Raw genomic sequence first — 115,343 nt, 5'->3', positions numbered from 1 at the left:
TTAGCAGATGTTTTTGCTGCTATCGCACTGTAAAAACGAAAAATACCTTCATCATCTAGCGGGAAATAATATGGGCTAATAATCATCACCCCATCGATTCCTTTTTCATATGCATAGTTAGCCAATTCAATCGACTCTTCCACATCAAGGCGGCTTGCCCCTGCATAAACACGCATTTCCTCCTTGGGATAACGACCACATAGGTCGATGAGTTTTTTTGAGCTCTGCATATTGAGCGCAAAAAACTCCCCCGTGCTTCCCATAGTGACAAAACCGGAGACTTTGCCCTTCAATGAGTCATAAACACGTATATTTTGTTCTATATCCACTCGACCTTTGTCATCAAAAATGGTCACTACTGGAGTGATATAACGACTTTCCATACTGATAATCTCCTCGTTACCGATGTTCATATATACAAACTATATTCATAAATAAAAACTATAAACAAGAAATCATGAATCATTGATTGAGTCAAATTCATACAACTCATATGAAAATTTTATGTAATAATCTGATTAAAAAGATATTTGAAGGGATTAAGTGGTCATAAAGCTAACTAAAGAATAATTTTTTTATTGCTAAATTTTGAGCAAGGTCACGCCTTTTGGATGACTTTACCCATTATTAAGAGTGACCAATTTGAGATTAAACGTATTCCTGAGATGATTTACATAGTGGTATTTTAAACCTAGAATAGCGACAAAATTAATCAGGGAGGTGGTTTAATGTCTACGGGGCACATGCCGACAATTCGGGTATTAGAAATACTGCAAGTTTTATCGGCTGAAAATACTGGGCTTTCTTTGACGCAACTTTCTGATAAAACACAAATATTAAAAGGGACGATTTATCCTATCTTAAAAACATTGGTTGAACATCGGTATATTAATTACGATGATAATAGCCAGCTATATTATTTAGGTATCGCCTGCTCGCTTCTTTCCCGCTCATTTTTCGAAAAATCCTATTGGCTAAAAATGGTTCATCGGGAAATGGTGCATATCGTTGATGAATGCAATGAAGTGTGCCAAATGGGGATTTTAGACGGTGCTAATGTGTTATACATTGATAAAGTTCAATCGGCGCAAAAGGTCCAATTAATCTCTAATATTGGAACTCGTTTGCCTGCGATTTACTCGGCACTGGGTAAGGCTATGATTTTTAGCTACAGTGACCAGCAAATTTCCGAACTTTATCCTTCGGGTTTTACTCCGTTAACCCAATACAGCGTGCAAACTTTGGCTGAACTGCGCCTACAGCTTAACGCGGTTCGCGAAAATAGTTATGCCGTTGATAATAAAGAAATTGATGAAGAAACCATTTGTTATGCTGTCTCATTACGACAACGCAATAACATCATTGCGGCAATCAGTGTGTCTATCCCAACCTTCCGCATCGATGAACCCAAAGTGAACCAAGTCATCAAAACGCTCTTAACTAGTCGAGAACGTATTGAGCAAGAACTAAACACTCTTGACAATATTGAATTTTATACCTAGTTACAACGTTAAAAACGGATTGTTTTATTAAGATATATCACTTTAATTTATCGATTAATTTATATTAATCTTTTATTATTTGCATAATTGTTAGATAAATATTGCAAAAATATGGTTTGGCTAAGGAATATATATCGGAATCTCCCCTAATTAACTAGGGCATTATGCAAACATAAGTTAAATTATATGCCAAAGAGATCATATTCATCTTAAATAGTTAACATTTACGCGTATATTTTTACTTATTTTGCTGGCCAAAACTGACTTTATAAAAATTTTATATAAATTTTAAAAAATATTTAAACCTTATTTATCAAATGGATAAGTTGTAATTTAACATTAAATTAACCGTTTTCACCACTCTCTCTAGAGAGTTCATGATCCATATCAAATTTATCAATTCTCCCCTTTGTTACTATTATTGCGTGCTATAATTAATCAACTTTGTAAGAGAGTGTTGGTATGAAAGCTGACAACCCTTTTAATTTATTGCCACCAGCTGTAATGGCGCAAGTCGCAGATGATGCCTCTGTTTATAAGGCAAATAAACATCCTGCAATTACTTACTTGTCAGCATTCACTGCCGGTATTTTTATCTCTATCGCATTTGTATTCTATATCACGGCAACAACCGGGGCAGCTGAAGCGCCTTATGGTTTCACTAAACTTATTGGCGGGATTTGTTTCTCCTTAGGCCTGATGTTAGTGGTTGTATGTGGTGCAGACCTTTTCACCTCCACCGTACTCACTATCGTCTCAAAAGCCACAGGTAGAATCACTTGGGGGCAAATGTTCCTCAACTGGTTTAATGTCTATATTGGTAACTTAATTGGCGCGCTGTTCTTTGTTGCACTGATTTGGTTTGCAGGACAATACACCGCAGCCAATGGCCAATGGGGATTAAATGTATTACAAACCACCAGCCATAAATTGCACCATACCTTTATTGAAGCGGTTGCATTAGGAATTTTAGCAAACTTAATGGTTTGCCTTGCCGTTTGGATGAGTTACTCCGGCCGTAGTTTAACTGATAAACTGGTCGTTCTAGTGTTACCTGTCGCGATGTTTGTGGCGAGTGGTTTTGAGCATAGTATTGCAAACATGTTCATGATCCCATTAGGTATTATGATTAAAGAGTTTGCACCTGCTGAATATTGGTCTCAAATAAATATGTCTCCTGATCAATTTTCACACCTAACAGTCGGTAACTTTATTACAGATAACTTAATTCCAGTTACTATCGGAAATATTATTGGCGGCGCGATTTTAGTCGGCCTCATTTATTGGTTTATGCATTTACGTAGTGGCCAAAAACATTAATAGCCACTGACACACACTAAAAGATTTATTAAGATCCCTAAAAGATCCATTGTTAAAAGGTAAAAGTATCATGTCCGAGTTAAATGAAAAATTCGCTTTAGCATGGCAAGGTTTTAACCAAGGTGACTGGCAGAATAACGTCAACGTACGTGATTTCATCCAGAAAAACTACACTCCATATGAAGGTGATGAATCTTTCTTAGCAGGCTCTACTCCAGCAACTGACACGTTGTGGGATAAAGTCATGGAAGGGATCAAAATCGAAAACCGCACTCATGCGCCAGTTGATTTTGACACAGATGTCGCTTCAACCATCACTTCCCATGATGCAGGTTACATTACTAAAGAATTAGAAAAAATTGTTGGTTTACAAACTGATGCACCTCTGAAACGTGGTCTTATCCCGTTCGGTGGTATCAAAATGGTTGAAGGCTCATGCAAAGCTTACGACCGTACTTTAGACCCTGAAATCAAAAAAATCTTCACTGAATACCGTAAAACTCACAACCAAGGTGTTTTCGACGTTTACACGCCAGACATCTTAAAATGCCGTAAATCAGGTATCTTAACGGGTCTACCTGATGCATATGGTCGTGGTCGTATCATCGGTGACTACCGTCGTGTTGCACTGTACGGTATTGATTTCCTGATGAAAGACAAATTTAACCAATTCACCTCTTTGCAAGAAAGATTAGAAAAAGGTGAAGACTTACAAATGACTATCCAACTGCGCGAAGAAATTGCTGAACAGCACCGTGCATTGGGTCAAATGAAAGAAATGGCTGCAAAATACGGTTACGATATTTCTGCACCAGCAACAAACGCACAAGAAGCAGTACAGTGGACTTACTTCGGTTACTTAGCCGCTGTTAAATCACAAAACGGTGCTGCAATGTCATTTGGTCGTGTTTCTACCTTCTTAGACGTGTATATCCAACGTGACTTAGAAGCAGGTAAAATCACCGAACAACAAGCGCAAGAATTAATTGACCACTTAGTCATGAAACTGCGTATGGTACGTTTCTTACGTACTCCTGAATACGATGAGCTGTTCTCTGGTGACCCAATCTGGGCAACTGAGTCATTAGCAGGTATGGGCCTTGATGGTCGTACTCTGGTAACGAAAAGCACATTCCGTTTCCTGAACACACTGTATACCATGGGCCCATCTCCTGAGCCAAACATGACTATCCTGTGGTCAGAAAAACTGCCAATGAATTTCAAAAAATTCGCAGCAAAAGTGTCTATCGATACCTCATCAGTTCAGTATGAAAATGATGACCTGATGCGTCCAGACTTCAATAACGATGACTACGCAATCGCATGTTGCGTCAGCCCAATGATTGTTGGTAAACAAATGCAGTTCTTCGGTGCTCGCGCAAACTTAGCGAAAACCATGCTGTATACCATCAATGGTGGTGTTGATGAAAAACTGAAAATGCAAGTAGGTCCTAAACATACACCAATCATGGACGAAGTCTTAGATTTCGATACTGTGATGAACCAAATGGACCACTTCATGGATTGGTTAGCAACTCAGTACGTCACAGCACTGAACTGCATCCACTTCATGCATGATAAATACAGCTATGAAGCTTCACTGATGGCGCTACATGACCGTGATGTTTATCGTACCATGGCTTGTGGTATCGCAGGTCTATCTGTTGCTGCTGACTCACTGTCTGCAATCAAATATGCGAAAGTTAAACCAATTCGTGACGAAGACGGCATTGCTATCGACTTCGAAATCGAAGGTGAATATCCACAATTTGGTAACAACGACTCTCGTGTAGATGATATCGCGTGTGACTTAGTTGAACGTTTCATGAAGAAAATTCAGAAACTGCCTACTTACCGTAACGCGGTACCAACTCAGTCAATCCTGACCATCACATCTAACGTTGTGTATGGTAAGAAAACAGGTAACACACCAGATGGTCGTCGTGCAGGTGCACCATTTGGACCAGGTGCAAACCCAATGCACGGTCGTGACCAAAAAGGTGCGGTAGCTTCACTGACTTCTGTTGCTAAACTGCCATTTGCTTACGCGAAAGATGGTATTTCTTATACTTTCTCTATCGTACCAAATGCGTTAGGTAAAGATGATGACGTTCGTAAAACTAACTTAGCCGGTCTGATGGATGGTTACTTCCACCACGAAGCGTCTATCGAAGGCGGCCAGCACTTAAACGTTAACGTTATGAATCGTGAAATGCTGTTAGATGCAATGGAAAACCCAGAGAAATATCCACAGCTGACTATCCGTGTATCGGGATATGCTGTACGTTTCAATTCACTGACTAAAGAACAACAGCAAGACGTTATTACTCGTACTTTCACAAGCACAATGTAATAATTAGCTTATTAAAATAAAGTAAATTAAAGACCCCGCTTTATGGGGTCTTTTTATCTATACCAGCAACGATATTTTTTCTCTAAAGTTTGCGGTATGACAGATATTTTGGAGTGCCTGCTATGTCTATCGATGATACAAAAACCAAAACAATAGCGATAACTAATATGACAGAAACCCCAACCACACTCGGCCGCATTCATTCATTTGAATCATGCGGAACGGTCGATGGTCCAGGGATCCGTTTTATTGTCTTTTTCCAAGGCTGCTTAATGCGCTGCCTGTATTGCCATAACCGCGATACTTGGGACACCCATGGTGGCAATATCGTCACTGTTGACGAATTAATGAAAGAAGCCGTGACCTATCGCCACTTTATGAATGCGACAGGCGGCGGCGTTACCGCCTCTGGTGGTGAAGCTATCTTACAAGCCGAATTTGTTCGTGACTGGTTCCGCGCATGTAAAAAAGAAAATATTCATACTTGCCTTGATACCAATGGCTTTGTACGCCGCTACGACCCAGTGATTGATGAACTGATGGATGTCACTGACTTAGTGATGCTTGATTTAAAACAAATCGATGATGCAATTCATCAAAAATTAGTGGGTGTTTCTAATCACCGTACTTTGGAATTTGCCCGTTACCTTGCCAAACGCAACCAAAAAACCTGGGTACGCTATGTTGTCGTGCCGGGTTGGAGCGATGACGACCATTCAGTACATTTACTGGGCGAATTTACCAAAGATATGAACAATATCGAGAAAATCGAATTATTACCTTACCATGAGCTTGGTAAACACAAATGGGAAACTATGGGTGAAGAATACAAGCTAGATGGCGTTAGACCACCATCAAAAGAAGTGATGGAACGAGTCAAAAGTATTCTTGAAAGTTATGGTCACAAAGTGATGTACTAAAATTATAGAGGCTCTTTGCAGAGCCTCTTATTTATTTGAAAAGCGGTAAATGGCCAATTAACTGAGTAACTGCTTTTTTATTTCCCACCAAGCCTATCCCTGCCAATTGAATATCTTTATATTGCTGTTCAGATAATTTCTGCTGATATTCATCATAAGTACGGCAAGATTGAGCGAGCAAACTAAAAGGAATGATATAAATATCATCCTTCTGGTAAGCGACCACTTCAATCTCTTTCATATATTGCTCTGCGGATTTTAATATCGGTAATGGTGCATAAATCACCCCTGGGTAATTCATATTATCCAAACTATTAAGATCATTCCCTACCATATTATTGACTTTATTTCCTAAACTCACACCAATTACACTCGCTGCATTCATCGCTAAACCATTCGATAAGTTTTGGTTTACCACGATGGCACAACGGTGTTCTGTTGGATTAAAAATCATCTCTCTTTTCCCTTTTACTGTTTGTTATTGTTCTAAAACACCTCATTATTATTGCATTTAAAGAAAGAAATAGGCTTTCTAACTCAGTCATTACACGCTAAAATTTAGGCAATTTTATCCTATTTTATGCGATTTTAAGGTAAAGGCTTTCATTTATGGCAATAGATAAGACAGAAATAAAAATATTGAAATTACTACAAGATGACGCTCGAATAACGAATCAAGTTCTTGCTGAAAAAGTAGGCATGTCAGCCTCTCCCTGTTGGCGAAGAGTTAAAAAGCTAGAAGAAGAACATGTTATTGAAGGATATCGCGCTATTCTCAATCGTAAAAAAATTGGCTTAGGTGTGATGGTATTTGTTCGCGTTATTATTGATAGCGATAGCGAGGCTGAAGCTCAAAAATTTGAACAAGAAGTGACTGAGCTCGAAAATGTTGTCGCTTGCTACAGTATTGGTGGTGATACCGACTTTTTATTGCAGGTTGTATCTCATGATTTAGACTCCTACGCCGATTTCGCGATGACGGTTATTCGCCGGTTACCGGGTATCAAAGAAATGCAAAGTATGTTTGTACTAAAAGAGATTAAGCCATTGGATGCTTACCCCATATCGCTCATTTAACCGCTGGGTAAATGGCATTTTGCTTACGTATTAATAATAATGATTATTTAATTTACTATTCACTATTAAATTAGGGTTTGGTCTTACTGTATAGAATAAAAAAAACAGCCGTTTTCACTGTACTACTAAATACTCATACTCTATTCAATACATTAAGGTATAGATAATGGTCTTATTACAATAAAAAATATCTTATACAAGAAAATTTTAATCAAAAATACCTTACCAGAATAGTCTGCTTTATAATAAGTTAACTTATCTGCATACTACTGCCGATAAGTTACAAGAATGAGTATAAACTCAGAAAACTTATTAATAATAATATATTGCTAATTCACTACGACTAACAGGTTCCTTTCTTATCATGAATAATGAAAACTTCAGTGCAGATAACAACCCTGCACCTACAATTAACGCACAAACTCAAGCCGATACATTCGTTTTTCACGCAGAACCTCGCACAGTAGATGCAGGTGAAGGTGTTAACTGGATCAGCCAATCATGGTCTCTTGTTAAAGAAAAGCTGGGAATGTGGATCCTAATTAACATCGTTCTGTTTGCGGTGATCTTTATCATTTCAATGATCCCATTCTTGAACTTACTGATTACTTTTATTACGCCTATTTTTATTGGTGGTATTATTGCTATCAGTGAAAATCAACGTAAAACTGGCCAAGCAGAAATTGGGTTATTATTTGCTGGTTTCCAAAATAAATTCGGTACCCTATTTGCCGTTGGTGCCATCAACTTTGCGGCTAACTTAGTAGGCATGATCATCGCATTTATTATCGGTGGTTCTGCTATGTTTGGTTTATTGATGGAAAGCAACCAATATGGTTCACCATCTGACGCGGCTATCCTTGCATCTTCAGGTACATTCTTCTTTGCAATTATTATCATGGCCGTTGCTGCGTTAGTAGGTACTGCCTTGACATGGTTTGCTCCAGCATTGGTTATGAACCACGACTTCACTGTTGGCGCTGCAATTTCTGCAAGCTTACAAGCTGTTAAGAAAAATATCCTGCCAGGTCTCCTGTTCTTTATCGTTTTATCAATCTTAATGATAATTTCAGTAATTCCTTTAGGTTTAGGTTTATTAGTTTCTATGCCAATTATGTATGTTTGCTATTACAGCAGCTACCGCAGCCTGTTTTTCTCACAAGTAAAATAAACCAAAGTGTGATGGTTTAACGACTTTGCTAAATCATTAAATCTAAAAAAGGAAAGCAATTGCTTTCCTTTTTGCTATCCCATACAAATTCACATATATTCCTTTAAATAGTAATCTCCCTCTTTCCTTTCATAAATTGGAGCTGTTTTCCATGTATTTCGATATTACTGATTTAAAACTGTGTGTTAATGTCGCTAATGCAGGGAGCATCACCCATGGAGCGAAACTAACTTATCTTACACTGCAATCTGCAAGTGAACGGATACGTGGGTTAGAAAATGAATTAAACGTAGATATTTTTGTTCGCTCAGTGAAAGGGGTTTCATTATCAAATGCAGGTCATACATTTATTGAGCATGCGAAAACAATTTTGCAGCAAATTGAAGTAATGCAAGATGAACTGCAGCAATATAGTCGACACCTGCGTGGGCATATTAATATTCTTTGTAATACCTCTGCTCAAATGGAGTTTTTACCTGCCCGTGTTAGTGCTTATTTACGCCAGCACCCTGCGATGTCTGTGTCAGTGAAGGAAATGCCAAGTACTAATATCGTCACTGCAATCAGAAATAAAATCGCTGATATCGGTGTTATCGCAGATTCTACTGATCTCACCGGGCTGGATATCCGGCCATTCAGCTCAGATGAATTAGTTGTTTTTGTCCATAAAGATAGCCTTTGGGCAAACCGAGAAAATGTTCCATTTTCTGACATTATTGATGCTGAATTTATTGGTTTAATGGAAGATAACCCATTACAAAAACATATTGATAATAACGCCAAACAACAAGGCAGGCGGCTAAATTACCGGGTACGTATGCCAACATTAGATGCTGTAATGCAAGGAGTTAATGATGGCATTGGCATAGCCATTATTCCCAAACAAGCGGCACAGCGTAGCCAGCTCTCTGCGAGTAAAATAGTGCAATTGACTGAAATTTGGGCATGCCGAAAATTAGTTATCTGTGCACGAGATTTCAACCAATTACCTGATTACACTAATGAGTTTGTTAATTTCTTAATTAATTGGTCATCTGAAGGCTAATTTTGTCGCCATGTAAATTCCTAATCCGATCAAACCAATAAAAAAGCAACGACGGAATAATTTCTCGCTAATAATCTTGCGAAAATATTGACCAAGGTACATTCCACCAATAGCTGGTATTAAGGCAAAGGCAGATAAACTCCAATTAATATCATATTGTTGCTGGTCAATGGATAACTTGATTGCTAATGCAACTGTTGATGCGGTAAATGCTAACCCTAGAGCCTGAATAAGCTCATTTTTATTTAATTTTAAGGTTTGCAAATAAGGGACTGCTGGAATAACAAATACACCCGTAGCAGCCGTAATCACACCTGTGATATACCCCACTGTTGGTGAAAGCCATATTTCATGCTTCTTGGATGATGGCATTTTTTTTGCGATTAACCCCCATATTCCATAGATAATAAGCACGAAACCAAGTGCAGGTAGTGTCCAACCAGATGCTGAGGTTAAAGAAGGTAAAAAACTGAATATGGTGCCAAGTACCACCCCAATAATAAAACCACTGAGCCGTTTGATTAGTGCCATAAATTGTGGGCCAATCAATAATTGCCATATATTCGTGATTAACGAGGGAATAATTAACAAGCTAGCAGCGGCAGCAGGCTCCATTGACGTGCTTAATAACCCCATTGCGATTGTCGGTAACCCTAACCCAATCACCCCTTTTACAAGGCCTGCTAGTAAGAAAACACCAATAATTACACCCATTTATTTCGCTCCGATAAATTTACTTTACCGTAGAGTAATGTCCTACATTGAATAGTGCTATTTGGAAAATATTGAGGGGGGATCAGGTTTAGCCTGAGGATACGTTTTCAAAATGCTTTAAATTTGCAAAAAAAACGCGACTACTATGAGTCGCGTTTTACTTTTGAAGAAGTAACGGAAATTAACCGATGTACTCTAAACCTTTCATATATGGGCGTAATACTTCTGGAACTTCAATACGGCCATCTGCTAATTGGTAGTTTTCTAAAATCGCCACCAATGTACGACCAACCGCTAAACCAGAACCATTCAGAGTATGAACAAGTTGTGTTTTCTTATCACTCTTACCGCGGAAGCGAGCTTGCATACGACGCGCTTGGAAATCCCACATGTTTGAACAAGATGAAATTTCACGATAAGTATTTTGCGCTGGTAGCCATACTTCTAAGTCATAAGTTTTACGTGAACCAAAACCAATATCACCGGTGCATAAAATCACTTTACGATAAGGTAAGTTCAGTAATTGTAATACTTTCTCTGCATGGCCAGTCAGCTCTTCCAATGCATCCATAGATTTTTCTGGATGTACGATTTGCACTAACTCAACTTTGTCAAATTGGTGCATACGGATCAAACCACGTGTATCACGGCCATAAGATCCCGCTTCAGAACGGAAACAAGGTGTGTGTGCTGTCATTTTCAGAGGAAGTGAGTCTTCATCTAAAATTTCATCACGAACCAAGTTAGTCACAGGTACTTCAGCTGTTGGAATCAAAGCATAAGTGCTGCTGTCTGCTTCTTCTTCCAGTGGTTTAGTATGAAATAAGTCTTCACCAAACTTTGGTAATTGGCCAGTTCCGTAAAGCGTGTCATGGTTGACTAAATACGGAACATACAATTCTTGGTAGCCATGTTGTTCAGTATGTAAATCAAGCATGAATTGTGCCAATGCACGGTGCATACGAGCAATTTGCCCTTTCATGACAACAAAACGTGCACCCGTCAGTTTTACCGCAGCTGGAAAGTCTAAGCCGCCAGATAGCTCACCAAGGCTAACATGGTCTTTAACTTCGAAATCATACTGGCGAGGCTCACCCCAACGAGCCACTTCAACGTTGTCAGAATCATCTTTACCGTCAGGTACTTGATCATCAGGGATATTCGGGATACTCAAGGCAATATCACGGATTTCTTGTTGCAGCTTTTCAAGCTCCGCTTTTGCAGAATCCAATTTTTCGCCTAATTGGTTAACTTCTAGACGTAATGGTTCGATATCTTCACCACGTGCTTTTGCCGCACCAATAGTTTTCGATCGCGAGTTACGGTCTGCTTGCAGGGTTTCAGTTTCAACTTGTAAAACTTTGCGGCGTTCTTCTAATTCACGCAGCTTTTCCACATCAAGGGTAAAACCCCTGCGAGCCAGTTTTTCAGCAACCGCGTCTAGCTCCGTACGCAGTAAATTGGGATCGAGCATGCTTATCCTGTGATTATTGTTAGTAATTAATGATACTTTTTGAGGTGCATTCCAGCACAACAAATAAAGTAAAGTATTTCGCTATATAACCTTACCGCATTGCCCAGTTTAGCGATAGCGTTTTGTGGTGCTAATTTGATCCTGTTGGGCTAACCAGTCTAGTTTTTCAGCAAACTTGCTTTCTTGACCCCGTTTCGTAGGGTAGTAATAACGTGTTGTTTGCATAGGTTCAGGAAAATAGTTTTCCCCTGCCGCATAAGCGTTAGGTTCATCATGTGCATAACGATACTCCTTCCCAGCTCCCATTTCTTTTAATAGTTTAGTTGGTGCATTTCGAAGATGTTCTGGCACATCGTAATCCGGTTGCATTTGTGCATCTTTAATCGCAGCTTTATAGGCGGTATAAACCGCGTTACTTTTTGGTGCACAAGCTAAATAAACAATGGCTTGGGCAATTGCACGCTCACCTTCGGCAGGCCCCACTCGAGTAAAGCAATCCCAAGCTGAAATGGCTACTTGCATCGCACGAGGATCCGCATTACCCACATCTTCTGATGCAATTGCAAGTAACCGACGAGCAACATACAAAGGGTCACCACCCGCAGTGATGATCCTTGCAAACCAATATAGTGCGGCATCCGGTGCTGATCCTCTGATAGACTTATGCAGCGCAGAAATTAAGTCGTAATAACGGTCGCCTTTGTTATCAAACCTTGCGGTTCGTTCACCACTGACTTCTTTTAATAAATCAGCGGTTAAAATACGCTGCCCTTGGCCATCCGCTTCGGCCATATCCGCCATCATTTCCAGCAGATTTAATGAACGCCTAGCATCCCCATTAACCAACTGAGCAACCATTTTGCGCGTGCTGTCAGGTAGAACAATATTTTGCCCACCAAGGCCACGAGATGAGTCTGCCAGCGCTTGCAGCAATACTTGTTCAATATCATTCTCTTCAAGTGATTTAAGCAAATACACCCTAGCACGTGATAACAACGCAGAGTTTAATTCAAATGATGGGTTTTCTGTTGTCGCACCAATAAATGTAATCGTGCCATCTTCTATGTGCGGTAAAAATGCATCTTGCTGGCTTTTATTAAAACGATGAACTTCATCCACAAATAAAATGGTTCTTCGCCCTGCACTACGATTTTGCCGAGCCTTTTCAATGGATTCTCGGATTTCCTTAATACCAGAGGTAACCGCTGAGATGCGTTCAATATCGGCTTGTGCATAATTGCCAATAATTTCAGCAAGGGTTGTTTTGCCTGTTCCTGGGGGCCCCCATAAAATCATGGAGTGCAGATGACCCGCTTTAATCGCACGCGGTAACGGTTTGCCCTCTGCCAATAAATGCTTTTGGCCAATATATTGTTCAAGGGTTTCAGGCCGCATTCTTGCTGCTAAAGGTTGAAATTCATTCTGCGAAAAATCAAGAGACAGGTTACCCACTATATCCTCTTTTTTACCTCTTAAAATACCCTATATATTAACCAGCAAATACTCATGTTGCTGGTTAATATTTTTTCTAATCAAGCTTATTTTGCGTTTGAGCGCTGGTCATCTAAAGTGACACCTTTTGGCACAGTAAACTTGAATTTACTTGCATCAACGCGACCATTTTTTTGCTCTTTTAATTGATAAGCACTGGTTTGGCCATCTTGTTCAACCGCTGAAAACTGCTCAATCGTCCCTTGGGGAGAAACTGTAATGGAAAAACGTTTTAAAGTTCCATTAGTTTGTTTTGGTTTTAAATCAAACGTATTTCCTTGTTGGATGATTGAGTACTGTTTCCAATCTTTCGGGTCGTTACGTGTAATTAGTAGAAATGGCGTATCCTGCGTAGCATCCGCTAAATTAGTTACGGTCACTTGTTCTACAAACGGATTATAAAACCACAAATTTTTTCCATCTGACACCAGTACACTTTCATCCGGTGATGTCATGTTCCAATTAAATAAATTTGGGCGCTCAAGCCATAAATCTCCAACACCTTCTTGAATCAAATCCCCTTCAGGACTTGTCACTTTTTGCGAGAAGCTAGCTTGGAAGCTATTGACCTTATTCAAACGTTCTTGAAGGTCTTCGCTTGCGTCTGCCAATACTTGGCCAATATGTAAACTCAGGGCTAACGCACCCAATAACATCATTTTTTTCATCGATGAAAGACCTTAAAATTATTACCTTAAGAGGCGTCCCGTCTTTATACACCCCTTAAATTAAACCAGCAATCAGCACACTAAATTATTAATGTCCCATTGACGGAGGAGCAAGAACTTCACGGTTACCATTGTGCCCTTGCTCACTGACAATGCCTTGGACCTCCATTTGCTCAACAATCCTTGCAGCACGGTTATAACCGATCCTGAATTGGCGTTGAACCCCAGAAATGGAAACTCGTTGTTTCTCAACAACAAACTCAACAGCTTGGTCAAACAGTGGATCGAGCTCTTCGCCACCACTATCATAACCACCGCCTTCGCTATCATCACTACAGGTTGTAATGCTATCAATATATTGTGGTTTACCGCGAGCTTTCCAATCATTCACAACGGCATGAACCTCTTGGTCACGGACAAAGGCGCCGTGCACCCGCACTGGAATTGAAGAGTTTGGCGGTAAATACAGCATATCCCCCATACCGAGTAAAGACTCCGCACCGCCTTGGTCAAGGATCGTGCGCGAGTCAATTTTACTGGATACCGTAAATGCAATCCGCGTTGGAATATTTGCTTTGATTAACCCTGTAATAATATCAACCGATGGTCTTTGGGTTGCCAATACCAAATGGATACCCGCTGCACGTGCCTTTTGCGCCAATCGTGCAATTAGCTCTTCCACTTTTTTACCTGCCGTCATCATTAAGTCAGCAAACTCATCAACCATGACAACAATGTAAGGTTCTTTTTTCAGCATTGGATGCTCTGTATCCATACTATCACCAGGTTTCCAATGTGGATCAGGAATTGGCCGGCCCATTTCTTCTGCCGCTTTGATGCGATCGTTATAACCCGCTAGGTTACGTACCCCTAATGCAGACATGAGTTTATAACGGCGTTCCATTTCATTCACGCACCAGCGCAAGGCATTTGCCGCATCTTTCATGTCAGTAACCACTTCTGTCAATAGATGCGGGATACCTTCATAAATGGATAATTCGAGCATTTTCGGGTCAATCATGATAAAGCGAACATCTTCTGGTTTCGCTTTATACAAAATGCTGAGGATCATTGCATTGACCCCTACAGATTTACCAGAGCCGGTTGTCCCTGCAACGAGTAAATGTGGCATTTTTGCTAAATCAGCAACGACAGGATCGCCTTCAATATCTTTCCCTAACACAATAGTGAGAGGAGATGGATTTTTGCGGAAGTCATCGCAATCTAATACCTCACTCAAGTAAACAGTTTGCCGTTTCTCATTAGGGAGCTCTAGGCCTACATAAGGTTTGCCCGGTATCACTTCTACAACACGTACGGCTACGGTTGACAACGAACGAGCAAGGTCACGTGACAATGTAGATATCCTTGCTGCTTTTACTCCCGGCGCTAGATCAAGCTCAAACCGAGTAATGACAGGGCCTGGAGAGAACCCAACTACTTCGGCTTTAACACGATAATCATTGAGCCTCGCTTCAATCAACCTCGCTGTTTGTTCTAGTTTGAACATGTCCACTGGCTCTTCTTGCGCTGGCGGGCTTGCCAGCAAATCAAGAGATGGCATTGGCGTTGTTGGTTTCGGTAATGGTTGGTCATTACGCACTAAGAACGGGTGGAATAAGCTATCTTGCTGTGGCTGCTGTGGCTGCTGTGGCTGCTGTGGCTGCTGTGGCTGCTGTGGCTGCGCAAAAGTTTGTATTACTGCTGGTGAGTTGCCAAGCCCTTCAGCAATATTATCAATATTATTTTGCGGAGCCGTAGGTAGAACAGAAGACGTACTAAATGACGGCATAAATAATGGGTCAGCAGGCTCGTTGTCAACCAAATCATCAACAGGGGTAAAACTATCCAGTACAGAGAACTCTTTTCTTAAATCAATTCTAGGCTCAAAGTCCTCTTGTACTTGCGAAGAATACTCTTGCGTGAACTGAGGCTGATAGCCATTATCAACGACTGGCGCAACTTCCTCAGGCTCTGGAATTGTATGCGTATTATTGGACTGTTGTGAAGCCGACGCCCAACGGTGTTCAATTTCTGGCTGTGTAAATGAGCTGATTTTATTTTCTGTCATTGGCTCATTTTGTAATGGTTCTTCATCTGAATGTACGCTATTTAATGGCGCTTCATAATCCGTTTCATCAACTTCACCATAACGTTCGCGTTGCTGCTCTAAAAACTGAGCTCGTAGTAATTCACCTTGTTGTGCTTCATCATCAGTTTCAAGTTGCTCAGACTCACTCGCAGACCACTGCTGATATATCTGCTCACGTTTAGAGGCTTCTTCTTCACGCCGCTGTAGTTCTGCATCACGTAACGATGGAATGCGAATACCATATAACTCACGACGAGTCGGTAAGCGAACAGGGTTTGGCCGCGGAAGCTCTGGTTCCATATTTTGTTTAACCTGAGCATGACGTTCCAGCGCAGCCACTGAAATACCCGCAGCTGCTAATGCCGCAGGGTTAGAGACCCTTTCAGTGACTGATGAAGGAATAACACTTTGCGTTATATTGGTAGTGTCAAATGATGGAACTGAGTGAGTTTGTGATTCAAAAGCCGCTTGCTGAACGGGCGTTTCTTGTTTATCCGAATACTCTTGGTAAGCGGTATTACCTTGTTTTTGTGGTTCTGATTGTTGATTATGCTGAACACTAAACAGCTGTTCTTCTGGTGCAACATATGGCGACGCTTGAGCTAACGGCTCATTAACGGTATCTGAAGTTGTATCAAAACCAGTACCAAGCTTAGGCTGGTAATCTTCAGGTACTTCAAAATGATATGTGCTCGGCTCATCCACTGCAGAGAAGGCCGTTACTGGAACTTGCTCAGACACGCTTTGATTCACCAATGGGATTGCGTTTTCTGTCGCTGTCATCGCTTCATTCGTCGTTTTTTCCGTTGTTGGAGCGATTTCAGTGACTAATTCAGCCACTGTGGGAGCAGAAAATAAAATATCATCCGCATCAATATTTTCTAGATCGTCATTGGCCCTGTGCTCAGCTTCTTGCGCACGCTGTAAAGCCCCTTCAGTCTCTTCAACGTCATAATCATAGTTATCTAAATCATCTCCCCTTGCTCGATTTGTCAGCAACGTAATTGGGAGAAGCACAGCCGCACCAATTTTTTCTGCGATTGTAAGCCATGACCACCCAGTAAACAGGGTAAAGCTTATTGCCCATAAAAATAGCAATGCTAACGTAGCGCCTAATGAATTGAACCACGGCATAATGGCACTGCTAAATACACTGCCAATCACTCCACCAGAGGCGAAGTTAGGTAAGTCGTCAAAATTGAGAGCCGCGAGTCCACAAGAGGATAAAATAAGTGCTAAACCACCGATTAATCTTAATGATAAAGAGAAAAAGTCAATATATCGGCGCTGACTTTCGTATTGAAAAATCGCCCAGCACCCTAGAAGTAATAAGGGGGGAATAGCAAATGCAAGAATACCAAAAGCCGAGAAAAGGATGTCAGCGCTCCATGAACCAACACTTCCCCCTAAATTCTTCACTGGGGCATTCCAAGTTGTCTGTGACCAGCTTGGATCTGAAGGGCTGAAGCTCAATAAAGCCACCATTAAGAAGAGTGCGCTCAAGCATATTGCGAGCAAAATAACCTCTAATAGCCGCCTTCCGCTACTTAGTTTTTTAAATTTGATGTGTTTATCTTCTGTATATTCTTGGCTCATTATTGTTTCTTTGCTAACTGATGTTCTTGACTAACCTAGGTTTATTCTACCATTAAACGACTGACTCTGCCTGCTTTACAACATCTAAGGTAAATCAGGGCATTATGAAAACGCTAAGGTGCAGTATTCCATCTAATGTATGACGATTCAATTTCTATTTCTCATCAAAAGTCCTAAATATTTATAGCTTTAGAATCAATAAATTGAAAATAAAATTTATCAATTGCTAAGTAATTTTTGCAAGATAACACAGAAAGACTGGGATTGCGGTCAGACAATGCCTTTTAAAGACGAGACATTACGTTTTTATCTAGCAGCAAATGAGGTGAGAAAAACGGAACAACGCTGAGTAAACTCAGCGTTGAAACTGCAGTGCGGCAACAAAGCTGAAATGCTGTGCTGAAGCGAGGTTAAAAAGCTCTGATTAGCGAGTTTTGATCACTAAGCGATTGCTTTGTTTAACTTCTTCCATAACTACATAGGTGCGAGTGTCGTTTACACCTGGTAAACGTAACAGAGTTTCACCTAACAGTTTACGATATGCGGACATATCTGGCACACGCGTTTTCAACAGGTAGTCAAAGTCACCAGAAACCAAGTGACATTCCTGAATTTCTTCCAATTTTTGAACTGCAGTATTGAATTGCTCAAACACATCAGCTGCACCGCGGTTGAGTGTAATTTCAACAAACACGAGTAAAGATGCATCTAAGTAATGTGGGTTTAATAACGCCGTATAGCCAGAGATAAATCCTTGTCTCTCAAGACGACGCACACGCTCTAAACAAGGTGTTGGGGATAAACCAACTCGTTTAGATAATTCTACGTTAGAAATTCGCCCGTCTTTTTGTAGCTCGTTTAATATATTCCTGTCGATACGGTCAAGGTCTTTGCCTGGACGCTTTTTATTGTCAATCATCTCTTTATCTCTCTTTCTCTAATTGTTATTTTCTACATCTAAAAATAAGCACCTTAGCCACCACCTTTTTTATTTAGGAATTCGTGTTCAGGAGCAAATTTTGTTCGTAATGCTGAAGTTAGTGTGAATGTAATTATCACCCACAATTTTTACTTGTATTTTAAATTTGTAAGTAGTGTAAAGTTAATTTTCCAGTGAGAACAAAAATGCGCCATTTCCATTGATCCGCTAGATAATTAACTCTTACACTGATGTTTTCGCAAATGCGCAGCCGATTGTCAAAGCAAATGAATAAAAATCAGTACAAGATTTCGCTTTTTTTTCCAGTAAAACGTTTCGCAGCCTTAATTCAAGATAATTCCTAAAAATTGTGATGCGTGACACAAGCAACTTTTTGTCACACTTTTTTACATTTTGTCGGTTTTACCTATTAATGAAATAAGCCAAATGAAACTAAGTCGCACTTAAACCACTTTTGTTAGCCTCTTATTTCTCCTACAATCTGATAAATGCTTTTTAGATTAAAGAGGAATTCATGAGCACAACAACACATCGCAAGTTAATCATTCTTGGTTCTGGCCCAGCTGGCTATACTGCGGCTGTCTATGCTGCACGTGCAAACTTAAACCCAGCATTGATTACTGGGGTGGAAAAAGGCGGTCAATTGACCACCACAACTGAAGTTGAAAACTGGCCTGGTGACCCAGAAGGATTAACCGGTCCAGGGCTTATGGAACGCATGCATGAGCACGCGTCAAAATTTGATACTGAAATCATTTCTGACCATATCCAAAAAGTGGACTTAAAACAACGTCCTTTCCGTTTAATTGGCGATGAAAATGAATATACCTGTGATGCTTTAATTATTGCGACAGGCGCTTCCGCACGTTATATCGGTCTGCCTTCAGAAGAAGCGTTCAAAGGCCGTGGCGTTTCAGCTTGTGCAACCTGTGATGGTTTCTTCTATCGTAATCAAAAAGTGGCTGTCGTTGGTGGTGGAAACACCGCGGTAGAAGAAGCGCTGTACCTTTCTAATATTGCATCAGAAGTCCATTTAATTCATCGCCGTGATAGCTTCCGTGCAGAAAAAATCCTTATTAACCGTTTAATGGATAAAGTTGAAAACGGTAATATTATCCTGCATACCGACCGTACATTAAATGAAGTCTTAGGTGATGACATGGGGGTTACAGGTGTGCGCTTAGAGTGTACTAAAACACACGCAACAGAAGATATCCCTGTTATGGGCGCATTTATTGCCATCGGCCACAGTCCAAATACGGGCATTTTTGAAGGTCAACTCGATTTAGACAACGGTTATATTAAAGTGCAATCAGGCACCCAAGGTAATGCGACCCAAACCTCTGTTGAAGGTGTGTTCGCTGCCGGTGATGTCATGGACCACATCTACCGTCAAGCCATTACCTCTGCGGGCACAGGCTGTATGGCCGCCTTAGATGCAGAGCGTTATCTTGATGGCTTAGCATCTAAATAATCAATAAATTATTGTGATTTAAATAGGCTTCAATGTTTATTCAATTGAAGCCTTTTTTGTTACTGATATTACCCATCTTAACTATTGGTTTTACATATATTTTTAAGAGCAAGTTTATATTGTACTTCTCGAATACTCCCTATACTGTTTTTACATAACATTTACGAATATAGGTGTAGGTATGGGGCAACAATTAGAACGTGATGCCATTCGCGGTTATTCTTATTTTATTATTGTCATACTTGCCGTGATGCAAGGCATCGTCATCACTGCCACCACTGATTACGCCATCCGTATAGAAAGCCAATTAAGCACGACCACTCTATATCTGCCTATTTTGCTCGCTATTTTTGTTCCTTCAGCAATAAGTTACCTAATTACCAATGCAAAATCCGGTATTTTTTATCTCAACATCGTCGTTATTATTGGGTTAATTTTCTGGCTCAATTACTGGCATGCCCAAGACTTTAAAAATCCTGCAGATACAGACCCATTCTTCGCCTTTATCACCCTAACCGTCCTGTTCTTTTTTATGCTTCCTTGGATGCAACTGTGGCAAGTAACAAGAACATGGAAAATCGATTACGGTTGCTTAATGGGGCTATATATTAAAAATACCTTTTTAGGTGTTCTAGCTGCTGCTATCGGTGGGTTGCTAACTCTAATCATAAAAATAGCCAGTTTCCTATTTGATATTGTTAACCTTAATTTTTTGAGTGAAGCTCTTGATAACGACGTTATCTACTGGGTGAGCTTTGCACTTGGCTTCAACGTGAGTTTAGTTTTTTTACGGGCAACACTAAATGTACAGCTCAGTAATTTTGCTAGCTTTATTGCTCGTTTTTTCTTACTCCTCTTAAATATTGTTGCCGTTATTTTCTTAGGTGGTTTTGTTGTTTCCTACTTTTCAGGTTTAAGCTCCACGAATTTAGGCTCCGCGGTGATGCTATGGTTTTTAATTTTAAACCTCATTTTCATCAATTTTGTGTATGGCGATGGCACTAGCCAATATCAATACCGTACAGGTCTAAATGGTTTTGTCTTAGTTAGCATTATTCTACTCAATGCATTTTCAGTGCTTTCCCTCTATGGCATTCTGGTACGAGTAAACCAGTATAGTTGGAGCGTTGAACGCCTGTATGCATTTACTATTGCCTTATTTCTATTTGTATTGGTTTTTGCTTACAGTATTGCCATTATTTATAAAAGATCAGCTTGGATGTCCTATTTAGGGTTTATCAATAAAGCGGGAATTTTGTCTCTAATTGCCATTATATTGGTCATTAACAGCCCTATTGCTGATTTTAAACGCATCACACTAAACAGTATTCTTGCTGGCGTTGAAAATGGCAAAATTAAAGTCAATAGTTCGCTTGCTTATGACTTAAAACAATTAGGTGAAAAGGGGCAACAGGCTTTTGAGCAACTCAATAACAACCCTGAATATCAAAAACTATTCCAAACTAGCCCTTATGAAGAAGAACAGCGTAAGCCGCTGAAATCAGTATTAATTCAAGCTAAAAATAGCCCTACAATACCAGACAAATGGTTCGATCTCGGAGAAAACCTTAGCAGTGCGTGGTATTGCACTTCACAATACAACCCATACCCATGTGTAGGCTTTATGGCCGATGTAAACCAAAACAACCAAAATGATGTGGTTATGTGCTATTCCTACCCAAGTAGTTCGAGTATTGATTGCAATATATGGCAACAAACGGAACAGAGCTGGGAGTTAATGGATACGCAAACTCGCACATTTAATACCATGCAAGAAAAAGCTCAGGCTTGGGATAATTTATTAAAAGGAAATTTTAAATTAAAACCCAAAGAATGGTTAATGATAGACCCCACTTCTTAATACTAATTAAAAATGCAGGTGACTTAACATTTCTTTGTTAAGCCACCTTTTCATTACGTAAAAATACAGTAACATCTCAAGATTATTACATCCCAAACTTTACTGAAATATTAAACTTACCTTTATAAAACAATTTAATAACAAAATACAACTCACCGTAAATAACCCACTTTTATTATGTAACATATCGTGGTGAAGCTGTTATGATGTACCCTAGTACCCGAATTTATGGGTAAGATCAAAAACGCAGATTTTCTTATAACCACCAATTGCGTTACCAGATCAAAAAATTATCGTTCTCATGCGGTATAAAATAGTCCAACTGTAATATAGCGCATGGTAAAAGCAACGTTAGGTTGGTATTTCCTAACTATACTCAATGACATTAAAACTACACCTGCTAACTAAATCATTATGGATAAATCAAGACAGACTGAATTGGTACGTTGGTTAAAACAACACAGTGCCCCTGCCAAGCGCTGGTTGCGGATCTCTATGTTACTAGGTATTTTGAGCGGATTACTGATTATTGCTCAAGCCTGGTTCTTAGCTGTTATCTTACAAGCATTGATTATGGATAACGTTCCTCGAGAACAGCTATTAACTCCCTTTATTCTTCTGATTTGCGTTTTCATCTTACGTGCAATTGTCACCTATATACGAGAACGTGTTGGCTTTCGTTGTGGCCAAGTGGTGCGCCAAGAAATACGCACCATGGTACTCGATAAACTTCAAGAGCTCGGCCCTGTATGGGTTAAAGGTAAGCCTGCGGGTAGCTGGGCCACGATTATTCTTGAACAAATTGAAGACATGCAAGACTACTATTCACGCTATCTTCCACAAATGTATTTAGCGGGGATCATCCCCATTATGATCCTGATTGCTATTTTCCCATTTAACTGGGCTGCTGCACTTATTTTATTCGTCACTGCCCCGCTAATTCCTATTTTTATGGCATTAGTCGGCTTAGGTGCTGCGGACGCTAACCGCCGTAATTTTATTGCATTAGGTCGTTTAAGCGGTAGTTTTCTCGATAGATTACGAGGCCTTGATACCTTACGGTTATTTTTTCGTGAAAAGGCAGAAATTAAGCAAATTCGCGAATCAACAGAGGATTTTCGTTCCAGAACGATGGAAGTACTAAGAATGGCATTTTTGTCTTCCGGTGTACTTGAGTTTTTTGCATCGATTTCTATTGCTGTTGTTGCCGTCTATTTTGGTTTTTCTTACCTAGGTGAAATGAATTTTGGTAGCTACGGTTTACCTGTCACGCTATTTGCAGGTTTTCTTGCCTTGATACTGTCTCCAGAGTTTTTCCAACCACTACGAGATCTTGGCACATACTACCACGCCAAAGCACAAGCTGTTGGTGCCGCTGAAACACTCGAAACATTGTTAAACAGTGATGGGGAACAAAACACTCAACAAGGAACCCAAACACTAAGCGATGATGCTATCTATATTCAGGCTAAACAATTAGAAATTTTATCCCATGATGGAGTGCGCCTTGCTGGGCCATTAGATTTCAATATTGAACCACAACAACGTATTGCGATTGTTGGTCAAAGTGGCGCAGGGAAAAGCTCATTACTCAATTTATTGTTAGGCTTTTTGCCTTATCGCGGCTCCATCACCGTAAATGGTGTTGAACTTCGTGAATTATGTCCTGATAAATGGCGTGAATTACTTGGCTGGGTTGGGCAAAACCCTCACCTTCCAGAGCAAACACTGGTTGAAAACATCTGTTTAGGCAAGCCAAATGCTACAGAGGCAGAAATTCAACAGGCTATTGATAATGCATATGTTTCCGAATTCTTAGCCCATTTGCCTGACGGTCTAAATACCAAATTAGGTGACTATGCCGCCCGCCTTTCGGTCGGGCAGGCTCAGCGTGTTGCCGTTGCACGAACCCTGTTGAAACCTTCTCGTATGCTACTTCTAGATGAGCCCGCTGCGAGCTTAGACTCCCACAGTGAGCAACGTGTTATGCAAACACTTAACCAGCTATCAAGTCAGCAAACAACCCTTTTAGTCACCCATTTGCTGGAAGAAACCCTTGATTATGACCAAATTTGGGTAATGGCTAATGGTCAAATCATTCAGCAAGGTAATTACACACAACTAAGTCAATCAGAAGGCGCTTTTGCCCAGTTACTTGCCCATCGCAGTGAGGAGCTTTGATAATGAAAATTTTATTACCTTTCTTAGCCCTTTACCGCCGCCATTGGTTTTTAATTACATTAGGTATCATCTTAGCGATTGTGACCTTACTGGCGAGTATTGGTTTACTTACCCTTTCCGGTTGGTTTTTAGCCGGAACCGCAATTGCTGGTTTTCCGGGTCTTTACTATTTTAATTACATGTTACCCGCAGCAGGTGTCCGTGGCGCCGCTATTTTTCGTACCGCTGGTCGCTATGGAGAACGTCTAGTTAGTCATGATGCCACCTTTAAGGTGCTTGCTCATTTGCGAGTTTTTGCTTTTAGTAAAGTATTACCCCTTTCACCGGGTGGTATCAGTCGTTTCCGTCAAGGGGAGTTACTCAATCGCCTCGTCGCTGACGTAGAAACTCTAGATCACCTCTATTTACGTGTTTTATCGCCGATCATTACTGCATTTTTTGTTACCTTTGTCCTTATTTTTGGTTTAAGTTACCTCGACCCTCGTCTTGCGTGGACACTGGGTGGCATCATGCTGTTTTTACTGTTTACCATGCCATTTATATTTTATCGTGCAGGCAAACCCATCGGCCGTGAACTAACCGAATTACGTGGAAGTTATCGCACTATTTTAACCTCTGCACTGCAAGGGCAAGCTGAGCTAACATTGTTTGGTGCCACTGACCGTTTTCGCCAAAACTTGCTTAATATTGAAAACAAATGGCAAATACGCCAACAACAGCAAGCGGCACTTACCGGGCTATCTCAAGCCATTATTTTATTTGCCTCTGGTGTGACTGCGACACTACTTCTTTGGATGGCTGCCGACCATGTGGGCGGGGATACTAAACCGGGGGCTCTCATTGCTTTGTTTGTTTTCTGTGCGCTGGCTGCTTTCGAAGCACTAGGACCAGTTGCGGTAGCTTTTCAACATATGGGGCAGGTGATTGCGTCTGCTACTCGCGTTTCCCAATTAATGACCGCGAAACCGGAGGTAACTTTCCCAAGTGAAAGCCCTTCAATCGCAACATTGGAAAGCCTGACTGTCGACAATATTTCATTTACCTATCCAGAGCAGCCATTTGCCGTTCTTCACAATGTATCTTTAACGTTAAATAAAGGCCAACACCTTGCTTTATTAGGTAAAACTGGCTGCGGTAAATCAACACTCCTTCAATTATTAACTCGTGCTTGGGATGTTGATAGCGGAACCATCTACTTAAATGGCACGCCTATTAACGAATTTAGCGAAAAATCGTTACGCAATATGATGTCTGTTGTGCCACAACGGGTTCATGTCTTTAGTGATACATTACGCAATAATCTATTACTCGCCAATGAACAAGCGACTGATATCGAATTAAATGAAGTATTGCAACAAGTTGGCTTGGGCAATTTATTAGAAAACGAATTAAAGCTTAATGCATGGATGGGAGAAGGCGGTCGACAGCTTTCAGGTGGGGAACAGCGCCGCTTAGGCATTGCCCGTGCTTTGTTACATAATACCCCATTAATTCTAATGGATGAGCCAACGGAAGGGCTTGATGCGCATACAGAACAACAGATTTTAGCACTACTCAAAGAAAAATGTGCTGATAAAACATTAATTGTCATTACTCACCGCATGCAGGGCTTAGAGGAAATGGATAACATTTGTGTGATGGATAATGGTAAAATCATCGAACAAGGTACTCATCAAGCGCTGTTAGGCATGCAAGGCCAGTATTATCAGTTCCGCCAGCGCCACTGGGCACAGCAACCGCTCTGAGGCGTATATGTATCAATTAGATGACGACTCCTATTTATTCCCTCCCGTGTCTGAAGCCATGCGGGAGCCCAATGGTTTATTAGCGATTGGCGGAGATCTTTCATCAAAAAGGCTGCAAGCCGCTTATTATGATGGTATCTTTCCTTGGTTTAATCCTGGAGAGATGCCTTTATGGTGGTCTCCGGACCCTAGAGCAGTACTCATGGTTGGTGAGCTTCATATTAGCCGGTCAATGAAAAAAGTATTAAAAAAGCAGACTTATCGCATTACCGTTAACCATGCATTCAAGCAAGTTATTGAAGCTTGTTCTGTACGCCAAGAAGGCACATGGATTTTACCCGAAGTTCAAGCTGGGTATTTGGCATTACACCAAGCAGGAATGGCTCATTCCATTGAAGCTTGGTATGGCGATAAACTCGTTGGAGGCCTGTATGGTGTGAGCATGGGGCACCTATTTTGTGGGGAATCTATGTTCAGTAGAATGAATGATGCATCCAAATTTGCTTTTATTACGTTCTATTTTCATTTTTTGCGCTATAATGGGCAACTTTTTGATTGTCAGGTACTTAACCACCATACCGCCTCAATGGGCGCAAAAGAGATATCCCGTAGGGATTTTTTACATATTCTTTATCGGTGGCGTGACAAAGCGATTGACCCCGCCTGCTGGATACCGCAATCGATTGAAATACCGCCAATTTTCGATTAATGAATTTTGGTTTTACATTAATTTTATTCCTTCACTTAAAAATAAAGATCGCGTTAAAATGCGACACTTCTTTACTTAGTGCGGGTTTTTGGGCATTATCTTGCCCGTTAAAAATCACGGTTATTAAACTTAGAGGATTAGATGGCCAAAGAAGACAATATTGAAATGCAGGGCACAGTTTTAGATACCCTGCCAAACACAATGTTCCGTGTTGAACTGGAAAACGGTCACGTGGTGACTGCTCATATTTCTGGAAAAATGCGTAAAAACTATATCCGCATCCTGACAGGCGACAAGGTAACTGTAGAGTTAACACCTTATGACCTGAGCAAAGGCCGAATCATTTTCCGTAGCCGTTGATATTCGCTTCAGGCAAGGCCTGACAACCACAGGTGCATTGATACACCTGTGGTCTATTCGTCAGAATACCGCATCCTCCGGAGAGGCCTTGTGCACGCTACTGAAGCTGTATGTCAGTGTGTTACTTTTTTCATCAAGCCCGATACTTACAGAGCCACCATTCGTTAGTGAACCAAATAGCAACTCGTTTGCTAATGGTTTTTTCAGGTTATCCTGAATGGTGCGAGCCATAGGTCGGGCACCCATCGCTTTATCATAACCTTTTTCACATAACCAACGGCGAGCCGCCGCGCTAACTTCAATTGATACGCCTTTCTCATCAAGTTGAACTTGTAATTCCACAATGAACTTATCAACAACTTGCGTAATAATTTCCGGAGTTAATGAGTTAAACCAAATGATACCATCAAGGCGGTTGCGAAACTCTGGTGAGAATGCCTTTTTGATTTCTGACATCGCATCAGTACTATTATCTTGCTCAGCAAAACCAATAGAACGACGCTGAGTTTCTTGTACCCCTGCGTTGGTTGTCATTACCACAACAACATTTCGAAAATCTGCTTTACGCCCGTTGTTATCCGTTAAAGTACCGTGGTCCATTACCTGTAAGAGGATATTAAACACATCAGGATGGGCTTTTTCGATTTCATCTAACAGCACCACTGAGTGAGGATGTTTAATAACTGCATCAGTCAGTAAACCGCCTTGATCAAAGCCGACATAGCCAGGAGGAGCCCCAATTAAACGACTAACAGTATGACGCTCCATATACTCGGACATATCAAAACGTAATAATTTAATATCCAGCGCTTTGGCTAACTGAACAGTGACCTCCGTTTTACCCACCCCCGTCGGACCTGCAAACAAGAAAGAACCCACCGGTTTATTTTCTAACCCTAAACCTGCCCGATTCATTTTAATTGCCTCAGACAACGAATCTATCGCTTTGTCTTGCCCAAACACTAACATTTTCAAACGAGAGTCGAGTGTCTTGAGTTTGTCTTTATCACTTGAAGAAACGGTTTTTTCAGGAATGCGGGCGATACGCGCCACAACAGTTTCAATTTCGGGTACACCAATGGTTTTTTTACGCTTACTTGGTGCAACCAATCGCGTTCGGGCACCAGCTTCATCGATCACATCAATGGCTTTATCAGGCAAATGTCTATCAGTGATATATTTAATAGATAAATCCACCGCGGCTTGAATTGCCTTTGCGGTATACCGAACATCATGATGCGCTTCATATTTAGGCTTTAACCCATTGATGATGCGAATTGTTTCTTCTGGAGTTGGTTCCACAATATCAATTTTCTGGAAACGACGCGCCAATGCTCTGTCTTTCTCAAAAATACTGCCAAATTCTTGATATGTTGTAGAACCAATAACACGAATTCGGCCACTGGATAGCAACGGTTTAATTAAATTTGCCGCGTCAACTTGCCCACCAGAGGCCGCCCCTGCACCGATGATAGTGTGTATTTCATCGATAAATAAAATACTCTTCGGATCTTTTTCCAGCATTTTTAATAATGCTTTGAAGCGTTTCTCAAAGTCACCACGGTATTTAGTTCCCGCCAGTAATGAGCCAATATCTAATGAATAAATTGTGCAGCCTTTCATTACGTCAGGAACATCATCTTGCTCAATACGCCATGCTAGCCCTTCCGCAATCGCGGTTTTACCGACACCTGACTCGCCAACTAATAGTGGGTTATTTTTACGACGGCGACACAGTACTTGAATGGTACGCTCTAATTCAGCCTGACGTCCAACTAGAGGGTCGATATTCCCTTTCTTGGCCTGCTGGTTCAAGTTGGTCGTAAAGTTGTCCATATGGTCTTCTGGGACCGGCTGCTCTTCATTTTGCATGCTATTAGAGGGGATATCTTGTTCTGATGGCGACTCTTCGCCTTTTATCGTGCCATGGGATATATAATTAACCACATCTAAACGGCTAACATCATGTTTACGTAATAAGTACGCAGCTTGGGATTCTTGCTCACTAAAAATTGCGACTAATACATTTGCGCCGCTAACTTCGTTACGCCCAGATGATTGCACATGAAAAACGGCGCGCTGTAATACACGCTGAAAACTCAACGTAGGCTGGGTGTCTCTGCTATCATTTTCGGGTAACAAAGGTGTCGTTTGCGCGATGAAGTGTTCAAGTTCTTGACGTAATGCAACAAGATCAACCTTACAAGCATCTAAAGCTTCGCGAGCAGAGATATTACTCAGTAGCGCTAGCAATAGGTGCTCTACAGTCATAAACTCATGGCGGCTGTCTTTCGCTTTCGTAAAAGCTACGTTTAAACTAAGCTCCAGTTCTTGATTGAGCATAAGCACCTCCCAAAATTGATATTAAGCCAAATTAGACTTTCTCTATAGTGCAAAGCAAAGGGTACTCATGTTCACGAGCAAAAGTATTGACTTGTGCCGCTTTTGTTTCAGCAACCTCTGCAGTAAAAATTCCACAAACTCCCTTTCCTTGAATATGGACATCTAACATTATCTGTGTAGCGCGTTCTTCATCAAAAGAAAAGTATTTTTGTAACACTTCGACAACAAAATCCATCGGAGTGTAATCGTCATTATTTAATAGCACCTTATACATCGAAGGTGGCTGTAAGGTTTGTTCTATTTCATCTTTAAAAATGACATCAGTTTTAAATGTGCCCAGAAAATCACTCATTACTTTCTTGCTCAGTGTTTAACTTCAATTTAAGCATAGTCTTTATTATCAACGATTTCTATCAATCATATTGATAACACCACAAAACTATACCATTTCGTAACCATGCTGTTTTTGTTTATATTGCTTCAAGTCACAGTGTACCATGGGAATCACCTTTGCTTCCATGGTTAGCAATCTGTGAGCCACATCAAATATTATAGAAAATGAGCGCTATTGATTAGCGAATTCTTAACACTTTCCACTAATTCCTGTACCTCGCCTCTTGACCTTAGAAGGCAATTTATTACAGTATATTTTACGAACAAATAACATCGTACTTATACTTATTTTGTGTGTTTTTTATACATTGCTTTAAACGCAAATATTGGTAAATCTGAAGGATGAAATATGGAGACGGGTATCGTTAAGTGGTTCAATAACGCAAAAGGCTTTGGTTTTATTTGCCCGGCTGATGGCGGAGAAGATATTTTTGCTCATTATTCCTGTATTCAAATGGACGGTTACAGGACACTAAAAGCTGGCCAGAAAGTTCAATTTAGTGTGACTATTGGCCCAAAAGGTAATCATGCAGACCTCATTGTTCCTATTAACACTGAGGATGTCCCAGACAACATTACCGAATTAAATCAATAGCTCAGCAATAGAGCACAGTTAATTATTTTAGTAATACTGACAACACTAATAATTAACTGTGACTATTTATCAATTAATCACTTCTTTACTGCACCATTGCCCGCGGTTTGCAGGTGCGACATATCACCATATAGTGACGTTAATAAATCATACTGTTCAACATCATAAAACGCACATTGCTTTCCTGTGAATGCTTTAGCCACTTCTATCATAAATTTCACTGTCGCTGCAATGTCAACCTCATGGCTAGCCCCTGTAGAACAACCAGGCACCACCGTTTCTGAGCAGATAGCGACGCCAACCACAGGCGCAGATGTAGATACTGCAGGTTGTAATATACTGTTGATATGATGCAGGCCATTACCATATGGCGTGATATCTTGAATTGACAACGGGAATGTCACCGCTTTTTGGCCACTGCTCCACTCCATCAAACGGATTAAATCCTCTGATACAGGTAAAATATAGCCATTTTTTACCGTTGGAGACAGCGCATACCCTTTATGATTGAGTAAACGATTTCCCTTTGTGGTATCTACAGACAAAATAGCATCCGCTTCAGGGATAGCTTCATGTTGATTCATCGTGGCATCTTCAAGGGGGGAGTCCATGAAATCAACAGGTGTATGCGGACGTGTTGGCGCATTGGGGCAAATATGTGTCGTGATCACGACATCGCCGAGTAGCCGATCGCCCTTTTCATGCATTTGTGCCAGTTTAAGCGCTGCTGCAAGTGCGGCAATCGCACCGTCTGCATCAGAGACAACACCAATTCGAGAAGGCCTAGCACCAATTCCGCCTAACCGCCCGATGATCCCCAGCGTTGGCGCATCTTTATGGTGTGATTTACCTTGTGTTCCTGGAATAAGAATACGAACAAAATCGCTTTGCCCTTTGTTATCCTTAACCGTTTTAGACATGACTTCAATGTGTGGGAAATCTTGGAACAATGCAACAATGTCTTCACCTTTAACACTAGCGCAATCGATTAGCTCATATAGGCAAAGAGTTTGTTTTAGACTCATTGTACTTCCTTTAATTTTTTTTATGGGAGTGAAGAGCTACTTTGAGGTTAACTTGCATAAAATAGCGAGTTAACCTCATTTCGCTCTAGATGGAGCCTCACGTAATTGAGGTTCCACTTTTCCTGATGAAGGCGTATTCACGCACTTAAAATACTAACAATATAAATATTTATAATTTACTGATTACTTCTACTACCTACTTCTTACTACTGATTGCTTTTATGACACGAAATAAGTTCATGACTTATTTATGCTTTTTTGCAACCAATATGGGTCACCCACCATACAACCAAGATAAGCGGCTTTATGGCAAAGACTCTTGGATAACAGCGCCATAACCTCATCATTCATTTGCGTCGCAGGCAAACTTAAACACAAGGCATATAACGTATTTTGCGCTGGGTCGAACACCGTGCTAGATATGGAAGCGACTCCAGCAACGGATTCATCCATCGAAAATTCCCAGCCGCGCTCAGCCACTAAATCCAAACGCTCAACTAATTTACCGCGCTCTTCTTTGGGTTCACGGTCAATAATTTTTGACCGCTCATTTAGCGGTAACCTTGCTAATAATGCACGCCCCGTTGACGTTCCCAGTATAGGTAAACGTGTCCCCGGTTGAGTAATCACTTGCAACATGCTATTGCCAAAGCGTGCATGAACGACACGAACCATATCATCGTCAAGTGCTGACACATAACTGGTAAAACCGCTATCTTTCGCAAGTTCATCAAGCGCTTCAAGCATCATATCGATTAACGGATTCATTCCCCTAGCTCGATGCGCTAATTCCATAATCAGCAAACCTGGCCGATATATCGGTGCATTGTTTTTCTTTTCTAGCAACCCAAGCTCTGCCATTTGCTTTAAAAGGCGGGAAGCCGAGCTTTTAGGCATACCTAATTCATTAACCAACGTTGTCACAGTCAGCTCATTTCCAGAACGCAGGAACAGTTGGTAAACGTCAACAACGCTAGATAAAATACTCATGACCCTAAACCTTGGGTTAATACACTGTAGCTTTGTGGCTTTCTATCTCTCAGATAAGGCACTTTTAAGCGGGTATGGGCTTGGTTTAAAAAATCAACCTCACCAATTAATAGCGCCTCACCCTCACAGCTGGCTTCACAAAGTACTTGGCCGCGAGGACCTAAAACCTTACTACCACCAAATAAATGCAAATCTTCTTCATGACCCCAACGGTTCACTGCAAGTAAGTGAGTTCCATTTTCTAATGCACGACATGCACTGTTAATATCCCAAACATCTCGGTCTTGAACACACCAAGCTGAAGGAGCTAATAACAATTCGGCACCTTGTAATGTTAAAATTCGTGCGACTTCGGGAAAGCCCATGTCATAACAAATCATGATACCGATTTTACCAATCGGTGTTTCAAACACAGGGAAACTATCACCGCGTCCAAACCACTGTTTTTCTAGCCCAAAAGCATGAACTTTACGAAAAACACCACTGATCCCCTCACATCCAGGGTTCCAAACACCGACAGAGTTATATATATCGCCTAAATATTCACCGCGCTCAACAAAACCGCTCACAATAGTGATATTTAGACGAGTAGCAAGCTCGCTAAATAGCGTATAAGTTTCACTTCCGATAGAATCACTTAAATCCCACAACTTAGTGGTCAGTAAGTCGCCACGGTAACCTGTTGTCGCCAGTTCAGGAAAACAGATCAATTTTGCTCCTGAATCCGCGGCTTGTTGGCACAACTGTGCCATTCGTTGCAAGTTATTGGTTTTATTGCCTAGTTCTGAATCAAACTGAGCCAGAGCAACTTTAACTTTTGTACCTGACATTGTTTAATCCTTAATCTAAATGAGAGACTTTGCGAAAGTGTACCGTTTCAACACCTTTCGCTTTCGCCTGCCAACGCATGCCTATCCAATAGGCTACTGCACCAGTAATCAAAGAGTTAAGCGCAGGGATACCATAGTCAGCGTGCAATGGACCTAATTCCGAAGTTCCCCATCCAACAACTACGGCAATCACCCACACAACTAAGGTAACAGGGTTATATGCTTCACAGCTTGGTGGTAATATGCCTTGCTCTCGAGTGATATCTAATTCTTTGCGATCACGCTTCAATAAATAATAGTCAACAACCATAATCCCTGCGACAGGCGGGATGGCTATTCCTAAGTAAATTAAGAAACCAATAAAGTTATCTAAGATCCCTAACATTGAAGCAATTGTGCCGAAGATACCAATCACCCACGTTAAATAGCGGCGGTCAAAGCGCTTATTGAAGATGGCATTTAGCAGTGTTGAAAAACCTAAAGATGACGAATACAGATTGATGTCATTCATTTTTATTGTCGAGAAGATAACAATCGATGCACCTAATAGGCCAGTCAGTGCCATCATTAAATCAAATACTTGGCTTGTACGTAATGATAATGCCATTAGTACCGCTATCATATTGACCAGTAGCTCACCAAAAAATGTGCCGATGAGAGTCATCCAAAACACATCTTTAGGCCCTTTCATAAAGCGGCTGATATCGGGTGTTGTTACTGCTGCAATAATAAAACCACCAGCAACCATTGTGATGGCCGCAGGCATAGTCATTAATGGCCCGGCGGGTTCAGTGTCATTGATAAGTGTACCAATATCTTGACCTGATAATAAATTATATGTCGCCCAGCCTAACGCGAATAAAAATAGCGGCGTTGAGATATTGGCAGTAATAGATAAAAATCGATACCCATATACTGTTATAACCGTCACCGCAATACCTGTAATAAGTGACCAAGTCCCTGGTGTTAGCACATTAGTCGCTTTATACATTCCATCCGCAAAGAAACCATTTTGGACGCCAAACCAGCCCATTAAGGAGATAGCAATCGCGCCACCAATGAGAGCTGAGCCTAACTTACCAAAACCCGCCCACCGAGACAGTAGGCTGATCGACATTCCTTCACGGCACGCAGCCGCTCCAAGCCCCCAGCTGACAACCTGTAAAATTACAGAGCCAAGCATTGTTGCCCAAAACGCCTGCCAAAAAGTTAACCCATACCCAAGAGCTGCACCTAACATCACTTGTGAAACACAAGCTAGCGCACCAATTCGTAGAATTAACACTTCATAGAACGGTCTACGAGCACTTTGGGGTACTCGAGCCAAAGAATAATCTTCACCTGCTTTATTCGCCATATCGCACCTGCTGTGTGGTTGTCTTTGCTTAGTTTTTACTGGCTTTATTATAAGTTCCATTATATGGAACTAGGTTTCATTTATTCTACAAGGCAAATGATATCCATGATCGATACCAATTCGCAAGCAGAATTTATCTTTTCAGATAGTTTTTTATTATGAAATATTTTGAGAAACGAGGGAATATATAGATTGAAAAAAATATTATCAGGAAATGAAGGAGTTAAAAATAACGCATTTAATTAGCAGAATTTATTTGAGGAACTCGGTTCCAATAAATGAGACTATTCTTGAGCAGATATCTCTTTCACGTTAGCATTTAATGCCTTCTATATATCTTCTGCACCAAACCCTGTGATGCAGAAGATACACAGTAATTATTTAGGTTATAAATGATTAGGTTATAAATGATTAGGTTATAAATGATTAAGCTATAAACTATTCCCTCGCTAATGCGTCAATTGGGTTTAAGCGAGCCGCATTTCGCGCAGGTAAAAAGCCAAAAATAATACCAATGGCTGTTGAACAAACAAAGGCACTGATTAACGCCACAGGATCAAAAGAAAAAGTCCAGCCCGGTAGCGCCATTTGAGCCAATAAACTAATTCCATACGATAAGCCGATTCCCATCAGGCCGCCCATTAAACATACCAGTACGGCTTCGATGAGAAATTGCTGCATCACATCGCTGGTTCTAGCCCCTACCGCCATACGAATACCAATTTCTCGTGTCCTTTCTGTCACAGAAACCAGCATAATATTCATCACACCAATACCCCCGACTACTAATGAAATGACAGCCACTAGTGTGAGGAATAACTGCATAGTTTGGGTTGTTTTCTCCGCCGTTTTAATAAAGGTATCTAGGTTATAGGTAAAAATATCTTTCTTACCATGACGCAATGTCAATAAGCGGATTAGTTGCTGCTCCGCTGTTTTAGCATCATAGCCCTCTTTAACCCGCACAGTGATACTGTCGTAGTATGGCCGGTTAAGCACTTTACTATTTACCGTGGTGTCTGGTAACCAAATGGATAATGACTTATTCGAACCAAAAGCCGATTTTTTTTCTTCAAGTACACCGATGACCGTTGCTGGCATATTACCAATAAGTAAAGTTTCGCCAATAACATGCTCTTGCTTAGGAAAAAAGCGGCGCTTGGTGTTAGCATCAATGACCACCACTTGAGCTCGTCTGTCCGCCATATCTTGAGTAAACCCCATTCCTTCTGAGAACTTCCAAGCATAAACATTAAAATAATCACGCCCAACACCTGAAAGTTGAGCTGATGCATCTAAATTGCCTTTCCTTAACCGAGTTGAGCTGTTCAACTCTCCAGAGACAGCGTGGACATAAGGCTGCTTAGCAATCGCGTCAATATCCAAAGATTTTAATGATTGCCTATTTTCTGCATCGTCACTCCCGAAATCTTTCCCGGGATAGATAGAAATGGTATTGGTTCCGATCGATTTAATATCATTGAGTACCATGCCCTGCGCCGCATCGCCAATCACCATAATTGAAACCACAGAGGCAATACCAATAATAATCCCAAGCATCGTTAGCAGCGTGCGCATTTTATTGACAACCATGGCACGCCAAGCCATCAGTAATGCCTCACTAAATCGGCCATGCATTTGATTTAATGTGAGTTTCCTTGCGGGGGCTTTTGGTAATGAATTTGCACGTATCGAGGCTTTACTCCCCGAATCTTTCAAAATTTCGCCATCTTTAATTTCTACGATACGTTCCGCTTGCTGAGCAATTTCGGGATCATGAGTAACAATAATCACTGTATGCCCTTGGGCACAAAGGCCTTTTAAAATACTCATGACCTCTTCCCCCGAATGGCTATCCAGCGCTCCTGTTGGCTCATCCGCAAGAATTATCTGCCCGCCATTCATTAGGGCGCGAGCAATACTCACGCGCTGTTGTTGCCCGCCAGACAACTGACTTGGACGATATTCAATTCGCTCTCCAAGCCCTAAACGCTGTAATAGTTGGGCGGCTCGTTCACGACGTTGGTTTTTACCCGCTCCTGCATATACCGCAGGTACCTCAACATTTTGCTCCGCACTTAAATGGCTTAATAAATGGTAGCGTTGAAAAATAAAACCGAAATGTTCTCGACGCAATTCTGCCAATTGGTCGTTATCTAATGTTGCAACACTTTGGCCATCAATACAGTAATTCCCTTCTGTTGGTTTATCTAAGCACCCAATAATATTCATGAGTGTGGATTTACCTGAACCAGAAGCACCTATAATCGCTACCATCTCACCTGCATTAATTTGCAGTGAGACATTTTTTAAGACCGTAACTTGGTTTTCACCTTCCCCATAGCGGCGAGTGATCCCTTGAAGATCAATTAACGCAGCCATAGTTAGTATTCCGCCTCGTTGTGCCCAATGACCACTTTGTCACCTTCATTTAGGCCTTTGGTAATTTCCACATACACATCGTTTCGACCACCAATTTCAACTTGTTTTTTCTCGACTTTATTGCCTTGCAGAATATCCACTTCATAGGTTTGTGGTGAAATTTCATTACCTAATGCAGATAGTGGTAGCAATAGCACATTCTTACGTGAATCTAATTCAATCGTAACCTGAGCGGTCATTTGTAATTTCAACAAATGTTGCGGGTTAGGCACCTCAAAACGCGCATAATAGAAAATGGCATCATTAATTTTTTCAGGAGTTGGCAAAATATCCTTTAATTGCCCAGCAAATTTTTTATCTGGAGCCCCTAGAACAGTGAAAGAAGCATCTTGACCGGGTTCCAAATAAATTACGTCGGCTTCAGAAACTTCGGCTTTCACTAGCATCGTGTCCAAATCCGCAAGCGTTAAAATTGTTGGTGCTTCTTGGGCAGCAATAACCGTCTGTCCCTGTAGTGTTTTAATAAAGGTGACAATACCATCCATTGGTGCCGTAATTTGCGTATATTTTAGATTTGTTTTTGCCGAATCTAGAGTGGCTTGGTTACGCTTAATTTGAGCTTGATAAGTGGCGACTTGCGCTTTTTTTACTTCCACATCGGTTTTAGCTTTATCAAGTTCTTGTTGAGAAACTGCTTGCTGTTTTGCTAGGCTTAAATGACGCTGATAAGTCACTTGGGCAAGACGCAGCTCGGCTTGAGCTAATGATAAATTGGCTTCGAGCTCACGTGTTGTTGCCTCAGACTCAATAACATCATTTTGAGCTTTTTTCGGGTCAATAACCGCTAATAAGTCACCTTTTTTAACATAATCACCCTCTTTGACATACAGCGTTTGCAGCTGCCCACTCACCTGAGCGCCCACATCGACTTTACGTACGGCATCAAGTTTCCCCGTTGCCAGTACTTGTTTATCTAAATTGCCTCGAGTGACATCTACGGTTTGAAAAACCTCGGCTTCCTCACGATTAAAAAGAAACCCAGCGGTGATTAGGGCAACAATAATGATTGCCAAATAAATCGGCCACTTTTTCTTAGGCTTTGCCTTCATGTTTACTTGCTTCCTATGAACAAAAAGAGGGCTTTGCCCTCTAAGATCGCTGACAACGTGTAAAAAGGAGGTTCCAATTAGTTGTCAGCTAAAAACTAATGATCAAATTATATATCACTTAAGTTATCAATTGATTCAACATGTGATAAACCTGAAAGAACCATTTCTTAATAATCAATCAACAACAAGTAATATTTCTCGATATCACGATTAATTTGCTTTCCCCCTTGCCAACCATGCCACGCGAGAAAACATACTTTTCAATTGCAGCGGAATGCTGTCTGGCCCTAATTCTGCGGCTCTATTTACAGTAGCTAGCGCTAAATCTGGTTTCGATGTACGAGAAATCGCCTTAATAATTACACGTCTGGTTGAAACCTTCGCATTATCTGGAATATCCGCAATTTCATGATAAAGGCTTCTAAACCCTTCACGATATAGGAAATGTTCCATATCTGGTGCGGGGAGCATCGTTAACCTATCTCTATCTGAAGAGTTAATTTTGTTGGCATAATGAGTCGCTGTTGCTGCATACTTGCGCCCCGCCTCATCACCATCGGTTAAAACATGCCATTCAATACCCATTTTATTGGCAAACTTCAGCAATGGTTTCAAACCACTTTGTGCAAATGCAATAACTTTTATTCCTTCAGTTTCAAAGTAATAGTTACACTGGCGCGAAAATTCATTCATCAACCAAATTTCCGTTTCCCCTTCCACTAATAACCAGCAGCGAGCAAACAGCGCTGATGGACGATTAAAGCGAATATGGAAAGAAATTTTACGTAATTCTTCAGCACTTAAATCATTTTCACTCAATCGATAAGCTGAAACTTTATTGGTATTGCGCACCAAACGACACAAATCTTCCAGAGGTGCTAATGAAAGCAACTCCCCTGAGTTCGTCGTGGTAATCCGCTGTAGAGAAAATAGGCTAAATAACCCCCATGCGATGGAGAGCATAATCGGGTGTAAGCGCGTTTCTGGATCTTCAACGATAATCAATGGCCGTGCATGTTTATCTAACTGAATATTACCTTTTGATTGTAATAACGAAGAAAACATTCCTAAGATAATTAATCGAATATTGCGTTGGTTTGGTTTTGCGATTAAACGGCTAATATTATCAAGTGCTTTCCACCCGCGCTTGCGCGGTTCTATATTGACAATTGAGTTATCCAGTTTTATAAGATGTGCGCTCTGCCCTGAAAAATAATGACTGAGCAGCTGTTGCATTGCATCAATACCATCACCAAGGTCCTCATCACTTAAACATTCAGGATTATTAACCAATGCATGGGTTAATTCTTTAATGCGGACGTTGAACAAATCACGTAAATCTTTTTGGCCTGTAACAATAGTTTCAGTGTTAAGTGTATGCAAAAAGCGGGCATCTCGCAGGCGAATAACCGGATACAATCTAATAATTTCTTTAATGTATTTACCTACATTATCCAAAGAAAGTTTATTACCACCTGAGTTCAAAAAGTTTTTATCTACAACAATCGTGTCATCATCTCTCAGCTCTGCACTAACACGATAGAAAATATGTTTAAGGCCATCTCCGTTATCGACCCAAACAGAGTTAAGATTATGAAAACGATATGATTGATGACGTCCTTTTCGGCGTTCACAAAATTTTAGAACAATCTGTAATGAGCGGTAACGCGATTCATCGTTCCCTGCTGGGTGATGAAAGTCATGAAGGCTGAATTGGTAATCTGTATGCTCAGGGGAAAGAAGAAGGTCAAGTGCGTCCAGTAAACTTGATTTTCCCCAAGAATTCTCACCGACTAAAACCGTACTATTATTCAGTTCTAAAGAAAGCCGGTTAATTCCTCTAAATCCGTATATTTCCACACGTTCCAGGTACATATTACTCTCCTTGGAAGATTTTTAATTCACCCTCAATATTATTAGTTTTCATTACATACCGGGTGATTCCGTCAATGAAACAGGCTAAAAGATACTATTTAGAGCTTACCGATTAAGCGCCTTTATTACTATAAATATGTAAGCAAAATAAAAATACTTATAACAAAACAGCGAACTGTGTTGAGCATCTAATTACAGTGTTATAAAATAGTAAAACTTTCATTTTTAGTGTTTTTGACCTATTTTTCTTTCTTTAGCCAATAAAAAAATTTTATAACAATAAGTTCTTTTAGCACAGGGCGCTAAATCAGGTTTATGCTTCGATAACCTAAATAAAAAAGATAAGCATAACCCTTTGTTTACATTAACCTAGTCGATGGGATAACCTCTAAGGAAACGGCCATGTATTCAGGACTCTTAATTATTCTTCTACCGTTAACACTCGGTTATCTTATTCCAATTAAAAATAAACGTATTCTCCATCGAGTTCATCAATCCCTGAATTCAATGGTATATGTTATTTTATTTTTAATGGGAATTACCCTCGCACTGCTTGAAAACTTAAGCGTTCACTTATTTTCTATTTTAATTTATGCAGTTACCTTTTTTGGTTGCATATTTTCATTGAATGTAATCTCATTGTTATTGCTCGATAGATTTGATCCATGGAGAATTCCGCAACATAAACAAGAAAAGCCACCTTCACGAATCAAAATGGTTCTCGAATCCTTACAGTTATGCGGCGTGCTACTGCTCGGATTTGCCGTTGGCTTGACGCATTTTGACTTTCTACACTATGCCGATAGAGGTAGCCAAGTGGCGTTAATGCTATTGCTATTACTTGTCGGTATCCAGCTACGCAATAGTGGCATGAGCATCAAGCAAATTTTAATCAACCGCCGTGGTACCACCATCGCGTTTGTCATGGCAATCAGTGCGTTAGCTGGTGGCGCGTTAGCTGCATTTTTACTCGATCTTCCGGTGAAAATGGGGCTAGCGCTGGCTTCTGGCTTTGGCTGGTACTCATTAACAGGCATCGTACTTACCGATGCATATGGCCCAGTCATGGGAAGTGCGGCTTTTTTCAATGACTTAGCAAGGGAACTTGCTGCCATCATGCTCATTCCTATTATTATCAACCGTTACCGCTCAACGGCTCTTGGCATTTGCGGTTCAACATCAATGGATTTTACATTACCTGTTTTACAACGCAGCGGTGGAGTTTCAATTGTCCCTGCCGCCATAGTTCACGGCTTCGTACTTAGTCTAATTACGCCAATTCTTATGGCCTTCTTTACATAGGTAAAATTTCAGTCACAATAGCCGTTAATTTGCGTGAAACAGGAAATTAACATGACAGATAAACAACGTGTTTTAGTGTTGGGCGCTAGTGGCTATATTGGTCAGAATTTGATCCCTAAACTCATTGAGCAAGGATATGACGTAACAGCAGGTGCTCGCCGTGTTGATTGGATGCTATCTCAAGGCTGGCAAGATACCCAATGCATTTATGTGGATCTTCACGACCCCGAAACATTAAAAGGTGTCATGGAAGGCATCGATATTGTTTATTTCCTCGTTCATAGCATGGCTGACCAAGCCAATTTAGTCGAACGTGAGCGCGCAGCCGCTCGCAATGTGCAACAAGCCCTTGAAGGCTCAAGCGTTAAACATGTTATCTATCTCAGCGCATTACAACACGGGCATACCTATTCACCACACCTAATAGCACGGCGTTTAACCGGTGATATTTTACGTGAAAGCCAAGTCCCGGTTACTGAAATTCGTTCATCAATTATCGTTGGCTCTGGTTCTGCCGCATTCGAAATTATGCGCGATATGGTCTACAACTTAGCGATTTTAACGCCACCACGCTGGGTTCGCTCTAAGTCGTCACCTATCGCTCTGTCGAATATTTTGTATTATTTAACGCAACTGGCAAAAATACCAACAACCGAGAACCGAATTTTCGATGCGGGTGGCCCTGAGTTTATTAGCTACCAAGAACTATTTAAACGCTTTATTAAAGTCAGTGGTAAACGGCGTTTACTTATTCCCATTCCGATCCCCATCAGTATGATCTCTGTGCATTTCATCAGTTTGATCACCTCTGTGCCACCGTCAATTGCTAAGGAGCTAATCCAAGGCTTGCAGCACGACCTCCCGGCAGATGATAAAGCGTTACGAGAACTGATCCCACAAACCTTAATTTCTTTTGATGATGCTGTTAGAACCACTTTAGCTGAAGAAGCCGATGCCGTTGATAACGCAGATTGGGGTTATGACCCAGAAGTCAGAAAACGTTGGCGTCCTGGTTATGGCTATTACCCAAAACAAGCGGGAGCAACCCTTGGAACAACGGCCAGTTCAGAATCGCTCTGGTATACAGTGCAACAGATTGGCGGAAAAAACGGCTACTTCTATGCCAATGGTCTGTGGAAAACCCGCGCCATCATGGATGATATGATGTTGAATAAAGTGAAATATGGCCGCCCCGATCGTGAACAGCTCCAACTCGGTGATGAGATTGACGGCTGGCGCGTGATTAATCTTGAGCCTAATAAACAACTTAGCTTGTTATTTGGTATGAAAGCACCAGGACTTGGCCGCCTAACTTTTACTATTCATGATAGCGGAAACCGCCGTTCAATCGATGTTCGAGCATGGTGGCACCCTGCTGGCTTTTGCGGTCTACTCTATTGGTTTGCCATGATGCCTGCACATTTATTTATTTTTAAAGGCATGGCAAAACGCATCAGTGAGCTAGCTTATGAGCGGGATAAACAACTCGCTAAACAACAGCAAGCAGAGCAACTGACCGTTAAATCAGAATAAATTTAGCGTAAAAACCAAATTTTTATGCAGAAATTATTGCATAAATATGCTCGTAGGATTAATATCGCAGGTAGTGAAATAAGATATTATTGGTACACATGAGCATTCAATTAAAAAACATCAACTGTTTCTATGGTTCCCATCAGGCACTCTTTGATATCAATCTAGAGTGTTCTGCTGGTGAGACTATGGTATTACTCGGGCCAAGCGGAGCAGGTAAAAGCTCGTTGTTGCGTGTCCTCAATTTATTAGAAATGCCACGTTCAGGCCACTTAAATATTGTGGGTCAGCAATTTGACTTTTCTTCTGCTCCAGATGCGAAAGCGATTCGTGAGCTGCGTCAAAATGTGGGAATGGTATTTCAACAATATAACCTATGGCCTCATTTGAGCGTTATGGACAACTTAATTGAAGCACCGTGTCGCGTGTTAAAATTGTCCAAGCAAGAAGCGCAAGCAAAAGCCTCTAAGTTATTAGAGCGCTTACGGTTGTCTCAATTTGCTGATCGCTACCCCTTACATTTATCGGGTGGCCAGCAACAGCGTGTTGCGATTGCTAGAGCATTGATGATGGAACCAAAAGTTTTATTATTTGATGAACCAACCGCTGCACTTGACCCAGAAATTACTGCGCAAGTTGTTGATATTATTCGAGAACTATCTGCAACTGGAATTACGCAAGTCATCGTTACTCACGAAGTGGAAATTGCTCGCAAAACCGCTAGCCGTGTAGTGTATATGGAAAATGGCCATATAGTAGAACAAGGGGATGCAAGCCATTTCACTGCACCTCAAACAGAAGCATTTGCAAATTATCTGTCACATTAATAGATATAGGATTAAGCAATGAAAAAAATTATATTAGCTGCACTACTGGGCGCTGTAACCCTATCTGCAACTGCTGCGGAAAAAGAAACCATCCGTTTTGCAACAGAAGCGACTTACGCACCTTTTGAAATGTTCGATAAGAATAACCAAATCGTTGGCTTTGACGTTGATTTAGCCAATGCCATGTGTGAAAAAATGAATGCAACTTGCACATTTACTCACCAATCTTTCGACAGCTTAATCCCTAGCTTAAAATTCCGTCGCTTTGAAGCATTAATGGCAGGTATCGATATTACCCCTGAGCGCCAACAGCAAGTGGATTTCACTGAGACTTACTACCCTAACTCAGCAGAGTTTATTGCTGTGAAAGAAAAAATCAGCTCAGTAGACCAATTAAAAGATAAAAAAATTGGTGTTCAAAACGGAACCACTCACCAAAAATATATCATGGAACAACATAAAGGTATGACAACCGTTCCTTATGATAACTACCAATCTGCTATTTTAGACCTGCAAAATGGCCGTATCGATGCCGTCTTCGGTGATACCGCAGTTGCTGACGAGTGGTTAAAAGCTAAAGGTAACGAAAACTTAGCCGCTGTAGGTGAAAAAGTGACTGATCCACAATATTTCGGTATTGGTTTAGGCATTGCAGTGCGTAAAGGAAATAAAGAGCTGTTGGATAAAATGAATAAAGCCTTAGCTGAAGTTAAAGCAGACGGCACTTATGATGCTATCCACAAAAAATGGTTTCAACAGTAATTGATATAATTAATGAGCAACTTTCTATTTTTAACAAGTGCCGCCGGTATCACCGTCGGCCTTGCTGTTTCTGCACTGGTTTTGGGGCTGATCCTCGCCATGTTATTTACTGCGTGGGAGTCCGTCCGTTTTAAACCTATTGCCTTTTTAGGGACTTGCTGGGTTACTTTGATCCGCGGTCTGCCTGAATTATTGGTCGTGTTGTTTGTTTATTTCGGTACATTACAACTGATCAATTTGTTTGGTGATGGGTTCGATATAAACCTCGGTTTTTGGCAAACCACTATCCAAATTGACCCCAGCATTTTCTTTGCTGATAGCGGTGAATTTGATTACACCCCATTTGTCTGTGGTGTCATTGCCCTCGCCTTGTTGTATGCATCTTATGCATCACAAACATTAAGAGGGGCTTTAAAAGCAGTACCTTATGGTCAGTGGGAAGCTGGTTTTGCATTAGGTTTAAACAAACGCACTATTTTCTTTCGGTTCATTATGCCGCAAATGTGGCGCCATGCGCTTCCTGGCTTAGGTAACCAATGGCTTGTATTATTAAAAGATACTGCGTTAGTTTCACTCATCAGTGTTAATGATTTAATGCTACAAACAAAAACAATCGTCAATAGAACTCACGAACCTTTCACATGGTACGCCATTGTAGGGTTGATTTACCTTGCCATTACGTTAGTCAGCCAAGTTATTTTAAAACGTATTGAATTGCGTACGACTCGCTTTGAGCGAGGTGAATCAAAATGATGGATTTAATTTTAGATATTCTTCCCGGGCTACCAACCAGCTTATCACTGACATTTAGTGCTCTTATTGTAGCTTTTATCTTAGCGATATTATTTACTTTAATTCTTTCACTTAAAACCCCCGTGGTTTCTCAAGCAGTTAAAGTCTATATCACGCTTTTCACTGGTACGCCTTTATTGGTGCAGTTCTTCTTAATTTATAATGGTCCAAGCCAGTTTAAATCACTGCAGAATTACCCAATGCTATGGGAGTTTATCTCAACCCCTTGGGTATGCGCCATGATAGCATTGGCACTAAATAGTGCAGCGTATTCTACTTTGTTATTCCACGGTGCAGTTAAAGCTATTCCGTCAGGCCAATGGCAATCGTGCCAAGCCCTCGGGATGAGCAAAATGCAAACCATGCGTATTATTTTGCCTTATGCCTTTAAGCGTTCGTTATCGTCTTATTCCAATGAAGTTGTCCTGATTTTCAAAAGTACTTCACTTGCCAGTACGATTACAATGCTAGATGTTATGGGTTACAGCCAACTGATCTTTGGTCAAAGCTGGAATGTGATGGCGTTTGTTGCTGCGGGAATTATTTATTTAGTGGTCAATGCAATTTTGACCGTTCTAATGCGTTTAATTGAACGCAAAGCGCTGGAATTTGAGCACAGAGGCTAGTCCTTCTTTCTCGCCGACAAGTAAAAAAAGCTTGGTATTATGCCAAGCTTTTTTTATTCGCTCAATCGGATTTTTAAAGAGTACTTTATTTGTAATATGTAATAATTAAACTAATTAAATAGATATGATTAATGAGTTTATTATGAAAAAAATTCAATTTGATATTCCTTTTGAGCAAGAAAAACTACTTACATACTTTAATAAAAAAGAAAATGACTCCCTAAGAAAAAAACTCACCCAAGTCAGAAACACCTCTAACGCTAGCAATGGGATTTGCCATGGTCTATCAAACCTATACCTTCTTAATGAAAACAAAAATGAAGGGGATAAATTAATTGAATCGATGGGAGCTGCTTTAAAATCTATAAAATCCCAAAGTGATCGTTTAAGAAATAAAAAACAAAATGATGTTGAAATAAGTTTATTAAATAAACAAATAGTCAATGGCCTGAATATTCAGATTAGCTATGAACGCGCATATGATTTCAATAAAATCGCACACAAAATAGACTCATTACTCATTGATAAAAAAAAGAATAAATCATCATTCATCAATAAAAATACAGATATTAAAATTGATAAAAACTTAATATCGTTAGAAAACAAGGAAAAGGGGCGTAATATAAGAAATCTATACGATATAACCCATCTACTAAAGAAAAACATATCTCATGTCAATAAAAATGTAAGTTACTTAGATAATAAATATGAAATTATAGATTTGATTACCTTTTACTATAATTTAGTTAGAAAAAACAAAGAGGATTCAATAGAAATTTACTATTGCCATGAAATATTGAATGAGACAATAAAAAATAAAATAATATCTGACTTGCCATTAGATGATGAAGAAATTAAAATTTTTCTAGCTAATGCTTTCGGGTTTATATCTAAGCTAGAAATGTATAAAAATACTGCTAAAAATATAAATTTTGGGTTAATCAATGATATAAGCCTACCTATTTGTGACTATACAAACTTACAAATAAATAAAAACCAATCAACTATTGAAAATCTAAAAGCTGAAATAGAGAATAAATTAAAATCTAACAATGATTACTATTCATTGATTTCTTATGATGGTCATTGCATGGCAATTTCAATTAAATTCGATAAAAACAATCATATATATAAGTTTTTTGACCCTAACAGAGGTATAAAAAAATATGATAACGAAAATGATTTTTTTGAAAACTTAAAATATTTGCTCTCCTATCATAGTGATAAACCTATACCGAATCACATAGATGAATTTAAGTTTAGAGTATTATCTATGGATTCATTCCTGCTAAAAAATTAAATTAATTACCCAAATGATATAACGAATATTGTATTGTCGGTTTTGTACAGTAAAGCCCATCACATAGCTTTTACTGTGCAATACGCTTTAACAACGTCAGCACTTCAAAGTGTGCTGTATGAGGAAATAAGTCGAATAACTGGACTTTACAGACTTGATAGCCAGCCAACAGTTGTAAATCTTGCGCCATGGTTTGTGCGTTGCAGCTAGAGTATAGAATATATTCAGGCTGCATATGCGTAAGGTAATCGCATAACTCTTTACCAATTCCTCGGCGTGGCGGATTGACTAAAATAAGCTGAGGGATATCCTGATTCGCCGTGGCAAAACGCGTTGAATCAAGGGCTTTAAACTCAACATGCTTTAATCCAAGTTCATCCGCGGATTGCTGTGCGCTGGCAATCGCTGGCGCACTAATTTCTATCCCTGTTAAGCGAGTGTCTTTTTCAGCACAGTGCAACCCAAAGCCGCCCACCCCACAAAACAGATCCCACAAGCTATCGATATCTAACGCTTTAACCCATTCCCTCGCGGTTTGGTATAATTTTGCAGCCACTATAGGATTCGTTTGGAAAAAACCTTGTGGCCGAATAAATAAAGGGACTTGATTAAACTCTTCACGAAGTGTGCGCTGCTCCGTTAAGAAAATCTCATCCTCACCTTCAAGTATTGCCATATGCACTGGTTGAATATTGGCGGTGATCACCGCAAGCAGTGGCAACTGTTCTTGTAGCCATGGCAGTGCCTTTTTTAACTGCTCAATTTTTTTCTCTGAGCGCAACACAAACCGCAGCATAAATTTCCCAGTATGATGACTTTGAGTCAATAATAGGTATTTTAACTCACCACGTTTGCGTTCAATGTTATAAGGCGTCAGCCCTGCCCTTGCAATAAAAGGAATAATGGCACTAAACACATCAGAAAAGGCATCTGGATACAACGGGCAGTCCGTTAAATCTACACCTTGCCCATCTCGCCCAACAATACCTAAAATTGGCTTCTCAACACTACCACTAACGACCATTTTAGCTTTATTGCGAAAAGCCGTTTGCGGCCCTGTAACTGGAGGCTGAAATAGGGAGGTATCAATAGCAGGTAAAAGAGCCTGTAGTTGGCTCTGCTTTTCAATAATTTGCTGTTCAGGAGTTAGTGTCAGCCATTGGCATGAATGGCATTGCCCAGTGGCATACTTTTCACAATGCATAACAAAGACTTAGTGGAGTATTATCGAGGGTTTGTCGTCAAGAGAATGCTCTGAGTCTTCATCAGAATTGTCATCGTCTTCACCGAAATCATCTTGATTCGCATAGAGCAAGTTATTGCTAAAGATTTCAAATACAATGGCAGAAATTTGTTCCTCTGCTTGCTGTAAAAAATGGCCGAATTGACGATACGTCATCCCTGCTGCTAATGAAAATGATTGGCTAACAATCAATTTAGGCAAGTTTTCATTATTTATTTCCAGGAAAACTTTTGCCGTTAATGAGCTGGCATTAATTTGGCTGATATTCGCCACTAACGTCACAATCGCTGTCGGTTTGAGCTCAGCTAATGCAGACAACACCAAAACATTATTTAAAATATCGAGCTTCGCATCAAAAATACCATCAATATTTTGCATATGGGGTAAATGTAATGCAGAGCAGGAATCACACTCGAAATAAGAGGTTTTGAGTTGGTCTAGCCATTCACGTAACTTAGTGATGTCAGGGTAACAAATAGAATCCATGGGCAGTAACCTTCTTCAACTCAAAATAGTCGTGCAATATCGATTTGTTAGGGTTTCGGCACATCTTCCCCCTAACGAAAAAACGAATAATTCTCACATATTGTAGGCCGAAACACCAGTAAAACCGCGTTTAATCTATTTATTCATCAGGTTTATTATCTGTAGAGTCCGACTTTTTAGAGGCTTTCTTTTCTGGTTGTTTATTATCTATCCCCAAAAAACTCAGGCCATGAATTGCCCGCCAGACAATATTGATCATTGCAGGCACCAAACAACCAATACCGACCATAATAATGCTGACGATCGCTCCTGACTGCATTAAAGGCTCCGGCAGAGTGATATAGTCATTTAATGCCAACAACACAATTATAAGCAGAATGATCCCGACACCTTCTAACACGATAATGGGCTTTGGCATATCCGCCAATGAACGCATCGTCCCTTTAGACTGAGGTTTATTACTCATTCTTCTTCTCCTCTCATTATTGTGTCTCTTCCTCAAACTGAGGATTATATGCCATACCTATAGGTATAACAGGAAAATTCGACTTTTATTTCATAATTTATGTAGGCATAGTATTGAGCATTGTAATTAGAATCTGAGTTCAAGATAAAAAGGAGATACTATGTATACTGTTATTTTTGGTCGTCCTGGCTGCCCATACTGCGTTCGTGCAAAAGAACTCGCTGAAAAACTGAAAAATGAACGTGAAGATTTTGACTACCGCTATGTTGATATTCAAGCAGAAGGTATTTCTAAAGAAGATTTATCTAAAACTGTCGGCAAACCTGTTGAAACCGTTCCACAAATTTTCATTGATGAGCAACACATTGGTGGGTACACAGATTTTGAAGCTTACGCAAAAGAAAATTTAAATCTTTACAAATAGTTAGCCATACCTGTTTTTCATCTCAACAAGCAAAGTTGTTCACTTATTTATCGGTGCTGACACTTTGCTTGTTCTTTTTGTGCTATTTAAGCCAAATTTAATAAAAATATTGCACTTTTTTTCATCTAAGTGAGAACTTTCTTTTTTAGACGGAGTCTTAATTAATGCCACTGCTTTTCTTTGATGTCCCCATATTGAGGAGCCCGATAGCCAACTTTTTGTTTTCCTGCTATCGGGTTTTTTGTTTTTAACGGCTGAGTTCACCCTGTAATGTAATGATTAACCTACGTTTTCCACCATAATTTCGGTGCTCACATAAATAAATCCCCTGCCACGTCCCCAAGTTTAAACGCCCTTTAGTAATCGGAATAGTCAAACTTGCACCCAATAAACTGCTTTTTAGGTGAGCTGGCATATCATCACTTCCTTCATAATCATGTTTATAATAAGGCTCATTTTCAGGAACGGCCTGATTAAAAAAACTTTCGAAGTCTTCTCTGACAGTGTAATCCGCATTTTCATTTATCGTTAAAGATGCCGATGTATGTTGAATAAAAATATTGGCTAAACCAACATTGATTAAGCTAAGTTCGGGAAGTTGCTTGAAAATTTCTTCTGTCACTAAATGAAATCCTCTTGCTTTTGGGCTAAGTTGTATCTCTTTTTGCCACCACATCACTTTTTCTTCCTTTTACTTTTCTATGTCTGTTACTGCACTAAATAATTATTGAGTAATAGTTAAACCGCAAGTAAATTTGTCGCACAAAGCTTTCAATAATAAGACAAAGGGACTTTACCTGCGAGGTAAGACACTTTAACCTCCTCTCTTTATGTATCTACCCTGTCTTACTCACTATTTGCCCGAGGTACTGAACTGTGCTGGAACAACTGAATCTTGATCTTTTCAATTTGATCAATGCCACACCCGAGACCGCAAGTGGAACCATTGCTGTAGCTAACGTGATTGCTAAGCGCTTAATCCTCTTATTTCCACTTTTTACGGTTGCCTGTTGGTTTTGGGGCGCCCAGCCAAATATGACTCGCCAACGTGCCTTTGCCTGTAAAGCCGCTATTGCTATCGTCATTGGTTTAACTATCTCATGGTTAATTGGTTATTTTGCTCCACATGACCGCCCATTTGTCATGGGGATTGGCACCAATTTTTCTGAGCATAAAGCCACACCTTCCTTCCCGAGTAATCATGGCACAATTGTGTTTACATTCGCTTTCGCATTTCTTTTCTGGCTAAGAACTTGGGTAGGGCTTGTAATGATGATCCCTGCCATTGTTATTGCCTGGTCACGAATTTACCTCGGTGTTCATTGGCCTTTAGATATGGCTGGTGCTTTCATACTTGCAATGGTGGCATGCGGCTTAGCTCAAATTCTCTGGTCTCTTGGTGCGAATAAAATTCAATTACCTATCACGCAACTATATAGCTTTATTTTTGCTCCTCTTATTCGTAAAGGCTGGTTTCAGCCATAACAACGTATATTCAAATACTGGCATTAATTAATGCCAGTATTCTTCGCATTATAAAAATTGCGCTAAATCAAAGTTTCTGTTTATTTTCACTTTCATCATTAAAACTTTTTTGAAGTTATCAATAAAATTATTAAAACAATTAATTAACAAATATTTCGTTACCTTTTTCAATTATTTTTTTCGTTGCGAAAAAAGTGACAAAAATAGGTCTGAGAAAAACGTAAAATAATTAATGTATAGTTCTATTCTCTCCAGTTTTTAAACTAATTAATCACGCAATAAACCAATCAGCAAATAAAAAATATCCCGTTGTTTTTCATATAAATACAAAAATACACAGCCTAGAAAATCGTACTACCATTACAGTACAGTTCAATATTCACATTGATATAGATGATATTTTAGCCAGCTATATTTCGATCATTAATATAATAATATTTTTCTAACAGAATATTATTCTGTTCATATTTCAGCAAAGCAAAACTTATTTACTCAGTATTTAATTGCTAACAAAAATAAACTTAACACAAATTTATTTAACAATTTTATAAAATATGATTATTTTGCGCAATTTTGGGGGATATTTCTCTTTTGAGATAATGATCACGGCATTTTATTCTGGTAAAATATAAATTCACACACTCAAAATCCACTGTTAAAATTAAATGATAAAAATACAAAACTGATTGAAAATCAATTTACCGTAAATTTTAGTTTTATTTCCAATCAGATTGTTACGCAAAAGAAAACAATTGTTATTGAGTAATTGTTCGTACCTAAAGATTAAAAGTTCGTAACGCAATTGCCGTTACGCTAAATGATTTTTTTGACTTATATTTTCGGAGACTATTATGGATGCAACAAAAGTTGGTTCCATCGACAAAACAGCCTCGCAAACAGTAACGAGTAATGCTTGGCGCAAAACTGACACAGTATGGATGCTGGGTTTATATGGTACAGCTATCGGTGCTGGGGTGCTGTTTTTGCCAATCAACGCAGGTATGAGTGGTTTATTACCTGTTTTACTGATGCTGGTATTAGCCTTCCCAATGACATTTTTTGCTCACCGTGGGTTAACACGCTTCGTTCTCTCTGGTTCAAAACCTGACGGTGATATTACTGAAGTCGTCGAGGAACACTTTGGTCGCACAGCGGGTAACTGGATCACACTACTCTACTTCTTTGCTATTTACCCTATTCTTCTTGTCTATGGTGTTTCCATCACCAATAACGTCAATAAATTCTTAACCGAATTATTAGGCGTTGGGGCACCACCACGCTGGTTACTTGCCTTAATTCTTGTCGGCGGAGTCATGGCGATTGTGGCATTTGGTGAAAAATACATCGTCAAAGTCATGAGTATGTTAGTGTTTCCATTTATCGCCGTACTGGTTGCATTCTCACTGTATATGATCCCACATTGGTCTGGTGATGTACTAAATACCTTAACTTGGGAAGGTATCACTGAGGCAACAAAAAATACGGGTGGGCAAAGTATTTGGGTCACTATTTGGCTGACAATCCCTGTGATGGTATTCGCATTTAACCACTCACCAATTATTTCTGCTTTCTCTGTGGCAAAACGTGAAGAATACGGTGATGCCGCTGAACAAAAATGCTCACGGATCCTTGCCTCCGCGCACATTTTGATGGTGCTGACCGTCATGTTCTTCGTGATCAGCTGTGTATTTACCTTATCTTCAGCGGATCTCGCACAAGCTAAAGCACAAAATATTAGTATCCTTGACTACTTGTCTGGCTATTTTGACCAGCCATTCATCAAATATGCTGCTGCAATCATTGCATTTATCGCAATTATTAAATCTTTCCTCGGCCACTATTTAGGTGCTCGTGAAGGTTTCAATGGCTTAGTTGAACGTGCTTACCGTGCAAAAGGTAAAACCATTGATGTTCGCAAGTTAAACCGCGGTACTGCAATTTTCATGTTAGTCACCACTTGGCTAGTGGCAACATTAAACCCGGGTGTATTGGATATTATTGAAAGCCTCGGTGGCCCAGTTATCGCTATCTTACTGTTCTTAATGCCAATGTATGCAATTAGCAAAGTACCTGCGATGCGTAAATACTCAGGTAAAATCAGTAATGTATTTATCGTAATTATGGGTCTGGTCGCTATCTCTGCGGCAACATATAAGTTATTCTTCTAATTGAAGCCACTAGGTAGCGACCAGTAATGGAAGCTACCTAATTTCAATGACTTTCTACAAAAGGAAGCACTGAATATGATTAGTGTATTTGATATCTTCAAAATTGGTATCGGCCCTTCAAGCTCCCATACTGTCGGCCCAATGAAAGCAGGCAAACAGTTTGTTGACGACCTTATCCAGCAAGAATTACTCACTCGCACGACACGAATTTCAGTAGACGTCTATGGCTCACTCTCTTTGACGGGTAAAGGCCATGCAACGGATATGGCGATTATTATGGGCCTTGCAGGTAACTTACCAGACACCATTGATATTGACGCTATTCCTGCTTTTATGCGTAATGTAGAGCAAACTGAAAGGCTCTCCCTTGCACACGGGCAACATGAAGTTGATTTTCCTACTGAAGGTGGCATGAATTTTCATACTACCAACCTACCACTCCATGAAAATGGAATGAGTATTACGGCATTCAGTGGTGATGATGTTATTTACAGCAAAAATTACTATTCTATCGGTGGCGGTTTTATCGTCGATGAAGAGCACTTTGGCCAGTCTGATGAAAATGCAGTGCAAGTCCCTTACCCATTTAAATATGCGGCCGACCTGCAAAAACATTGTAAAGACACAGGTTTATCACTTTCCGCACTCGTGATGCAGAATGAATTAGCATTACGTAGTAAAGAAGAAATTCAGCAATACCTCTCGTCCGTCTGGGATGTCATGAAATCCGGTATTGAACGAGGGGTGACAACCGAAGGTTTACTACCCGGACCATTACGTGTACCGCGCCGAGCAGCCGCATTACGCCGTCAACTCGTGACAACGGATAACACCAATATGGACCCAATGGCCGTCATAGATTGGATCAATATGTATGCGCTTGCCGTTAACGAAGAAAATGCAGCGGGTGGTCGTGTTGTAACGGCACCAACGAATGGCGCATGTGGCATCATTCCTGCGGTATTAGCTTATTATGATAAGTTTATTCGCCCTGTGAATGAAAATTCCTATACCCGCTATTTTTTAGTTTCCGGTGTCATTGGTGCCTTATATAAAATGAATGCGTCAATTTCCGGCGCCGAAGTGGGTTGCCAAGGAGAAGTGGGTGTTGCTTGTTCAATGGCCGCCGCGGGACTCGCCGAATTAATGGGCGGTAGCCCTGAGCAAGTGTGTATCGCAGCAGAAATTGCCATGGAGCATAACTTAGGTCTCACCTGTGACCCTGTTGGAGGGCAAGTTCAAGTACCTTGTATTGAACGTAACGCCATCGCTTCCGTTAAAGCCGTGAATGCGGCACGCATGGCACTACGTCGCGTCAGTGACCCACGTGTTTGCCTCGATAAAGTCATTGAAACCATGTATGAAACTGGTAAAGATATTAACGCTAAGTATCGTGAAACGTCTCAAGGCGGCTTAGCGATTAAATTGGCTCACTGCGAATAGTATTGTTTATCTATCATCTCTATAAAAATGCCTGTATTAACAGGCATTTTTTTGTTCACATCATTTTCACTCAATCATTATTAACCGAAAATGGCACTCCACCAGCCACTAATGGTTTTCATGATATAATCCCAAATACGCCCAAAGAACCCCGCTTCTTCAACCGCATTTTTTGCGACTAAAGGGTGCTGTTCGACAACTTCATCATTAAGAATAAAGTTAATCGTTCCCACTGTTTGGTTCTTAGCAAGAGGCGCTTCAAGTGAATCGTTGGTGAGTTGAATATCCACTTTTAAGTTTTGCAATTGCCCTTTAGGAATAGTAATAGAAACATCATCGGCAACACCTAAATCAACTTCTGAAGTATCACCAAACCAGACACGCTGCTTTTTCAGTGTGGCATCAGCTTTAATTGGCGTGACAGTTTCAAAGAAACGGAAACCCCATGTCAGTAATTTTTCGCTTTCAGAAAAACGCACTCGGTCACTTGGTGCCCCCAACACAACTGAAATTAAACGCATATCACCTTCTGTTGCAGAGGCGACCAGATTATGACCTGCACCACTCGTGTGCCCAGTTTTTACACCATCCACCTTTAAATTTTGGTTCCATAACAAACGATTACGGTTTGGTTGACGAATTTTATTAAAGGTAAATTCCTTTTCCTTGTGCAGTGCGTATTCATCCGGTACATCACGGATCATCGCTTGGGTTAACAATGCCATATCCCGTGCCGTGCTGTATTGCCCTTCAGAATCGAGACCATGAACCGTTTTAAAGTGAGTATTTTTCAAACCAATCTTTTGCACGTATTGATTCATTAAGCTCACAAATGAGTCTTGGCTACCAGCAACATAATCAGCAAGCGCGATACTGGCATCGTTTCCTGACTGGATCACAATCCCTTTATTTAAATCTAATACAGAAACGCGGTCTTTTGGCTTCAAAAACATCAAAGAAGAGCCTTTCAAAACAGGATTACCCGTCGCCCATGCATCTTCCCCTACCGTGACCATGTCTTGTGGGGTAATTTTCCCTGCATTTACTGCCTGACCAATCACATAGCTGGTCATAATTTTGGTTAAACTTGCGGGGTCTAAGCGTTCATCTGGATTCCCAGAAGCTAAAATTTTACCGCTATTATAATCCATCAGAACAAATGCTTTTGCATCGACTTGAGGAGCAACCGGTGTCTGCGCCGCATAAGCACTGGTACTTACGACAACCAAAAGACTCAACCCAATACCTGCTCGGCGGGTTTTTAAAGACAATATTTTCTTACTCATCGGTTATTCCTTCACTTAATTCTATACATTTAAAATACGGTCATTGACTCAGCGTCACTAAACGAGAACCCATCGCCGTGACAAAATTCGATAACTGGACCTAATATAAGACTTTAATTTCACAGAGGCCACCGCTAACAAATAAACATTTGCCTAAGAGTGAATTTAATCTATCTTAACCATGGCCGATACCAAAAAATCAATTTAGGAGACTGCAATGTTAACTGTTTGGGGACGCGTCAACTCTTCCAATGTCAAAAAAGTACTTTGGTGCTTAGAAGAATTAAATATCGCTTACAATCAAAAAGATGTGGGTGGCCCATTTGGTGGACTAGATACACCTGAATATATAAAAATGAATCCAAACAGCACTATTCCAACTCTACAGGATGATGACTTTGCGCTGTGGGAATCAAATACGATTTTACGTTACCTTACGGAAAAATTTGATCATTCTCACTTATTACTCGCACAAGACTTACAAGAGAGAGCTGCCGCCGATAAATGGATGGATTGGAGTGGTGCTAATTTATTCGGCCACATTAAGCAAATGATGAACAAAATTGTTCGTGTTCCTGAAGCGGATAGAGACCCGGAACAAGCTAAAATTATATATGGCAATATTAATCGATTACTCACAATTGCTGATAATACATTAGCCAACCAAGCCTATTTCAGTGGTGATAAATTTGGTATCGCAGACATTGCTATCGCGCCACTATTTTACCCTTGGCATGAAATTGTGACTGAACGCCCTGAATTTAACAATTTGGAACGCTGGTATCAGCAGCTGACCACGCGTCCTGCGTTCCAAAAAATTGTCATGATCCCAATTAAGTAATCACAAGGTCATACTCATCAAACTTGGGTTTGGGTACTGGTATTCAAACTCAAGTTCTTGGCAAATTTTATTACCGTTAATGACTTTCCCCTCTAATGCATTCTCCTCTTCAATAAATTGTGGTGGAACTAAACCAATAGATTGAGCGGCATGAGTATAAAATTCAGCTCGTGTCGGGTGAATTGGCGCACAAAGGTTATAAATATGCCCTCCCTGTGGCTGCTGGAGCAATAATAAAATGGCGTCAATTACATCGTCTTGATGCACCATATTGACAGGCTGATTTGCCCCCTTCACTCCGGTTTTACCTGCTAAAAAACGCCCTGCATGTCGTTTTTCCCCGACTAATCCAGCTAATCGCAGAATATCTACCGATATGTTCGGTAATTGATGCAACCACTGTTCTGTCGCCACTAAAGCTTTAGCTGAATCCGTCACTCCATCCAATGGGCTATCTTCGGTCATTTCACCATTTTGCTCCCCATAAACCGCAGTAGATGACGTGAAAATAACTTTGGGTACCTGAAATGCTATTGCGCTATTCACCAGTGTTTCAATCGCTGCCATATAGTATTCGGTATTAATTTTAGAAGGGGGAAGCAAGATGACGATAGCATCGCTTTGCATCATCAATTGCGCTAAATCATCGTTATCACATTCAAGTTCAGGGGTTAATTTCAATGCATAACACTCAATTCCTACCGCTTGAGCGGCTTCAATACCATCTGGTGTTGTTTTAGTTCCAACCACATGAATGCCTTGGGACAATAAAGCTTGGGCAAGGGGCAACCCTACCCACCCTAATCCAATAATGGTGATTTTCTTCATTCGATAACTCCTCAATCGACCAACTGACTGAAATTAATCACAGAGTAGCTGAAAACCATAAAACTTCCGAACACAATTTCTGAGAGATTAATCACTATAAAAGCGCATCAACTAATTATTATTGGTTATTTTTTAAAAAAAGGTTGCATTCATAGGGGGAAATCGGATAGGTTAAATACCAATGAGTATTTAGTTAACACAATGAATGTTTAGTCATTCACTTAAATAACAGAACGGAAGACATTATGAATCGTATTTCACGCAACCATCATCATCACCATCATCCTGACTAGTCTTTCGGGCGATGTGTGCTGGAAGACGTTCAACGAATCTTCCGGTGGCTGAAATGCAAATTGAGAGAACCCTCGGAAGATAATCTTCCGAGGGTTTTTTTATTCTTGAACAAAGAGTTACTAAACAAAAAATTTTAAAGGGATAAGGGTAAAGTCATGTTGGATAAATCACGTTTACGTATTGCAATTCAAAAATCAGGTCGTCTGAGTGAAGAATCAAGAGAACTACTGGCTCGCTGCGGCATCAAAATCAACTTACAACAACAACGTTTGATTGCTTATGCAGAAAATATGCCTATTGATTTACTTCGTGTTCGTGATGACGATATTCCAGGACTGGTCATGGATGGCGTTGTTGATTTAGGGATCATTGGTGAAAACGTTCTTGAAGAAGAGTTATTAAACCGCCGCGCGCAAGGCGAAAACCCACAATACAAAACACTGCGCCGCCTCGATTTTGGTGGCTGTCGCTTGTCATTAGCGGCGCCATTGGACTTTAACTACACGGGTGCAGAATGCCTGAATGGTTCACGTGTTGCGACTTCTTATCCACACTTGTTAAAACGCTATTTCGACCAAAAAGGCATTCAGTTTAAATCATGTCTGTTAAATGGTTCGGTTGAAGTTGCCCCGCGTGCTGGGCTTGCGGATGCGATTTGTGACCTTGTTTCTACTGGCGCCACATTAGAAGCAAACGGCCTAAAAGAAGTGGAAGTCATTTACCGTTCGAAAGCATGTTTAATTCAACGTGACGGTGAAATGTCAGCTGATAAACAACAGCTTATCGACCGTATGATGACCCGTATCCAAGGTGTTATCCAAGCGCGCGAATCTAAATACATCATGTTACACGCGCCAAGTGAAACACTAGAAGAAATCATTGCCTTATTACCAGGTGCTGAACGCCCAACTATTTTACCATTAGCCGGTGACAACAACCGCGTTGCCATGCACATGGTCAGCTCAGAAACCTTGTTCTGGGAAACCATGGAAAAACTCAAGGCATTAGGGGCAAGCTCAATCCTTGTATTACCAATTGAAAAAATGATGGAGTAAGCCGCCATGAAAATGGGATTTAACCAACCTGTTCGCTGGTCGGCTTGTAATCAAGAGCAACAAAGTGCTTTACTGATGCGCCCCGCAATTGCGGCCTCTGGCAGCATTAGTACTGCGGTGAGCCAAATTATTGAGCAAGTCCGTAACGAGGGCGACACCGCCCTCCAAGCACTAAGCCGTCGTTTCGATAAAACTGAAATCGACACAGTGCGAGTACCTGCAAATGCCGTTGACGCGGCAGAGGCTCGTCTTGGCGATGAAATCAAAACAGCAATGAAAACCGCCATTGGCAACATTCGTCGTTTTCACGAAGCCCAAAAACCTACTCCGATTACAGTGGAAACACAGGCAGGCGTAGTATGTCAACAGGTCACACGCCCAATAGATGCAGTCGGTTTATATATTCCGGGGGGTTCTGCTCCCTTGTTATCAACAGTCATGATGTTAGGAACTCCGGCGAATATCGCAGGCTGTCGCAAAATCATTTTGTGTTCTCCCCCACCTATTGCCGATGAAATTTTGTATGCAGCGAAACTGTGCGGCATCAGCGATATTTTCCAAGTAGGTGGCGCGCAAGCGATTGCAGCAATGGCATTTGGCACCCAAAGCATTCCTACGGTTGATAAAATATTTGGCCCCGGTAATGCCTATGTCACTGAGGCAAAACGCCAAGTGAGTCAAAGCCATGATGGAGCCGCCATTGATATGCCTGCGGGGCCTTCTGAAGTGTTAGTGATTGCGGATAGCGGAGCAAATCCAGCGTTCACCGCATCTGATTTACTATCACAAGCGGAACATGGCCCTGATTCACAAGTCATTTTATTAACTGACGATGAAAACTTTGCCCAGCGTGTGATTGAAGAAACAGAAACACAATTAGCGCAACTTTCTCGTGCCGAAATTGCCAGAGAAGCACTAAGTGCCAGCCGTGTCATTATTGCTGATTCGATCGAACAATGCGTCGAAATTAGCAATCGCTATGGACCTGAGCACTTGATTTTACAAACACGCAATGCCGATGACCTAGTCGATTCTATCACTAGCGCAGGCTCCGTGTTTGTCGGAGACTGGTCACCCGAATCTGCAGGAGACTACGCTTCAGGCACCAATCACGTATTACCGACTTACGGCTATACTGCAACCTATTCAAGCCTTGGCCTCGCTGACTTTATGAAGCGAATGACGGTGCAAAAACTGTCGCAGCAAGGCTTATTAGGCTTAGCCAACACCATCGAAACTTTAGCGCAAGCAGAGCAACTCACCGCTCACAAAAATGCCGTTACCTTACGCGTTAACGAACTAAAAAAACAAAATCAGGAGTAAGTCATGAGCCAACCATTTAATGCCGCCAGTCTTGCACGTGAAAATGTTAAAACCATGACCCCTTATATGTCGGCGCGCCGCTTAGGGGGAAATGGAGATGTTTGGCTCAATGCCAATGAATACCCAATTGCACCTGATTACCAATTCAGTGAACGTAACCTGAACCGTTACCCTGAATGCCAACCTGTTGCCGTGATCAATAACTATGCGGCTTATGCGCAAATCACACCAGAACAAGTACTGGTTTGCCGTGGGGCCGATGAGTCTATCGAATTATTGATCCGCGCATTTTGTGAGCCGGGTAAAGATGCGGTGATGTTCTGCCCACCAACCTATGGCATGTACAGCGTCAGTGCAGAAACCTTTGGCGTTGAACAAAAGAAAATCATGGCGCTGCCTGACTGGGCATTAAACGTTAACGCGATCCGTGAAAATTTATCTAATACCAAACTGATTTATATTTGCAGCCCAAATAACCCAACGGGCAATATCATCGATAATAAAGATTTGCGTGAAGTGCTAAATATGGCAGCAGGCCGCGCATTAGTCGTTGTCGATGAAGCTTATATTGAGTTCTGTCCACAATACAGTGTGGCAAGCTGGCTTGCACAATACCCCAATTTGGTGATTTTAAGAACCTTATCTAAAGCCTTTGCATTAGCCGGTTTACGCTGTGGCTTTACCTTAGCTTCTCCTGAAGTGATTGAGGTGCTATTAAAGGTTATCGCCCCTTATCCTTTATCAACCCCTGTTGCGATGATTGCCGCTCAAGCCCTTGAACCACAAGGTATTGAAACAATGAAAAGCCGTGTAATAACGGTAACCGAAAACCGTATTGCACTCAGTGAAGCTCTGCGCGACTTGTCTGTGGTTGAACATGTTTATCCGAGTGAAACTAACTATATTTTGGTGCGTTTCACCGATGGCAGTAAAGTCTTTAAAGCCCTGTGGGATCAAGGCATTATTTTACGTGACCAAAGCAAACAGCCGGGTCTCATTAATTGCCTGCGTATTACTGTCGGGACAGAAATTGAAAATACCCGTGTTATTGAAGCTATTGCCGCACTTTGCTAATTAGGAATGACTCATGAGCCAGAAAATTTTATTTATCGACCGTGATGGAACATTAATTACCGAGCCGCCAACTGACTTCCAAGTTGATAGCTTAAGTAAACTCGCCTTTGAAAAAGCAGTCATTCCTAGCTTACTTGCCCTGCAAAAAGCCAATTATCGCTTAGTGATGATAACCAATCAAGACGGCTTAGGAACAGATAGCTTTCCGACCGCTGACTTTGAACCACCACACAACCTAATGATGCAACTTTTTGAATCACAAGGCATAAAATTTGATGACGTGCTGATTTGCCCACATAAGCCTGAAGATAACTGCGCTTGCCGTAAACCTAAACTTCAGTTGGTTGAGCGCTATTTAGATAGCAACGTGCTAGACAGTGAAAATAGCTATGTGATTGGTGACCGCGAAACGGACATTCAATTAGCTAAAAATATGGGTATTAAAGGGTTACGTTATAACCCAATGGAACTAGACTGGGAAGCTATCACCACGCAGTTAACCAAACGCGACCGCCATGCGCTAGTCAAACGCGTGACAAAAGAAACTAATATCCAAGTCGAAGTGTGGCTAGACCAAGAAGGCGGCAGCAAAATTAGCACGGGTGTGGGCTTCTTTGACCACATGTTAGACCAAATCGCGACTCACGGCGGTTTCCGGTTAAACATTGAAGTCAATGGCGACTTATTTATTGATGACCACCACACTGTCGAAGACACGGGCCTTGCTTTAGGTGAAGCACTGAAAATCGCGCTTGGTGATAAACGCGGTATCGCACGTTTTGGTTTCGTTCTGCCAATGGACGAATGCCAAGCACGCTGTGCACTGGATATTTCAGGTCGCCCACACCTTGAATATAAAGCAGAATTCAAATACCAACGTGTCGGTGACTTAAGCACTGAAATGATTGAGCACTTCTTTAGCTCACTTTCCTATGCTATGGGTTGTACATTACACCTGAAAACCAAAGGGAAAAACGATCACCACAAAGCGGAAAGTTTATTTAAGGTCTTTGGCCGTACCTTGCGCCAAGCAATACGCGTTGAAGGGGATACGTTACCTAGCTCAAAAGGGGTTCTTTGATGAACGTTGTCATCCTTGATACTGGCTGTGCAAATTTAGCCTCCGTGGCTTATGCGGTGAAACGCCTAGGTTATGACCCTGTGGTGAGCCGGGATACCAATACCATTTTACAAGCCGACAAAGTCTTTTTACCGGGTGTCGGTACGGCTAGCGCGGCCATGGAAAAGCTCACTGAACGTGAATTAGTGCCGTTAATTAGAGCACTGACTCAACCCGTGTTAGGCATCTGTTTAGGTATGCAATTACTCGGTTCTTTCAGTGAAGAAGGTCAATCAACGGTGCCACTACTGGGGTTAATTGATAGCCCTGTACAAAAAATGGATGCCAATGGGCTTCCAGTTCCACATAGCGGCTGGAACCAAGTCAAAGCCCTAGCAGGGAACCCTTTGTTTAGGGATATCCCTGATAACGCCTATTTCTATTTTGTACACAGTTATTCGATGCCAATTTCCAGTAATACCATCGCACAAACTCAGTATGGCAACCCGTTTAGTAGCGCGGTGAATCGCGATAACTTCTACGGTGTCCAATTTCACCCAGAACGTTCTGGCACCGCAGGTTCACGCTTGATTCAAAACTTTTTGGAGATGTAATTACCATGATCATTCCCGCATTAGATTTAATCGATGGCACCGTAGTGCGATTGCACCAAGGGGATTACGCCAAGCAAACTGATTATGGCAATGACCCGCTCCCACGTTTGCAACAATATGAAAAAGAAGGGGCAAAGCTCCTACACTTAGTGGATTTAACGGGCGCCAAAGATCCACAAAAACGCCAGATTCCACTGCTCAAAAAATTATTGGCTGGCGTGAATGTTCCAGTACAAGTTGGTGGGGGTATTCGTACCGAAGAAGATATTAAGGCCTTACTGGAAGCCGGAGCGGCTCGTGTTGTCATTGGCTCAACTGCGGTGACCAAACCTGAATTGGTTAAAACATGGTTTGAAACCTATGGTGGGGAAGCCATTGTACTTGCGTTAGATGTACGCATTAATGACAAAGGCGTAAAAGAAATCGCCATTAGCGGCTGGCAAGAAAATTCAAATTTAACATTAGAACAAGCCATTGAAATATATCGTCCTTATGGCTTAAAACATGTCCTTTGCACCGATATTTCCAAAGATGGCACCTTAGCGGGTTCTAATGTGAATTTATACCAAGAAGTAAGCCCAAAATTCCCCGACATTGCCTTCCAAGCATCAGGGGGCATTGGCAATTTAGATGATATTGCGGCTATCCCGCCATCTGGTGCGGCTGGCGTGATTGTGGGTCGCGCATTATTAGAAGGTAAATTCACCGTTGCGGAGGCAATCAAATGTTGGCAAAACGCATAATTCCTTGCTTAGACGTCCGTGATGGGCAAGTGGTTAAAGGTGTCCAATTTCGTAATCACGAAATTATCGGTGATATTGTTCCATTAGCACAGCGTTATGCCCAAGAAGGTGCAGACGAACTGGTATTTTATGATATTACCGCCTCTTCTGATGGTCGAGTGGTAGATAAAAGCTGGGTTGCCAAAGTCGCTGAAGTGATTGATATTCCTTTTTGTGTTGCAGGTGGAATTAAAAGTGTCGATGATGCTGCACAAATTCTGTCTTTTGGCGCTGACAAAATTTCCATTAACTCCCCAGCATTATCCGACCCTACATTAATCAGCAGCTTAGCGGAGCGTTTTGGCGTACAATGCATCGTTGTGGGTATTGATACTTGGTTCGATGAAAGTACGGGTGAATATCTCGTTTACCAATTTACCGGTGATGAAAAACGTACCACACAAACTACGTGGAAAACCCTTGATTGGGTAAAAGAAGTTCAACAACGTGGCGCGGGTGAAATTGTGTTAAATATGATGAACCAAGATGGTGTTCGTCAAGGGTATGACCTACAGCAACTAAAAAAAGTTCGCGAAGTATGCCAAGTGCCATTGATTGCCTCAGGTGGTGCAGGCGAAAAAGTACATTTCCTTGATGCCTTCACTGACGCAGGCGTTGATGGTGCTTTAGCCGCTTCTGTATTTCATAAACAAATTATTAATATCGGTGACTTAAAACAATACCTAGCCGAAAATGGAGTTCAAATTAGAGTATGTTAACCACAGAACAATCTAGCCAGCTAGCATGGCAAAAAGTCGATAACCTAATGCCTGTTATCGTGCAACACGCTGTTTCAGGTGATGTGCTAATGCTTGGGTATATGAACCCAGAAGCATTACAAGTCACTTTAGATAGCCGTAAAGTCACCTTTTTCTCTCGCACAAAACAACGTTTGTGGACGAAAGGCGAAACCTCTAATAATTTTTTAAATTTAGTGGATATTTACCCAGATTGTGACAGTGATACGCTGCTAGCTCTCGCACTGCCAGATGGCCCAACTTGCCATAACGGTACACAAAGCTGCTTCGCACCAGCACAAAGCGACTGGGGCTTTTTATTTGAGTTAGAAACGTTACTAAAAGAACGCAAAACTGCCTCTCCTGAAAGCTCCTATACCGCACGTTTATACGCTAGCGGGACTAAACGCATTGCGCAAAAAGTCGGTGAAGAAGGTGTTGAAACTGCATTGGCAGCCACCGTGAATGACCGCGCAGAATTGACCAATGAAGCCGCTGATTTGATGTACCACTTATTAGTCTTACTACAAGACCAAGAGCTGGATTTAAGCACAATAATCAAACGGTTAAAAGAGCGTCATCAGTAAACAACAGGCTGCCAGTCTCACTGGCAGCTTTATCATAGATGCAAGATGTGTTCAATTTGCTCGTGACTGAATAAATACCCAAGAATATTAGTAATAACAGACACAAAATACATCTGATACTTATTTTTTAATATTTCACCTATTTTAACGCTTTAGCAGCCTTCGGCCCCAAGGTTGTATCTACTTCCAAACTTGTTATCATTCCCTGTTATTGATGTGGTTTTAAAGGGAAAAAAACAGTGTCTGAAAATTCTATTTTTATGCAACTCACACAATTACTTGATAAAAATAATGCCAAATATCGTGTGATGGAACATTCCACTGCGGGGAAATCAGAAGAAGTGGCAAAAATACGTGGCACGCAACTTGGGCAAGGGGCAAAAGGATTAGTATGCCATGTCAAAGGAAATGGTATACGCCAACACGTACTGGCAATTTTACCTGCCGATAAACAAGCTGATTTGAGTAAAATTGCCACAGCAATTGGCGGGACTCGTGCATCTTTAGCAAGCCCAAAAGAAGTCGATGAGCTCACTCAATGCGTATTTGGGGCTATTCCCCCCTTTAGCTTTCATCCCAATTTAAAATTAATTGCTGACCCGCTACTTTTTGAACGTTTTGAGGAACTCGCCTTTAATGCTGGTACATTAGAACGCTCTATTATTTTAAATACAGAAGATTATCAAAGAATAGCAGCGCCTAGTTTAGTTGAATTTATTCGCACAGAAGAAAATTAGTTATATGTAAAAAGGGAGATTCCACAGAATCCCCCTTAACCTTAATAAGAAAAGCTAGCTAATCAATCGCTGGTCATATTTCTGGCTGGCATTTTTTAATGCCACAAAATCGGAACCACAAATAAACCGCTTTAATGCGGTAAATTTTTCCTCCGGCCAATCATAGATTTTCAATGCTAATAGTTCAGTAATGACATCGTGTGAGAAGCGGTAGTTAATCGGCTTCGCTGGGTTTCCCCCAACGATAGAATAAGGCTCAACATCTTTGATCACTACACTATTAGCAGCAATTACAGCTCCTTCACCTATTTTAACTCCGGGCATGATAAAGGCACGCATGCCAACCCAGGCTCCGTCGCCAATCACTGTGTTGCCTTTTCCTACATAAGCTTCTTCAATATATTCAAGAAAAGGATATAAGCAAAACCAATCCATTCGGTGAGTATGGTTCCCTCCCATTAATATCACCGCTTCGCTACCAATACAGACATAATCACCGATATAAAGTTGATCAACATCCCATGCTAGCTGCCAGTCTCGGCTTTGTTCGTCACCTTGTAAATAGCGCACAACTGACTGCTCAAACCCGTTATCCCAACAGTCGCTGTAATAACTATGCTGACCTTTAATATGGATATTGGGATTTTGTACGACCTCATGAAGTAGTTCGTATTTTGACCAATGTTTTTGATTCATGGCACTAAACCTTTTAATTCGTTTATATTTACCATAGAACGCATTCTATGGTGATGCATTCGCGTTCAAAATACACCACCTTTAGCCACTCGAGGTTGTTTTAATAATGGATTCAACATGTTATTCATCCTAACAAACCTGTTATTATTTAAATTACTTGTGCAAATAATATCATAGAAAATAATTTCCATATAATTAATTATCAAATAATAGAAAACAACCGAATAGTATTTAAGACTAACTTTAAAATAAAAAAGCACACAATTAATATATTTTATTATAAATTAAATAAAAATAATTTCAGCATACTGTTAAATAGAAGAAAGATACAAAATGATAGTAAAAAAACCAATAATTCAAAATATTATTAATCAAAACACTTATAATTCATTAATTTCCCATTATTCAACAAACTTAGTCAATAACATTTATGAAATATTTCATATATTAAATAATGAAAATAACGAATCAAACTTGGAAATGATTCTCCATGCAGATAAAACAAGTAATCCACTTATTAACTTAGATAGAAACGACGAAAAAAGCAGTAATGGAATAAAACCGGATAAGGCTATTTACTTTAATAAAAATAAGTTTATTAACCCTTTAACACATAAAGAAATTAGTGACACGAGTGGTGAATTAAAGGGAAGCGTTTATTTCGCTCAAAACTCAATCATTCCTGCTGTGAATCGAATTGAAGGAGATATACAACCTAAATTGGTATCCGGTCGAAAAACTTTAGTCATGTTTAAACCTCAATCATCAATTCAACAAAATGAAAACATTAAATTAAATATTTATGATGAAAATAATAAATTGGTAACTAGTGAAAACCTAAGCCCTCCTACCAAATTACCTAAGATTGTAGACAACAGTACCATAGAGACAAATTTATTGCCTCACCATTTCAAACCACCTAAAAGATTTGATATTTTCATTGAAAATGAAAATAATTTAAATGTTATAGTTTCCAACCAAAAAGCTTTACATTATTTAATTTTAAAAAATAAAATAATACACTTAACATTTAATCATAAATATATGAAGGAAACATTCACACTAAATAATGATGTGAGATATAAAGGAAAAACTATAGTTTTAGAAAATATTCATAAAAAAAATATTAATATTAGCTATGGAAATGAAACAGTCACATTACCAAAAGGTCTCACGATTCAATTTATTTGTGACAATAATGGACGTTGGCTCACTGAAGAAAATGTCAATCTAATCGAATACTGGAAATCACCTGATATTTCAGCACGTAATTTGCCTCCATTTTTCGATTCTGAAATTGAAGGTCTGCCAGATATCGATGTTAGCGAAATTGATGCAAACTTTATGAATGATATCTTGAATGAACATTCAACAATAAAAATAACCAAGGTTGATTATGATACGACTAATAGTTTAATGTTAAAAAGTAATATTAATCATGTATATAAACAAATCCTATTTACCTCAACATCCGATGAGACGACTCTTATTCATACTAAATATAAATGTGTTGAATTAAAAAAAGGAGACTTATATTTATTCAAGTGCAACACTAATGGGGACTGGGAAAATATACCTATCACCAGAGAGATCCCACCGCTAGACTATTCACAACCAGAAAACTATGATTTAACTTTAGATAATAACAAGTCGATTAATGAATCATCTGAAAATAAAAAAAACTTATTGGAATTATTAAAAAACAATGAATCAATAAAAATTGCTACAAGTGACGGGAACTGGGCTCGTGACTTTACACTTATGGCAGATAATGACCTTCATAATAAAAAAATCCTTTTCAGCTCTAGTGCCTACTATGATAGCCATATTCATTATGGAAATAAAAGTTTAAAACTAGGAACGGGTGAAAGTGTTCTTTTTATTTATGATTTACATAAAAAATGGTTCCCTATTTATCTTAATAACGAACCTTATATCGCAAAGAATGACGATTCAACGAGTAATTTAGAATACATTGAAAATACATGGTCAACGACAATTTCTGAAGAGTATATTCACCCTGATATAAAGCTAGAGTTTGTTTTGAAAGAGCAAAAAGGAACACTATCAAATATTGATATTGGCGCCCCAAATGAATTACTGGTCAATACATTAGATATTGGCCTACTTACCCCCCCAAGGGATGTACTTCTTTTCCAAGAAAAACCCGAGCTTAATCGGCAATATTACCAAACTATTCCCGTTAAAAATTTTATTGTTTCTCGCTATGAGCCAATTCACCTTACAAAAGTAGTGATGCCTAATGGCCAAGTTTTCACCGATAAAGCAACAGGAAAAGGAGGCGCGTATAGCGGCAATATGAGGGAGTCGATAACCAAACGTTTTTATGCCGATGGCATTAATCTAGCAAATTATGGTGTAAACAGTTCAGCTTCTGATGCTGAGTCATTTAATCCTACGAGCCAAATAACTGCCTATAATTCTGTTGGGGTATATGAGAATGGGAGGGTTATTCATGGCTGGTCAGGCGGCGGTGGAAAAGCAACGTTAAATAGAACCGATAGTAATGAGCTTAGTCATGAATTTGGCCATAACTTTGGCCTAAGTGATTACTATGGGGGCACAGAAGGAGGAACACATGCAACTGCCGATAAAAAGAATTCAACATGGCTATGGGATCCTTATAATAACTATTTTATTCCAAATACCTATCAAGATGGTTCATTAAACCATGACGCAATGAGTGGTGGGGAAGCTTACAATCCCAAATACAATGCCTATACCGCATACACACCAAATTCCCTTGTTGCTATCCAAAAAAAATTAGAAAGCAATTATACTTTTAGCTCAGAATCATCGACGGGATATAAAAAATGGGATCCGAATATAAAAAAATTGGTTGACGCTAAATTAGATCTTTCCAATTTCAATATCATTAATTTTTCCCCAAAAAATGGTTCTGATATTACAACTGATCGCATAAATGAACTGTTAAAAAAAAGTAACTTAGTCTATCTTTGCCAAGGAAATGGCTATTATGCACCGAATATTAGTCTCCCAGCAGCATCCGAGCATAATAAAAATAGCATTATCAAGATAAAGTCATATGCACAATGGAATAGCAAAATACATGTCAATAATAAGGTGGAGACAATCACCAAAAATGATTTATTTTGCTATCGTTCAGATGGGGTCAGTTGGAAACGAATTTCGGAACCAGAATCTGCTATTCATAAAAAAGCCAGAAAACAGGGTGTAGAGGTTGTCACTTTAATGGGCTTCTATGATCCTGAAGGAACCATTGATAGCTATATTTATCCCCCTTCATTTGGTTCTTATGGCATGGTTTATCAAAATGATGCGCGAGTTAATACTGATTCCCCCTACCTAGAGGTGATTTTTAACGACGGGAACAAAAAACAATATCAGCTTAATAACTTCCGTGGCAATAAAGATATGATGAATAAATTCCATATTAATATTGAACACGGTTTAATCCCAATTGAGACTAAGCTGTATATTAATAATAAAATGGTTCATTCAAGACCTATTGAAATTAAAGAGAATCGGTTTCTCACTACGATTAATGGCACTATTGTTGAATAAATAATCCAATCCTGTCACTGGTTATATCCAACAACCAGTGACATCTTGATGTATCAATAAAAATAGTTTTTAACCCGCCTTAGTCAGTGAATGGCTAGCAAATGATAAACTCGTTTTTCTTGCTATTAGCCCAAACAGACAACCGACTAACATCACTATTGCTAAGGATAATCTTGGGGCAATGGGCAAACCGATTGCACAAAGCCCAAGAGCTGCCCCTCCGGCCATTTGTACAAAACCAACTAACGCAGAAGCGGTTCCTGCTTCCTGACCAAAAGGTTCTAAAGCATAACTAGTTGCCGTTCCCATCATAAAGGCCAGCCCTGTACAAGCACAGGCGACAGGTAACATATAGACTAACCAATGGCTTTGTATTTCTACCGGCAATACGACAAAACCTAGCAATAATCCTAAGCAACCAAGTGCCATCATTAAACTACCCACTAATAAACAGGTTGGTCGCCCTATTTTATGAATAAAGTAATTAGCGATATAACTGGCAAACATGATCCAAAAACCATTAATACCAAATACAATAGAAAACGCTAGCGGAGATAACTGCGCATCCCCCATCAGTACAGTTGGTGCAAGTGACACATAAGTTAATGCCATACCCATCGTGCCTGCGTTCACTAAGGCAAAAATAATAAATTGATAATTTCCTAAAATTCGCCAATAGGTTTTCAGCGGAATAATCTTTGCTTTAGGTAAATTAGCTGGCCGTGTTTCCGGTAAAAAAGCAACAGTTAGCACTAATATAACCAACGCATACAAAGCAAGAAACCAGAACGGTGCCCGCCAGCCCCATGCCTCTGCCAGCAAACCTCCGAGTAGTGGAGCTAATGCTGGAACAATATTTAATGTCCCATTTAAGAAACCAAAAGCGCGAGCGGCTTTCGTACCATTCATTCGGTCTCGTACACAACTAAATGCCACTACCGAAGTACAACAAACCGCAACACCTTGCAATAAACGTGATGCAATAAATACCGTAGGTGTTGTTGCTACAATAGCAACACCTGCACCAATGATGTACAACAACATACCCGCAATCGCGACAGGTTTTCGCCCATATCTATCGACTAATGGGCCCGAAATCAATTGCCCTAACCCCAGAACAAGAATGAACAATGCTATCGTTGACTGGATCACCGACTCATTGCTACCTAAATCCTTCGCAATATCAGGTATTGTTGGCAAATATAAGTCAATCCCTAATGGGCCAAGTAAGACTAATAAAAGTAATAAGATAAGAAAATTACGCATAAACCATGCCTAGACTCGATAAAATGTAATTTAGAAAATACTCATAATTATAAATTCAACATTTTACGGTGCTTAAAAGTCAAAAAAGGCGCTAAACTTAGCGCCTTTCATGTCATCAACAGTCAATGATGACGGGTTATTCCATCCATTCAGTATGGAAAACACCGTCTTTATCAGTACGCTTATAAGTGTGAGCACCGAAGTAGTCGCGCTGCGCTTGGATTAAGTTTGCAGGCAATACCGCTGAACGGTAGCTATCATAATAAGAAATAGCAGCTGAGAATGTTGGTGTTGGGATACCATTTTGTACACCATAGCACACCACATCACGCAGTGCTTGCTGGTATTCGTCAGCAATTTGTTTAAAGTATGGCGCTAACAACAAGTTGGCAATTTTTGCATCTTGGTTATACGCATCAGTGATTTTTTGTAGGAACTGCGCACGAATGATACAGCCTGCACGGAATATTTTTGCGATTTCACCGTAGTTTAAATCCCAATTATATTCTTCTGATGCCGCTTTCAGCTGTTGGAAGCCTTGTGCATAAGACACAATTTTACCTAAATACAGTGCGCGGCGAACTTTTTCAATAAACTCTTTTTTATCGCCTTCAACCGCTTTCAGTACTGGACCTGTTAATACTTTAGAAGCTGCAACACGCTGATCTTTTAAGAAAGAAATATAACGTGCAAATACAGATTCAGTAATTAACGTCAGAGGGATACCTAAATCCAGCGCACTCTGGCTAGTCCATTTACCGGTACCTTTATTAGCCGCTTCATCAAGAATCACGTCAACCAGATATTTACCATCTTCATCTTTTTTCTTGAAGATATCTGCTGTGATTTCAATTAAATAGCTACTCAGTTCACCTTTGTTCCACTCAGCAAAGATGCCAGCTAATTCTTCGTTGCTCAGGTTCAATGAACCTTTTAATAATGAATAGGCTTCTGCGATTAATTGCATATCACCGTATTCAATACCGTTGTGAACCATTTTAACATAGTGGCCCGCACCATCTGCACCAATATAGGTCACACAAGGTTCACCTTCTGCTTGTGCTGCAATTTCTTTTAAGATTGGTGCAACTAACTCATAAGCTTCTTTCTGACCACCAGGCATAATTGAAGGACCTTTTAATGCGCCTTCTTCACCACCTGAAACACCAGTACCGATGAAATTAAAACCTTGCTCAGATAATTCACGATTACGACGGATAGTGTCAGTAAATAAGGTATTACCACCGTCAATTAAGATATCCCCTTTGTCCAGATGAGGAGTCAGCGAGGCAATTGTTTTGTCCGTTGCTTCACCCGCTTTTACCATCAACAAGATGCGGCGAGGTTTTTCCAGAGAGTCAACAAACTCTTCAATTGTATAGTTGGGAACTAATTTTTTCCCTGGATTTTCGGCAATCACTTCATCTGTTTTATCTTTAGAACGATTAAAGATAGACACTGAGTAACCACGGCTTTCAATGTTGAGCGCAAGGTTACGCCCCATGACTGCCATTCCGACAACACCAATCTGCTGCTTTGACATGAACAACTCCTGTCTGATTAGGACCAAGTCAGCCTCGACCGTGCTGACATTCTGTTAACGGGATCACATATTAACCTAGGATTGTGTTGCATGGTAGTTATTGATGCAATCGATGACGTATACAAGGCCATTTTTGTCAAGAATTGTCCAACTAACGTTATTTTTTATTGATATTTCGTTCAACAAACCGCATTATTCACTCGTCGGTATAAGCCGTCATATCAGAAGGTAAAACAAACTGTATGGAATGGATCGCAGATCCTTCGATTTGGGCGGGCCTCGCTACCCTTATCGTTCTAGAAATCGTTCTTGGTATTGATAACCTCGTCTTCATCGCCATTCTGGCCGATAAGCTCCCGCCAAAGCTGCGTGATAGAGCCCGTGTAACTGGACTTTTATTAGCCCTGATTATGCGTGTTGTGCTTCTATTTAGCCTGTCATGGCTCATTACCCTCACGAAACCGATATTAACTCTCTTTGATCACGCCTTTAGTGCTCGAGACCTAATTATGTTGGTAGGTGGTTTATTCCTCTTGTTTAAAGCCACAATGGAGCTAAACGAGCGGTTGGAGGGGAAAGACGAACACACCAATACCCAAAGAAAGACATCTAATTTCTGGGCTGTTGTTGCACAAATTATTGTTCTTGATGCTGTATTCTCACTAGACTCCGTGATCACCGCTGTCGGTATGGTTGACCATATCGGTGTAATGATTGCAGCTGTGACCATTGCAATGGCATTAATGATTTGGGCAAGTAAACCGTTAACGAGCTTTGTTAACCAGCACCCAACCATTGTCATACTGTGTTTGAGCTTCTTACTGATGATTGGTTTCAGCTTAGTTGCCGAAGGGTTTGGCTATGCCATACCGAAAGGTTACTTATACGCTGCAATTGGCTTCTCTATCATGATTGAAGTCCTAAACCAATTTGCCCAATTTAATCGACGTAAATTCCTTAAAGGCTCACGTCCACTACGTGAACGTACAGCAGAGGCGGTATTACGCATTCTTAGCGGTAATAACGAACGTGGAGAATTAGACCCACATACTTCTGATCTTATCGCTGATAATCAATCCGTTTTTGACCCACAAGAGCGTTTAATGATTGCTCGAGTGCTCGGTATGGCACAACGTAACGTAGAAAGCATTATGACTTCACGCCATGATGTGGATTATCTCGACATTAATAAATCATCTTCAGATTTACTGCAATTAATGGAGAAAAACCCACACTCGCGTTTAGTGGTCATTGATGAAACTATCAGCGATGAACCTGTTGGGGTAGTACATGTAATGGATTTGGTTAAACAGCAATTAAAAGGCCAACCATTAAACTTACGTGCATTGATTACCCAACCATTGATATTCCCAGAAGGGTTGTCTCTGTTAAAAGCGTTAGAGCAGTTTCGTAAGGCGCATACTCACTTTGCCTTTGTTGTGGATGAGTTTGGTTCTATCGAAGGTATCGTGACATTGACTGATGTAATGGAAACGATCGCAGGTAACTTGCCGGTTGGTGATGAAGAAAATGACTCACGCCACGACATTCAAAAACTGGATGATGGTACTTGGATTGCCAACGGCTTTATGCCACTTGAAGACCTGATCATGTTTATCCCTATGGAATTAGACGATAAACGTGAGTATGAAACGATTGCGGGTCTTTTAATGGAACACTTACAACGTGTTCCTGAAGTGGGTGAACAAGTGACAATTAACGGTTGTATATTCCAACCTCTTGAGGTTAACAGCCACCGAGTCAATAAAGTGTTAATCACTCCACCAGCCCCTGAGGGGGATGGCTATGAGTTTGAAGATGACTAATTAGCACGTGCTTTTTGACTAAATACCAGCCTATATGGCTGGTATTTTTTTGCCTAAAACCTATAGATATCAACCTTTAGACGATTAAGCGCAAAATAGTGGCGTTTTTTAAAAGAAAAATACATTCAAAGCTTGAATAATTCAGCGTATTAAATACAACTAATTTAAACGAAGGTCACATTGTGAAAATAAAAACTAGCCAATCAAATAGCAGTACGATCCAAGTGCCTAGTACAAGTACAAAAAAAAAATCAGAAAATATAGCAGTTACAGCAATAAGCATTAATAATAACGTTAAATGTTGCCCTGTACTGATTAAAGAGAACAGTAATAATTTAATCACTAATCAAAGTGATAAATTACAAAAAACACCAGAAAAAACAAATAATTTCAATAAAATAAGTAAATTGAGCACCCAAATCACCAAATTAATTACAACTATACATGATATTAACACTGAGCAATTTAATCCGAATGACTCTTCATTTTTTCAAAATTTATCGGATAAAATGATTCAACTAAATAATGATCTTTCTGATTACAAAAATAAAATAAGTTCATAAAAAGAGAAAACACCCATTTAAGGGCGCTTCAGACTGCTGACAAACCTATTATGTTTGGCAGCAAATCTAATAGATTTTGAAAATAAATTAGGAAAATCAATAAATTGATTTTCGGCTGATAACACAAAGCGGGAAAAACCACGCTTTTATCCCGCTTTGTCAACAACCTCAAACGCCCATTTAAGGGCGTTTTGTTATCTTAAAGGGCATTCAATAAATCATTGAGTCCTTTATTTTCTTCTTTCTTCAAGAAGTTACCAAGCGCTTCTTTAGCTTGTGTACGTAACTCATTACGCAGTAATTTTTCGACATCTAATTGGTATTTCAAATTATGCCAATTACCATAAATTCGCAGTGGAATGGTCATGGCTTGCAATTGTTGAACTAAACGTGAATCCCCACCCCAGCCATTGGCAATATTAACCCCTAAATTGACATCAATGGTTTCATGAGGGATATTCATACGGCCTTGCCCACTGATGTTAACTAAGGATGACATCGCATTCATAGAGGAAATGTTCAACGTACCTTTATTTAATTTACCTGCCACAGTGAAAGAATCAACCTCAGTGACGTTCCCCGTATTCACGGGCGCATTAATTTTACTGGTTACTCTGGAAACCGATTGCTGAATTAATAACGGAATATTCAATCCCTGTAATTTGGCATTTCTTAACTCAAAATTAACAGGCCCTTGCCACTGGTTTTTCACTGCATTGTCATCATAACCCACACCCGATAACGCCGCATTTAACGAAATTATTCCACTTAATTTTTGTGGCATATTGAAGGCTTTTAATAATGGAGTTAAATCGATATTTTTTAAATCTGGTTTTGCTGAAACATAAGCGGGAGTTGAACTGTAATTAAATGTCACCGGTATTGAAAAATCACCACCAAATGCCTTACCTTGTAATTTTGAAACAGTTAAACGAGGTGTTTGGTTTTGTGCCTCAAAAACTACATCACTAACCGTCATTCCACGATAGATTAACTGCTTAATGGCTAAATTGATATCGGCGGAAAATGCCTGCAAGCCTGATAAATCATACTGTTGAGGATTTGCACCAGAAATAACAGGCTTAACACCAACACGGTTATTATTCGTCTCTGATTCTACACTGGTACTGGCAGGCGCTGTTCCTAATAGATTATCTAAATCTAATTTCTCGGCGACTAAATTAACCCTAATTTCTGGGGTATTCGTTAATTGGATACTGCCATTACCTGATAGACCACTTTCGTTAGCTGTTATTAACAAATTGCTTAAACTCGCACTTTCCACTTTCCCTTTGGTATATAGGAAATCACTTGTTATTTGCCCTTCAATTCCACTTTCAGGTAAATCAACACCACTCAATTTATAGTCAAACTGAGTTAATTTGCCACTAATCCTTTGATTAATATCTGATAAATCGATATCTGCGCGTAGATTAAATACAAACTCTTGTTGGTTTTTATTTAGATTTCCACTGAATTTAACTGCGACCTGTTTTTTATCACTTTTCTTCAGTGATAAATCAATGTTGCGCAGATTAAATTCATCTTTAGCAGTTTGCCAAATAACTAAGCTATTAGAAATATTAATTTTTTCTATATCTAATAACCAGTCACTTTTCTCTTGTGCAGAGGTTGATGTTGGCACACCACCAGGCGCTACAGGGGCGTTACGGTGAGTTTGGATTTCGCTATCGGGTGTCTTGCGGATAACAGCACCATCAATAACAATTTGCTCAACAGAGAGTTTATGGGAAATGAGAGGCCATAATTCAACATCTAAGCGCATATTATCTGCACTTAGTATGGGTTTAGCCGCATTCGGCGCAGTAAGAGAAACAGGCCCAGTAATAATGCTTAAGGTTGGCCACACATGCCAACGCATATCACCGTTGAATTCAAGTTGATAACCACTTTTTTTCTCTACTTGTTCAACAATATAATGACGGAAATCATTCGGGTTCACTAACATTACGAGTGTTGTTAACCCAGCAACAATTACCACAAGTAAAATAATCAGTGTCGTCAAAAAACGTTTCATCCTTCCCTCTCTTAAATTCCGCTTGCGCTCGCCACAAAAATGAACTCACACCTATCCCTGAAAATGGGCGGAAATTACCGGTTTAATCTCCATTAAACACAACAATTTCCGCAAAGTTCACCGGTTATCAGTCTTCACTGATACGGCTACCAACAGCACCTTGTTGGTTTTTATATTTAGCATCTTGTCGGCTATTATAAGGGCGATCGGCACTGCCAGATAACGGCTCAAAGCTTAATGCACCAATCACCATGCCGGGACGCAATGCTAACGGTAATTTACCTGAATTATAAAATTCTAACACGATTTGCCCATGCCAACCGGGATCAATTCGATGTGCGGTTACGTGTACCATCAAACCTAGTCTCGCTAATGAAGAGCGCCCGTCTAACCAACCTACAAGGTTATCAGGGAGCGTAACAGACTCAAGCGTCACTGCAAGTGCTAATTCTCCTGGGTGCAGGAAAAATGGCTCATCCTCATCAAGAACAATTTCATCGCTCATGACGCGATCTAATGCGGCATTAACCTCATCTTTAGGGCCACTAAGGTCAATAAATGCAGCAGTGTGTCCTCGAAAAACGCGGAATTGATTTCCCAAACGAACATCTGCAGTTGCACCATTGATTCGTTCAACTGGTGGGCGTGGGCTAATAACTAATTTACCATCATCCATCCATTGAATAATATCGCGGTCACAAAGACGCATGGTTGTTTCCCCCTTCATTATTTTAATTTCTGCGCGGTTTAATCTTGACAGAATTCGCCAATTTTCGCTTTCAAGATATCAATCGCTACACGGTTTTTCCCACCGCGAGGAACAATGATATCGGCATATTGCTTTGATGGCTCAATAAATTGCAAAAACATTGGGCGAACCGTTTTATTATATTGGTCAATAACGGAATCAAGCGTTCTGCCCCTTTCATTTACATCACGTTTAATACGGCGCATCAAGCAAATATCAAGTGGTGTATCAACAAAAATAGAAAAATCCATTTCACCACGTAAGCGTTTATCTGTTAATAACAAAATACCTTCAATGATAATGACTTTTTTAGGTTTGAACGTGATGGTTTTTTGTTTACGTGTATGAGCGACATAGTCGTATTGCGGAATTTCTACTGCTTGGCCACTTTTCAGTGATTTGAGATGTTCATAAAGCAAGCTGTGGTCCATCGAGTTAGGATGGTCATAATTTACTTTAAGGCGTTCTTCCATTGGGACATCGGCTTGGTCTTTGTAATAACAATCTTCTGGAATAACACCGATATTATGATCACCGACCTGTTCTCTTAACTCACGGTATAACGTGCTTGCAATTAAGCTTTTGCCAGATGCAGAGGCTCCCGATATACCTACAATGGTACAGTGATGCGCTATGTCAGTCATAAAATGATAACCTGGTTAAATATTTAGAAATGAGATACACAACAGAAAAATGTTATGTTGGCGGAATTATAGGGGGTAATGGCGTGTTGTTCCAGCATACCTCAACAAAGTTCGCTAAAAAAACACCCATTAGATAGGAAATGCCGTAAATCGGAGCGTACAAAATGTCATTTATACACTAAAACTGTTTTTTTCCTTCTAATACCGCAATGCGATTTTCAATCGAGGGGTGAGTTGAAAACACAGAATCGCCCTTATTAAAAATATAAGCGGCCTTACGGTAAGCTTGCCCTGTGGTACTGTTATCATATTCATGGGTTTCATGATTACCGGAGATTTTTTTCAACGCACTAATCATGGCTTGGTTATCTGCAGTCAAATCCACTGCCGCGGCGTCAGCCATATATTCACGAGTGCGAGATAAATAAAAATAGAGTATTTGGGTTATCCACGGCAAAACAAAATTTAGAACTAATAGGATCATTTGCGCTTTATTAGCGGCATTATTGCGGCTGCGCCCTGCTGTTCGGATAAAAATCTGACTAAATAAATTCGTTACCGTTAAAATCACGTTTGCCAAAATCCCCACATACAGGGTTAATTTTGAATCACCATGAATAATGTGCCCAACTTCATGAGCGAGAACGGCTTGAACTTCTTGCCGATTAAGCGTTTGCAACAAACCTCTGGTTACCCCCACAAGCGCATTACGGTTATTCCACCCTGCCGCAAAAGCATTCGGCTCATCCGTTTCTAAAATATATAAACGGGGAATATAACCTAAACTAGCACTTAAACTTAATTCTTCAATAATATTAAAAAGTTGTTTTTCTTGGGGGCTACTCGCATTTTCTTGGGTTATTTCTCTGGCATTCATCCCAGCTAACATCATTTTATGGCCTCTAAAATGAATATAAATCAACCCAAGAAAGGTTAAGCCTAAAACAATAAAAGTGGCGATAGGTAATTCATGAAGTGTCACAAACATCATCGCATTATCGACTAAGTCCAATTGCTCATTTGGGTGTGTTGCAATATCCGCCAATAAGCCAATAATTAGCATTAAAAAAATATAGCTCATCACCACTAAGCGTGTGCGAATATTATTTTTACGAATGACGTTTCTAAAATCCATAATGTGACCTGTTATCTACCACTCATATAATATCGGAACACCATAAGGCATTCCGATGATTGATAACTTCAAAGGTTAAGCGGTTTTTAATCAAAATTAATACGACGTGATTCCTCAGTCTTGATGGTTTCTTCATCAAGACGCCAATATTCCTTGGAAATTTTTAAGCTAGGAATAATGCCAACAATTAGTGCCGCAGGCATAGACGCAATATACGCATTATAAGTTTCTAATGAGCGGTTATAACCACGTTTAGCAAATGACAATTTATTTTCTGAAGAAACGATTTCTTCTTGTAAATTTGCCATAATTGCATCGGATTTTAGCTCAGGATAAGCTTCAACTGCGACATTAATCGCCCCACTGGTCACCATTTTTGATAATGCATCTTCGGCTTCGCGGGCTTTATCCCCTGTCGCATTTTGTGCTTGTGTCCGTAGTTCAGTAATTTTACTGAACACCTCGGTTTCATGACTTAAATATTTTTTAACTGTTGCCAATAAGCTATCAAATACTTTTCCACGACGGTCTAATTGAACTGAAATTTCTGTTTCACTCGAAATAACAGCTTCTCGCAACGCAACGATACGGTTATAAAAATAAATAACGATCAGCACCACGACAACAATAAAAATTAAAAATTTCATAGTCACCTTTTCGGATTACCCGTAGAAAGAAAACTGATTAAATAACAGATGCGGCTATTCTACGCGAACATGACTCAATAAAGAAATATTCCGCGAACAATTCAGAAAAATAGAAGGCTAAAACAAATGCGTTTAGTAGAGGAAAGTGTCGACAATAAATAAGGCTATTTAGTCATAAACTAAATAGCCTTTTTATTCTATGGCCGATTAAACTGCACGGAAAGAAATTTCTGTTGGGATTTTATCCCCTTCCCAATACATCAAAGCAGAAATTCCTGAAGCAATTTCGCGGTAGATATCGGCAAATTCGCCTTCTGGATCACGCATAACAGTAGGCTGGCCACGGTCAAGGTCTTCACGTAAAGAAATATGCAGAGGAACCTGTCCCAATAATTTAGTATGGTATTTTTCTGCTAATTTCTCAGCACCACCGGTACCAAAAATCGGCTCTACATGCCCACAATTGCTGCAAATATGTGCGCTCATGTTTTCAACCACACCCAGTACTGGGACATTGACTTTCTTAAACATCACAATACCTTTCATGGCATCAACCAAGGCGATATCTTGTGGTGTTGTCACTACCACTGCCCCAGTGACAGGGATATTTTGAGAAAGTGTTAATTGGATATCTCCCGTTCCCGGTGGCATATCGATAACTAAGTAATCCAAATCCGGCCATAGCGTGTCTTGCAGCATCTGCATTAATGCTTTGCTTGCCATTGGGCCACGCCAAACCATGGCGTTGTCATCCGTCACTAAGTAACCGATTGAGTTTGTTGCCAAGCCATACGCCATAATCGGGGCCATATGCTGACCATCTGGAGAGGTTGGGCGCTCTAATGTTGTGCCTAACATATTTGGAATTGATGGGCCGTAAATGTCCGCATCAAGGATCCCCACTTTCGCCCCTTCTTGTGCCAGAGCGAGCGCTAAGTTCACAGAAGTGCTTGATTTACCAACGCCACCTTTACCCGAACTGACGGCTAAGATATTACGAACACCATTAATACCCGGCAAATCATTTGCACGTTTTAATGTCGTGATGTCATGACGCAGTTTCCATTCAACAGCATGAGCGCCTGTTTGTTGCTTCAATTCAGCGGTCTTTTCGCTAATTAAAGTTTGAAACGGCCCTTTCCAAACGAATGGCATAACTAATTCGACATGCAGCACGTTGTCCAACATTGCGCAATGATGTAACGCTTTGATAGAAATCAAATTACGTTGCAGTGTTGGGTGTGTAAATGAAGCCAAAACTTTGGAGACTTGTTCAGTCAGCAGTTCTGGTTTGTTCTGCTCGGGGGATTTATCGTTCATCCCGGCTCCTTTATTTATATTTTTGAACTAGGTACATCCTGAATAATAAGCTACATAAAATTAAACAGATATACTTTGACTGAGATTAATCATAACAGAGAACACAAAAAATAGTGATTACCCCGCATAGTAAAAACCACAAAGAGGTAAAAATTTCTTTTTCGAACAAATTGCCAATTAATATTTTATACCCCTAGCAGCGATGGTTTTGATCGGTTAACATCAAAGACCCTTTTCAAATAATGGAAGTAAGAAAGTTACTATGTCTCAAGTCGCGAATAAATTACTGGTAACCTGTGCGTTACCCTATGCTAACGGTTCAATCCATCTTGGTCATATCCTGGAACATATTCAGGCTGATATTTGGGTCCGTTATCAGCGAATGCGCGGCAAAGAGGTTCACTTTATCTGTGCCGATGACGCGCACGGAACTCCAATCATGCTTAAAGCTCAACAACTTGGCGTAACGCCAGAAGAGATGATTGCGGCAGTGAACCAAGAGCATCAGAACGATTTTGCTGGTTTCGCCATTAGTTATGACAACTATCACTCCACACACAGTGAAGAAAACAAAGTCTTATCAGAGCTAATTTACGGGAAACTGAAAAATAACGGTTTTATTAAGAACCGTACTATTTCACAGCTTTTCGACCCAGAAAAAGGCATGTTCTTACCAGATCGCTTCGTTAAAGGCACTTGTCCAAAATGTAAAGCCGAAGACCAATATGGTGATAACTGTGAAGTCTGTAGCGCAACCTATAGCCCAACAGAGCTGATTAACCCACGTTCAGTGATTTCTGGCGCTACACCTGTCATGCGTGATTCAGAACACTTTTTCTTTGATCTTCCTGCATTTAGCGACATGCTTCAAGCGTGGACTCGCTCAGGCGCATTACAAGAACAAGTCGCCAACAAAATGCAAGAATGGTTCGAATCAGGCCTACAACAATGGGATATTACCCGTGATGCACCTTATTTCGGTTTTGAAATTCCTGATGCGCCGGGTAAATATTTCTATGTTTGGTTAGATGCGCCTATCGGTTACATGGGCTCCTTTAAAAACCTGTGTAATAAACGCGGTGACCTCGACTTTGACGAGTTTTGGAATAAAGATTCAAAAACCGATCTTTACCATTTCATTGGTAAAGATATCGTCTATTTCCACAGCCTGTTCTGGCCTGCCATGTTAGAAGGTAGCCAGTATCGTAAACCAACAAACCTGTTTGTTCATGGTTATGTCACGGTTAATGGGGCAAAAATGTCGAAGTCGCGCGGTACATTTATTACTGCCCGCTCTTACTTAGAGCACCTAGATGCCGACTGCTTGCGCTATTACTATGCAGCAAAACTGTCTTCGCGTATTGATGACATCGATTTTAATTTGGAAGATTTCGTCCAGCGCGTCAACAGCGATATCGTCAATAAAGTGGTTAACTTGGCATCACGTAATGCGGGCTTTATTGCTAAACGCTTTGGCGGTCAATTATCAGCAAACCTTGCTGAGCCAGAGTTATACCAACAATTTGTTGATGCCGCTAAAGTTATCGGTGAGGATTATAACAACCGTGAATATAACAAAGCGATCCGTGAAATCATGGCATTAGCCGATATCGCAAACCGCTATGTTGATGAAAAAGCCCCTTGGGTTGTGGCAAAACAAGAAGGTAAAGATCAAGAGCTGCAAGATATTTGCTCGATGGGCATCAATTTGTTCCGCGTTCTGATGACTTACCTGAAACCTGTTTTACCAGGGCTCACTAAGCGTGCTGAAGCTTTCTTAAATAGTGAATTATCATGGGATGCGATTAACACCCCATTATTGAACCACAGCGTCGCACCATTTAAGGCATTATTTAACCGCATTGAAATGGCAAAAGTGGATGCAATGGTCGAAGCCTCAAAAGAGAGTATCAAACCCGTTCAGCAACTTACGGGGCCGCTAGCCGATGACCCAATTCAAGATACCATCACCTTTGATGACTTTGCGAAAATTGACCTGCGAATTGCATTAATCAAGCAAGCTGATTTTGTTGAAGGCTCAGACAAGCTACTGAAATTACAATTAGATATTGGCGGTGAAACTCGCCAAGTATTTTCTGGTATTCGCTCCGCTTACCCAGACCCTAAAGCTTTAGAAGGCCGTTTAACCGTGATGGTTGCCAACCTCGCACCTCGTAAAATGCGTTTTGGTATTTCTGAAGGTATGGTAATGGCTGCTGGCCCTGGCGGTAAAGATATCTTCTTACTCAGCCCTGATAGTGGTGCGCAACCCGGTATGCAAGTTAAATAACCCATACTTGCTCTAATCTGTTATTCATTAAAAGTGGGAAGCTAAATACTTCCCACTTTTTTATTGGCTTTTTATTGTGATCGGTAGCACAATAATAAAGTTAATTGTATGATGAATAGATATTACATTACAGGACCAGTCTCATGTCATTTAAACAGGTACTGATAACGGGATGGCAATATTTGCGAGCTTTCGCAATACTTTACTTTTGCCTGATTATTGGAAACCTTATCTCAACACTACTTCCATTCTCCATCCCCGGCAGCATTGTCGGCATGTTAATTTTATTCATACTGCTTGCGTTACAAATTATTCCCGCGAAGTGGGCACAACCCGGTTGCAGCATTTTGTTGAAAAATATGACCATCCTGTTTGTTCCTATTGGTGTTGGCATAATGAATTACTATGAATTACTCAGCCAACAAATGGTTCCTATCATCGTTTCCTGTGTGGTTAGTACCTTAATCGTTATGGTCGTTGTCGCCATCAGTTCCAACTATATTCATAAGGAACGCCCTGTCGTTGGGGCTCAACCTGATGACGTTCCTTTACCCCCCGAAGACCCAATTTCTTCGGTCATTAATAATGATAAAACTAAGGGGGAATGAATAATGTTAGAACATATTTGGTGGTCATTGCCGCTGACCATTGTGGTGTTTTATTTGGCTCGTAAGCTGTCGACCACATTTAAGTTACCGATTTTAAACCCACTATTAATTACTATTGCGGTATTGATTGCACTACTAGTGATCACGAATACCTCTTATGAGCACTATTTTGCAGGTAGCAAAATACTCAATGATTTACTACAGCCTGCAGTCGTCGCGCTCGCTTTTCCACTTTACGAACAAATGCACCAAATTCGAGCCCAGTGGAAATCTTTATTAAGTATTTGTTTTGCAGGTAGTTTAGTGGCCATGTTTAGCGGTGCCGCCATCGCGTTATGGTTGGGGGCAACCCCTGATATCGCGGGTTCTATTTTGCCTAAATCGGTTACTACCCCTATCGCGATGGCTGTTGCTGATTCGGTTGGTGGGATCCCTGCGATTAGTGCCGCCTGCGTGTTATTTGTTGGGATCTTAGGCGCCATGTTTGGCCATAGCTTATTTGATGTGCTGCGTGTACGAACCCACGCATCAAGGGGACTCGCGATGGGAACCGCTTCCCACGCCCTAGGCACTGCCCGCTGTGCCGAAGTGAATTACATTGAAGGTGCTTACAGTTCCCTTGCATTGATGACCTGTGGGGTTATCACCTCACTTATAGCCCCGTTTATCTTTCCTGTTATTTTACATCTTTTTAGCTAAGCTTAATTCACTAAGCCAATATCCAAGCAAATGAGTAAGAGGAATTTATTAGCCTCTTACTCACTAACACACGGAGAAAACATGAGATATATCTCTCAATTAAAGAATTTGTTTCATATGTTTCATTTAAAATGGTGACTTAAGTCACATATTGTTGAGCGCATTATTGAATAGAATAAAAATAATTAATTAGGGAGGTAACACATGCATTCACGATTTAAGGCCGCTTGGGCCGAACTTCCAGAAAAGTTACAGTCGGTACTTAGACCAATCATTGATAATTCTGATTTCCGAGGTATGTTAACAGCGGAACAAGTCAAACAGATTAAAGCTGAAGCAGGTGTAAGCGACGCTGAATTAGCCTTTGCGTTGTTGCCTTTCGCTGCGGCTTATGCAATTACTCCAATCTCCCATTTTCACGTTGGTGCAATCGCTTGCGGCGCAAGTGGTAATTTATATTTCGGCGCCAATATGGAATTTAGCCATGTTTCAATGGGGCAAGTGATCCATGCAGAACAGTGTGCAGTGACACACTCTTGGATGAAAGGTGAAACGCAGATTACCTCAATTACCGTGAATTACACACCTTGTGGGCACTGCCGCCAATTTATGAATGAATTGCGTGAAGGCGGTAAAATTATGGTGAATTTACCGGGCCGCACACCCGCAGTACTACACCACTATTTACCCGACTCATTTGGGCCGTCTGACCTCAATATTACTACTTTACTACTCGACCCTGTTGACCATGGCTATAAAAACCAAAGCCGTGACCGGTTATTAAGTGCAGCAATTGAGGCTGCAAACCAATCCCATGCACCTTATAGCCGATCCCATTCAGGAATTGCGTTACAATTAAAAGATGGCTCACTGTTTACCGGACGCTACGCAGAAAATGCCGCATTCAACCCAAGTTTACCACCACTGCAAGCCGCTTTAATTATGATTAACCTTGCAGGTAAAGATATTCACGCCATCGACCAAGCTAAGTTTGTTGAAAAACAAGATGCGATTATCAAACATTGGTGTGTGACCGAAAATACATTACAGGCACTAGGTTGCCAAAATATTGAATTAGCTTATTTGGATTAATTTGATATTGATTTAAAAGTAACGGTTATTGCTGGGAGCTTGAATAAATAGCAATAACCGTATAGTTGTTATTAGAACTTTAATCTTGTTCACAAAACTATTTACCTGCAAAGTGGCCATCCATAATAGGACTCACTAGTTTTGATTAATATATGCCCTAGTAAGTAAATTCATTAAACAATTTTTCTGTTTCATTTATCGTGTCTTCTAATGTAATAACTAAAGGGATCTTTCGCATTTTTTCTAGCCAAGCTTGGCTTTGTTGCTGTTTTATCGATACAGATTGCGCGGCTTCTTCTTTCATGTCTAGCCAAATGCTAGCAAATAACGCTGATTCACCATTAAGTGATTTATTAGAAAAGCTATTTAATAGTTTCCCTATAATTTTATTCTTTTTATCTATAGATAATACTTCAAATACATCTTTAAACAACCAACCTTCATAAGGAATCCCTGAATTTAACATCGCTTCTTTTTTTATTTTAATAAATTCTTGATGTGTAATATCACCAATTGGGATGTTATCACTTTCTTTGCGATTTTTCATAATTCGTCCATATGCTAATTTGACTTCTTTTTGATACCGACTCAGTTTTTCACTGGTGAATGACTCACCCCGTGCCTTCATATGATTATTTAAAAACTCTTTTTCTAGATAAATAAAAATACTGAAATATTTATCACTTGAATCATTTACCTTTTGAGGGTTATATTTTTCATTAAAAGAGTAACCTTTATTTATGAGAATTAAACATGATAAAATTATAAAAATTAATTTAGAAATAATAAATTTAGAAACCATCATTAGAACTCCTTTTATTCTTATTAAAATTCATTGAATTATTAATCATTTCTTCAAACATAAAGTCTAATTCTTTTTCTATATTTTTAACTAAAGTAATCCGCCTCATTTTCTCCAGCCATCTTTTGCTTTTAATTTGCTTGTCTGATGGTGGTTTGGAAGCTTCTCTTACCATTGCATACCAAAGCATCATGAATAATTTAGCTTCCTTCGCAGGATCGTTGTTATTCATCACAAAAACGAACTGTTGCCATAGTGCCTCTCGGTTTCTCTCATTAATAATATCTAAAACATCTGCTAAAATCCAAGCATGATAAGACATTCCCATTTCATTTAAATTCTCACGATAAAAATCCATTGCCTGTTCATGGCTTAATTTTTTAATAAATGCTTCTTTTGGATACTTTAAAAATTCTAACATTGGGTTATTATCTTTTCCCCCCTTGAAAATAACTAATTTTTTTCTATCAAATATTAAATCCTTAGATTCAGAAAAGTATAACATCTGTAGCATAAAGAAAAGACGTGGCGTTTTAACACCTTTTTTTTCACAAAAATTAGTTGTATTTTTTTTATTATATTTTACATTATTTCCTTGAGGATTTTGGCAAGCACCGAGAAGAAAAACTGAAAGCACAACTATTAATTTATAATTCATATACATCCTTGTGATTCATAAAGTTAGAAACCAATAATCTTAAAAATAAATTATGTAAAAAACACATTGCCCACATAAAAAGAAACATCAGTAATCACCATTCGTTTACTAATAACTAAAATAATTTATTTTATTATAAGTAGACTTTTTAAATATTAATTAAAACTAAAAGATCCTCCAGAAGAATAACCACTATAACTAAATTCAGGTATACTTGGCATTGAGGGTATTGAGTATTTATCTTCAAATGAGTCCATTGAATTGTTCATTGATGACATATTGTCTCTTAACTGGCCAATCATATTTTCAAAATGATGGTTATTTCTTATGGTATCTGTAGGGAAGTCTTTAAATCCTGGCGTTCCCGGAAGAACAACACTCGGGCGTTCTAGATAATAATTTGTTGGTGTTTCATTATCCTTAAACCTATCAAGTAGGTTTGTTGTACGAGGTGCTAATTGTCTATTCGGTTCGGATTTTGGATAAGTGCTTTCCAATATCGATTTATCTACCATATTGTGTGGATACTTAATTGGAGGTGTTGACTTGTTGTTTATTGATGGCATATTTCCCCTTAAATCATCAATCATACGATCATAATGAGCAACATCTGGTTGATAATTAACTGATGGTGAATCAAATAAGCCTGTTTCTGGTAATATATAGTCAGGTCTTTCTAAATAATATTCAGACAATAGATTTTTATGTGTAAATTCCGTTTGGCCACGCCAATCTGTTTGTACTTGAAATGATTCTAAATGTTGTGAAGGATAATCCCAAAATGAAAAACGCTCTGTTCCTCTATCAATTAAAGGGTTTCCTGTATTATAAATAATTGTATTTATTCTATCCATATTATCTTCTTCTATATGAGATATAATATTTTGATAAGATTTCTTGGCTGTAACCACCACGCCATCTACTACATTATCAATATCCAGAACTCGTTTAGTCCAACTATGTATTTTAGGCTGCATATGCGCTGGAGCTTCATATAATGCTCTAAACATTATATCTTTAGTATTTATACTTAATAATATTTCACTTTCTATATCACCTACAGAATTTAAAGCTCTCTGCCAATAACTCTCTCTTTGTTCTCTAGGTAACACAAAAAATACAGGTTCTAAAGTCCATGCATCAGAAGGAAGATTATAATAAGAAAATACACTACTATGAAATAATTTAGCCTCTATGTGATTTATATCACCATAGATTACATCCTTTCCATCTTCAAATCTATTTTTTAGGGTTTGAACATAAGCTATTGCCATATCATAGCGAATACGCTCAATTATAAACTCATCTTGCACTCCAATATGCTCTAAAATAGCTTCATCTAAATAATTAAGCGCAAAAGCACCTGAAAGAGAATCACCTTTAACCACACTATTAGCTAATTTAGCATATCGGTCTCCTTTACTTTCCAAATATTCATACATCAACTTTGGTTCTTTGGTTACGTATAAAATTTTAATTGCATTAGAAACATCACTACGAGTTAACTTTAAATCACCCTTTCTAATTTCTTGAGTTCTCATATTATCTCCTAATTTTTAACATGGTCGAGTAAAAAAATGCGCATTTTTTCCCTCATTATATTGCTATTAGATAATTCTTTAGCATCAAAATAAAATTTAACCTTAGTTCCTATTTCTGGAATCAAAAAATATTGAAAACACTTATGATACTTCTCATCAATTGGTAACCATTCACACTCAATTAAAAAAATTACTTCATTATTAATTTCCTTCCAATAATATCCTTTTTTATTAAAATACATATCATCTTTATGACCAATACTTCTTCGTATTGTTACAGTCACTTCAGTAAAATAAAGATCCAACTCTTCATCATAATATAACTCCCCCTTTCTTTTGAGGTACCCCATATCTAAATACACGTGTTTTCTATAACTCAAATATTTTTCAGGGTTTCCTTTTAATGGTTCAGCATAAACTTCTATAATTTTAACATCATTACTTACCTCATTAGATGGTTTCAAATCAGACCAAGACATTCGCATTGGCAGCACTCTAAAATTAGCCTCACACCCTTTTTTATTTTCAATAAACCTTGGGTCAAAATAGCTATACCCTTCATATTCAGCAAATGGAAAAACATACTCGCTAGGAACTTCTATAATATTCTTATTAAACTGCCCACAGACAAAGCCGGGGCGGTTCTCGCCATTTACAATGCAGGAAAATAATAATAACGGTAGAATTAAACAAAAATATAATTTCATAATAATTGACACCTTAATACTTATATAACATTTAGTTTTCAAACTTATTTAAATGAAAACTATGATTTAGCAGAAGCTAATGTTTTACTCATACGTTCATACCATTTATTAATAATTATTTTCTGTTTTTTAGTGGCCTTCTTTTCCTTTTCTAACATCACTTTCATCAAGCTGTATATTACCGATAATTCATGGCCACGGTCTCCGGAAGCTGCCATAATTTTTTGCCAATAAAATTCTTTTTCTTTTTCATCTAATACAGAAAATACCACACCTAAAACCCAAGCTTCTTCGGGTATTTTATTACGTAACATGACCAGATAGTGTATTTCATCTGCTTCTTTATAAGTCATATCATGAGAGACTTTTTCACCTGTACTCTGTTTCTTCGCTTTTCGCTTCAATACTTGAAGCATTTCTAATGCATGGTCATAATTTATTTTGTCTATCAATGTGTTATTAATTGTTTTGTTTTTTTCTTTCATCACCAAATAAAAATAATCTGTTATAACTCGACCAAAAATTGATGAGCCATATTTGTTTTCATAGAAATAGCTGTCAATATTCCTTAGTGTTTCGATTGGGTTATAGTCTGCTCTTGAATGATTCATTCCTCCTAGAAATGCCATAATAAGTAATATATAAATACGCTTATTTCTTAACACCCCATTAATTAAATTCATAAAACTCCTTAGTGAAAAATGAAATATAAAATAAAATTCAACTTATATAAATTTAAAACTTGCAGCAATATATGATATTTAAAAATATAATTTAACTTTCAGTGAATCCGTTTTTTCTCTCTGTAACTGACTAAAAATAAGAAAAAACATGAAAAAATTGAACCCGCAGAAAAGCTAAACTAACGTTTGAAAACGTAAAAATAACGATGAGACATTCATTATTTGCCTAAGCGTGATCTACCTACCGTAATGCGTATGCCGTTATCGGCTTTCATTCCCTTCCGCGCATAAACTCCTTATCATATGCACAATATTTTTCAGTAAATTTTTTAACGCTTTTTTATCATTATTTACTGTACATATTTGCTGTTTAGCTTAGGATCTACCCTGACTTTGTTGATTAATCGTCCGAAGAGTGATATTTCATGGAACATGAGTACGAAACAAAACGCCCTCTCTATATACCCTACGCTGGCCCAATTTTGCTTGAATTCCCTTTGCTGAATAAAGGAAGCGCCTTCACCGAAGAAGAGCGTGCAAATTTTAACTTGCATGGTTTACTTCCTGAACAAGTAGAAACCATCGAAGAACAAGTTGAACGTGCCTACCGCCAATTAATTGATTTTAAATCAGATATTGATAAACACATTTATCTGCGAAATATTCAAGACACCAACGAAACCTTATTTTATCGCCTTATAGATGCTCACCTCACTGAAGTAATGCCTATTATCTATACCCCAACCGTGGGTGAAGCTTGTGAGCATTTCTCTGACATTTATCGTCGTGCACGTGGTTTATTTATTTCTTATCCAAATCGTGAATACATCGACGACATGCTACAAAACGCCACCAAACAAAATGTGAAAGTGATTGTTGTTACTGATGGCGAACGTATTTTAGGCCTTGGTGACCAAGGTATCGGTGGTATGGGCATCCCAATTGGGAAACTCTCTCTCTATACCGCGTGCGGGGGTATCAGCCCTGCTTATACCTTACCTATTGTTATTGACGTAGGAACCAACAACCCACAGCGTCTGAATGACCCTCTGTATATGGGATGGCGTCACCCACGTATTACGGGTGATGAATACAACGAGTTCCTTGATGAATTTGTTCAGGCAGTTAAACGCCGCTGGCCAAATGTATTATTACAATTTGAAGATTTCGCTCAGAAAAATGCGATGCCTTTATTAACCCGTTACCGTGATGAGCTATGCTGTTTCAATGATGATATTCAAGGCACCGCGTCAGTTGCATTAGGTAGTTTAATTGCCGCCAGCCATGCCGCAGGCAGTAAGCTAAGTGACCAACGCGTGACTTTCTTAGGTGCAGGCTCAGCGGGTTGCGGTATCGCAGAACAAATTATCGCTCAAATGAAATCTGAAGGGTTAAGCGACGAAGAAGCGCGTTCGCGCATTTATATGGTTGATCGTTTTGGTTTATTAACCGATAAACTGCCTAATTTACTCGATTTCCAAGCCAAATTAACCCAAAGCAGTGGAAATTTAACCGACTGGGATGTTAACAGTGACTCAATTTCACTGTTAGATGTCGTACGCAATGCCAAACCAACCATATTGATTGGTGTGTCTGGCCAAGCTGGGTTATTCACAGAAGAAATCATTAAAGAGATGCATAAGCACTGTGAACGCCCTATTGTGATGCCGTTATCTAACCCAACATCACGTGTTGAAGCTCGCCCTGAAGACATTATCAATTGGACTGATGGCAAGGCCTTAGTCGCAACAGGAAGTCCATTTAACCCAGTGTCTTACAAAGACCAAGTGTTCCCAATTGCACAATGTAACAACTCCTATATCTTCCCGGGTATTGGTCTTGGTGTGATTGCCTCTGGTGCTAAACGTGTCACTGATGGCATGTTAATGGCTGCCAGCCGTGCTCTCGCCAGCTGTTCGCCACTAGCCAAAAATGGCGAAGGTGCGCTATTGCCTTTACTGTCTGATATCCAAGATGTTTCACGCATTATTGCTAAACAAGTGGCAAAAGAAGCACAAGTTCAAGGTGTGGCAACGGTCACTTCGGATAGCGCGCTTGATGAAGCTATTGAACGCAATTTCTGGAAGCCTGAGTACCGTACCTATAAACGAACTTCGTTTTAATTTGTCATAATGACGTTGAAAGGAGCTCTTAGAGCTCCTGAGGTTGTTGACAAAGCGGGATAAAAGCGTGGTTTTTCCCGCTTTGTGTTATCAGCCGAAAATCAATAAATTGATTTTCCTAATTTATTTTCAAAACCTATCAGACTTGCTGCTCTTTAGAGCTCTTTTTTTGTTTTTTATGACCCCTACAAAATGATATCTGCATTCTCAGATAATGATAAATTGCGCTAAACAAATCACTTATTTAAGATAACGGCCATGACTGATTAATAGGACATTTACATGACTGGCGACCTCAATACTGCTATTCCACAGAAACCTAAGTTTTCCCTATGGGCAATAGCCCTAACGCTTTTTATTGCAGTGCTGAATATTGTTGTTTATTTTTACCAGCTCAATTATGCCGCCCCACTCGATTCCCAAGAAAATAACTTATTGTTATTTGGTGCCAATGTTTACCAACTTTCATTAACTGGGGATTGGTGGCGTTATCCAGTCAGTATGGTATTGCACTCAGGTGGTATGCACCTTGCTTTAAATACATTGGCCTTGTTTGTTATTGGGATTGAATGCGAACGCACCTATGGAAAATTTAGGATGCTCGCGATATACCTATTTTCAGGTATTGGTGCCGCATTTTTTAGTGCTTATTGGCAATATAGCGAAGCCATTAAGGAAGCAGCAAGCCGAGCATCAATGAATGCATGGAACAGTTTATATTTACCTGATAACACAGTGTATATTACTGTTGGCATTGGTGCATCTGGTGCCATTATGGGGTTAGCTGCGGCTTCTGTCATTGATTTATTAAAAAGAATTAATCACCCCAACCTTTCTCTTGAAGAACGCAACCAATTAAAACGCCCGCTATATAATATTATTGGGATGATTGCGTTAACGCTCATCAATGGATTACAGTCAGGTATTGATAATGCAGCTCATATTGGTGGCGCAATACTCGGTGCGGTTATCAGTGGCGCTTTTGTACTTGCCCCCCATGCAACAGCTCGAGCAAAACTGCTGTCTAGTGGCTTAATTGTACTTATAGCCGCCGCCTTACTCACTATTACACTCAGCCAGTTTTCTTCCTTACAAGACGAAGACCTAAACTATGAGCGCCAATTTATTTACCAAGAAATGACAAAAGAGCTTAATCAGCGATAAACGCACCGTTTTTAGTGAAGAGTCAGTCCTATTATTAACAACATCAATAATAGGACTCATGACCCTAGAAGGTGAATAAATTCATTGTCATCATTACTGCACTACAGGTAATTAATAACAATGTAATGTATTGAAAGGTGCGTTCAGATAAACGGATCAGTAAATATTTAGCCAGTGGCATCACAATCAATGCCCCTGCACACAATATCAGCGCCAATTTTAAATCCGTATAGCCATCTTGCGCATAAGCTAAAGCAGAGGAACCGGATAACACGGTTGTTACAAAAATCGATGTGCCAATTGCTTGCTTAATATTTAGTTGCATATAGCGCAATAACATAGGGAGAACAACCACCCCACCACCAACACCCGTTGCACCAAGTACAACACCCGCCAAGATAGCTGGCACAGCCATGGATTTTAGCTGGTCCCCTTTCGCCGTTTCTTGTTTGATGATCGAAACAAAAAACATTCGCTGAATAAATAAATAGAGCGAAAAAATAATGGCAGCAGCCACTAAGAGATTAATCCCCCACTCAACTTGTTTTTCATACCCCGGTAACCCCCCCAGCCATGTCACAAACAAACTAGAGAGAAAGGTGCTCGGTAACATAATCGCTAACACAATCATTGCCCCTTTAAAGGGAATATTGCCTAGTCGAAAATGCATATAAGAAGAAGAAACCTTCATTAACATCGAAAGAAAATTGGCAGTGGCTACTGCCGCTAATGCATTTAGCCCAAAAAAATAGGTCAGTATCGGTAATACAATCACACCACCACCGACACCCGTTGTGCTAATAATCAGCCCAATCAGTGCACCTATCGCTAACTCCGTTACAATCATTAACTCTTGCCTTGTATCAGTGCTCGTCGCCCTTTTTGTAATGCTTCATTTGCATCACTATCTGCTAACGTGAGGTATTTAAAAAATAATGTATCGAAAGTAATCATCTGTAACACTTGGGGGGTGATGATGCCTAATTGGGAGTGTTGCTCATCATAAAAATAAGGCAAGGCGAAGTCCGCTAACTTCATCGCTTCATCTTGGCCAAAACGCGTCAGTGCGACTGTCGGGCATCCGGTTTCTTTTGCAGAACGAAGCATGCTATTGATTTCTTGAGTATTTCCGCGTGCCGTTACCGCAATAGCAAGGTCTTCTGGCCCCAAATTTGCCGAGTAACTTAGCTGAACATGCAAATCATAACTAAACAGTGCATGTTTATTAATGCGAATTAATTTATGGAAAATATCACTGGCAACAATAGCTGAAGACCCGACACCAAACAGCACAATACGTTTGGCCTGGTACATTTTTTGCGCAATCGTATCCACAACTGGTGGTTCAAGCAGATCCAGTGATTTTTCAATAGCCGAAATAAACATGTGCCCCGTTTTAGCGATAATCTGAGAAGTATCATCGTGGCGACTCAGATTACCGTATAGGCTTTCGGCTTTGTGTTGTTTCTCATCCGACAAATAATCGACTTTAAATTCAGGATAGCCACGGTACCCCATTTGACGTGAAAAGCGGATAACAGATGCACTACTTACCCCAGCCGCCTGCGCCAACTCCGCTGCATTCATCGCGATAAGACTTTCGCGGTTATCCAGCAAAAAGGTGGCAATACGTTGTTCTGTGCCTTTACCGCGTGTCTGCAAGCTTTCCAGTTTTACCGTCAGTGTCGACATGGCTTTTCCTTCTAATTATTTTTCTGGATCAGTGAAGCCTATTATCATACTGGCAATGAACCCGACAATCCATGCACCTGCAACAGCAATTAAGAAATCCAATATTTGGCCATCACCCACTAATGGAATTAATGATAACCCTGCTGTTCCAAAAGGAATGATGATCCCGACATGGAAGAACGCCATTAATGCCCCGCCCGCAGCTCCACCAATGCAACCTGCAATGAATGGTTTACCTAATGGTAATGACACACCAAATAAAAGTGGTTCACCGACACCAAAAATACCCACAGGTAACGCACCGACTAAGGTTTTCTTCAAGCGTTGGTTTTTGGTTTTTAAATAAACCCAGAAACACGAACCCACTTGCCCCATTCCCCCCATAGCTAAAATTGGGAACAAGTAATTCAGACCAAAAGTTTGTAAAATTTCAGCGTGAATTGGGATCAAACCTTGATGTAAACCCGTTAGTAATAAAAATAAGAAGCTTCCCCCCAAGATACCGCCAGTCGCCACGGCACCACCGCCACTATTTAATAAAGCGACAGAAACACCTTGCGCTAAAATTTGATTTAAGTAATGCCCTGCAGGTTGGAACACTACAATTGCCACCATCGCTGAGACTAAAATGGTCACAAATGGCGTCACGATGAGGTCTAAGCTTTCTTTAATGATACTTCTAAACCACACTTCAAATTTAGAAGAGAAAACGACCACCATAAGCACTGCAAAAATTCCCCCACTACCCGGGACTAACTTCGAGCCAAATAAGGTGATATCCGCTAAACCTGGCATTGAAAGTAATCCAGCCATGACCGCACCAATTGAGGTAGATGCACCAAGCTCTTTCGCAGTATTCACCCCAATCATAATTGAAAGATAAACAAAGACTGCACTACCAATCAATTTTAATAACTTAAATAATTCAGGGAATTGTTCAACAACGCCTGGTGCCACTAAACGCACAATATTGATCAACCCCATAATCAAACCACAACCAATCAGTGCAGGAATGGTTGGAACAAAAATGGCGGCCAACGTATTTAGCATACGTCGTATGGAAAATGCTTTTTTCTCTGCTGGTGCTGCACTTTCCGTTGTTGCAGAGGTACTACCTTGCATGCGTTTGTTCATCACCGAAAAGACTTTCGCTGCGGTTCCCATTCCAACAATCACTTGTTGTTGCTCACCATTGAAAATAACGCCTTTTACACCCTCAATTTGTTTCAAAGCTTCAGCATCGAATTTACTGTTATCTTTTAAAACTAAACGGATACGCGTCATACAGTGAGTTAATGTTGCCACGTTCTCAAAGCCGCCCGCATATTTTTCTATTTCTCTGGCGAGTACTTCCAGATGTTCTATCTTATTAGCCATATGATTCCCCTGATGTTGACTGAGCCAGTAAACCCGCTCTTCATCACGCTATCCCATTACTTAACGGTGATTGCTAACATGCTGTCCAAGGTGGTGTTTGGATGCTGTTGAACAATATCCGTTGCTTGCTGTGCATTAATCTGTAGCTCATGCATTAAAATTGCGCGTCGTGGATGATAATCCACTTGTGCCAATAACCCTGCCGCGGTGTGTTCATCAATACCGCAGACTTCACTAACAATCCGTTCTGCGCGGCGCAGTAATTTGATATTACTAGCAACGACATCAACCATTAAATTAGTATGAATACGACCTAATCGCCCCATTACACAGGTACTTAGCATGCCTAAAATCATTTTTTGTGCAGTACCGCTTTTCATGCGAGTTGAACCCGATAACACTTCAGGGCCAACATCGGGTGCAATAGCTAATTTTGCGACATCACTGACTAATCCCCAGCCTCGCGTGGTAATAGCCACCGTTAACGCACCGATTTCATTGGCGTATTCAATACCTGCTAAAGTAAATGGTGTACGTCCACTGGCAGCAATCCCCACCACGACATCTTTTGCGCAAAGCTGGCGCTTTTTAAGCTCATCAATCGCTGATTCCGCTGAATCCTCAATATTTTCAACCGCTTTTAACATTGCATCTTGGCCACCCGCAATAATCGACTGTACCATTTCAGGCGAAGTACCAAATGTTGGTGGGCATTCTGCACTGTCTAATACAGCTAGCCTGCCACTGGTACCCGCCCCAATGTAAAACAAGCGTCCACCTTGCTTTAAGCACTCAGCAACAGCATCAACCACTTGGGCAATCGCAGGTAGAACGGCCTGAATAGCACCTGCAACCGTACTATCTGCTTGGTTAATAACGTTCACCATAGAGAGTGTATCCAAACGTGAAAACTGTTGCGTTTCCTGATTGAATTCATTGTGTAGACAGTCACTCAGAGTATTTTCGGCTAGAGACATTCAAACGCCCTCATGAAATTTAATTTCATTAAAAAATACATTAAATGAATTTTTATTTCAATTTAAATCACTGCGATTTCATCCAACTTAATTGCAGGTTATGATCTTTCTCACAATATTACGTTTGTATTGAAAAGCTACCGGTGACGAAAGCCACCGGCGATAGCGCTATTTTACGAACTTGCAGGTTCCGAAGGCTGATGGGATGTGAAAATCAGGTTTAACGGAATCAGGTTTGATCCAGCTAATCCATTTACGCACTTGCTTTGGCTCACCTGCACTAAACTCTCCGCGCAAAATGGCACACATTAGTGTCTGTTTGTCCGCATCTTGCCATAAATCGAGTTTAGTAAATTCATCTAAATCAATTTTTCCTGTTAATACATAACCATTTGGCGTTATTTCACCCACCGTTTGTAATGTTTCCCAGTTCCAACTTGGGTCAACTTCACGATAATAATTAGCTTTTGCATCGAAAGTACGCCCTTTCGGGTCCATTTCCGCCGTGTAATACGGTTTTAATTCAGGACTAGTCGCGAAAAAGAGTTCAACTCGGTCAGAATCTAACACCGCCTGGTCTTTATCTGAGTTATCACCTAGCTGAATATCTTTATCATCTGCAATAAATCGGAAATATAATGTGTCATCACTCCACAGGGCACGAAAATCTGTTTTAGGAGCCGCTTCCTTTTCCCATGGGTAAGTAAAATCGGTTAATACTTCTGCTTTTTCCCAGACTTCCGTACTTTTTGTCGCATCATTGAGTGATTTTAACTGATCGGTATGATTGATTTGGTATTCTTTCGCCGCCACACTTGCTGTAACAAGTACAGCACTTGTGGCTAATAATGTCGTTAGTTTCATACTTTCCTCACCTTCCTGATTAAAAATCTGTTATTCACAAAAAACCATTAAAGAAACAATATTTCACAATCAATTCAAAATATAGAATTAAAATTTCATAATATATAGCTTCATTCTATAAAAACTATCATGATGTGAAGCTGCTCACTCTTTGATGAGAATGTGATTTATCTTTTTCATCCAATGTCTGATTAATTTTGATTCAATTAATAGGCTTAATATTAGTTAACCCCGATTGTAATGTAGACATTGACATGATTTTACGTTACGCGACTTGCGTCACTAATTTAAGTCAAGTAGCCTAGAGATACTGGCCTATTGAGGCTAACAATTTCTAAATTATGACTCTTTATTATCAAGGCTAGGACATGAGGAAACGTCTGTTTTTTGGTCTTATTATTCTTGCAGGGATCGCATTTACGACCATATTGTTGCTTGATCGCTGGATAAGCTGGGATACCGCCCCCTATATCTATGAAGATGTAGAAAAATTGCCTGCGCGCGATGTCGGGATGGTACTTGGCACATCCAAATATTATTCCTCTGGCGTTAATAACCTCTACTATACCTATCGTATTAAAGGCGCAGCTGAGGCATACCACAGTGGAAAAGTTAAGTATTTACTTCTTAGTGGTGATAATGGCGCACATAATTACAATGAGCCAATCAACATGCGTAAAGATTTAATAAAAGAAGGGGTTCCAGCCTCTAAAATTGTGCTCGATTTTGCAGGTTTTAGGACATTAGACTCGGTGGTACGTACTAAAAAAGTGTTTGATACCGATAACTTTACCATTATTACCCAGCGTTTTCATTGTGAACGAGCGGTTTTTATCGCCAAACATAAAGGTATTGATGCGCAGTGTTTAGCGGTTCCGACACCATCTGGAATGTATAAAGTAAGAGTACGTGAAGTATTTGCACGGCTAGGTGCTCTGGCGGATTTATATATTTTAAAACGCGAACCTAAATTTTTAGGTGAGCAAGAATCCATCCCTGCTCCCATTAAAATGCCTGCAGGAATTAAAGGCTATCCGGCTGTTTCACCGGATGAAGTCAATAAATTGAATTAGACCTATAAGTAGATGAACCTTCATCTACTTATTAACTTTCCCGTCAATTTGCGCCAACACCATTCAAGAGGCCCCTGGCTAAAAAACATTAACCAATAATAAGAAAACAATAAATTTGCTCCCCAAATAACGGGAACCAAAACAAGTAATTCAACCCGTGTAAATTGCCCAAAATAGCCTAAGTGGTAAAACAGTGTGGTACAAATTAGCGTTTGCAAAATATAATTACTCAACGCCATACGACCCACATATTGCAGCCCATGGATTATTTTGTTGTTTACCACTATCCCCCAAAAGCCATACACCAGAGCTATATATCCTAAAGATTGAAATGGAATAACTAGCTCATTAATAATATAACCAATGATTGATGTTGAAAAATAGCTCCAATTGAATTGGCTTTGTATGTATAGCGAAACTATTTGAATCAATAACGATGGCAAGATAAATATGCAGGCTATTTTGCGATAATGTTGAGCGGTGAATTGCCCTCGTAACCAACCATTTTTCATTAACAACGCGCCAATAATCATCAACGCAGATAATTGCCAGCCATATTGGATAACCAGCATTTCAACCATCTTGAGCATCTCTGATGCTCGATAATACACACCATCCATTCCCCCAGAGGTATGTATAGTATATTCAAATGCTAATTGCTTATCCGAGGTTTGCCAAAAACCTGAGGGATCTACACCACTTCCCAACACGAGCAAGATGACTAGCCCAATCAAATATAGTGATAGTGCTATTTTCAATAAAAAACCATCATCATATTGATTAAGCAAATAGGTTACCAACAAGCCCGTTAATGCATAGGCCAAAAGAATATCACCGTCCCAAAAGCCAACCCCATGAATCACCCCGAACAGAGCTAAAACAAATAAACGACACTGGTTCCAACGAAAAGAACGAGGCTGCAACAACACGAGAGTTGCCCCAAAGAGGATGGAAAAAATAGCGAGAACTTTACCTTGAAAAAGGACATTGAAAACACCCCAGAGGTAAGCCTCTGACTCGGGTGTTGTATTGGTGTAATAAGGGTTTAAATACGCCGCTTGTGGTAAAGCAAAAGCAAAGATATTCATTAAAAGAATACCTAAAATCGCTATACCACGGACGGCGTCAAGCGCGTCAATACGACTTGACGGTGTCGTTGTTGTCATAAATTATAAATGACGAACTGCACGTAAAAATTCTTGCCGTGTGTTTTGGCTTGATTTAAACAACCCGCCTAATGACGTTGTTGTTGTTGCACTTGTTGCGTCACGAATACCACGTGCTTTCACGCAATAATGCACTGCATCTATGCAAACAGCCACATTCGTAGTTCCCAGTAATGTTTGCAAAGCAACCAAAATTTGCTGTGTTAAACGCTCTTGCACTTGTGGGCGTTGTGAAAAAAATTGCACAATCCGGTTAATTTTCGATAAACCAATAACTTTATCTTTTGGAATATAGGCAACCGTTGCTTTTCCATCGATCGTAACAAAGTGGTGTTCACAGGTGCTTGTAAGCGTAATATCACGCACGGTGACCATTTCATCCACTTTCATTTTATTTTCAATCAGAGTGATTTTTGGAAAGTTCGCGTAATCTAGCCCTGAAAAAATTTCATCAACATACATTTTTGCGATGCGACGAGGGGTATCAGCTAAACTGTCATCGGTTAAATCCAAATTCAGCAGCGTCATGATCTCTGTCATGTGCCCTTCAATCAGTTTCTTGCGTTCGTCGCCTGATTTTGGCTGGATACGCAAAGGCGTTTCTAAGCCTCTTGCCTCCAGTGCGGCATGAACTAATTCGGCCTCTTTACTCAGAGATGACATGTGATCCTCCACAAATGGTATAACTATTTTTATAAAATGCAGGTGTGCGGTACTCTAAAACAGCAGGTACAGATAATCCAGTACAACATGGATAATTACCGTGAAATATTTGCATTTATTCATGCAATTCATTCACCCTGTCAATCTATTCTTTAAAAGGTTTTACACCTTATATACGGTGATTAATAGCACATTTTTTATTGATACATTAATTTTAAAAGATAAATATAAAGTGCCTAGAATATTTAACATGATTATAGCAGCAACAGTTTTGTTATTTTGTGCATAATTTTCTCTGTGCTAATACCAGCTGATTGACTAAATCTCACTAAAAGCTATCTGTAATCAATTTCTATTCATTCACCCACTAATGGATTTCTGCCATAATATGCATTACGAACACATTTTAAGCCTCAAGGCAGATAACAATAATGAGGGTCATTATTTATGGATCAGTGTCATACTAACGATTTGATTTCTCTAGATGTTGCATTGGAAAAATTACTATCTCAAACAAAAACCGTCACAGATACCGAAATCATTCCACTGACCTCCTCTGCACAGCGCATCATTGCGACAGACCTGATTTCCCCTATCAATGTCCCACCATTTGATAATTCTGCTATGGATGGCTATGGCTTACGTTTTGCCGATTGGGATGGGAAAACACCAATGCCAGTGGCAGGTAAATCATTTGCCGGCAACCCAATAGAAGGCGAATTAAAAGCAGGTTGCTGCGTGCGTATTATGACGGGCGCCCCAATCCCACAAGGTGTGGATACGGTTGTGATGCAAGAGTCTACAGAGCAAACGGACGAAGGCATTGTATTTACCCAACCTATTAAACAAGGTAGTAACGTTCGTAAAGCAGGGGAAGATATTGCCCAAGGCAGTGCAGTGTTCCCAGCAGGAACGTTACTCACAACAGCCCAACTGCCGTTAATTGCTTCACTGGGGATTGCAGATGTCACCGTATATCGTCGCCTTAAAGTTGCCGTTTTTTCAACGGGCGATGAGCTACAAGCCGTTGGCCTTCCTTTAGCAGATGGGCAAATTTATGATACTAACCGTTTCACCGTTCGCCTGATGCTTGAAAAACTTAACTGCGAAGTACTTGATCTAGGTGTGATACCGGACTCGCCAGAAAAACTCAAACAAACCTTTATCGAAGCTAACCAACACGCTGATTTGGTCATCAGTAGTGGCGGCGTTTCCGTGGGTGAAGCTGACTATACCAAACAAATTTTGGATGAATTAGGCACGATTGGTTTTTGGAAGTTAGCCATTAAACCAGGAAAACCCTTTGCATTTGGTAAGTTAAGTGACGCTTGGTTTTGTGGGCTACCGGGGAACCCTGTTTCTGCCGCACTCACCTTCTACCAATTGGTTCAACCACTGATTGCACGCCTTTCAGGACACAGCCAATGGCGTGCCCCGCTACGCTTCAAAGTTCCGGTTACCACCGCGTTGAAGAAAAGCCCTGGTCGTTTAGATTTTCAACGAGGAATTCTAAGCGCTAATGAACAAGGACAATTGCAAGTCGCCACGACGGGTCACCAAGGCTCACACGTGTTTAGTTCATTTAGTTTAGCTAACTGCTTTATTGTCCTTGAAAGAGAACGTGGCCGTGTTGAAGCGGGTGAAATGGTTGAAGTCGAAATGTTTAACTATTTATTAAAAAGTGAATAATAACAGTGCAAGAGCTTAGCGATCCGGAAATGTTGCGGTACAACCGCCAAATTATCCTCCGTGGGTTTGATTTCGATGGGCAGGAAAAACTTAAAGCTGGCAAAGTGCTGGTTATTGGCCTTGGTGGTTTAGGCTGCGCTGCAACTCAATACCTTGCCGCAGCAGGTGTTGGTCACCTGACATTGGTGGATTTCGACACCGTGTCATTATCTAACTTACAACGGCAAGTGTTACATCGTGATGCGACCATTGATATGCCAAAAGTTGATTCTGCAAAAACACAGCTTGCAGCCATTAACCCACATATCCAAATTGATACCGTCAATGCACAGCTAGATGATGCACAACTTGATGAATTAATCACACATCATGATGTGATCTTAGATTGCACTGATAACGTCGCCATTCGTGAACAGCTCAACCGGTTGTGTTTACCGCATAAAAAACCATTGGTTTCAGGTGCAGCTATCCGCATGGAAGGACAATTATCTGTTTTCACTTATGAAGAAAGTACTCCTTGCTATCACTGTTTAAGCCGTTTATTTGGTGACAATAACTTAACTTGCGTTGAAGCTGGGGTCATGTCCCCTTTAGTCGGGACCATTGGTACGCTAGAGGCGATGGAAGCAATTAAATTATTAGCTAATTATGGGAAGGTTAATTCAGGAAAAGTATTGCTATTTGATGCAATGACAATGGATTTCCGCCAATTTAGACTTAGCAAAGACCCGCATTGTGAAGTCTGTGCTAAAGGGTAACGGCTAAATTTTCGAGCAAATTGACTTTTTTCATCATTCAGGCGAGGCTTTTCTCGCCTTTTTCCTATTTCAATCACACTAAAATTAAGAATAATCCGAAAAAATAATTTAATTGTCCTTTCACCTTATACTATCCCTCTTTTGTGGTGCTTGATGGTTTAAATATCACCACTGTTTATTCTTTTGATAAAGTTACTGAGAGTATGAATATGCAATTCCCTCCTTGCCCGAAATGCCAGTCTGAATACACCTATACTGATAACGATATGTATATCTGCCCTGAGTGCGCGCATGAATGGAATGATGCCGAGCCTGTAGCTGATATTGATGAATTAATTGTAAAAGATGCCAATGGCAACCTGCTAGCTGATGGCGATACCATCACCGTGATTAAAGATCTCAAAGTCAAAGGCAGCTCTTCAATGCTAAAAATCGGTACCCGCGTTAAAGGTATCCGTTTGGTCGAGGGCGACCACAATATCGACTGTAAGATTGATGGTTTCGGTCAAATGAAATTGAAATCTGAGTTTGTGAAAAAAAACTAAGTTTACTTCGCCCATTAAAAAGCCCTCAATCAAAACTGAGGGCTTTTTGTTTCTAATCCAAAACGATATTTAAAGCACTACACCTTGGCTTGTCAGGTATTCATCATAACTACCTTTGAAATCAATTACTTTATCTTCTTTGATTTCTAAAATACGGCTCGCTAACGAGCTAACAAACTCACGGTCATGGGAAACGAAAATTAACGTTCCTTTGTATAATTCGAGGGCTAAGTTTAATGACTCGATGGATTCCATATCCAAGTGGTTGGTTGGTTCATCCATAATCAAAATATTTGGCTGTTGCATCATTAACTTGCCAAATAACATACGCCCTTGTTCACCACCGGATAACACTTTAACTTTCTTTTTAATGTCATCTTGAGAAAACAGTAAACGGCCTAAAATACTGCGCACCGCTTGCTCGTCATCCCCTTCATTTTTCCACTGACTCATCCAGTCAAACACGGTTAAATCTGTTTCAAAATCTTCTGCGTGGTCTTGGGCATAGTAACCAATGTTACTGTTTTCTGACCATTTAACCATTCCGCTAGTTGCATGCTGCTCGCCCACCAACGTTTTTAAGAATGTCGTTTTACCGATACCATTAGCACCAATAACCGCCATTTTTTCGCCAACTTCCAGTAATAAATTGATGTTTTTGAATAATGGCCCTTGATCATAACCATTGGTCACTGCTTCTAATTCAAGTGCATTTCGGAACAATTTTTTCTCTTGTTCAAAACGAATGAATGGGTTTTGACGGCTAGACGCTTTCACCTCATCCAATTGAATTTTATCAATTTGACGTGCACGAGAAGTCGCTTGTTTCGACTTAGAGGCATTCGCGCTAAAGCGGCTAACGAAAGACTGTAACTCAGCAATTTGCGCTTTTTTCTTCGCGTTATCCGATAATAGGCGCTCACGCGCTTGGGTTGCCGCAATCATATATTCATCATAGTTACCTGTGAATAAACGCAATTCACCGTAATCTAGGTCAGCCATGTGCGTACATACGGTATTCAAAAAGTGCCTATCATGGGAAATAATGATCATCGTGCAGTTACGATCGTTCAGCACTTGCTCTAACCAACGAATAGTATCGATATCCAAGTTATTCGTCGGCTCATCGAGTAATAAGATGTCTGGGTCAGAAAATAGGGCTTGTGCCAACAGCACACGCAGTTTCCAGCCTGGTGCAACTTCACTCATTGGCCCATAGTGTTGTTCGACAGGAATACCTACACCCAACAATAATTCACCGGCACGAGCTTCCGCGCTATAACCGTCCATTTCACCATAAGCGACCTCTAGATCAGCCACGCGGTAGCCGTCTTCTTCGCTCATTTCAGGTAAGGCGTAGATTCTATCGCGCTCTTGTTTGACGTCCCACAGCTCGCTATGACCCATAATCACGGTATCAAGTACGGTAAATTCTTCAAATGCGAACTGATCTTGGCGAAGTTTACCAATACGCTCATTTGGATCAGTCGTGCTCACATTTCCAGCTGTAGGGGTTAAATCTCCCCCTAAGATCTTCATAAATGTGGATTTACCCGCGCCATTTGCGCCGATCAAACCATAACGGTTGCCTGTGCCAAATTTAACTGAAATGTTTTCAAACAGTGGCTTACTGCCAAACTGCATAGTGATATTGTTCGTTGTTAACACTGCTATGCCTTAAATTAAACGGTGTAAAATAGCCTGCGATGATTAGAGGCCCATGACTACGGCGTGCAAAATAACCCAAAATAATCATTTGAGCAGTAAAATGCATTCCATGCATGGTCATTAGAGTACGGCAGGTATAAATAGCGGCGCATTATGCCATATTACGCCGCTTAGATCTTGTGCTGTTTTCAGCAAATTGATTAACACGAAAGGAAAGACCGATTATATTGCCAAACTATAGTGTGATCCCCATAGTACGACTGATTTCAGTAAGCCCTTCTCGTTCATAAAACTTAATCGCTTTATGATTTTGCGCTAATACTGACAGCTCCAAGTGGCTCAGTTGTCGACTTTTCGCCCACGCTTTCATCGCAGTTAGTAATTTTTGCCCTGCTTTTTCACCACGGAAATTAGGATCAACCACTAGGTCAAAAATATAACCAAAATTTCGAGGAACAATGCAGCTATAAGGGTCAGCGATTTGCTGTTGTGCAATACAAAACCCTTTAATCTCACCGTTGAATTCAGCAACTAACACATAAAATTTATCGTCAATAATTGCATTTTCAATAAATTCCTTAGCCTGTTCAGCGGGTTGTAAGCGCTCAGGGTCAAGTAATGCCATCTCCGAAAACAAAATTTGGTAAAGTGAAAGAATAGAGTCCACATCATTTTTGATAGCTTCCCTTATCATGCATTCCTCTCTGTTATTTCAGTATTGATGCTAGTCGTAGGTTTTAATTGATGGGGCAATATAAGATTCAAAACTTTCTAATAATTCAGCAGGTGAATCATTCACAATCGCCATATGACGATATTTTTCATGCAGGAAACCTTCATCTGCCATTTTATTTGTCATATCAATCAATGGCTGCCAATAATTATTAATATTAAACAAGGCACACGGCTTAGCATGTAAACCAATTTGGCTCCAAGTAAATACTTCTGCGTACTCTTCAAGTGTGCCATAACCGCCAGGTAAAGCGACAAAGGCATCAGCAAGTTCGATCATTTTACTTTTACGCTGATGCATCGTTTCAACTTTATATAGCTCGGTTAAATTTTTATGAGAAATTTCGCGTTCTTCTAGCAATGATGGGATAACTCCAATCGCTTTTCCCCCTAATGACAAAACGGTATCAGCAATTGTCCCCATAATTCCCACACTAGCACCGCCATAAACTAATGTAATATCACGCTTAACCATTTCTTTAGCAAATTCAATGGCTTTTTGCTGATAGACCTCATTATTTCCCATACTGGAACCACAATACACTGCAATACTTTTAATCTTTCCCATCTGTTCCTCATTTTCCATTTTTATTGTGACTTTTTAGAGAATTGAATTATACGAGCCTAATGCAGAAGCTCAAGCTTCGCCCTCTGTCATAATAAAATGAGACTAATTCATGTTTATAGCACTACAATTCACCTAAACCAACATATTGACAGCCAATAGAGCACATTTCCCCCCTTATGAGCGATAGCTAAACCACAAAGAAATATAAAGCCGTGCCGTTTTATGAGATAATCTTTAAGAAATTATTTTTCATCACTAAATACTTATTTTCTAAATATTTATTATCAATTAAGTTACGTTTTCCGAGGTTTACTTATTTATGTCTGCCGACACTAAAAAGAGCGCATTTCCGCTATTACCTATAGGGTTATTACTGCTTGCAATGACCTCTATTCAAAGCGGGGCTTCTTTAGCTAAAACTTTATTTCCCGTTATCGGCGCTCCCGGTGTTACTGGTTTACGTTTATTGCTTGCTACGATTATATTATTTGTTATTTTTAAGCCTTGGCGTTTAAAATTCAGAAGAAATTCACTGGTTCCATTGTTAACTTATGGCTTGTCCTTAGGAACCATGAATTATTTATTTTACCTTTCTCTTGAGCGTATTCCATTAGGGATAGCCGTTGCATTAGAGTTTACAGGGCCATTAGCCGTTGCGATGTTTTCTTCTCGTCGCCCTATTGATTTTCTGTGGATAGCGCTGGTTATTGTTGGGTTGTTATTTTTACTTCCTATTGGCGATGATATCGATTCCATTGACCCACTTGGCGCCATTTATGCACTTGGTGCAGGGGTTTGTTGGGGTATTTATATTATTTTCGGACAACGCGCAGGGGCTGGCTACGGTGCAGCAACCGTCGCAATCGGTTCATTTATTTCTGCCTTGATCTTCTTCCCTATTGGCTTAATGCAAACTGGAGTCGAGGTGATGTTTGACCCATCAATCTTACCTCTTGCGCTAGCCGTCGCGATTTTATCAACCGCATTCCCTTATACATTAGAAATGATCGCGCTAACTCGCTTGCCTGCTCGAACTTTTGGTACATTAATGAGCCTTGAACCTTGTATGGGCGCATTTTTGGGGATCGTTTTTCTACATGAACACTTAACGATGACTCAATGGTTGGCATTGTTATGTATTGTCTGTGCTTCTATTGGTTCAACCTCAACAGCGGTACCAAAGTCAAAAATAGAAAAAGTGTCCTAGCTACAAAATCTAATGGCAAACGAAGTCGTTAAGGTTAATAAATTCGATATGCTGATATTTATTAACCTTTTTTCATGTAAAGATTTATTCATCAATTTGAAATAATCATTTTTTATTTTTATTTTATTATTTAATTGGTGCTATAGCACTTATTGCTAAAAACTATCAGCATTCAAGATCCACAATAAATTAACAGTTAATAAAACCTATCGAATAGGCCTATTAAACTAATCGTTTATTACATTATGACAAAGTCGGTTTATTATTTTATATTTATTGACAGATGAGGTTACTAAACAAATTCATATTTAAGAGAGGATGAATCATGAGTACAGCTAAATTATTTAAAGCATCTTCAAATGAACTTTTATATACACGCAATGATATGGAAGACAGCGTAAAATTGGAAACCATTGGAATACTTAATGTTATGGTAGTCCATTTTACCGATCTCTCTCTAATGACTAAACAAGCCCACTGGAATATGCGTGGTCGCAATTTTATCGCCGTACATGAAATGTTAGATGGTTTTAGAACCACGCTAGTTGAACACTTAGATGAATTCGCTGAACGCGCAGTTCAATTGGGAGGCGTTGCTATTGGTACAACCCAAGAAGTTAGCCGCTTCACTTCGTTAGAGGCTTACCCAATTAATATTCACAGTGTACAAGATCATTTGAAAGCATTAGCAGACCGTTATGCGGTCGTCGCGAATGATATTCGAAAAGCAATTGATGAAGTGGAAGACGAAGATACCGCAGATATGTTTACCGCGGCTTCCCGCGATATGGATAAATTCCTCTGGTTTTTAGAAGCTAATATTGAGTAATGTCGTAAATAGAGTCAATTCAAATTGACCAATGGCCACTGCAAAGTGGCCATTTTATTTACTAACAATTAGCTATATAAATCAAACTATTATTGAAATTTAAATACCTTAAAAAAATACATTAACTTAATGATAATTATTTACTGTTTTTAGATATTTCAGGCTGTTCTATCGGAAATACAGGTAATGCATTTAATAATCTTTTGCCATAATTTTTAGTTAATAACCGTTTATCATAAATAATAATTTCACCATAACATTCATGACTACGAATTAACCTACCTGCTTGCTGTATCAAATTAAATGAAGCACTCGGTAAACTTTGAACTTCAAACGGGTATCGCTTCAACGACTTCAACCAATCACCTTCAGTGATAATCACAGGGTTTGTTACTGGTGGAAATGCAATTTTATGAATATGGACCTGCGTTAAATATTCCCCTTTTAGGTCTAACCCCTCAGCAAACGATTGTAAGCCAATTAAAGCACTAGATTGCCCTTGATTAATTCTTTCACAATGTGTTTCGACTAACCGATAACGTGGTTGATCTCCTTGAACTAAAAGCTGCAAACGCAAATCTTTTACGTGCTCAAGAAAACCTTCCATTGCTCTTTGACTACTAAATAAAACCAACACGCCACGGTGAGTATTTTTAATAAATTGTTCACGAAAAAACACCGCCATTTCCGCTAAGTGTTCCGCTTCATTGTTTATCGTTGGCTCATATTCCATTTTAGGAATAATAATTTTTCCCTGCTCAACATGGTTAAAAGGAGAGGACAATGTCACAAAGCGATCATCACTTTTTTCAGACAGCCCAGTAAGTTCCATAAAACGTGAATAACTGTTCAACGACCTCAGCGTTGCTGATGTAATCACAATATGAGGAATATTTCGCCATAACAAATGTTGTAATTGCTCACTCACCCGGATCCCAGCACAATGCATAAAGAAACGAGATTGGTTTTTCTCATAACGCCGACTTAACCATTTTGACACAGGGGCACCTGAACTTTGCTCTAATGCCGCCAGCCGCCAGAGCTTCGACATATTTTCAAAGTATCCCATAGCCCTACTAGTTACAATAATCGACCGATGTAAGCGAACAATATCTTGCTTCGCAGTTTGTTCCGTCAAATCATTTAAGATAGCTTCCGCTAACCCCTGTAGGGCATCTGTCTGCTTAAATAGCACCTGACAGCTTAATTGCATTGCTTCAGGCAATACACCTAGCGGAAATAAATACTCAGTTTCTTTTGACGTTTCTGGCAATAAGGCATTTGCTAGTAATGAAAAATCACGAAATGTTTCACGCAATTTTTCTGCATGTTGCTGTAATCGTTCAGGGTTAGCTAACTTTGGTGGTTTTGCTGGGCGAAATTGCCCCATATATTGCCCAACATGCTGAATAAAGCTATCAAGCTGTGCCGTTAATTGAACTAGCGTAATTTCGCCTTCAACTTCAAGGGCATCCCTTGCAACGTCTGGAACATGGTGACCTTCATCAAGCACTAATAATAAATTTTTCGGGTCAGGTAATACCGACTCACTCTCCATAGCTGCCATTACCAACGCGTGGTTAGCAACCACTACATCTGCATCTTCGATTTCTCGCCTAGCAATAAAAAATGGGCACCGCTGATAAAATTGGCAATTACGGCCTAAACAGTTCATTTTATCTGTGCTGACTTTACGCCATAAGCTATCGCTAAATGCCCGTTTGTGATGATCCCTTAGCCCATCCCATGCAAAGCTTTGAAAATCATGCCGCAGCTGCTGACAAATTGCCCGTTCTTCACTATTCGCAATTTCCGTTTTGTCTTCCACCAATAACATTAAATCTATTTGCTCACCTTCTGCTGCACAAATAGCTTCTAAATTACGGGGGCAAACATAACGAGCACGCCCAAATGCACCTGTATATTTTAGATCAGGAATAATTTTGCTTAATAACGGTAAATCCTTACTATAAATTTGGTCTTGTAATGCCACATTCGCCGTACTAACCACTAAGGTTTTTCCTTCTTCCCTACCAACCGCTATCCCCGGTATTAAATAAGATAGAGTTTTCCCTACTCCAGTAGGCGCTTCTATGACCAAATGGCGGCCGTCATCATCCGCTAAATTTTTCGCGACTTGCGCTATCATCTGCCGCTGCGGGGCTCTTGAAACAAACCCATCAATTTGTACGGACAACCCTTTATACCACTGAGTTATTTGTTCTTTAGTTTTATTCGACAGGGACATAAATTATGCAGGTGACCAAAGTTAAAATGAAAGATAACGAAACTGACAACAATATGAAATATGAAAAAAACTCTTTTGCCAACCGCTTCGCAAAACTACTGTATTAATACCCATTATACATAAAAATTGGGAAGCTTTTTGCAAAACGCCCATTATGCGACAGAAAAAATAGCTTTTAACTTGTTTGCAACACTCATCCGGTTATACTTTGAGTTCTTACACTATTTGGATTTTTATCACTAGGCAGGCTATAGAAAATGAAAAAGGTTGTTATCGCACTTTGCGCATTATGTGCTTTTGGTTCTGTAGGCGGTATTGTTTTAGCTGGTATGAACATTTATACCCGTTCAACAACACCACTTGAACAAGGTCAACCGCAATCCCCTTCAGCACTGCCAGCACCTAATCAAATTCAGTAATTTTTAAATAATTTAGCAACCCAGGATGGAGATAGCTTATGTACAACGATTATTTCGTAACCCCACAATGGTTAAATTCACATCTATTTGATAATAACATCATTGTGCTCGATGCTTCCTCTCCACCACCAACCGCACCTTATGACTGCCGCCAACAATATTTAGAAGAACATATTCCTAACGCTCAGTTCTTTCATCAAGATGAAATTGCAGACAAAAGCTGTGATTTACCTCATATGCTGCCAAGTGCTGAAGTTTTTAGCCAAGCAGTTAGTGCCATGGGTATTGGCAATGACACCCAAGTTATTATTTATTCTCAGAATAACTTATTTTCATCCCCAAGAGCATGGTGGACTTTCACCACGATGGGCTGCAAAAACGTTAAAATTTTAGCCGGTGGCATCGATGCTTGGAAAGCTGCTGGGTTTGATGTTCGGTCAGGGGAAGTCACTCCGCCAGCTGCGAAGCAATTCCATGCCACACGTAAAGACAGTAACGCACTGAATCAAGAACAAGTACTTGAGATTGTAAATCAAGGCAAAATTCAAATTATTGATGCTCGCGCAGAGCCACGCTTTCTTGCCCAAGCGCCAGAACCGCGTCCGGGTTTACGTATGGGGCATATTCCAGGGAGCAAAAACGTCCCATGGGATCTTCTTGTGGAAAATGGTACATTCAAATCACCAGAGCAACTTAAAGCTATCTTTGCTAAGCAAGGTGTAGATATCCATGCGCCTTCTGTGACGACCTGTGGTTCAGGAATGACCGCTGCAGTGGTATTAATGGCATTAACCTTATTAGGTAACCAAAACCTGCGTTTGTATGATGGTTCATGGGCCCAATGGGGGCAAGATAACGGCCTGCCAATCGAGTCGTAACCCTCTTCTTCCATAAAAATATAAGCCACTCGATATTTAAGTGGCTTATAGAATGAGCATTTACCAAGTAGAAGAAATGGCTATTTGGCAAATATCCCGGCTAAGAACAGTACGACAATCGCACCGATGACCGCGACAACAAAACTCCCAAAGTTGAAGCCATCAACTTTTCCTTTACCAAAGAAAGTACTGATGTAACCACCCACAACAGCACCAACAATCCCCAGCACGGTGGTCATAATGAACCCCATGTGATAAGTACCTGGCATCAGCCACTTAGCTAAAACACCAGCAATTAAACCAAAAATAATCCAAGCAATTACACCCATCTTACGCCTCCCAGACTCGGTAATTTCACTATAATGTTAAAATGTTCCCATATAATAGTAGAGCTTTAAATAAATTAAATCACTCTCCTACCAATTAAGTAAAGACCCTATAAGTTAATTTCGCAACTATAAATTCTTGCTAATTAACATTATTCATAATTAATTGTTCACTATTTCAGTTATCACTTGTGCAATCTGTTGGGCATTTTTTAATGATCTAACTTGAGAAAATAGTTCATCTGCCTGATGATATTCTTTGCGTAAATAGCCTAGCCATTGTTTAATTCGGGCTGCATGGTAATGGCCTGTATCTCCTTGTTTTTCAAGTTCCGTATACTTTAATAGCAACTTGCCAACTTGCTCCCAAGGCATTTTAGACTCATTAAATTTGACCACCCGGCTAAGGTTTGGCGTATTGAGTGCTCCACGGCCAATCATTACGGCATCACATCCTGTGATTTCAAGGCAGCGCTGTGCGCTTGTATAATCCCAAATCTCACCATTAGCAATCACTGGAATCGACAATTTACGACGGATTTCGCCAATGGCAGACCAATTAATGTTCTCTGCTTTATAACCGTCTTCTTTGGTTCTACCGTGAACAGTAAGTTCTGTTGCTCCTGCTTGTTGAACTGCATCTGCAATCTCATAAGCAAATTCAGAACTATCCCACCCCAAACGAACCTTAACCGAAACAGGTAACTCTTTTGGAACTGCTTCTCGCATTGCTTTAGCGGCTCGATAGATTAAATCGGGTTGCTTTAATAAAGTCGCACCACCACCATGACCATTCACTGTTTTTGATGGGCAACCACAATTTAAGTCGACTCCCCAAGATCCTAATTCAGCCGCTCGGTTTGCATTTTCTGCCAACCACTGAGGGTGCTGCCCTAATAGCTGCACACGAACTAATGTCCCTGAAGGGGTGCGGCTTCCATACTTTAGTTCAGGACATAAACGGTAGAATGTTTTTGCCGGTAAAAGGGTATCAACCACGCGAACAAACTCGGTTATGCACAGGTCATAGTCATTAACTTCACTTAATAAACAACGAACTAGAGGATCTAAAACTCCTTCCATAGGAGCTAACAAAACGCGCATAAATGGCTCACAAAAAACGTAATAATACCTGCTTATCATACCGTTTATTTAATAGATGAGCAGAAAAACTTCTAAGGTGGGAGATACCAAAAACTAGCTTAACGTGACTTTGCAAGTAGCTCTTTTTAATGCTATTAACATTAAAAAGAGCCGCAAGCTTATGGAAGGTTAGCTGTCACTTCGCCCTTGTTTAACTTTTTTCTGTGCGTTTTTCCATGGAGAACCCGCCCCCTTCCCTGAACTCGGCTTTGATGATGGTGCATTGCTACGACGTGGTGCTTTACTTTGATTCCTATCACCTGAACCGCCTGAACGACGTTCATTGCGTTGTGGTGTTTTTTGAATTGGCTCAGCCTTTATGGAAGGGTCGGGCTCATAGCCTTCAATCGCCATCAATGGAATCGATTTTTTCAATAATTTTTCGATATCCTTGAGTAATTTAGCCTCATCGATACACACTAAGGAAACTGCCATCCCAGTTGCTTCTGCGCGGCCTGTACGACCGATACGGTGAACATAGTCTTCGGCAACAT

The 115,343-nt window shown here is 40.0% G+C and carries 103 protein-coding genes and 1 other annotated feature (2 of these 104 cut by a window edge); of the genes, 52 read left to right on the top strand and 51 right to left on the bottom strand.

Annotated features, from left to right (window positions below):
* A protein-coding gene (locus PR683_RS00765; protein WP_117162152.1) for a dihydrodipicolinate synthase family protein crosses the window boundary here: on the bottom strand, positions 1-383 show its beginning. It extends 511 nt beyond the left edge of the window; the window shows 383 of its 894 coding nt (coding positions 1-383); it begins with the start codon at positions 381-383; its stop codon lies off the left edge, out of view.
* Between the two features lie 345 nt (positions 384-728).
* On the opposite strand from PR683_RS00765, the gene PR683_RS00760 reads away from it, so the two are divergent.
* The 4 genes from PR683_RS00760 to pflA all read left to right on the top strand — a co-directional run bounded on the left by PR683_RS00760 (position 729) and on the right by pflA (position 6,095).
* A complete protein-coding gene (locus PR683_RS00760) occupies positions 729-1,502 on the top strand; it encodes an IclR family transcriptional regulator (protein WP_272581621.1) in 774 nt (257 codons plus the stop codon).
* 462 nt (positions 1,503-1,964) lie between these two features.
* Complete coding sequence (gene focA, locus PR683_RS00755) at positions 1,965-2,822, top strand: formate transporter FocA (RefSeq protein ID WP_109911032.1); 858 nt, start codon at positions 1,965-1,967, stop codon at positions 2,820-2,822.
* A 70-nt stretch (positions 2,823-2,892) separates the two neighbouring features.
* Positions 2,893-5,175, top strand: coding sequence for a formate C-acetyltransferase (pflB, locus tag PR683_RS00750; RefSeq protein WP_109911031.1), 2,283 nt, complete (start codon positions 2,893-2,895; stop codon positions 5,173-5,175).
* 167 nt (positions 5,176-5,342) lie between these two features.
* Positions 5,343-6,095: a pyruvate formate lyase 1-activating protein gene (gene pflA, locus PR683_RS00745; protein WP_042851778.1), complete on the top strand. Its 753-nt coding sequence runs from the start codon at positions 5,343-5,345 to the stop codon at positions 6,093-6,095.
* A gap of 31 nt (positions 6,096-6,126) precedes the next feature.
* Here the strand turns inward: pflA and PR683_RS00740 are convergent, their stop codons facing one another.
* Positions 6,127-6,549, bottom strand: coding sequence for a DUF2000 domain-containing protein (locus PR683_RS00740; RefSeq protein ID WP_164529054.1), 423 nt, complete (start codon positions 6,547-6,549; stop codon positions 6,127-6,129).
* A 155-nt stretch (positions 6,550-6,704) separates the two neighbouring features.
* Between PR683_RS00740 and PR683_RS00735 the strand changes: the two genes are divergently transcribed.
* From PR683_RS00735 to PR683_RS00725, 3 genes are all read left to right on the top strand, one after another.
* Positions 6,705-7,172, top strand: a complete 468-nt coding sequence (locus PR683_RS00735; protein ID WP_004909485.1) for an Lrp/AsnC family transcriptional regulator — start codon at positions 6,705-6,707, stop codon at positions 7,170-7,172.
* 364 nt (positions 7,173-7,536) lie between these two features.
* Positions 7,537-8,343: a BPSS1780 family membrane protein gene (locus PR683_RS00730; RefSeq protein WP_004909482.1), complete on the top strand. Its 807-nt coding sequence runs from the start codon at positions 7,537-7,539 to the stop codon at positions 8,341-8,343.
* 151 nt (positions 8,344-8,494) lie between these two features.
* Positions 8,495-9,388 (top strand): LysR substrate-binding domain-containing protein, encoded by an 894-nt coding sequence (locus tag PR683_RS00725; protein WP_109911030.1) that lies wholly within the window; start codon positions 8,495-8,497, stop codon positions 9,386-9,388.
* Here PR683_RS00725 and PR683_RS00720 read toward each other — a convergent pair.
* The 6 genes from PR683_RS00720 to lrp all read right to left on the bottom strand — a co-directional run bounded on the left by PR683_RS00720 (position 9,374) and on the right by lrp (position 18,342).
* Positions 9,374-10,102 (bottom strand): sulfite exporter TauE/SafE family protein, encoded by a 729-nt coding sequence (locus tag PR683_RS00720; protein WP_004909475.1) that lies wholly within the window; start codon positions 10,100-10,102, stop codon positions 9,374-9,376. The genes PR683_RS00725 and PR683_RS00720 overlap by 15 nt on opposite strands.
* A gap of 181 nt (positions 10,103-10,283) precedes the next feature.
* Positions 10,284-11,576 (bottom strand): serine--tRNA ligase, encoded by a 1,293-nt coding sequence (gene serS, locus PR683_RS00715; protein ID WP_004909472.1) that lies wholly within the window; start codon positions 11,574-11,576, stop codon positions 10,284-10,286.
* Between the two features lie 108 nt (positions 11,577-11,684).
* Positions 11,685-13,028: a replication-associated recombination protein A gene (locus tag PR683_RS00710; RefSeq protein WP_004909469.1), complete on the bottom strand. Its 1,344-nt coding sequence runs from the start codon at positions 13,026-13,028 to the stop codon at positions 11,685-11,687.
* An 86-nt stretch (positions 13,029-13,114) separates the two neighbouring features.
* Complete coding sequence (gene lolA, locus PR683_RS00705; protein ID WP_004909466.1) at positions 13,115-13,735, bottom strand: outer membrane lipoprotein chaperone LolA; 621 nt, start codon at positions 13,733-13,735, stop codon at positions 13,115-13,117.
* A gap of 88 nt (positions 13,736-13,823) precedes the next feature.
* Positions 13,824-17,423 carry a DNA translocase FtsK 4TM domain-containing protein gene (locus tag PR683_RS00700; protein ID WP_272581620.1) on the bottom strand — a complete coding sequence of 1,200 codons (3,600 nt, stop codon included), beginning with the start codon at positions 17,421-17,423 and terminating at the stop codon, positions 13,824-13,826.
* 424 nt (positions 17,424-17,847) lie between these two features.
* Positions 17,848-18,342, bottom strand: a complete 495-nt coding sequence (lrp, locus tag PR683_RS00695; RefSeq protein WP_004256338.1) for a leucine-responsive transcriptional regulator Lrp — start codon at positions 18,340-18,342, stop codon at positions 17,848-17,850.
* Positions 18,343-18,877: 535 nt separating this feature from the next.
* Here lrp and trxB point away from each other — a divergent pair.
* The 6 genes from trxB to infA all read left to right on the top strand — a co-directional run bounded on the left by trxB (position 18,878) and on the right by infA (position 26,693).
* Positions 18,878-19,837, top strand: a complete 960-nt coding sequence (trxB, locus tag PR683_RS00690) for a thioredoxin-disulfide reductase (protein ID WP_109911028.1) — start codon at positions 18,878-18,880, stop codon at positions 19,835-19,837.
* A gap of 181 nt (positions 19,838-20,018) precedes the next feature.
* Positions 20,019-21,698 (top strand): DUF7057 domain-containing protein, encoded by a 1,680-nt coding sequence (locus tag PR683_RS00685; protein WP_272571588.1) that lies wholly within the window; start codon positions 20,019-20,021, stop codon positions 21,696-21,698.
* A 414-nt stretch (positions 21,699-22,112) separates the two neighbouring features.
* The gene (cydD, locus tag PR683_RS00680; protein WP_004909443.1) at positions 22,113-23,879 is read left to right on the top strand and encodes a heme ABC transporter permease/ATP-binding protein CydD; all 1,767 of its coding nucleotides are present in this window, start codon (positions 22,113-22,115) and stop codon (positions 23,877-23,879) included.
* A 2-nt stretch (positions 23,880-23,881) separates the two neighbouring features.
* Positions 23,882-25,624: a heme ABC transporter ATP-binding protein/permease CydC gene (gene cydC / locus PR683_RS00675; RefSeq protein WP_004909441.1), complete on the top strand. Its 1,743-nt coding sequence runs from the start codon at positions 23,882-23,884 to the stop codon at positions 25,622-25,624.
* Between the two features lie 7 nt (positions 25,625-25,631).
* Positions 25,632-26,333, top strand: coding sequence for a leucyl/phenylalanyl-tRNA--protein transferase (gene aat, locus PR683_RS00670; RefSeq protein ID WP_272581619.1), 702 nt, complete (start codon positions 25,632-25,634; stop codon positions 26,331-26,333).
* 141 nt (positions 26,334-26,474) lie between these two features.
* Positions 26,475-26,693: a translation initiation factor IF-1 gene (infA, locus tag PR683_RS00665; RefSeq protein ID WP_004244560.1), complete on the top strand. Its 219-nt coding sequence runs from the start codon at positions 26,475-26,477 to the stop codon at positions 26,691-26,693.
* Between the two features lie 60 nt (positions 26,694-26,753).
* On the opposite strand, the gene clpA is transcribed toward infA, so the two are convergent.
* Together clpA and clpS are read right to left on the bottom strand one after the other, a co-directional pair.
* Complete coding sequence (clpA, locus tag PR683_RS00660; RefSeq protein ID WP_109911024.1) at positions 26,754-29,036, bottom strand: ATP-dependent Clp protease ATP-binding subunit ClpA; 2,283 nt, start codon at positions 29,034-29,036, stop codon at positions 26,754-26,756.
* 31 nt (positions 29,037-29,067) lie between these two features.
* The gene (gene clpS / locus PR683_RS00655) at positions 29,068-29,388 is read right to left on the bottom strand and encodes an ATP-dependent Clp protease adapter ClpS (RefSeq protein WP_004256357.1); all 321 of its coding nucleotides are present in this window, start codon (positions 29,386-29,388) and stop codon (positions 29,068-29,070) included.
* Positions 29,389-29,778: 390 nt separating this feature from the next.
* Here clpS and cspD point away from each other — a divergent pair, with 390 nt between their 5' ends.
* Positions 29,779-30,024, top strand: a complete 246-nt coding sequence (cspD, locus tag PR683_RS00650; RefSeq protein WP_004909408.1) for a cold shock domain-containing protein CspD — start codon at positions 29,779-29,781, stop codon at positions 30,022-30,024.
* A 77-nt stretch (positions 30,025-30,101) separates the two neighbouring features.
* On the opposite strand, the gene PR683_RS00645 is transcribed toward cspD, so the two are convergent.
* The 7 genes from PR683_RS00645 to PR683_RS00615 form a co-directional block, all read right to left on the bottom strand.
* Positions 30,102-31,049 carry a DUF1177 domain-containing protein gene (locus PR683_RS00645; protein ID WP_004909405.1) on the bottom strand — a complete coding sequence of 316 codons (948 nt, stop codon included), beginning with the start codon at positions 31,047-31,049 and terminating at the stop codon, positions 30,102-30,104.
* A 237-nt stretch (positions 31,050-31,286) separates the two neighbouring features.
* Positions 31,287-32,039: an IclR family transcriptional regulator gene (locus PR683_RS00640; RefSeq protein WP_109911022.1), complete on the bottom strand. Its 753-nt coding sequence runs from the start codon at positions 32,037-32,039 to the stop codon at positions 31,287-31,289.
* On the bottom strand, positions 32,036-32,869 hold the full coding sequence (locus PR683_RS00635) for a nitrilase-related carbon-nitrogen hydrolase (protein ID WP_109911021.1): 834 nt from the start codon (positions 32,867-32,869) through the stop codon (positions 32,036-32,038). Before PR683_RS00635 ends, PR683_RS00640 begins: the two co-directional genes overlap by 4 nt.
* A gap of 10 nt (positions 32,870-32,879) precedes the next feature.
* Positions 32,880-34,226: a purine-cytosine permease family protein gene (locus PR683_RS00630; protein WP_196718694.1), complete on the bottom strand. Its 1,347-nt coding sequence runs from the start codon at positions 34,224-34,226 to the stop codon at positions 32,880-32,882.
* Positions 34,227-34,664: 438 nt separating this feature from the next.
* Entirely contained in the window at positions 34,665-36,608 is a 1,944-nt protein-coding gene (gene macB / locus PR683_RS00625) for a macrolide ABC transporter ATP-binding protein/permease MacB (protein ID WP_272581618.1), read from the bottom strand.
* Between the two features lie 2 nt (positions 36,609-36,610).
* A complete protein-coding gene (gene macA / locus PR683_RS00620) occupies positions 36,611-37,717 on the bottom strand; it encodes a macrolide transporter subunit MacA (RefSeq protein ID WP_109911019.1) in 1,107 nt (368 codons plus the stop codon).
* 210 nt (positions 37,718-37,927) lie between these two features.
* Positions 37,928-39,592: an ATP-dependent nuclease gene (locus PR683_RS00615; protein WP_109911018.1), complete on the bottom strand. Its 1,665-nt coding sequence runs from the start codon at positions 39,590-39,592 to the stop codon at positions 37,928-37,930.
* Between the two features lie 402 nt (positions 39,593-39,994).
* Between PR683_RS00615 and PR683_RS00610 the strand changes: the two genes are divergently transcribed.
* The 7 genes from PR683_RS00610 (at position 39,995) to PR683_RS00580 (ending at position 46,734) form a co-directional block, all read left to right on the top strand.
* On the top strand, positions 39,995-40,894 hold the full coding sequence (locus tag PR683_RS00610) for a lysine exporter LysO family protein (protein ID WP_117162158.1): 900 nt from the start codon (positions 39,995-39,997) through the stop codon (positions 40,892-40,894).
* A gap of 51 nt (positions 40,895-40,945) precedes the next feature.
* A complete protein-coding gene (locus PR683_RS00605; RefSeq protein WP_004909389.1) occupies positions 40,946-42,427 on the top strand; it encodes a DUF2867 domain-containing protein in 1,482 nt (493 codons plus the stop codon).
* Between the two features lie 98 nt (positions 42,428-42,525).
* Positions 42,526-43,254: an arginine ABC transporter ATP-binding protein ArtP gene (gene artP / locus PR683_RS00600; protein WP_004256404.1), complete on the top strand. Its 729-nt coding sequence runs from the start codon at positions 42,526-42,528 to the stop codon at positions 43,252-43,254.
* A gap of 18 nt (positions 43,255-43,272) precedes the next feature.
* Positions 43,273-44,016 carry an arginine ABC transporter substrate-binding protein gene (gene artJ / locus PR683_RS00595; protein ID WP_004256405.1) on the top strand — a complete coding sequence of 248 codons (744 nt, stop codon included), beginning with the start codon at positions 43,273-43,275 and terminating at the stop codon, positions 44,014-44,016.
* 12 nt (positions 44,017-44,028) lie between these two features.
* A complete protein-coding gene (gene artQ / locus PR683_RS00590) occupies positions 44,029-44,769 on the top strand; it encodes an arginine ABC transporter permease ArtQ (protein WP_004909379.1) in 741 nt (246 codons plus the stop codon).
* Positions 44,766-45,434, top strand: coding sequence for an arginine ABC transporter permease ArtM (gene artM, locus PR683_RS00585; protein ID WP_004909376.1), 669 nt, complete (start codon positions 44,766-44,768; stop codon positions 45,432-45,434). Before artQ ends, artM begins: the two co-directional genes overlap by 4 nt.
* 142 nt (positions 45,435-45,576) lie before the next feature.
* The gene (locus tag PR683_RS00580) at positions 45,577-46,734 is read left to right on the top strand and encodes a hypothetical protein (protein WP_196719745.1); all 1,158 of its coding nucleotides are present in this window, start codon (positions 45,577-45,579) and stop codon (positions 46,732-46,734) included.
* A gap of 70 nt (positions 46,735-46,804) precedes the next feature.
* On the opposite strand, the gene rlmC is transcribed toward PR683_RS00580, so the two are convergent.
* The 3 genes from rlmC to PR683_RS00565 form a co-directional block, all read right to left on the bottom strand.
* Positions 46,805-47,938: a 23S rRNA (uracil(747)-C(5))-methyltransferase RlmC gene (rlmC, locus tag PR683_RS00575; protein ID WP_164529060.1), complete on the bottom strand. Its 1,134-nt coding sequence runs from the start codon at positions 47,936-47,938 to the stop codon at positions 46,805-46,807.
* A 9-nt stretch (positions 47,939-47,947) separates the two neighbouring features.
* Positions 47,948-48,463 carry a YbjN domain-containing protein gene (locus PR683_RS00570; RefSeq protein WP_109911013.1) on the bottom strand — a complete coding sequence of 172 codons (516 nt, stop codon included), beginning with the start codon at positions 48,461-48,463 and terminating at the stop codon, positions 47,948-47,950.
* A 139-nt stretch (positions 48,464-48,602) separates the two neighbouring features.
* Positions 48,603-48,929, bottom strand: a complete 327-nt coding sequence (locus PR683_RS00565; RefSeq protein WP_109911012.1) for a YbjC family protein — start codon at positions 48,927-48,929, stop codon at positions 48,603-48,605.
* 160 nt (positions 48,930-49,089) lie between these two features.
* On the opposite strand from PR683_RS00565, the gene PR683_RS00560 reads away from it, so the two are divergent.
* The gene (locus PR683_RS00560) at positions 49,090-49,353 is read left to right on the top strand and encodes a GrxA family glutaredoxin (protein WP_004909359.1); all 264 of its coding nucleotides are present in this window, start codon (positions 49,090-49,092) and stop codon (positions 49,351-49,353) included.
* 247 nt (positions 49,354-49,600) lie between these two features.
* Here PR683_RS00560 and PR683_RS00555 read toward each other — a convergent pair whose 3' ends face one another.
* Entirely contained in the window at positions 49,601-50,029 is a 429-nt protein-coding gene (locus PR683_RS00555; protein ID WP_272581628.1) for a secondary thiamine-phosphate synthase enzyme YjbQ, read from the bottom strand.
* Positions 50,030-50,229: 200 nt separating this feature from the next.
* Here PR683_RS00555 and ybjG point away from each other — a divergent pair, with 200 nt between their 5' ends.
* The 3 genes from ybjG to PR683_RS00540 all read left to right on the top strand — a co-directional run bounded on the left by ybjG (position 50,230) and on the right by PR683_RS00540 (position 54,449).
* Positions 50,230-50,838: an undecaprenyl-diphosphate phosphatase gene (gene ybjG / locus PR683_RS00550; protein ID WP_109911010.1), complete on the top strand. Its 609-nt coding sequence runs from the start codon at positions 50,230-50,232 to the stop codon at positions 50,836-50,838.
* A gap of 851 nt (positions 50,839-51,689) precedes the next feature.
* Entirely contained in the window at positions 51,690-53,006 is a 1,317-nt protein-coding gene (locus PR683_RS00545; RefSeq protein ID WP_004909352.1) for a serine/threonine transporter, read from the top strand.
* Between the two features lie 75 nt (positions 53,007-53,081).
* A complete protein-coding gene (locus PR683_RS00540; RefSeq protein ID WP_109911009.1) occupies positions 53,082-54,449 on the top strand; it encodes an L-serine ammonia-lyase in 1,368 nt (455 codons plus the stop codon).
* 80 nt (positions 54,450-54,529) lie between these two features.
* Here the strand turns inward: PR683_RS00540 and PR683_RS00535 are convergent, their stop codons facing one another.
* Positions 54,530-55,735: a serine hydrolase gene (locus tag PR683_RS00535; protein ID WP_109911008.1), complete on the bottom strand. Its 1,206-nt coding sequence runs from the start codon at positions 55,733-55,735 to the stop codon at positions 54,530-54,532.
* 217 nt (positions 55,736-55,952) lie between these two features.
* Between PR683_RS00535 and PR683_RS00530 the strand changes: the two genes are divergently transcribed.
* On the top strand, positions 55,953-56,576 hold the full coding sequence (locus PR683_RS00530) for a glutathione S-transferase family protein (RefSeq protein WP_109911007.1): 624 nt from the start codon (positions 55,953-55,955) through the stop codon (positions 56,574-56,576).
* Here PR683_RS00530 and PR683_RS00525 read toward each other — a convergent pair whose 3' ends face one another.
* Positions 56,577-57,404, bottom strand: a complete 828-nt coding sequence (locus PR683_RS00525; protein ID WP_109911006.1) for an SDR family oxidoreductase — start codon at positions 57,402-57,404, stop codon at positions 56,577-56,579. It lies immediately after the preceding gene.
* A gap of 268 nt (positions 57,405-57,672) precedes the next feature.
* Positions 57,673-57,800: a sequence feature (His leader region), on the top strand.
* 53 nt (positions 57,801-57,853) lie between these two features.
* Between PR683_RS00525 and hisG the strand changes: the two genes are divergently transcribed.
* The 9 genes from hisG to PR683_RS00480 all read left to right on the top strand — a co-directional run bounded on the left by hisG (position 57,854) and on the right by PR683_RS00480 (position 65,667).
* Positions 57,854-58,753: an ATP phosphoribosyltransferase gene (gene hisG / locus PR683_RS00520; protein ID WP_109911005.1), complete on the top strand. Its 900-nt coding sequence runs from the start codon at positions 57,854-57,856 to the stop codon at positions 58,751-58,753.
* A gap of 6 nt (positions 58,754-58,759) precedes the next feature.
* Positions 58,760-60,076, top strand: coding sequence for a histidinol dehydrogenase (gene hisD, locus PR683_RS00515; RefSeq protein ID WP_196719747.1), 1,317 nt, complete (start codon positions 58,760-58,762; stop codon positions 60,074-60,076).
* A gap of 3 nt (positions 60,077-60,079) precedes the next feature.
* A complete protein-coding gene (gene hisC, locus PR683_RS00510) occupies positions 60,080-61,150 on the top strand; it encodes a histidinol-phosphate transaminase (protein ID WP_004909336.1) in 1,071 nt (356 codons plus the stop codon).
* Between the two features lie 13 nt (positions 61,151-61,163).
* A complete protein-coding gene (hisB, locus tag PR683_RS00505; RefSeq protein WP_272581617.1) occupies positions 61,164-62,231 on the top strand; it encodes a bifunctional histidinol-phosphatase/imidazoleglycerol-phosphate dehydratase HisB in 1,068 nt (355 codons plus the stop codon).
* Positions 62,231-62,824 carry an imidazole glycerol phosphate synthase subunit HisH gene (gene hisH, locus PR683_RS00500; RefSeq protein WP_004909333.1) on the top strand — a complete coding sequence of 198 codons (594 nt, stop codon included), beginning with the start codon at positions 62,231-62,233 and terminating at the stop codon, positions 62,822-62,824. The genes hisB and hisH overlap by 1 nt, the downstream gene beginning before the upstream one ends.
* 5 nt (positions 62,825-62,829) lie before the next feature.
* Entirely contained in the window at positions 62,830-63,567 is a 738-nt protein-coding gene (gene hisA, locus PR683_RS00495; RefSeq protein WP_272581616.1) for a 1-(5-phosphoribosyl)-5-[(5-phosphoribosylamino)methylideneamino]imidazole-4-carboxamide isomerase, read from the top strand.
* Entirely contained in the window at positions 63,549-64,325 is a 777-nt protein-coding gene (gene hisF, locus PR683_RS00490; RefSeq protein ID WP_117162165.1) for an imidazole glycerol phosphate synthase subunit HisF, read from the top strand. Before hisA ends, hisF begins: the two co-directional genes overlap by 19 nt.
* Entirely contained in the window at positions 64,319-64,930 is a 612-nt protein-coding gene (hisIE, locus tag PR683_RS00485) for a bifunctional phosphoribosyl-AMP cyclohydrolase/phosphoribosyl-ATP diphosphatase HisIE (protein WP_004909325.1), read from the top strand. Before hisF ends, hisIE begins: the two co-directional genes overlap by 7 nt.
* A gap of 260 nt (positions 64,931-65,190) precedes the next feature.
* Positions 65,191-65,667, top strand: a complete 477-nt coding sequence (locus PR683_RS00480; RefSeq protein ID WP_109911324.1) for a YbaK/prolyl-tRNA synthetase associated domain-containing protein — start codon at positions 65,191-65,193, stop codon at positions 65,665-65,667.
* Between the two features lie 54 nt (positions 65,668-65,721).
* On the opposite strand, the gene PR683_RS00475 is transcribed toward PR683_RS00480, so the two are convergent.
* Entirely contained in the window at positions 65,722-66,363 is a 642-nt protein-coding gene (locus PR683_RS00475; protein WP_272581615.1) for a CatB-related O-acetyltransferase, read from the bottom strand.
* 333 nt (positions 66,364-66,696) lie between these two features.
* Here PR683_RS00475 and PR683_RS00470 point away from each other — a divergent pair, with 333 nt between their 5' ends.
* On the top strand, positions 66,697-69,930 hold the full coding sequence (locus PR683_RS00470) for a M66 family metalloprotease (RefSeq protein ID WP_272581614.1): 3,234 nt from the start codon (positions 66,697-66,699) through the stop codon (positions 69,928-69,930).
* Positions 69,931-69,999: 69 nt separating this feature from the next.
* Here the strand turns inward: PR683_RS00470 and PR683_RS00465 are convergent, their stop codons facing one another.
* Complete coding sequence (locus PR683_RS00465) at positions 70,000-71,196, bottom strand: multidrug effflux MFS transporter (RefSeq protein WP_272581613.1); 1,197 nt, start codon at positions 71,194-71,196, stop codon at positions 70,000-70,002.
* Positions 71,197-71,332: 136 nt separating this feature from the next.
* Complete coding sequence (gene gndA / locus PR683_RS00460; protein WP_004909277.1) at positions 71,333-72,739, bottom strand: NADP-dependent phosphogluconate dehydrogenase; 1,407 nt, start codon at positions 72,737-72,739, stop codon at positions 71,333-71,335.
* A 242-nt stretch (positions 72,740-72,981) separates the two neighbouring features.
* On the opposite strand from gndA, the gene PR683_RS00455 reads away from it, so the two are divergent.
* Positions 72,982-74,565, top strand: a complete 1,584-nt coding sequence (locus PR683_RS00455) for a TerC family protein (RefSeq protein ID WP_004909274.1) — start codon at positions 72,982-72,984, stop codon at positions 74,563-74,565.
* Positions 74,566-74,747: 182 nt separating this feature from the next.
* Complete coding sequence (locus PR683_RS00450) at positions 74,748-75,128, top strand: hypothetical protein (RefSeq protein WP_123382133.1); 381 nt, start codon at positions 74,748-74,750, stop codon at positions 75,126-75,128.
* 199 nt (positions 75,129-75,327) lie between these two features.
* Here PR683_RS00450 and asmA read toward each other — a convergent pair whose 3' ends face one another.
* The 6 genes from asmA to apbC form a co-directional block, all read right to left on the bottom strand.
* Positions 75,328-77,166, bottom strand: a complete 1,839-nt coding sequence (gene asmA / locus PR683_RS00445) for an outer membrane assembly protein AsmA (RefSeq protein WP_196719752.1) — start codon at positions 77,164-77,166, stop codon at positions 75,328-75,330.
* A gap of 127 nt (positions 77,167-77,293) precedes the next feature.
* Positions 77,294-77,875 carry a dCTP deaminase gene (gene dcd / locus PR683_RS00440; RefSeq protein WP_004909269.1) on the bottom strand — a complete coding sequence of 194 codons (582 nt, stop codon included), beginning with the start codon at positions 77,873-77,875 and terminating at the stop codon, positions 77,294-77,296.
* Positions 77,876-77,913: 38 nt separating this feature from the next.
* Positions 77,914-78,558: a uridine kinase gene (gene udk, locus PR683_RS00435; protein WP_004256495.1), complete on the bottom strand. Its 645-nt coding sequence runs from the start codon at positions 78,556-78,558 to the stop codon at positions 77,914-77,916.
* Between the two features lie 178 nt (positions 78,559-78,736).
* Positions 78,737-79,693 (bottom strand): zinc metalloprotease HtpX, encoded by a 957-nt coding sequence (htpX, locus tag PR683_RS00430; protein WP_117162169.1) that lies wholly within the window; start codon positions 79,691-79,693, stop codon positions 78,737-78,739.
* An 86-nt stretch (positions 79,694-79,779) separates the two neighbouring features.
* Entirely contained in the window at positions 79,780-80,340 is a 561-nt protein-coding gene (locus PR683_RS00425) for a LemA family protein (RefSeq protein ID WP_004909264.1), read from the bottom strand.
* A gap of 207 nt (positions 80,341-80,547) precedes the next feature.
* Complete coding sequence (gene apbC, locus PR683_RS00420) at positions 80,548-81,660, bottom strand: iron-sulfur cluster carrier protein ApbC (protein WP_004256506.1); 1,113 nt, start codon at positions 81,658-81,660, stop codon at positions 80,548-80,550.
* A 262-nt stretch (positions 81,661-81,922) separates the two neighbouring features.
* Here apbC and metG point away from each other — a divergent pair, with 262 nt between their 5' ends.
* The 4 genes from metG (at position 81,923) to cdd (ending at position 86,349) form a co-directional block, all read left to right on the top strand.
* Complete coding sequence (gene metG / locus PR683_RS00415; RefSeq protein WP_272581612.1) at positions 81,923-83,950, top strand: methionine--tRNA ligase; 2,028 nt, start codon at positions 81,923-81,925, stop codon at positions 83,948-83,950.
* Between the two features lie 143 nt (positions 83,951-84,093).
* Entirely contained in the window at positions 84,094-84,558 is a 465-nt protein-coding gene (locus PR683_RS00410) for a CidA/LrgA family protein (protein WP_196719753.1), read from the top strand.
* Positions 84,559-84,561: 3 nt separating this feature from the next.
* Positions 84,562-85,257 (top strand): CidB/LrgB family autolysis modulator, encoded by a 696-nt coding sequence (locus tag PR683_RS00405; RefSeq protein WP_004256514.1) that lies wholly within the window; start codon positions 84,562-84,564, stop codon positions 85,255-85,257.
* A 204-nt stretch (positions 85,258-85,461) separates the two neighbouring features.
* Complete coding sequence (gene cdd / locus PR683_RS00400; protein ID WP_110731803.1) at positions 85,462-86,349, top strand: cytidine deaminase; 888 nt, start codon at positions 85,462-85,464, stop codon at positions 86,347-86,349.
* A gap of 157 nt (positions 86,350-86,506) precedes the next feature.
* On the opposite strand, the gene PR683_RS00395 is transcribed toward cdd, so the two are convergent.
* The 5 genes from PR683_RS00395 to PR683_RS00375 form a co-directional block, all read right to left on the bottom strand.
* Complete coding sequence (locus PR683_RS00395; RefSeq protein WP_272581611.1) at positions 86,507-87,154, bottom strand: hypothetical protein; 648 nt, start codon at positions 87,152-87,154, stop codon at positions 86,507-86,509.
* Positions 87,141-87,809 carry a hypothetical protein gene (locus PR683_RS00390; protein ID WP_109910992.1) on the bottom strand — a complete coding sequence of 223 codons (669 nt, stop codon included), beginning with the start codon at positions 87,807-87,809 and terminating at the stop codon, positions 87,141-87,143. The genes PR683_RS00395 and PR683_RS00390 overlap by 14 nt, the downstream gene beginning before the upstream one ends.
* 155 nt (positions 87,810-87,964) lie before the next feature.
* Entirely contained in the window at positions 87,965-89,350 is a 1,386-nt protein-coding gene (locus tag PR683_RS00385) for a serine protease (protein WP_109910991.1), read from the bottom strand.
* Between the two features lie 8 nt (positions 89,351-89,358).
* Positions 89,359-90,057 carry a hypothetical protein gene (locus PR683_RS00380; RefSeq protein WP_272581610.1) on the bottom strand — a complete coding sequence of 233 codons (699 nt, stop codon included), beginning with the start codon at positions 90,055-90,057 and terminating at the stop codon, positions 89,359-89,361.
* A 59-nt stretch (positions 90,058-90,116) separates the two neighbouring features.
* Positions 90,117-90,740: a hypothetical protein gene (locus PR683_RS00375; protein ID WP_004909242.1), complete on the bottom strand. Its 624-nt coding sequence runs from the start codon at positions 90,738-90,740 to the stop codon at positions 90,117-90,119.
* Between the two features lie 425 nt (positions 90,741-91,165).
* Here PR683_RS00375 and PR683_RS00370 point away from each other — a divergent pair, with 425 nt between their 5' ends.
* Together PR683_RS00370 and PR683_RS00365 are read left to right on the top strand one after the other, a co-directional pair.
* Positions 91,166-92,863: an NAD-dependent malic enzyme gene (locus PR683_RS00370; RefSeq protein ID WP_109910989.1), complete on the top strand. Its 1,698-nt coding sequence runs from the start codon at positions 91,166-91,168 to the stop codon at positions 92,861-92,863.
* A gap of 282 nt (positions 92,864-93,145) precedes the next feature.
* Positions 93,146-94,027, top strand: a complete 882-nt coding sequence (locus PR683_RS00365; protein ID WP_110731802.1) for a rhomboid family intramembrane serine protease — start codon at positions 93,146-93,148, stop codon at positions 94,025-94,027.
* Between the two features lie 64 nt (positions 94,028-94,091).
* On the opposite strand, the gene PR683_RS00360 is transcribed toward PR683_RS00365, so the two are convergent.
* The 5 genes from PR683_RS00360 to PR683_RS00340 form a co-directional block, all read right to left on the bottom strand.
* Positions 94,092-94,874, bottom strand: coding sequence for a sulfite exporter TauE/SafE family protein (locus PR683_RS00360; protein ID WP_004909234.1), 783 nt, complete (start codon positions 94,872-94,874; stop codon positions 94,092-94,094).
* Positions 94,874-95,719 carry a MurR/RpiR family transcriptional regulator gene (locus PR683_RS00355; RefSeq protein ID WP_004909230.1) on the bottom strand — a complete coding sequence of 282 codons (846 nt, stop codon included), beginning with the start codon at positions 95,717-95,719 and terminating at the stop codon, positions 94,874-94,876. The genes PR683_RS00360 and PR683_RS00355 overlap by 1 nt, the downstream gene beginning before the upstream one ends.
* Before the next feature lie 15 nt (positions 95,720-95,734).
* Entirely contained in the window at positions 95,735-97,096 is a 1,362-nt protein-coding gene (locus PR683_RS00350) for a PTS transporter subunit EIIC (protein ID WP_004909226.1), read from the bottom strand.
* A 56-nt stretch (positions 97,097-97,152) separates the two neighbouring features.
* The gene (murQ, locus tag PR683_RS00345; protein ID WP_109910987.1) at positions 97,153-98,073 is read right to left on the bottom strand and encodes an N-acetylmuramic acid 6-phosphate etherase; all 921 of its coding nucleotides are present in this window, start codon (positions 98,071-98,073) and stop codon (positions 97,153-97,155) included.
* Between the two features lie 168 nt (positions 98,074-98,241).
* Positions 98,242-98,937, bottom strand: coding sequence for a sugar-binding protein (locus PR683_RS00340; protein ID WP_109910986.1), 696 nt, complete (start codon positions 98,935-98,937; stop codon positions 98,242-98,244).
* A gap of 368 nt (positions 98,938-99,305) precedes the next feature.
* Between PR683_RS00340 and sanA the strand changes: the two genes are divergently transcribed.
* Positions 99,306-100,010: an outer membrane permeability protein SanA gene (gene sanA, locus PR683_RS00335; RefSeq protein WP_109910985.1), complete on the top strand. Its 705-nt coding sequence runs from the start codon at positions 99,306-99,308 to the stop codon at positions 100,008-100,010.
* 20 nt (positions 100,011-100,030) lie between these two features.
* Here sanA and yeiB read toward each other — a convergent pair whose 3' ends face one another.
* Complete coding sequence (gene yeiB, locus PR683_RS00330) at positions 100,031-101,176, bottom strand: DUF418 domain-containing protein YeiB (protein ID WP_272581609.1); 1,146 nt, start codon at positions 101,174-101,176, stop codon at positions 100,031-100,033.
* A gap of 3 nt (positions 101,177-101,179) precedes the next feature.
* Entirely contained in the window at positions 101,180-101,839 is a 660-nt protein-coding gene (gene folE / locus PR683_RS00325) for a GTP cyclohydrolase I FolE (RefSeq protein WP_004256561.1), read from the bottom strand.
* 447 nt (positions 101,840-102,286) lie between these two features.
* On the opposite strand from folE, the gene moeA reads away from it, so the two are divergent.
* From moeA to PR683_RS00310, 3 genes are all read left to right on the top strand, one after another.
* The gene (gene moeA / locus PR683_RS00320) at positions 102,287-103,528 is read left to right on the top strand and encodes a molybdopterin molybdotransferase MoeA (protein ID WP_272581608.1); all 1,242 of its coding nucleotides are present in this window, start codon (positions 102,287-102,289) and stop codon (positions 103,526-103,528) included.
* A 5-nt stretch (positions 103,529-103,533) separates the two neighbouring features.
* On the top strand, positions 103,534-104,286 hold the full coding sequence (moeB, locus tag PR683_RS00315; RefSeq protein ID WP_181937022.1) for a molybdopterin-synthase adenylyltransferase MoeB: 753 nt from the start codon (positions 103,534-103,536) through the stop codon (positions 104,284-104,286).
* 209 nt (positions 104,287-104,495) lie between these two features.
* Positions 104,496-104,831, top strand: coding sequence for a zinc ribbon domain-containing protein YjdM (locus tag PR683_RS00310; protein WP_004909208.1), 336 nt, complete (start codon positions 104,496-104,498; stop codon positions 104,829-104,831).
* Between the two features lie 69 nt (positions 104,832-104,900).
* Here the strand turns inward: PR683_RS00310 and PR683_RS00305 are convergent, their stop codons facing one another.
* The 3 genes from PR683_RS00305 to PR683_RS00295 all read right to left on the bottom strand — a co-directional run bounded on the left by PR683_RS00305 (position 104,901) and on the right by PR683_RS00295 (position 107,799).
* Complete coding sequence (locus PR683_RS00305; RefSeq protein ID WP_272581607.1) at positions 104,901-106,499, bottom strand: ABC-F family ATPase; 1,599 nt, start codon at positions 106,497-106,499, stop codon at positions 104,901-104,903.
* A gap of 235 nt (positions 106,500-106,734) precedes the next feature.
* Positions 106,735-107,193, bottom strand: coding sequence for a GNAT family N-acetyltransferase (locus PR683_RS00300; protein WP_004909204.1), 459 nt, complete (start codon positions 107,191-107,193; stop codon positions 106,735-106,737).
* Positions 107,194-107,223: 30 nt separating this feature from the next.
* Complete coding sequence (locus PR683_RS00295) at positions 107,224-107,799, bottom strand: TIGR00730 family Rossman fold protein (RefSeq protein WP_109910982.1); 576 nt, start codon at positions 107,797-107,799, stop codon at positions 107,224-107,226.
* A gap of 319 nt (positions 107,800-108,118) precedes the next feature.
* Here PR683_RS00295 and rhtA point away from each other — a divergent pair, with 319 nt between their 5' ends.
* Complete coding sequence (gene rhtA / locus PR683_RS00290; RefSeq protein ID WP_109910981.1) at positions 108,119-109,006, top strand: threonine/homoserine exporter RhtA; 888 nt, start codon at positions 108,119-108,121, stop codon at positions 109,004-109,006.
* A 325-nt stretch (positions 109,007-109,331) separates the two neighbouring features.
* Positions 109,332-109,835 (top strand): DNA starvation/stationary phase protection protein Dps, encoded by a 504-nt coding sequence (dps, locus tag PR683_RS00285; protein ID WP_004909197.1) that lies wholly within the window; start codon positions 109,332-109,334, stop codon positions 109,833-109,835.
* Positions 109,836-109,971: 136 nt separating this feature from the next.
* Here dps and dinG read toward each other — a convergent pair whose 3' ends face one another.
* Complete coding sequence (gene dinG, locus PR683_RS00280; protein WP_004909193.1) at positions 109,972-112,083, bottom strand: ATP-dependent DNA helicase DinG; 2,112 nt, start codon at positions 112,081-112,083, stop codon at positions 109,972-109,974.
* Between the two features lie 257 nt (positions 112,084-112,340).
* Here dinG and PR683_RS00275 point away from each other — a divergent pair, with 257 nt between their 5' ends.
* A complete protein-coding gene (locus PR683_RS00275; RefSeq protein ID WP_004256593.1) occupies positions 112,341-112,502 on the top strand; it encodes a hypothetical protein in 162 nt (53 codons plus the stop codon).
* Positions 112,503-112,540: 38 nt separating this feature from the next.
* Positions 112,541-113,380, top strand: a complete 840-nt coding sequence (gene sseA, locus PR683_RS00270; protein WP_248445334.1) for a 3-mercaptopyruvate sulfurtransferase — start codon at positions 112,541-112,543, stop codon at positions 113,378-113,380.
* Positions 113,381-113,460: 80 nt separating this feature from the next.
* Here sseA and PR683_RS00265 read toward each other — a convergent pair whose 3' ends face one another.
* From PR683_RS00265 to rhlE, 3 genes are all read right to left on the bottom strand, one after another.
* Positions 113,461-113,709 (bottom strand): GlsB/YeaQ/YmgE family stress response membrane protein, encoded by a 249-nt coding sequence (locus tag PR683_RS00265; protein WP_004256598.1) that lies wholly within the window; start codon positions 113,707-113,709, stop codon positions 113,461-113,463.
* A 159-nt stretch (positions 113,710-113,868) separates the two neighbouring features.
* Positions 113,869-114,810 (bottom strand): tRNA dihydrouridine(16) synthase DusC, encoded by a 942-nt coding sequence (dusC, locus tag PR683_RS00260; protein WP_109910980.1) that lies wholly within the window; start codon positions 114,808-114,810, stop codon positions 113,869-113,871.
* A gap of 168 nt (positions 114,811-114,978) precedes the next feature.
* On the bottom strand, positions 114,979-115,343 hold the 3' end of the coding sequence (rhlE, locus tag PR683_RS00255) for an ATP-dependent RNA helicase RhlE (RefSeq protein WP_109910979.1). 973 nt of this gene lie beyond the right edge of the window; the window shows 365 of its 1,338 coding nt (coding positions 974-1,338); its start codon lies beyond the right edge, outside the window — the gene reads right to left on this strand; it ends in the stop codon at positions 114,979-114,981.

It is taken from the genome of Providencia sp. PROV269 (genome assembly GCF_028477785.1).
In the GTDB taxonomy this organism is placed as follows: domain Bacteria; phylum Pseudomonadota; class Gammaproteobacteria; order Enterobacterales; family Enterobacteriaceae; genus Providencia; species Providencia rettgeri.
This window is presented reverse-complemented; position numbering and strand designations above follow the sequence as displayed.

Coding starts and splice junctions, on each gene's coding strand:
- PR683_RS00760 (WP_272581621.1), top strand. CDS start 729: ATGTCTACGGGGCACATGCCGACAATTCGGGTATTAGAAATACTGCAA.
- focA (WP_109911032.1), top strand. CDS start 1,965: ATGAAAGCTGACAACCCTTTTAATTTATTGCCACCAGCTGTAATGGCG.
- pflB (WP_109911031.1), top strand. CDS start 2,893: ATGTCCGAGTTAAATGAAAAATTCGCTTTAGCATGGCAAGGTTTTAAC.
- pflA (WP_042851778.1), top strand. CDS start 5,343: ATGACAGAAACCCCAACCACACTCGGCCGCATTCATTCATTTGAATCA.
- PR683_RS00740 (WP_164529054.1), bottom strand. CDS start 6,549: ATGATTTTTAATCCAACAGAACACCGTTGTGCCATCGTGGTAAACCAA.
- PR683_RS00735 (WP_004909485.1), top strand. CDS start 6,705: ATGGCAATAGATAAGACAGAAATAAAAATATTGAAATTACTACAAGAT.
- PR683_RS00730 (WP_004909482.1), top strand. CDS start 7,537: ATGAATAATGAAAACTTCAGTGCAGATAACAACCCTGCACCTACAATT.
- PR683_RS00725 (WP_109911030.1), top strand. CDS start 8,495: ATGTATTTCGATATTACTGATTTAAAACTGTGTGTTAATGTCGCTAAT.
- PR683_RS00720 (WP_004909475.1), bottom strand. CDS start 10,102: ATGGGTGTAATTATTGGTGTTTTCTTACTAGCAGGCCTTGTAAAAGGG.
- serS (WP_004909472.1), bottom strand. CDS start 11,576: ATGCTCGATCCCAATTTACTGCGTACGGAGCTAGACGCGGTTGCTGAA.
- lolA (WP_004909466.1), bottom strand. CDS start 13,735: ATGAAAAAAATGATGTTATTGGGTGCGTTAGCCCTGAGTTTACATATT.
- PR683_RS00700 (WP_272581620.1), bottom strand. CDS start 17,423: ATGAGCCAAGAATATACAGAAGATAAACACATCAAATTTAAAAAACTA.
- lrp (WP_004256338.1), bottom strand. CDS start 18,342: ATGATTGACAATAAAAAGCGTCCAGGCAAAGACCTTGACCGTATCGAC.
- trxB (WP_109911028.1), top strand. CDS start 18,878: ATGAGCACAACAACACATCGCAAGTTAATCATTCTTGGTTCTGGCCCA.
- PR683_RS00685 (WP_272571588.1), top strand. CDS start 20,019: ATGGGGCAACAATTAGAACGTGATGCCATTCGCGGTTATTCTTATTTT.
- cydD (WP_004909443.1), top strand. CDS start 22,113: ATGGATAAATCAAGACAGACTGAATTGGTACGTTGGTTAAAACAACAC.
- cydC (WP_004909441.1), top strand. CDS start 23,882: ATGAAAATTTTATTACCTTTCTTAGCCCTTTACCGCCGCCATTGGTTT.
- aat (WP_272581619.1), top strand. CDS start 25,632: ATGTATCAATTAGATGACGACTCCTATTTATTCCCTCCCGTGTCTGAA.
- infA (WP_004244560.1), top strand. CDS start 26,475: ATGGCCAAAGAAGACAATATTGAAATGCAGGGCACAGTTTTAGATACC.
- clpA (WP_109911024.1), bottom strand. CDS start 29,036: ATGCTCAATCAAGAACTGGAGCTTAGTTTAAACGTAGCTTTTACGAAA.
- clpS (WP_004256357.1), bottom strand. CDS start 29,388: ATGAGTGATTTTCTGGGCACATTTAAAACTGATGTCATTTTTAAAGAT.
- cspD (WP_004909408.1), top strand. CDS start 29,779: ATGGAGACGGGTATCGTTAAGTGGTTCAATAACGCAAAAGGCTTTGGT.
- PR683_RS00645 (WP_004909405.1), bottom strand. CDS start 31,049: ATGAGTCTAAAACAAACTCTTTGCCTATATGAGCTAATCGATTGCGCT.
- PR683_RS00640 (WP_109911022.1), bottom strand. CDS start 32,039: ATGAGTATTTTATCTAGCGTTGTTGACGTTTACCAACTGTTCCTGCGT.
- PR683_RS00635 (WP_109911021.1), bottom strand. CDS start 32,869: ATGTCAGGTACAAAAGTTAAAGTTGCTCTGGCTCAGTTTGATTCAGAA.
- PR683_RS00630 (WP_196718694.1), bottom strand. CDS start 34,226: ATGGCGAATAAAGCAGGTGAAGATTATTCTTTGGCTCGAGTACCCCAA.
- macB (WP_272581618.1), bottom strand. CDS start 36,608: ATGGCTGCGTTAATTGATCTTCAAGGGATCACTCGCCGCTATGGGGAA.
- macA (WP_109911019.1), bottom strand. CDS start 37,717: ATGAAGGCAAAGCCTAAGAAAAAGTGGCCGATTTATTTGGCAATCATT.
- PR683_RS00615 (WP_109911018.1), bottom strand. CDS start 39,592: ATGTACCTGGAACGTGTGGAAATATACGGATTTAGAGGAATTAACCGG.
- PR683_RS00610 (WP_117162158.1), top strand. CDS start 39,995: ATGTATTCAGGACTCTTAATTATTCTTCTACCGTTAACACTCGGTTAT.
- PR683_RS00605 (WP_004909389.1), top strand. CDS start 40,946: ATGACAGATAAACAACGTGTTTTAGTGTTGGGCGCTAGTGGCTATATT.
- artP (WP_004256404.1), top strand. CDS start 42,526: ATGAGCATTCAATTAAAAAACATCAACTGTTTCTATGGTTCCCATCAG.
- artJ (WP_004256405.1), top strand. CDS start 43,273: ATGAAAAAAATTATATTAGCTGCACTACTGGGCGCTGTAACCCTATCT.
- artQ (WP_004909379.1), top strand. CDS start 44,029: ATGAGCAACTTTCTATTTTTAACAAGTGCCGCCGGTATCACCGTCGGC.
- artM (WP_004909376.1), top strand. CDS start 44,766: ATGATGGATTTAATTTTAGATATTCTTCCCGGGCTACCAACCAGCTTA.
- PR683_RS00580 (WP_196719745.1), top strand. CDS start 45,577: ATGAAAAAAATTCAATTTGATATTCCTTTTGAGCAAGAAAAACTACTT.
- rlmC (WP_164529060.1), bottom strand. CDS start 47,938: ATGCATTGTGAAAAGTATGCCACTGGGCAATGCCATTCATGCCAATGG.
- PR683_RS00570 (WP_109911013.1), bottom strand. CDS start 48,463: ATGGATTCTATTTGTTACCCTGACATCACTAAGTTACGTGAATGGCTA.
- PR683_RS00565 (WP_109911012.1), bottom strand. CDS start 48,929: ATGAGTAATAAACCTCAGTCTAAAGGGACGATGCGTTCATTGGCGGAT.
- PR683_RS00560 (WP_004909359.1), top strand. CDS start 49,090: ATGTATACTGTTATTTTTGGTCGTCCTGGCTGCCCATACTGCGTTCGT.
- PR683_RS00555 (WP_272581628.1), bottom strand. CDS start 50,029: ATGTGGTGGCAAAAAGAGATACAACTTAGCCCAAAAGCAAGAGGATTT.
- PR683_RS00545 (WP_004909352.1), top strand. CDS start 51,690: ATGGATGCAACAAAAGTTGGTTCCATCGACAAAACAGCCTCGCAAACA.
- PR683_RS00540 (WP_109911009.1), top strand. CDS start 53,082: ATGATTAGTGTATTTGATATCTTCAAAATTGGTATCGGCCCTTCAAGC.
- PR683_RS00535 (WP_109911008.1), bottom strand. CDS start 55,735: ATGAGTAAGAAAATATTGTCTTTAAAAACCCGCCGAGCAGGTATTGGG.
- PR683_RS00530 (WP_109911007.1), top strand. CDS start 55,953: ATGTTAACTGTTTGGGGACGCGTCAACTCTTCCAATGTCAAAAAAGTA.
- PR683_RS00525 (WP_109911006.1), bottom strand. CDS start 57,404: ATGAAGAAAATCACCATTATTGGATTAGGGTGGGTAGGGTTGCCCCTT.
- hisG (WP_109911005.1), top strand. CDS start 57,854: ATGTTGGATAAATCACGTTTACGTATTGCAATTCAAAAATCAGGTCGT.
- hisD (WP_196719747.1), top strand. CDS start 58,760: ATGAAAATGGGATTTAACCAACCTGTTCGCTGGTCGGCTTGTAATCAA.
- hisC (WP_004909336.1), top strand. CDS start 60,080: ATGAGCCAACCATTTAATGCCGCCAGTCTTGCACGTGAAAATGTTAAA.
- hisB (WP_272581617.1), top strand. CDS start 61,164: ATGAGCCAGAAAATTTTATTTATCGACCGTGATGGAACATTAATTACC.
- hisH (WP_004909333.1), top strand. CDS start 62,231: ATGAACGTTGTCATCCTTGATACTGGCTGTGCAAATTTAGCCTCCGTG.
- hisA (WP_272581616.1), top strand. CDS start 62,830: ATGATCATTCCCGCATTAGATTTAATCGATGGCACCGTAGTGCGATTG.
- hisF (WP_117162165.1), top strand. CDS start 63,549: ATGTTGGCAAAACGCATAATTCCTTGCTTAGACGTCCGTGATGGGCAA.
- hisIE (WP_004909325.1), top strand. CDS start 64,319: ATGTTAACCACAGAACAATCTAGCCAGCTAGCATGGCAAAAAGTCGAT.
- PR683_RS00480 (WP_109911324.1), top strand. CDS start 65,191: ATGCAACTCACACAATTACTTGATAAAAATAATGCCAAATATCGTGTG.
- PR683_RS00475 (WP_272581615.1), bottom strand. CDS start 66,363: ATGAATCAAAAACATTGGTCAAAATACGAACTACTTCATGAGGTCGTA.
- PR683_RS00470 (WP_272581614.1), top strand. CDS start 66,697: ATGATAGTAAAAAAACCAATAATTCAAAATATTATTAATCAAAACACT.
- PR683_RS00465 (WP_272581613.1), bottom strand. CDS start 71,196: ATGCGTAATTTTCTTATCTTATTACTTTTATTAGTCTTACTTGGCCCA.
- gndA (WP_004909277.1), bottom strand. CDS start 72,739: ATGTCAAAGCAGCAGATTGGTGTTGTCGGAATGGCAGTCATGGGGCGT.
- PR683_RS00455 (WP_004909274.1), top strand. CDS start 72,982: ATGGAATGGATCGCAGATCCTTCGATTTGGGCGGGCCTCGCTACCCTT.
- asmA (WP_196719752.1), bottom strand. CDS start 77,166: ATGAAACGTTTTTTGACGACACTGATTATTTTACTTGTGGTAATTGTT.
- dcd (WP_004909269.1), bottom strand. CDS start 77,875: ATGCGTCTTTGTGACCGCGATATTATTCAATGGATGGATGATGGTAAA.
- udk (WP_004256495.1), bottom strand. CDS start 78,558: ATGACTGACATAGCGCATCACTGTACCATTGTAGGTATATCGGGAGCC.
- htpX (WP_117162169.1), bottom strand. CDS start 79,693: ATGGATTTTAGAAACGTCATTCGTAAAAATAATATTCGCACACGCTTA.
- PR683_RS00425 (WP_004909264.1), bottom strand. CDS start 80,340: ATGAAATTTTTAATTTTTATTGTTGTCGTGGTGCTGATCGTTATTTAT.
- apbC (WP_004256506.1), bottom strand. CDS start 81,660: ATGAACGATAAATCCCCCGAGCAGAACAAACCAGAACTGCTGACTGAA.
- metG (WP_272581612.1), top strand. CDS start 81,923: ATGTCTCAAGTCGCGAATAAATTACTGGTAACCTGTGCGTTACCCTAT.
- PR683_RS00410 (WP_196719753.1), top strand. CDS start 84,094: ATGTCATTTAAACAGGTACTGATAACGGGATGGCAATATTTGCGAGCT.
- PR683_RS00405 (WP_004256514.1), top strand. CDS start 84,562: ATGTTAGAACATATTTGGTGGTCATTGCCGCTGACCATTGTGGTGTTT.
- cdd (WP_110731803.1), top strand. CDS start 85,462: ATGCATTCACGATTTAAGGCCGCTTGGGCCGAACTTCCAGAAAAGTTA.
- PR683_RS00395 (WP_272581611.1), bottom strand. CDS start 87,154: ATGATGGTTTCTAAATTTATTATTTCTAAATTAATTTTTATAATTTTA.
- PR683_RS00390 (WP_109910992.1), bottom strand. CDS start 87,809: ATGAATTATAAATTAATAGTTGTGCTTTCAGTTTTTCTTCTCGGTGCT.
- PR683_RS00385 (WP_109910991.1), bottom strand. CDS start 89,350: ATGAGAACTCAAGAAATTAGAAAGGGTGATTTAAAGTTAACTCGTAGT.
- PR683_RS00380 (WP_272581610.1), bottom strand. CDS start 90,057: ATGAAATTATATTTTTGTTTAATTCTACCGTTATTATTATTTTCCTGC.
- PR683_RS00375 (WP_004909242.1), bottom strand. CDS start 90,740: ATGAATTTAATTAATGGGGTGTTAAGAAATAAGCGTATTTATATATTA.
- PR683_RS00370 (WP_109910989.1), top strand. CDS start 91,166: ATGGAACATGAGTACGAAACAAAACGCCCTCTCTATATACCCTACGCT.
- PR683_RS00365 (WP_110731802.1), top strand. CDS start 93,146: ATGACTGGCGACCTCAATACTGCTATTCCACAGAAACCTAAGTTTTCC.
- PR683_RS00360 (WP_004909234.1), bottom strand. CDS start 94,874: ATGATTGTAACGGAGTTAGCGATAGGTGCACTGATTGGGCTGATTATT.
- PR683_RS00355 (WP_004909230.1), bottom strand. CDS start 95,719: ATGTCGACACTGACGGTAAAACTGGAAAGCTTGCAGACACGCGGTAAA.
- PR683_RS00350 (WP_004909226.1), bottom strand. CDS start 97,096: ATGGCTAATAAGATAGAACATCTGGAAGTACTCGCCAGAGAAATAGAA.
- murQ (WP_109910987.1), bottom strand. CDS start 98,073: ATGTCTCTAGCCGAAAATACTCTGAGTGACTGTCTACACAATGAATTC.
- PR683_RS00340 (WP_109910986.1), bottom strand. CDS start 98,937: ATGAAACTAACGACATTATTAGCCACAAGTGCTGTACTTGTTACAGCA.
- sanA (WP_109910985.1), top strand. CDS start 99,306: ATGAGGAAACGTCTGTTTTTTGGTCTTATTATTCTTGCAGGGATCGCA.
- yeiB (WP_272581609.1), bottom strand. CDS start 101,176: ATGACAACAACGACACCGTCAAGTCGTATTGACGCGCTTGACGCCGTC.
- folE (WP_004256561.1), bottom strand. CDS start 101,839: ATGTCATCTCTGAGTAAAGAGGCCGAATTAGTTCATGCCGCACTGGAG.
- moeA (WP_272581608.1), top strand. CDS start 102,287: ATGGATCAGTGTCATACTAACGATTTGATTTCTCTAGATGTTGCATTG.
- PR683_RS00310 (WP_004909208.1), top strand. CDS start 104,496: ATGCAATTCCCTCCTTGCCCGAAATGCCAGTCTGAATACACCTATACT.
- PR683_RS00300 (WP_004909204.1), bottom strand. CDS start 107,193: ATGATAAGGGAAGCTATCAAAAATGATGTGGACTCTATTCTTTCACTT.
- PR683_RS00295 (WP_109910982.1), bottom strand. CDS start 107,799: ATGGGAAAGATTAAAAGTATTGCAGTGTATTGTGGTTCCAGTATGGGA.
- rhtA (WP_109910981.1), top strand. CDS start 108,119: ATGTCTGCCGACACTAAAAAGAGCGCATTTCCGCTATTACCTATAGGG.
- dps (WP_004909197.1), top strand. CDS start 109,332: ATGAGTACAGCTAAATTATTTAAAGCATCTTCAAATGAACTTTTATAT.
- dinG (WP_004909193.1), bottom strand. CDS start 112,083: ATGTCCCTGTCGAATAAAACTAAAGAACAAATAACTCAGTGGTATAAA.
- PR683_RS00275 (WP_004256593.1), top strand. CDS start 112,341: ATGAAAAAGGTTGTTATCGCACTTTGCGCATTATGTGCTTTTGGTTCT.
- sseA (WP_248445334.1), top strand. CDS start 112,541: ATGTACAACGATTATTTCGTAACCCCACAATGGTTAAATTCACATCTA.
- PR683_RS00265 (WP_004256598.1), bottom strand. CDS start 113,709: ATGGGTGTAATTGCTTGGATTATTTTTGGTTTAATTGCTGGTGTTTTA.
- dusC (WP_109910980.1), bottom strand. CDS start 114,810: ATGCGCGTTTTGTTAGCTCCTATGGAAGGAGTTTTAGATCCTCTAGTT.